This window comes from Thermostichus sp. OS-CIW-29 (assembly GCF_054058195.1).
In genome coordinates this window covers 1-100,227 of sequence record NZ_JBSSAB010000006.1, presented here as the reverse complement: position 1 = coordinate 100,227, position 100,227 = coordinate 1, and the positions used below count along the sequence as shown (strand labels likewise).

The 100,227-nt window shown below is 58.4% G+C and carries 92 protein-coding genes, 1 tRNA gene and 1 pseudogene; 35 read left to right on the top strand and 59 right to left on the bottom strand.

Annotated features, from left to right (window positions below; translation table 11 throughout):
- Positions 1-200, bottom strand: a 200-nt coding sequence (locus ACVWZJ_RS03880; RefSeq protein WP_457394737.1) for a hypothetical protein, incomplete at its 3' end; no start/stop codon positions are given.
- Between the two features lie 8 nt (positions 201-208).
- The gene (pth, locus tag ACVWZJ_RS03875) at positions 209-883 is read right to left on the bottom strand and encodes an aminoacyl-tRNA hydrolase (protein ID WP_457394734.1); all 675 of its coding nucleotides are present in this window, start codon (positions 881-883) and stop codon (positions 209-211) included.
- Positions 884-1,098: 215 nt separating this feature from the next.
- Here pth and ACVWZJ_RS03870 point away from each other — a divergent pair, with 215 nt between their 5' ends.
- On the top strand, positions 1,099-2,316 hold the full coding sequence (locus ACVWZJ_RS03870) for an HD domain-containing phosphohydrolase (protein WP_457394731.1): 1,218 nt from the start codon (positions 1,099-1,101) through the stop codon (positions 2,314-2,316).
- A 282-nt stretch (positions 2,317-2,598) separates the two neighbouring features.
- Entirely contained in the window at positions 2,599-3,720 is a 1,122-nt protein-coding gene (locus tag ACVWZJ_RS03865) for a methyl-accepting chemotaxis protein (RefSeq protein ID WP_011432369.1), read from the top strand.
- Positions 3,721-3,772: 52 nt separating this feature from the next.
- Here the strand turns inward: ACVWZJ_RS03865 and ACVWZJ_RS03860 are convergent, their stop codons facing one another.
- Complete coding sequence (locus ACVWZJ_RS03860) at positions 3,773-4,174, bottom strand: DUF4359 domain-containing protein (RefSeq protein WP_071818187.1); 402 nt, start codon at positions 4,172-4,174, stop codon at positions 3,773-3,775.
- A 322-nt stretch (positions 4,175-4,496) separates the two neighbouring features.
- Between ACVWZJ_RS03860 and prfB the strand changes: the two genes are divergently transcribed.
- Positions 4,497-5,625 (top strand): peptide chain release factor 2 gene (gene prfB, locus ACVWZJ_RS03855; protein WP_457394726.1). Its coding sequence is split into 2 segments (ribosomal slippage): positions 4,497-4,568 and positions 4,570-5,625, totalling 1,128 coding nucleotides; the frame shifts between segments, so codons are not numbered across the junction.
- On the opposite strand, the gene ACVWZJ_RS03850 is transcribed toward prfB, so the two are convergent.
- Positions 5,622-6,650: an o-succinylbenzoate synthase gene (locus ACVWZJ_RS03850; RefSeq protein WP_457394723.1), complete on the bottom strand. Its 1,029-nt coding sequence runs from the start codon at positions 6,648-6,650 to the stop codon at positions 5,622-5,624. The genes prfB and ACVWZJ_RS03850 overlap by 4 nt on opposite strands.
- Before the next feature lie 316 nt (positions 6,651-6,966).
- Between ACVWZJ_RS03850 and cynS the strand changes: the two genes are divergently transcribed.
- A complete protein-coding gene (cynS, locus tag ACVWZJ_RS03845) occupies positions 6,967-7,413 on the top strand; it encodes a cyanase (protein WP_457384078.1) in 447 nt (148 codons plus the stop codon).
- Between the two features lie 3 nt (positions 7,414-7,416).
- Here cynS and ACVWZJ_RS03840 read toward each other — a convergent pair whose 3' ends face one another.
- From ACVWZJ_RS03840 to ACVWZJ_RS03830, 3 genes are all read right to left on the bottom strand, one after another.
- Entirely contained in the window at positions 7,417-8,706 is a 1,290-nt protein-coding gene (locus ACVWZJ_RS03840) for a M16 family metallopeptidase (RefSeq protein ID WP_457394720.1), read from the bottom strand.
- 60 nt (positions 8,707-8,766) lie between these two features.
- Positions 8,767-10,071, bottom strand: a complete 1,305-nt coding sequence (locus ACVWZJ_RS03835; RefSeq protein ID WP_457394716.1) for a M16 family metallopeptidase — start codon at positions 10,069-10,071, stop codon at positions 8,767-8,769.
- 194 nt (positions 10,072-10,265) lie between these two features.
- A complete protein-coding gene (locus tag ACVWZJ_RS03830) occupies positions 10,266-11,480 on the bottom strand; it encodes a site-2 protease family protein (RefSeq protein WP_011432374.1) in 1,215 nt (404 codons plus the stop codon).
- 333 nt (positions 11,481-11,813) lie between these two features.
- Between ACVWZJ_RS03830 and nrdJ the strand changes: the two genes are divergently transcribed.
- The 3 genes from nrdJ (at position 11,814) to ACVWZJ_RS03815 (ending at position 17,728) form a co-directional block, all read left to right on the top strand.
- Positions 11,814-15,269 (top strand): ribonucleoside-triphosphate reductase, adenosylcobalamin-dependent, encoded by a 3,456-nt coding sequence (gene nrdJ / locus ACVWZJ_RS03825; RefSeq protein WP_457394712.1) that lies wholly within the window; start codon positions 11,814-11,816, stop codon positions 15,267-15,269.
- A 133-nt stretch (positions 15,270-15,402) separates the two neighbouring features.
- Positions 15,403-16,404 (top strand): phenylalanine--tRNA ligase subunit alpha, encoded by a 1,002-nt coding sequence (gene pheS, locus ACVWZJ_RS03820; protein WP_011432376.1) that lies wholly within the window; start codon positions 15,403-15,405, stop codon positions 16,402-16,404.
- Between the two features lie 130 nt (positions 16,405-16,534).
- Complete coding sequence (locus tag ACVWZJ_RS03815) at positions 16,535-17,728, top strand: RNA-guided endonuclease InsQ/TnpB family protein (RefSeq protein ID WP_457394710.1); 1,194 nt, start codon at positions 16,535-16,537, stop codon at positions 17,726-17,728.
- 1 nt (position 17,729) lies between these two features.
- On the opposite strand, the gene ACVWZJ_RS03810 is transcribed toward ACVWZJ_RS03815, so the two are convergent.
- The 13 genes from ACVWZJ_RS03810 to ACVWZJ_RS03750 all read right to left on the bottom strand — a co-directional run bounded on the left by ACVWZJ_RS03810 (position 17,730) and on the right by ACVWZJ_RS03750 (position 29,433).
- Positions 17,730-18,026 (bottom strand): PipX family protein, encoded by a 297-nt coding sequence (locus ACVWZJ_RS03810; protein WP_011432377.1) that lies wholly within the window; start codon positions 18,024-18,026, stop codon positions 17,730-17,732.
- Between the two features lie 191 nt (positions 18,027-18,217).
- The gene (locus tag ACVWZJ_RS03805) at positions 18,218-18,793 is read right to left on the bottom strand and encodes a TIGR04376 family protein (protein WP_457394707.1); all 576 of its coding nucleotides are present in this window, start codon (positions 18,791-18,793) and stop codon (positions 18,218-18,220) included.
- Positions 18,794-18,989: 196 nt separating this feature from the next.
- On the bottom strand, positions 18,990-19,745 hold the full coding sequence (locus ACVWZJ_RS03800; protein ID WP_011432379.1) for an ABC transporter ATP-binding protein: 756 nt from the start codon (positions 19,743-19,745) through the stop codon (positions 18,990-18,992).
- 54 nt (positions 19,746-19,799) lie between these two features.
- Positions 19,800-21,587, bottom strand: coding sequence for an MBL fold metallo-hydrolase (locus tag ACVWZJ_RS03795; RefSeq protein WP_457394704.1), 1,788 nt, complete (start codon positions 21,585-21,587; stop codon positions 19,800-19,802).
- 256 nt (positions 21,588-21,843) lie between these two features.
- Positions 21,844-23,316 carry a cellulose synthase gene (locus ACVWZJ_RS03790; protein ID WP_457394701.1) on the bottom strand — a complete coding sequence of 491 codons (1,473 nt, stop codon included), beginning with the start codon at positions 23,314-23,316 and terminating at the stop codon, positions 21,844-21,846.
- Between the two features lie 244 nt (positions 23,317-23,560).
- Positions 23,561-23,830 carry a 50S ribosomal protein L27 gene (rpmA, locus tag ACVWZJ_RS03785; RefSeq protein WP_011432382.1) on the bottom strand — a complete coding sequence of 90 codons (270 nt, stop codon included), beginning with the start codon at positions 23,828-23,830 and terminating at the stop codon, positions 23,561-23,563.
- Between the two features lie 76 nt (positions 23,831-23,906).
- On the bottom strand, positions 23,907-24,332 hold the full coding sequence (gene rplU / locus ACVWZJ_RS03780; RefSeq protein WP_011432383.1) for a 50S ribosomal protein L21: 426 nt from the start codon (positions 24,330-24,332) through the stop codon (positions 23,907-23,909).
- 285 nt (positions 24,333-24,617) lie between these two features.
- A complete protein-coding gene (locus ACVWZJ_RS03775; protein WP_457394746.1) occupies positions 24,618-25,367 on the bottom strand; it encodes a PRC-barrel domain-containing protein in 750 nt (249 codons plus the stop codon).
- A gap of 45 nt (positions 25,368-25,412) precedes the next feature.
- Positions 25,413-25,694, bottom strand: coding sequence for a chaperone modulator CbpM (locus ACVWZJ_RS03770; protein ID WP_011432385.1), 282 nt, complete (start codon positions 25,692-25,694; stop codon positions 25,413-25,415).
- Positions 25,691-26,626, bottom strand: coding sequence for a DnaJ C-terminal domain-containing protein (locus ACVWZJ_RS03765; protein WP_011432386.1), 936 nt, complete (start codon positions 26,624-26,626; stop codon positions 25,691-25,693). The genes ACVWZJ_RS03770 and ACVWZJ_RS03765 overlap by 4 nt, the downstream gene beginning before the upstream one ends.
- 153 nt (positions 26,627-26,779) lie before the next feature.
- On the bottom strand, positions 26,780-27,541 hold the full coding sequence (locus ACVWZJ_RS03760; RefSeq protein WP_457394698.1) for a ChaB family protein: 762 nt from the start codon (positions 27,539-27,541) through the stop codon (positions 26,780-26,782).
- A gap of 258 nt (positions 27,542-27,799) precedes the next feature.
- Positions 27,800-28,654, bottom strand: coding sequence for a M28 family peptidase (locus tag ACVWZJ_RS03755; RefSeq protein ID WP_457394695.1), 855 nt, complete (start codon positions 28,652-28,654; stop codon positions 27,800-27,802).
- Positions 28,654-29,433 carry an HAD family hydrolase gene (locus tag ACVWZJ_RS03750; RefSeq protein WP_457394692.1) on the bottom strand — a complete coding sequence of 260 codons (780 nt, stop codon included), beginning with the start codon at positions 29,431-29,433 and terminating at the stop codon, positions 28,654-28,656. Before ACVWZJ_RS03750 ends, ACVWZJ_RS03755 begins: the two co-directional genes overlap by 1 nt.
- 125 nt (positions 29,434-29,558) lie before the next feature.
- Here ACVWZJ_RS03750 and lpdA point away from each other — a divergent pair, with 125 nt between their 5' ends.
- The 5 genes from lpdA to ACVWZJ_RS03725 all read left to right on the top strand — a co-directional run bounded on the left by lpdA (position 29,559) and on the right by ACVWZJ_RS03725 (position 34,491).
- Positions 29,559-30,941, top strand: a complete 1,383-nt coding sequence (gene lpdA / locus ACVWZJ_RS03745; protein ID WP_011432390.1) for a dihydrolipoyl dehydrogenase — start codon at positions 29,559-29,561, stop codon at positions 30,939-30,941.
- Between the two features lie 81 nt (positions 30,942-31,022).
- Positions 31,023-32,318, top strand: coding sequence for a class I SAM-dependent methyltransferase (locus ACVWZJ_RS03740; protein WP_457394689.1), 1,296 nt, complete (start codon positions 31,023-31,025; stop codon positions 32,316-32,318).
- A gap of 501 nt (positions 32,319-32,819) precedes the next feature.
- Entirely contained in the window at positions 32,820-32,957 is a 138-nt protein-coding gene (locus ACVWZJ_RS03735; RefSeq protein ID WP_011432392.1) for a hypothetical protein, read from the top strand.
- An 85-nt stretch (positions 32,958-33,042) separates the two neighbouring features.
- On the top strand, positions 33,043-34,128 hold the full coding sequence (mutY, locus tag ACVWZJ_RS03730) for an A/G-specific adenine glycosylase (RefSeq protein ID WP_457394743.1): 1,086 nt from the start codon (positions 33,043-33,045) through the stop codon (positions 34,126-34,128).
- Between the two features lie 87 nt (positions 34,129-34,215).
- Positions 34,216-34,491: a hypothetical protein gene (locus tag ACVWZJ_RS03725; RefSeq protein WP_099812344.1), complete on the top strand. Its 276-nt coding sequence runs from the start codon at positions 34,216-34,218 to the stop codon at positions 34,489-34,491.
- Between the two features lie 57 nt (positions 34,492-34,548).
- Here ACVWZJ_RS03725 and ACVWZJ_RS03720 read toward each other — a convergent pair whose 3' ends face one another.
- A complete protein-coding gene (locus ACVWZJ_RS03720) occupies positions 34,549-34,881 on the bottom strand; it encodes a hypothetical protein (protein ID WP_414390600.1) in 333 nt (110 codons plus the stop codon).
- A 153-nt stretch (positions 34,882-35,034) separates the two neighbouring features.
- Here ACVWZJ_RS03720 and rnc point away from each other — a divergent pair, with 153 nt between their 5' ends.
- Both rnc and ACVWZJ_RS03710 read left to right on the top strand, forming a co-directional pair.
- Positions 35,035-35,757, top strand: a complete 723-nt coding sequence (gene rnc / locus ACVWZJ_RS03715; protein ID WP_099884171.1) for a ribonuclease III — start codon at positions 35,035-35,037, stop codon at positions 35,755-35,757.
- The gene (locus ACVWZJ_RS03710) at positions 35,754-35,981 is read left to right on the top strand and encodes a hypothetical protein (protein WP_457394684.1); all 228 of its coding nucleotides are present in this window, start codon (positions 35,754-35,756) and stop codon (positions 35,979-35,981) included. The genes rnc and ACVWZJ_RS03710 overlap by 4 nt, the downstream gene beginning before the upstream one ends.
- Positions 35,982-36,053: 72 nt before the next feature.
- Here the strand turns inward: ACVWZJ_RS03710 and ACVWZJ_RS03705 are convergent, their stop codons facing one another.
- From ACVWZJ_RS03705 to ACVWZJ_RS03695, 3 genes are all read right to left on the bottom strand, one after another.
- Positions 36,054-37,307: an AI-2E family transporter gene (locus ACVWZJ_RS03705; protein WP_457394740.1), complete on the bottom strand. Its 1,254-nt coding sequence runs from the start codon at positions 37,305-37,307 to the stop codon at positions 36,054-36,056.
- A gap of 159 nt (positions 37,308-37,466) precedes the next feature.
- On the bottom strand, positions 37,467-38,579 hold the full coding sequence (locus ACVWZJ_RS03700) for a hypothetical protein (protein ID WP_457394681.1): 1,113 nt from the start codon (positions 38,577-38,579) through the stop codon (positions 37,467-37,469).
- A 119-nt stretch (positions 38,580-38,698) separates the two neighbouring features.
- Entirely contained in the window at positions 38,699-39,772 is a 1,074-nt protein-coding gene (locus ACVWZJ_RS03695; protein WP_011432400.1) for an OmpA family protein, read from the bottom strand.
- 349 nt (positions 39,773-40,121) lie between these two features.
- On the opposite strand from ACVWZJ_RS03695, the gene ACVWZJ_RS03690 reads away from it, so the two are divergent.
- Complete coding sequence (locus ACVWZJ_RS03690; RefSeq protein WP_011432401.1) at positions 40,122-40,652, top strand: hypothetical protein; 531 nt, start codon at positions 40,122-40,124, stop codon at positions 40,650-40,652.
- Positions 40,653-40,755: 103 nt separating this feature from the next.
- On the opposite strand, the gene ACVWZJ_RS03685 is transcribed toward ACVWZJ_RS03690, so the two are convergent.
- The 6 genes from ACVWZJ_RS03685 to ACVWZJ_RS03660 all read right to left on the bottom strand — a co-directional run bounded on the left by ACVWZJ_RS03685 (position 40,756) and on the right by ACVWZJ_RS03660 (position 47,661).
- Positions 40,756-40,959: a hypothetical protein gene (locus ACVWZJ_RS03685; protein WP_041436260.1), complete on the bottom strand. Its 204-nt coding sequence runs from the start codon at positions 40,957-40,959 to the stop codon at positions 40,756-40,758.
- A gap of 178 nt (positions 40,960-41,137) precedes the next feature.
- A complete protein-coding gene (locus ACVWZJ_RS03680; protein WP_011432403.1) occupies positions 41,138-42,541 on the bottom strand; it encodes a 1-acyl-sn-glycerol-3-phosphate acyltransferase in 1,404 nt (467 codons plus the stop codon).
- Between the two features lie 139 nt (positions 42,542-42,680).
- Positions 42,681-43,133, bottom strand: a complete 453-nt coding sequence (locus ACVWZJ_RS03675) for an AbrB family transcriptional regulator (RefSeq protein ID WP_011432404.1) — start codon at positions 43,131-43,133, stop codon at positions 42,681-42,683.
- A gap of 565 nt (positions 43,134-43,698) precedes the next feature.
- On the bottom strand, positions 43,699-46,464 hold the full coding sequence (locus ACVWZJ_RS03670; RefSeq protein ID WP_011432406.1) for a cation-transporting P-type ATPase: 2,766 nt from the start codon (positions 46,462-46,464) through the stop codon (positions 43,699-43,701).
- Between the two features lie 349 nt (positions 46,465-46,813).
- Complete coding sequence (locus ACVWZJ_RS03665; protein ID WP_414330224.1) at positions 46,814-47,308, bottom strand: GNAT family N-acetyltransferase; 495 nt, start codon at positions 47,306-47,308, stop codon at positions 46,814-46,816.
- A gap of 68 nt (positions 47,309-47,376) precedes the next feature.
- Positions 47,377-47,661: a DUF6464 family protein gene (locus ACVWZJ_RS03660; RefSeq protein WP_457394676.1), complete on the bottom strand. Its 285-nt coding sequence runs from the start codon at positions 47,659-47,661 to the stop codon at positions 47,377-47,379.
- A gap of 178 nt (positions 47,662-47,839) precedes the next feature.
- On the opposite strand from ACVWZJ_RS03660, the gene ACVWZJ_RS03655 reads away from it, so the two are divergent.
- A complete protein-coding gene (locus ACVWZJ_RS03655) occupies positions 47,840-48,922 on the top strand; it encodes an Mrp/NBP35 family ATP-binding protein (protein ID WP_011432409.1) in 1,083 nt (360 codons plus the stop codon).
- Here the strand turns inward: ACVWZJ_RS03655 and ACVWZJ_RS03650 are convergent.
- From ACVWZJ_RS03650 to ACVWZJ_RS03635, 4 genes are all read right to left on the bottom strand, one after another.
- Positions 48,919-49,287, bottom strand: a complete 369-nt coding sequence (locus ACVWZJ_RS03650) for a hypothetical protein (RefSeq protein WP_011432410.1) — start codon at positions 49,285-49,287, stop codon at positions 48,919-48,921. The two genes, ACVWZJ_RS03655 and ACVWZJ_RS03650, sit on opposite strands and share 4 nt — an antisense overlap.
- A gap of 65 nt (positions 49,288-49,352) precedes the next feature.
- Entirely contained in the window at positions 49,353-51,284 is a 1,932-nt protein-coding gene (locus ACVWZJ_RS03645; RefSeq protein WP_148202693.1) for a BamA/TamA family outer membrane protein, read from the bottom strand.
- A gap of 187 nt (positions 51,285-51,471) precedes the next feature.
- The gene (locus ACVWZJ_RS03640) at positions 51,472-51,816 is read right to left on the bottom strand and encodes a hypothetical protein (RefSeq protein ID WP_011432412.1); all 345 of its coding nucleotides are present in this window, start codon (positions 51,814-51,816) and stop codon (positions 51,472-51,474) included.
- Positions 51,817-52,350: 534 nt separating this feature from the next.
- Positions 52,351-53,604 (bottom strand): ABC transporter substrate-binding protein, encoded by a 1,254-nt coding sequence (locus tag ACVWZJ_RS03635; protein WP_011432413.1) that lies wholly within the window; start codon positions 53,602-53,604, stop codon positions 52,351-52,353.
- 319 nt (positions 53,605-53,923) lie between these two features.
- Between ACVWZJ_RS03635 and ACVWZJ_RS03630 the strand changes: the two genes are divergently transcribed.
- Both ACVWZJ_RS03630 and ACVWZJ_RS03625 read left to right on the top strand, forming a co-directional pair.
- Complete coding sequence (locus tag ACVWZJ_RS03630; RefSeq protein WP_457394671.1) at positions 53,924-54,742, top strand: ABC transporter ATP-binding protein; 819 nt, start codon at positions 53,924-53,926, stop codon at positions 54,740-54,742.
- Positions 54,739-55,446, top strand: coding sequence for an ABC transporter ATP-binding protein (locus tag ACVWZJ_RS03625; protein WP_457394668.1), 708 nt, complete (start codon positions 54,739-54,741; stop codon positions 55,444-55,446). Before ACVWZJ_RS03630 ends, ACVWZJ_RS03625 begins: the two co-directional genes overlap by 4 nt.
- Positions 55,447-55,481: 35 nt before the next feature.
- On the opposite strand, the gene recN is transcribed toward ACVWZJ_RS03625, so the two are convergent.
- The 4 genes from recN to ACVWZJ_RS03605 form a co-directional block, all read right to left on the bottom strand.
- Positions 55,482-57,188 carry a DNA repair protein RecN gene (recN, locus tag ACVWZJ_RS03620; RefSeq protein WP_457394665.1) on the bottom strand — a complete coding sequence of 569 codons (1,707 nt, stop codon included), beginning with the start codon at positions 57,186-57,188 and terminating at the stop codon, positions 55,482-55,484.
- A gap of 195 nt (positions 57,189-57,383) precedes the next feature.
- On the bottom strand, positions 57,384-58,418 hold the full coding sequence (locus ACVWZJ_RS03615) for a M14 family metallopeptidase (RefSeq protein WP_457394662.1): 1,035 nt from the start codon (positions 58,416-58,418) through the stop codon (positions 57,384-57,386).
- 207 nt (positions 58,419-58,625) lie between these two features.
- Complete coding sequence (locus tag ACVWZJ_RS03610; protein ID WP_457394659.1) at positions 58,626-60,095, bottom strand: glutamate-cysteine ligase family protein; 1,470 nt, start codon at positions 60,093-60,095, stop codon at positions 58,626-58,628.
- Positions 60,096-60,166: 71 nt separating this feature from the next.
- Positions 60,167-61,519 carry a TldD/PmbA family protein gene (locus ACVWZJ_RS03605; RefSeq protein ID WP_011432420.1) on the bottom strand — a complete coding sequence of 451 codons (1,353 nt, stop codon included), beginning with the start codon at positions 61,517-61,519 and terminating at the stop codon, positions 60,167-60,169.
- Positions 61,520-61,740: 221 nt separating this feature from the next.
- Between ACVWZJ_RS03605 and ACVWZJ_RS03600 the strand changes: the two are divergent.
- Together ACVWZJ_RS03600 and ACVWZJ_RS03595 are read left to right on the top strand one after the other, a co-directional pair.
- Positions 61,741-61,924 (top strand): annotated as a pseudogene (locus ACVWZJ_RS03600) (hypothetical protein); the annotation flags it as partial.
- A 199-nt stretch (positions 61,925-62,123) separates the two neighbouring features.
- On the top strand, positions 62,124-63,434 hold the full coding sequence (locus ACVWZJ_RS03595; protein WP_041436266.1) for a UbiH/UbiF/VisC/COQ6 family ubiquinone biosynthesis hydroxylase: 1,311 nt from the start codon (positions 62,124-62,126) through the stop codon (positions 63,432-63,434).
- 80 nt (positions 63,435-63,514) lie between these two features.
- Here ACVWZJ_RS03595 and ACVWZJ_RS03590 read toward each other — a convergent pair whose 3' ends face one another.
- Entirely contained in the window at positions 63,515-63,949 is a 435-nt protein-coding gene (locus tag ACVWZJ_RS03590; protein WP_148202694.1) for a hypothetical protein, read from the bottom strand.
- A 110-nt stretch (positions 63,950-64,059) separates the two neighbouring features.
- Between ACVWZJ_RS03590 and ACVWZJ_RS03585 the strand changes: the two genes are divergently transcribed.
- From ACVWZJ_RS03585 to ACVWZJ_RS03575, 3 genes are all read left to right on the top strand, one after another.
- Complete coding sequence (locus tag ACVWZJ_RS03585; RefSeq protein ID WP_011432423.1) at positions 64,060-64,353, top strand: TIGR02450 family Trp-rich protein; 294 nt, start codon at positions 64,060-64,062, stop codon at positions 64,351-64,353.
- A gap of 351 nt (positions 64,354-64,704) precedes the next feature.
- Positions 64,705-65,178, top strand: coding sequence for a 2-C-methyl-D-erythritol 2,4-cyclodiphosphate synthase (ispF, locus tag ACVWZJ_RS03580; RefSeq protein ID WP_011429179.1), 474 nt, complete (start codon positions 64,705-64,707; stop codon positions 65,176-65,178).
- A 182-nt stretch (positions 65,179-65,360) separates the two neighbouring features.
- On the top strand, positions 65,361-67,127 hold the full coding sequence (locus ACVWZJ_RS03575) for an ABC transporter substrate-binding protein (RefSeq protein WP_011432424.1): 1,767 nt from the start codon (positions 65,361-65,363) through the stop codon (positions 67,125-67,127).
- 144 nt (positions 67,128-67,271) lie between these two features.
- Here the strand turns inward: ACVWZJ_RS03575 and ACVWZJ_RS03570 are convergent, their stop codons facing one another.
- Together ACVWZJ_RS03570 and ACVWZJ_RS03565 are read right to left on the bottom strand one after the other, a co-directional pair.
- On the bottom strand, positions 67,272-69,437 hold the full coding sequence (locus ACVWZJ_RS03570) for an amylo-alpha-1,6-glucosidase (RefSeq protein WP_011432425.1): 2,166 nt from the start codon (positions 69,435-69,437) through the stop codon (positions 67,272-67,274).
- A gap of 131 nt (positions 69,438-69,568) precedes the next feature.
- A complete protein-coding gene (locus ACVWZJ_RS03565; protein ID WP_011432426.1) occupies positions 69,569-70,639 on the bottom strand; it encodes a glycosyltransferase family 4 protein in 1,071 nt (356 codons plus the stop codon).
- 256 nt (positions 70,640-70,895) lie between these two features.
- On the opposite strand from ACVWZJ_RS03565, the gene ACVWZJ_RS03560 reads away from it, so the two are divergent.
- Entirely contained in the window at positions 70,896-71,591 is a 696-nt protein-coding gene (locus tag ACVWZJ_RS03560; RefSeq protein ID WP_041436270.1) for a hypothetical protein, read from the top strand.
- Between the two features lie 141 nt (positions 71,592-71,732).
- On the opposite strand, the gene ACVWZJ_RS03555 is transcribed toward ACVWZJ_RS03560, so the two are convergent.
- From ACVWZJ_RS03555 to ACVWZJ_RS03525, 7 genes are all read right to left on the bottom strand, one after another.
- Positions 71,733-73,034 (bottom strand): class I SAM-dependent methyltransferase, encoded by a 1,302-nt coding sequence (locus tag ACVWZJ_RS03555; RefSeq protein ID WP_011432428.1) that lies wholly within the window; start codon positions 73,032-73,034, stop codon positions 71,733-71,735.
- Positions 73,035-73,064: 30 nt separating this feature from the next.
- A complete protein-coding gene (locus ACVWZJ_RS03550) occupies positions 73,065-74,177 on the bottom strand; it encodes a glycosyl transferase (protein ID WP_457394651.1) in 1,113 nt (370 codons plus the stop codon).
- Positions 74,178-74,187: 10 nt separating this feature from the next.
- Positions 74,188-75,087: a DMT family transporter gene (locus ACVWZJ_RS03545; protein WP_457394648.1), complete on the bottom strand. Its 900-nt coding sequence runs from the start codon at positions 75,085-75,087 to the stop codon at positions 74,188-74,190.
- Positions 75,087-75,452: a hypothetical protein gene (locus tag ACVWZJ_RS03540; RefSeq protein WP_457394645.1), complete on the bottom strand. Its 366-nt coding sequence runs from the start codon at positions 75,450-75,452 to the stop codon at positions 75,087-75,089. Before ACVWZJ_RS03540 ends, ACVWZJ_RS03545 begins: the two co-directional genes overlap by 1 nt.
- 60 nt (positions 75,453-75,512) lie before the next feature.
- A complete protein-coding gene (locus ACVWZJ_RS03535) occupies positions 75,513-75,794 on the bottom strand; it encodes a hypothetical protein (RefSeq protein ID WP_011432432.1) in 282 nt (93 codons plus the stop codon).
- 142 nt (positions 75,795-75,936) lie between these two features.
- Positions 75,937-77,013 (bottom strand): leishmanolysin-related zinc metalloendopeptidase, encoded by a 1,077-nt coding sequence (locus ACVWZJ_RS03530; RefSeq protein WP_457394642.1) that lies wholly within the window; start codon positions 77,011-77,013, stop codon positions 75,937-75,939.
- Between the two features lie 146 nt (positions 77,014-77,159).
- Positions 77,160-77,630 (bottom strand): hypothetical protein, encoded by a 471-nt coding sequence (locus tag ACVWZJ_RS03525; protein WP_011432434.1) that lies wholly within the window; start codon positions 77,628-77,630, stop codon positions 77,160-77,162.
- Between the two features lie 589 nt (positions 77,631-78,219).
- Here ACVWZJ_RS03525 and ACVWZJ_RS03520 point away from each other — a divergent pair.
- From ACVWZJ_RS03520 to ACVWZJ_RS03490, 7 genes are all read left to right on the top strand, one after another.
- On the top strand, positions 78,220-79,188 hold the full coding sequence (locus ACVWZJ_RS03520) for an isopenicillin N synthase family dioxygenase (protein ID WP_457394638.1): 969 nt from the start codon (positions 78,220-78,222) through the stop codon (positions 79,186-79,188).
- A gap of 18 nt (positions 79,189-79,206) precedes the next feature.
- Positions 79,207-79,881, top strand: a complete 675-nt coding sequence (locus tag ACVWZJ_RS03515; RefSeq protein WP_011432436.1) for a cysteine hydrolase family protein — start codon at positions 79,207-79,209, stop codon at positions 79,879-79,881.
- A 34-nt stretch (positions 79,882-79,915) separates the two neighbouring features.
- On the top strand, positions 79,916-82,123 hold the full coding sequence (locus ACVWZJ_RS03510; protein ID WP_011432437.1) for a phosphoketolase family protein: 2,208 nt from the start codon (positions 79,916-79,918) through the stop codon (positions 82,121-82,123).
- 56 nt (positions 82,124-82,179) lie between these two features.
- A complete protein-coding gene (locus tag ACVWZJ_RS03505; protein ID WP_011432438.1) occupies positions 82,180-83,529 on the top strand; it encodes an AAA family ATPase in 1,350 nt (449 codons plus the stop codon).
- The gene (locus ACVWZJ_RS03500; protein ID WP_041436276.1) at positions 83,522-84,172 is read left to right on the top strand and encodes a ParB N-terminal domain-containing protein; all 651 of its coding nucleotides are present in this window, start codon (positions 83,522-83,524) and stop codon (positions 84,170-84,172) included. Before ACVWZJ_RS03505 ends, ACVWZJ_RS03500 begins: the two co-directional genes overlap by 8 nt.
- Positions 84,173-84,362: 190 nt before the next feature.
- Positions 84,363-84,491 (top strand): hypothetical protein, encoded by a 129-nt coding sequence (locus ACVWZJ_RS03495; protein ID WP_457394632.1) that lies wholly within the window; start codon positions 84,363-84,365, stop codon positions 84,489-84,491.
- 169 nt (positions 84,492-84,660) lie between these two features.
- Positions 84,661-85,104 carry a DUF29 domain-containing protein gene (locus ACVWZJ_RS03490; protein WP_011432439.1) on the top strand — a complete coding sequence of 148 codons (444 nt, stop codon included), beginning with the start codon at positions 84,661-84,663 and terminating at the stop codon, positions 85,102-85,104.
- Positions 85,105-85,224: 120 nt separating this feature from the next.
- Here ACVWZJ_RS03490 and ACVWZJ_RS03485 read toward each other — a convergent pair whose 3' ends face one another.
- From ACVWZJ_RS03485 to petP, 5 genes are all read right to left on the bottom strand, one after another.
- Complete coding sequence (locus tag ACVWZJ_RS03485) at positions 85,225-86,154, bottom strand: restriction endonuclease (RefSeq protein WP_011432440.1); 930 nt, start codon at positions 86,152-86,154, stop codon at positions 85,225-85,227.
- A 137-nt stretch (positions 86,155-86,291) separates the two neighbouring features.
- Positions 86,292-86,363 (bottom strand) — tRNA-Met (locus tag ACVWZJ_RS03480).
- A 99-nt stretch (positions 86,364-86,462) separates the two neighbouring features.
- Positions 86,463-87,923 (bottom strand): DASH family cryptochrome, encoded by a 1,461-nt coding sequence (locus ACVWZJ_RS03475; RefSeq protein WP_011432441.1) that lies wholly within the window; start codon positions 87,921-87,923, stop codon positions 86,463-86,465.
- Positions 87,924-87,935: 12 nt separating this feature from the next.
- Positions 87,936-88,265: an HU family DNA-binding protein gene (locus tag ACVWZJ_RS03470; RefSeq protein ID WP_238376891.1), complete on the bottom strand. Its 330-nt coding sequence runs from the start codon at positions 88,263-88,265 to the stop codon at positions 87,936-87,938.
- A gap of 37 nt (positions 88,266-88,302) precedes the next feature.
- Positions 88,303-88,500: a cytochrome b6f subunit PetP gene (gene petP / locus ACVWZJ_RS03465; RefSeq protein ID WP_041436278.1), complete on the bottom strand. Its 198-nt coding sequence runs from the start codon at positions 88,498-88,500 to the stop codon at positions 88,303-88,305.
- Between the two features lie 141 nt (positions 88,501-88,641).
- Here petP and ACVWZJ_RS03460 point away from each other — a divergent pair, with 141 nt between their 5' ends.
- Positions 88,642-89,085, top strand: a complete 444-nt coding sequence (locus tag ACVWZJ_RS03460) for an ATP-binding protein (RefSeq protein ID WP_011432443.1) — start codon at positions 88,642-88,644, stop codon at positions 89,083-89,085.
- Between the two features lie 3 nt (positions 89,086-89,088).
- Here the strand turns inward: ACVWZJ_RS03460 and ACVWZJ_RS03455 are convergent, their stop codons facing one another.
- Positions 89,089-90,921 (bottom strand): DUF3352 domain-containing protein, encoded by a 1,833-nt coding sequence (locus ACVWZJ_RS03455; RefSeq protein ID WP_457394627.1) that lies wholly within the window; start codon positions 90,919-90,921, stop codon positions 89,089-89,091.
- 298 nt (positions 90,922-91,219) lie between these two features.
- Here ACVWZJ_RS03455 and uvrB point away from each other — a divergent pair, with 298 nt between their 5' ends.
- Positions 91,220-93,307 carry an excinuclease ABC subunit UvrB gene (gene uvrB, locus ACVWZJ_RS03450; protein ID WP_457394624.1) on the top strand — a complete coding sequence of 696 codons (2,088 nt, stop codon included), beginning with the start codon at positions 91,220-91,222 and terminating at the stop codon, positions 93,305-93,307.
- Here the strand turns inward: uvrB and ACVWZJ_RS03445 are convergent.
- Positions 93,304-93,435, bottom strand: a complete 132-nt coding sequence (locus tag ACVWZJ_RS03445; protein WP_414343450.1) for a hypothetical protein — start codon at positions 93,433-93,435, stop codon at positions 93,304-93,306. The genes uvrB and ACVWZJ_RS03445 overlap by 4 nt on opposite strands.
- Here ACVWZJ_RS03445 and ACVWZJ_RS03440 point away from each other — a divergent pair.
- Positions 93,417-95,261 carry a mechanosensitive ion channel family protein gene (locus ACVWZJ_RS03440; protein WP_457394621.1) on the top strand — a complete coding sequence of 615 codons (1,845 nt, stop codon included), beginning with the start codon at positions 93,417-93,419 and terminating at the stop codon, positions 95,259-95,261. The two genes, ACVWZJ_RS03445 and ACVWZJ_RS03440, sit on opposite strands and share 19 nt — an antisense overlap.
- Before the next feature lie 33 nt (positions 95,262-95,294).
- Entirely contained in the window at positions 95,295-95,885 is a 591-nt protein-coding gene (locus ACVWZJ_RS03435) for a DUF721 domain-containing protein (RefSeq protein WP_011432447.1), read from the top strand.
- Between the two features lie 163 nt (positions 95,886-96,048).
- On the opposite strand, the gene pxcA is transcribed toward ACVWZJ_RS03435, so the two are convergent.
- From pxcA to ACVWZJ_RS03415, 4 genes are all read right to left on the bottom strand, one after another.
- Entirely contained in the window at positions 96,049-97,431 is a 1,383-nt protein-coding gene (pxcA, locus tag ACVWZJ_RS03430) for a proton extrusion protein PcxA (RefSeq protein ID WP_011432448.1), read from the bottom strand.
- A 180-nt stretch (positions 97,432-97,611) separates the two neighbouring features.
- Positions 97,612-99,015: a glycosyltransferase gene (locus tag ACVWZJ_RS03425; protein ID WP_011432449.1), complete on the bottom strand. Its 1,404-nt coding sequence runs from the start codon at positions 99,013-99,015 to the stop codon at positions 97,612-97,614.
- 256 nt (positions 99,016-99,271) lie between these two features.
- Positions 99,272-99,388, bottom strand: coding sequence for a photosystem II reaction center X protein (locus ACVWZJ_RS03420; RefSeq protein ID WP_011432450.1), 117 nt, complete (start codon positions 99,386-99,388; stop codon positions 99,272-99,274).
- A 104-nt stretch (positions 99,389-99,492) separates the two neighbouring features.
- Entirely contained in the window at positions 99,493-99,849 is a 357-nt protein-coding gene (locus tag ACVWZJ_RS03415; RefSeq protein WP_011432451.1) for a ferredoxin-thioredoxin reductase catalytic domain-containing protein, read from the bottom strand.
- Between the last annotated feature and the right edge of the window lie 378 nt (positions 99,850-100,227).

Below are 100,227 nucleotides of genomic sequence, written 5' to 3'. Positions count from 1 at the left end.
ACAGAGGATGCTTGGTCGGGCATGAGGAGTCTGTCGCCGGCAGAGGGATCCAAGGATTCGAATCCGGCCAAGTATCCCGAATACTCCAGATAATTGACACTTATCTGGAGTATTGTCTCCACAGACGTTTCCATGAGCAGGACGAAGCCCTTACCACTTCCTCTCCTGGAAAACCCCTCAGAACCGGCAATCCAGGACAAGCTGCTCCTCAGGAGGAAGCCTCGCCTTGGCCCGGTGCAGGGTTGGATCCATCCAAATCGGACGATGGCCCAGACAGATCCAGAGGATTAAAGCGGTTCATGGCTGTCCTCAGTCCCTCTTGCCAGCAGCACTCCACGGCCTCTACCGCCGTATTCAACACCCGCTCCAGCACCTCTTGTTCTGCAGGCGCAAATCCCCCCAACACATGCCCGACCACATCTTGGCTGCCCTTGGGTTTGCCCACCCCCAAACGCAGCCGTGGAAACGCCTCGCTCCCCAAGTGCTGAATGATGGACTTCATGCCGTTGTGCCCACCGGCAGAACCGGATCCCCGCAGGCGCAGACGACCCAGCGGCAGGTCCATATCGTCGTACACCACCAGCACAGAGGCGAGATCTAACTTGTACCAATCCAGCACCGCCCGCACCGATTGGCCGGAACAGTTCATATAAGTTTCCGGCTTGAGCAAGCGCCGCTTTCCTCCCAGGGCAAACCCTTCTCCGTAGCTGCCTTGGAACCGCTTTTCCAAAACCAATGGGATCCCCCAGCGCTGCGACAGCCGATCCACCACCATAAAGCCGCAATTGTGGCGAGTATTGGCGTATTGAGGGCCGGGATTGCCCAAGCCCACAACAAGCTGCAGGGAAATCTCATCTACCTCCTTGGGCTTGACCTGGGTCACAACGTTTCTCGCCTCCTCGAGCTAAAGTAAGGCATCGCTGCTTTGAGTGGTGTTGGCGTGTTTTTGGGCTGCTGGTCGCCCCGAAGGTGTCAGATACCCAGCCGGACTGAGTCGGGACAGCGGTGAGGATCCCTGGGGGCAAATGGCTCGCCGCCCATGACTCTGCCATTGTTTATTGTCAACGCTCATTGTGAACGCTTCTGACCAACCCTGCTATGAGCCTGCCCACCCCCTTCGGTCTTCACCCCAGCACAACCGAATTCGATGCCTCGGATGCCCTGCGCCTCAGCCAGCGTCTGATTCAAGTGGGGATCGCCCTCTCCTCAGAAACGGATCTGCAGCGGCTGCTGGAGTTGATTGTTGCTCAAGCCCGAGAACTGACCCACTGTGATGGGGCCAGCCTTTTTGTCCGAGAGGGGGAGGAACTGCGCTTTTTCGTGGTCAACCGCCATGAGGAGCTGCGGGATCTGCGCCTGCCCCTCAGCCCTTCCAGCATTGTGGGCTATGTGGTGCTCACCGGGGAGAGCCTGAATCTGCCAGATGTCTACCGCCTGCCCGCCGACCGGCCCTATGCCTTTAACCCACAGGTGGATCGGCAGACCGGCTATCGCACCCGCTCCTTGCTCACTGTGCCCATGCGGGATCCCTCAGGAAAGATCCTCGGCGCCCTACAACTGTTGAACCGCCTAAAGCCGGATCACCCCACCCCCCTAGCTCCTGACCAAGTGGCCGAGTGGAGCCAACCTTTTTCTGAGCTGGAAGTTAGCGTGGCAGAAGCCTTGGCCTCCCAGGCGGCGGTTGCCTATCAAAACGTCCAATTGCGGGAAGAGCTCAAATCTGCCCACTTCGAGACCATCTTCTGTCTGTCTGTGGCCGCAGAATACCGGGATCAAGATACCTCCTTTCACCTGAAGCGGATGAGCAACTACTCTCGCATCATCGCCAAGCACTTGGGCCTATCCAGCCATGAGCAAGAGCTGATCTTCTACGCCAGTCCCATGCACGATGTGGGCAAAATCGGGATCCCGGATGCCATCTTGCAAAAGCCGGGGCGTCTGACCCCAGAAGAGCGGCAGATCATGAACCGCCACCCTGAGATTGGTTATGAGATCCTCAGCAAGTCCGACTCCGAGCTGATGAAAAAGAGCGCCATCATCGCTCTGACCCACCACGAGAAGTTCGACGGCAGTGGGTATCCGCGCGGCCTCAAAGGAGAAGGGATCCCTCTAGAAGGGCGGATTGTGGCCTTAGCCGATGTATTCGATGCCTTGGCCAGCCGTCGCCCCTACAAAGAAGCCTGGGCTTTGAATGAGGTCTTTCAGTTTGTAGAGGACAACAGAGGCAGCCATTTCGATCCGCAAGTGGTGGCCGCCTTTAACCGAGGACGCAGCGAAATTCTGGAAATCTACCACCGCTATCAAGAAACCCGCTAAATCCAGCTCCAGATCAATCAGGGATCCAAGATACCAACCCAGAACATTCAGCTCCAAAGGGATCCGTCCCAGCAAACCGCAAAGAAGGGATCCCAGGCCATCCTTCCCGCACAATTCTGCAAAATCCTATGGGCAGGAGATGGGATCCCAGGGCAAACTGAAGGTGGTCGATTTTCTGCAGGAATCACCCCATCAAAGGCCGATCTAGAGCCGACTTTTTGTGTTGCTCTACACATTAGCATCCAACCCATCTGTACCCAACGTGTGCCGAGGATCCCTGTGATGGCTACCCTGACAAATCCACCCACTCCTACCCTATCGATCAACACCAAGCTGCGCGATTTGGCCTTGGTGGAGTTTCAGGTGAGCGAGTCCACCCCTTGTGAGAACGTGGTGCGCCGCCTAGAAGATGACAGCAGCCTTTCAGGAGTCATCGTGCTGGACGAGCGGTCACAGGTGCGGGGAATGTTGACCCGCCGCGCCATTCTGGAGTGGATGCTCAGCAAGCCCTACGGCCTGGATGTGTTTTTGAAGCGGCCCATCAGCTCCATGGTAGAGTTCCATAGCCGGGATTTTCTCTTGCTCCCCGGCGACTGCGATGTCATCCAAGCAGCCGACCGAGCTTTCCAACGGCCCGAAGAGACCATCTATGACCCCGTGGTGGTTCAACTGGGATCCCAGGACTACCGCCTTCTCGATGTGCCGGTGTTGTTGGTGGCCCAGGCCCAGGTGCATCTGGCCACCCAGCGCAAGCTACAGGAGCAGCAGGAAGAGATGATAAGGATCTTGGCAGAGCTGGAGCAGGAAAAAAACCGCAGCCTCCAGTATGCCCGGGATCTGGAGCGGCAAAAAGCCGAGATCCTCAACCAAAACCTGGCCTTAGATATGGAACGCCGGCGGGCCCAACAGCGCTCTGAGGAGCTGGCTCGCCTCAATGCCCGCATCATCGAGATTAGCTCGATCCTCTCGGAGAAGGGCAAATCCACCTTTGCCGCCACCTTTGCTGGGGTAGAAGCGGTGCGCACCCTCTTCCAGGAAATTGCCGACAACAACCAGGAGCTATCCCGCGAACTCAAGGAGATCAACACCATCGTGGATTTGATCGTGGAGGTGGCAGGATACATTCGCCTGCTCTCCTTTAACGCGGCTGTAGAGGCCAACCGCAGCGGTGGTGCCGGTGGCTTTGGAGCCATTGCCCAGGAGATCCGCAAATTGGCGGGACGAACCACCGAGGCCAGCAACCGCATTCGCGGCCTAGCAGAGCGTATCCAGCGCCAGAGCCAATCCACCCTGCAATCGGCCCAAAGCAGTGCTGAGGTGGTGCAATCCCTTTACCAGCAGGCCCAGTCGGCTCAGTTGGCCCTAGAGGAGCTGCAAACCCTGTTGGAACGAGCCCAAATCTAGCCTCCCTTTTGAGATTCTTCTGGATCCTGAGAGCCTGAGGTTGCCATGGTGGCTAGGGGGCAGCTTTCCCCTCTCGAATCTCATAAGTATAAAATTGCCCAGCCACGGCAAGGGTTTCAAAGTGGTAGGTGGGCAAGGAAATCCCCAGCGGGCCAAAGTTGAGCAACGACAAATCGGTGGTGTAGAGGCTGAAAAGGATAAAATTCTGCCGGCGGGTTTGGCGCATGAACAGAGCTTCTAGTTCGGGCTGGAGCTCTCGGACAAGGGCATGACATTCCTCAATCAAAGTGACCAAGAAAGACGGGATCTGAGCGCAGTATTCTCGCGTAGCGTAGGCGGCCAGTTGTTGCCCTGCATGGGTTCTGTACTCTTCTAAGGTGGGATTGGTGATGGCCAAAGCAGCCACTCCTCCCGCCAAAACCAGCCCGGAAAGCAAGGAAAAGACCTTTAGCATCGCAGCCTCCGAAACCAGATTTTCCATTCTGCTACAGGCTTGAGCCACCTCAACAGGGATCTTCCGGCAGAAGCCAAAGGGTTCTGTCCCGCTGACGCAATCGACCAAAGCCGACCCGTCGATCCCGTAGCCCTTTCGCCAGCCGCCTGCGCGGGATCAACAGCCAAACGCTCTACCCCGAAAGGACTCCTAGGAACCCGGTTCACCGGCGCTGCACGGCAACAGTGTTCCGGCAAGCCCGCAGAAGGGCTATATCCCTTGATTGAGTTGCCGGCCCACAGGTTAGGATGGGATCCGACGCGCAAACAGCTTGCTGCTCTCTATGGAACTTGCCGATCTAAGACGCACCCTAGAATCGCTCACCTTGCGCCTGAGCAACGCTCAGGACTATCTTTGACCTGCCCCACTTGGAGCAACAGATTGCCATCCTAGAGCAAGAAGCCTCGCAGCCGCAGTTTTGGAATGATGTAGAGGCAGCCCGCCGCCACCTGCAAAAGCTCAACAGCCTCAAGGCCTCCTGGGATCAGGTGCACCGCTGGAAGGATCGCCTGGAAGATGCCGCCAGCGCCCTTGAGCTGCTCCAAGAAGAGCCCGATCCGGAACTCTTAGCCGAGACAGCGGGATCCCTGGCAGTGGTGGAGCGGGAGTTGGGCCAGTGGGAGCTACAGCAACTGCTCTCCGGCCCCTACGACAAAAACGGTGCCATCCTCACCATCACCGCCGGCGCAGGGGGAACCGACGCCCAGGACTGGGCGGAAATGCTCCTGAAAATGTACACCCGCTGGGCACAAAACCAGGGCTACAAGGTCAGCCTCTCGGAATACTCCGAAGGCGCCGAAGCCGGTATCAAGTCCGCCACCCTGCTGATCGAAGGCCCCTACGCCTATGGGTATCTTTCTGCCGAGAAGGGCAACCACCGCATGGAGCGCATCAGCCCCTTCAACGCCAACGGCAAACGGCAAACCAGCTTTGCTGGCGTAGAGGTGATGCCGATTCTGGAAGAGGAAAGCGAGTATGAGCTGAAGATGGAAGATCTGGAGTTCGAGACCTCCCGCTCGGGTGGAGCAGGTGGCCAAAACGTGAACAAAGTGGAAACAGCAGTGCGGGTGATCCACAAGCCCACCGGCATTGCTGTGCGCTGCACCGAAGAGCGCTCCCAACTGCAAAACAAAGAGCGAGCCATCCAGATCTTGAAGGCCAAGCTGATCGAGATGGAAGAAGAAAAACGCAGACAAAAGCTGGCCGAGATTCGCGGCGAGATGGTGACTCAGGGCTTTGGGGGGCGTATTCGCACCTACACCTTCGATCCTTACAAGTTGATCAAGGATCACCGCACCAACGCCGAAACCTACAATGTCGAGGCCTTTATGAACGGTGAGCCGAGCGAGCTGATGCACTTTATTCAAGCCTACTTGCGGCAGGAAAATGCCAAGCAAGCCGCTGCCGTTTAGAGTCGGCTCCAGCGCTCCCACACTGCCTGCATCAGAGCAAGCCGCTCCTCCGGTGAGGCCATTTGGAGCTGAACGGGATCCCCTTCTGGAAAGACCCCCCCTACCCCCCACCCCACAGCTCTGGGGCAAGCCGTCTTCTCCTGCAGGGATCCCGCCCAAGCCAACCCGTGCCAGGCGCCGATGGGAGTCTCCAGCGCCGAAGAAAAGACCAGATCCAGGCCGGGATGGCGGCTGAGATACTCTCGCAGCGCGATGCAGGAGCCCACCAGAGACGGCTTCACCACCAGGATCCCTTTCCATCCTGACCGATGGATTGCTTGCAACTGCTCCAGGCAGGCCACCGATTCATCCAAAGCAACGGGGGTTTGGTACTGGCGGCTGAGCTCCACCAAATGGGCGTGCTGATCCGGCGGCAGAGGCTGCTCCAAAAACTCAATCTTGCCCGGCGAGTCCTGGTTAAGCCGATCACAAACGGCCAGCCACCGGTGGGCCTCCGCAAGCGTTAACCCCCCATTGGCATCCAAACGCAGATGGGATCCTGGTGGCAACCGCTCCAGCCATTGCTCCAGCTTCTCCAACTCCTGCTGCATGGGATCCCTCCCCACCTTGAGCTTGTACACCGACCGCGTGAGTGGGACGGAGTCCTTGTAAGATTCCGGCGGCAGGGTCTCCCCCAAAAGTTCACAGAAAGAGAGTAGAGAGAGATCCTTGTTCAACCAATCGGGATCCCGACAGGCCAGCCAAGCGCCTTCCAACCCAAACCGGCAGGCCGGCGGTGCTTCTGGGATCCCCAAAATATACGCCTCCGACAAAAGAGGGGGCAGCTGCCGACAAAACGCCAGAGCCTGCTCTAAGGTCTCGCTGCCAAACCAAGGGATGGGAGCAATTTCCCCATATCCCTGACAGCCTGTCTCCCGATCTGTAAGTCGGATCAGGATCCCTTCCCGAATAGACCACAGGCCGTGGTGGGTGCGCAGGGGCCGCCGAAGGGGGCGCCGATACAGGCAGAACGCAAAGCCTAGCACCTTTTTCTCCGCTTCCAAGGATCCTCAGAGTGAGGAGCTACAAGTAGAGCATCTCAAAGATTAGAGAAATGTTGCAAGCGAGATAGCGGGACTGATGTTCTTGCTGTAGCTGAAACTACAGAATTGAGTTGAAGACATAGCGTATCTTCCTGCCCTAAGAAGTGCTTCCTTACGTATGATTAAGGAAAAAAGCAGCAGATTCTGAATAGAGCATCACTTTTCCCAATAAACCTGTGCCACTGAGGAATCGCGGGTTCGGGTTTGGGTGGTAAATCCAGATTGAGTTGCCTGCACAGCTAAAACTTAGGAGTCGATGATGAGTACAGCCATTCCCGAAATCACCAAAAAGCTTTTGGAAGCCAAAGCTGAAAGGGGATTAACTTTTGCTGACTTGGAAGAGAAAATAGGCCGGGATGAGGTGTGGATTGCAGCGGTCTTCTATCGTCAAGCCAGTGCTTCCGCAGAAGAAGCAAACAAAATTGCCGAAATCTTAGGCTTGGACGCCGCTGTCGCTAAACAATTGACCGAATGCCCACTGAAAGGCTTAGGGCCAGTGGTGCCGACGGATCCCTTAATTTACCGCTTTTACGAGATTGTTCAAGTTTACGGCATGCCAATCAAAGCCGTGATTCATGAAAAGTTTGGCGATGGAATCATGAGCGCTATTGACTTCACCCTAGACATAGAAAAGGAAGAGGATCCTAAAGGAGATCGTGTTAAGGTGATTATGTCTGGTAAGTTCCTGCCCTATAAAAAGTGGTAGCAGTTAAAACATCGGCTCTGCTTCTGCCAAGGCCGCTTCCGGCCCCACCAGAGCAATGGCCGGGGGGGTCAGGTAGGTTTTTGCGGCTTGATGGAGCTGCTCTGGGGTGAGTTGCCTGACCCTCTGCAAATACTGCTGGTCAAACTCCATGCCCAAGCCCAAAATCTCGTACCAGCCCACCAGTTGGGCCACCTGGGCATTGGTTTGTTTGCTGAGGGCGTATTGGCCCAGAAGTTTGCGCTGCGCCATTTCCACCTCCGCCGGATCGAGGGGATTGGCCTGCAGACGGTGGATTTCTGCTTGTAGGCGTTCCAGAGCCACCTGGGTGTTCTCTGCTGCAGTGCCCATGTAAACCCCAAAAGGGGCGGGATCCCGGCGGGTGGCAAAAAAAGCCGAGACCTCATAGGCCAGGCCACAGCGCTCCCGAAGTTCCACAAACAGACGGCTGGATAGACCGCTGCCCAAGTAGGTGGCCAACAGTTTCAGGGCCGGATAATCCGCAGAAGCAGCAGGGGATCCGCGAAACCCAATCAAGATTGTTGTCTGCTGAGTGGGCTGGGGCAACCTCAGCAGTTGGGGATCCCTCAGAGGGGGCAGGGGAACATCCCGATCCTCTGGAGAGGGGCCGGGAACAACCCAGTCCCCCAAAGCCGCTTCCACCTGGGCAGCCATTTGCTCCGGCGGCTCTGGGCCGATCACCACCATCACCATTCCATTGGGACGACAGTAGGCCGCGTGATAGGCCACCAAATCCTCGCGGGTCAGGGATCCCACCGTTTCCAGCCGTCCCAACCCCGGCAGAGCGTAGGGATGATCCCCATAGAGGGCTTGTTGCACCTGCTCGAAAGCCAAGCTGAAGGGCCGTTCCTGTTGGGCGCGGATGGCCTGCAGCATCAACGCCTGCTCTCGCGCCACCTCCTCTTCAGGAAAACTGGGATCCCGTAATATCTCCGCCAGCAAATCCAGCAGCTCCGGGAAATCGGCAGCCACACAGCGCAGGCTCACCTCGAAATAGTCGGCAGAACTGTCCACCGATAGCCAGGCTCCCAGCGATTCCACCGCAGCAGCAATGGCCTGGGAGTTGCGCCGATGCGTACCTTTGGTGAGGACAGCTGCCATCAAGTGGCTCACCCCCGCCTGTTGCGGCCGCTCTGCCCGGCTACCACCGCGGAAAAAACAGTGGGCAGCCAAGATCTCCACCGTTGGGTTCTGGCCCAGCAACAGCGTGATGCCATTGGCCAAAAGGACGCGCTGTAAACGGCCACGTTGGGTGGCAAGCAGAGCAGAGTTCATGCAGGCAAGGGATCCCGTCCAAAATCCGAAAGTCAAGAGTCCAGAGCGTCGAGGCAGCGCTCACCGACAGGCCAGTTGCAGCTCCGAAGCCGCCGCTGTACCCAGGGCAGTCGGCTTGAGAACGGTGACCACATAGGCCTCCAAAGACAAGTACTGCTGGGCCAACTCCCGGATCTGAGCCGGAGTAAAGGATTGCACCAGCTCCAGGTACTCTTGAATGCGCTGCACCCCGCCCAACGTCTCGTAGTAGCCATAGATGCCCGCCAATTGGCTGGGGGACTCGGCGGAGAACAGAAACTCATGGATGAGCATACGCCGGGTGCGATCCAACTCCGCTTGGCCAATGCCATCCTGCTGCAGCTTTTCGATCTCGTGCAGAATCGTCGCCTCCACCCGCGCCACATCCTCCGGCTCCAGTTGAGCCCCAATACAAAACAGTCCCCCCTCCTTCAGCACCAGCGAAGAACAGCCAATGGCCCTCACCCAGCCCCGCTGTTCCCGCAGCAGATGCACCAGCCGCGAAGTACGGCCATCTCCCAGCACAGAAGCCAACATCTCCAGGCCACAGGCTTGCTGCCAATCGTCAATGCCAACAGTAGGCCAGGCCAACTTCAGGCGGGCTTGCTCCAAGCGGGCATGGTCGCTCTCCCGGCGCAGGATCCCTTGGGGACGAGGCTGGGGCGGGATGGGGGGGCTGGCCGGTGCTGGCCCAGCAGCAGAGCTGCCAAACTGCTCCTCCACCAAGGCCAACGCCCGCTCGGGATCGATGCCACCCGTCACCACCACCGTCATGGATTCAGGCCGATACCAAGCGCGGTGGTAAGCGCGCATCACCTCAGGGGTCAGTTGCATCAAGCTTTCCGGTGTGCCCAACACCGGTCGTCCATAGGGATGCTCCCCATAGGCGGTCTGCATCAAAAGCTGATAGGCCGTGTAATCCGGGTTGTCGGCGGCGCGGCGAATTTCCTCCAGAACCACCTGCCGCTCCCGCTCAAACTCCAGATCTGGGATCCCGGCCCGCAAAACCACCTCTGCCAAGTAGGGCAAGGTATCCGCTAGGTCAGCAGCAGCCACCGTAATGTAGTAATGGGTGTAGTCTTGGCCGGTGGCAGCATTGGTAACTCCTCCCCGTCCTTCGACGGCCCAATCCAGCTCACCAGGAGCCAGCCGCTCGCTGCCCTTAAACACCATGTGTTCCAGAAAATGGGATAGGCCCAGCCACTCCGGCGGCTCATGGCGTCCACCTGTCCGTACCCAGACGTCAACGGTTACAGAATCGGCAATTGGGATGGGATGAACGATAACGCCTAGCCCGTTGCTCAGTCGGTGGGTGTAGGCGGGCAAGAGACGAGGAAAGCGGTTCAAAATTCTTAATTGATGGAGAACAGTCTTAATTGTAGATGGAGAGGGTCTCCCGGAAATAGTATCTGAGACTACTTTTCTTGGTCTTCTCTCCCCGGCTTGCGGAGGCAAAACGCTCCGCCCCTTTTGGGGAACCTTTTGTGGAAGAGGAAGAACCTAGGCGCCTTGGGCCGCCCCCTGTCCACCCATCTCCCCAACTAAGGCTCTTGATGGAAATCCGGGGATCCCTGCCAAGCCAGACTGGGGGATCCCTCTCCGGCCAGATTGTCCTCCACCTGAAATCCAGGGGGCCATTCTTCGCTATCGCGCACCCGCTGCACCACCTCTTGGGGCAGCACGACCCCCAACTGCCGGGCAGCCATGGCCACCACATCCCCCCGGTCGATCAAGCCAGCAATGGCGCCGGTGGGCGTGAAAACCAAAATGCGGCGGGGTTCCGCCTGGCGCATCATCTGAATCACCTGGGGAATGGGGGTCTCTTCTCGTACCCCCTGCAGTTGCTCCATCGGCTTGAGAATAGCCTTGAGGGTGAGGCGATCCCACTGGCTGCGCTCGATGTCGTTGAGCAGTTCTGGCCTGACCAACCCGCGATAACGGCCATCTTCCTCGGCAAAATAAACCTCCGCTGGCTGAGTTGGAGCTTCCGGCCTGAGAGAAGAAGGCACCAGATAGCGATCCACAAACTCCCGCAGGCTCATGTTCGCGTCCAAAACCCGAAACTGGCGGGTCATCACATCTGCAGCTTTCAGGCGGGCCAGCACCTGCTGCAGTTGCGCGTACTGGCTGTAGCGGCGGGCGGTGTTCAAAATAAACAGGCCGATCAACCCCACCCAGAGGCCGTTGAGGCTCCCCCAAAATACCACCAGCAGACCTAGCCCCACCAAACCCCAGCCCACCCCCTGGCCGGCTCGGGCCGCCCACAGCATACCCTTTTGCCGATCCCCTGTCCAACCCCAGATGGCCGCCTTGAGCATTTGCCCCCCATCCAGAGGCAAGCCCGGCAGCAGGTTAAACAGGGCAATCGTCAGGTTGATGGCAGCCAAGCTGGCAAGGGTTGAGGCCAGCATCGACTCCGGCACAGCCCAAGCCCGGGCCACGCTGAAGAAAACAAACAGACCCAAGCTGAGGAGAGGGCCTGCCACCGCCACGCAAAAAGCCCCAAGGGGGCGGGGAACTTCCCGCTCAATCGCCGCCATACCCCCAAAAATAAACAGGGTGATGGAGTTAACCCGTACTCCATAGGCGCGGGCCACCAAGCTGTGGGCCAACTCATGGGCCAGCAGAGAAAGAAACAACCCCATCGCCGTCAACACCCCGTAGGAGAGCACCAGCAGGAGGGCCGCCGGGAACCAGGTGTAGTCGATGAAAAAGGGGATCCCCCACAAGCTACCGATGCGCAGGCGACTGGTCATGACGATACAACTCCTTACACAGCTCTCACTGGGGAGAAGGCCCAGGAAGGTGCTGTTGAAGACGACAAGCAGCCCCTTAACTTGGGATCCCTCTCCTCCACTGTAGCCCTTCTGCCGGGCCTTCCGTTCCCTTGCGGCTCCCCCGGCAGACAGCGGGCCTGCCCTATCCCTAGAGGCTCTTAAAGATCTTCTCAGAGCACAACACTACCTACAACACCAGACCCCCGAAGATTGTGATAACGTGGTTGGGCATTGGGTCGGCGGGGCCAACCAGCACTCAAAAGTTGGAACGACCGAGCTTTAGCAGGGGAGCTTTGCAGGAGGGGTGTGGCTATGGTGTGGACTTCGTCCCACTCAGGCGAACAGAGCGAAGAAGTGCAGGGACTTGATCCCGCTGAAACGACGGGATCCCTGCCTCTGGGCGAGTTTCCGGCCACAGCCCCGGCGGCCAGCCCGGTGTTCTACCGCACCTACAGCCGTCGCCGCCCAGATGGCAGCCGCGAGACTTGGAGTGAGGTTTGCGATCGCACCTTGGCCGATATTGCCCGGTTGGGGCGCTTCACCCCTCAGGAGCGGCAGTTGGTAGAACGTCTGCAGCGGCAGTTGAAGGCGTTGATCTCCGGTCGAGCCTTGTGGGTGATGGGCACCGACTGGATCCAGAAGCCGGAAAACTTCTCCGGTGCCTACAACTGCACCAGTTTGGCGGTGGTGGACTGGCGGGCCTTTGGCCTGATGATGGATCTGGCCATGATGGGCTGCGGCACGGGAGCGGTGCTGGAACCCCAGTTCATCCGCCAGTTGCCCCCCATTGTCAACCGCCTGCGGGTTCACGTGAAGGGATCCATCGGCGCCACCCCTCCCGAAGAGCGGCAGGAACACACCCGCATCCACCGGCAGGGATCCCAGGTGCACATCCAGGTGGGGGACAGCCGCCGCGGCTGGGTGGAGTCCTACCAAGCGCTGCTGGAGCTGGCGTCGGATCCCAGCTTTGGGGGCCAGGTGGAAGTGACAGTGGACTTGAGCGATGTCCGCCCGGCTGGGGAGCGGCTGAAAGGGTTTGGGGGCGTAGCCAACCCCATTAAGCTGCCCGGCTTGTACGAGCGCTGTGCCGCCATCCTCAACAGGGCGGTAGGTCGGCAACTGAACTCGGTGGAGTGCTGTTTGCTCATCGACGAGGCGGCGGTGGTGGTGGTGGCGGGAAACATTCGTCGTAGCGCTGGCATTCGTCAGTTTGCTGCCGACGACCAGCTGGGATCCACCGCCAAAGACAACCTCTGGCAGCAGGACGAAAACGGCAACTGGAGAATTGATCCCGAGCGAGATGCCCTGCGCATGGCCAACCACACGCGGGTGTTTCACCGCAAGCCGACGCGGGAAGAATGTATTGAGGCCGTGCGCAAGCAGTTTTACTCCGGTGAGGGCGCCATCCAGTGGGCCGGGGAAGCTGTAGCGCGGGCCAACGCCGACCTGCTCAACACCCCAGAGCTCAAGCGGGAGTTCCTCGACGTCTATGCCTCGCAGGGGCCAGAGGGAGCCGGACGCTGGATAGAAGAGCGGCAGGCAGCTACCGACTCTCCGTTCCTCCAACCCCCGGCATGGCATAGGGTACAACGGTACGGGCTGAACCCCTGCGTTACGGCCGACACCTGGATCCATACCGGCGACGGCCCGCGCCAGGTGAAAGACCTTATCGGCAAGCAGCACAGCACCTATGTCAACGGCGAGCTATTCAGCACCACGCCAGCCGGGTTCTTCTACTCTGGCACCAAGCCCGTGCTCAAGCTGTTGACCGAGGAGGGGTTTTCTCTGCGGCTGACAGGCAACCATCGGGTTCTCAAGGTCATCGCCCAGACCCCAAAGGCACAGTACACCGAATGGGTGCCGGCAGAAGACCTGCGCCCGGGCGACCGCATCCTGCTGCACAACCATCGCCATCTAACCCCGTGGGATGGTGAGGGAACCTGGGAGGAAGGCTGGCTCCTGGGGAATTGGTTGGGCAACGGCAGCCTTGCGACGACCCAGTGGAACGACACAGCTGTATTGCGCCACTGGCAGGATACCCAAGACGAGATGAACCCATATGCGGTTCAGCGGTTGCAAACTGCGGTGGGGTGCGAACCTCGCCGGCCAGAGACCTGGTATCACCCTGAGCTGAAGTGTCGGGTTATCCATTCCACCGGCTTGGCAAGACTGGCGGCCAAGTTCGGCATAGCTCCAGGACAGAAAGAAATGACTGCGGCAGTCGAGGCCACCAGCTGCGATTTCCACCGCGGCTTCTTGTGCGGCCTGTTTGATGCCGATGGCAGCGTGCAGGGGCTTAGCGTGCGGCTCTCCCAAAGCAACCTGGACACCCTCAAAGCCGTGCAGCGCATGCTTGCCCGCCTGGGGATTGTCTCGGCCATCCGTCCCGCTGGATATCACCTGCTGCCCGCCAGCCAGCGCCAGCCAGCCGCGCAGCACGAGCTGGTTATCGCTCACGAGCTGGTTATCACTAAGGACAACCTGCACCAGTTTCAAGCAGTAGTGGGCTTCCGCGAACCCCGCAAAGCCCAGAAGCTAGGCGAACTGCTGGGCAGCTATCAGCCCCGGCTTAACCGAGAGCGGTTTGCCGTCACGGTTGCAGCGCTGGAGCCTGACGGGGTGGAACCGGTCTATGACTGCACCGTGCCCGGCCCCAGCTGCTTTGATGCAAACGGGCTAGTCGTCCACAACTGCGGCGAGATCATCGGATTCGACTTCCACTGCAATCTGGCCGAGATCCACCTCAACCGGCTGGATCCCCAGAACTGGCAGGAGCAGGAAGACGCCTTTACAGCGGGAGCTCTCACGGTGGCAGCCCTACTCCACCACCACTTTGTGGAACCTCGCTTCCAGCGCTCGCGGGAATGGGATCCCATCGTCGGCGTCTCGTTCACAGGCCTGTTCGACTTTTGCGTCAAAGCCTTTGGGGTTGAATGGCTGCGCTGGTGGCAGGAAGGGAGACCCGATACCCCCATCGGGAAGGAATTCAAGCAGCAGGAGCGGGAATACCTCAGCCGCTGGAAGGAGATCGTCCACCGCGTGGTCTGGGACTACTGCGACCGCCACAGCCTGCGCCGCCCCAACCGCTGCACCACGGTTCAGCCCGCCGGCACCAAGTCGCTGCTCACCAACGCCTCTCCCGGCTGGCACCCGCCCAAGGCCCAACGCTATATCCGCCGCATTACCTTCGCCAAAAATGACCCGGTGGCGCTGGCCTGTCTGGACTATGGCTACTCGGTGGTACCTGCTCAGGCGGACAAAGATGAAAACGGGAACTTGCTCAACGACCCCTTTGATCCCCGCTGTACCGAATGGCTGGTGGAACTGCCTGTGGAAGTAGAATGGGCCAACCTGCCCGGTGCTGGCCAGATCGAGATCGAGCAATTCTCGGCCCTGGCCCAGTTTGACTTCTATATGCAGGTTCAGAAGTACTACACCACCCACAACACCTCCGCCACCATCGAGCTGCGGGAGGACGAGGTGGAAGCTCTGGGATCCCGTATCTACGAAGCCATCCGCGACGACGAGGGCTACATCAGCGCAGCGCTGCTGGCCCGCTTCGATGCCCCCTTCCCCCGCCTGCCTTTTGAGAAAATCGACAAGCCCACCTACGAACGACTGGTAGCCGAGGTCAAAAAGAGACGGCGGACAGATAACTTCTTCGCGGCCCTGGCCCGCTACGACCGCAACTTTACCTTGGCAGCAGAGGGACCGGCAGGGTGTGACGCTCTGGGGTGTCTGTTGCCAGATTCGGCGCCTCAGAGCTAGTTCCCCAAAAGGGTTCCCCCTGCTGCCGACCAACCCCATCGGATGCAAAGGCGCGACCGAGCTCCCTCCTGTGATACCTTTGTAGGGACTCCTCACAACCCCAGGGATCCCTTCTGCCCTTGGAATCGGCCCCATGCAAGACGAAAAAGACACGCTTCGCCAACAGCTTCTCACCCTGCAAAGCGAGGCCCTCGCCCAAGTGGAACAAGCTGACGGTCTGGAGGCTCTGGAACAGATCCGCATCGACTACCTGGGCAAGAAAGGTAAGCTCTCCAAAATCTTGGGGGGAATGGGGAAGCTGCCCCCAGAAGAACGGCCTGCCATTGGCGCTTTGGCCAACACCTTTAAAGAGGCCCTCCAATCCAGTCTGGAGCAGCGCAAACAGGCCCTTGGTGAAGCTCAACTGCTGGCCCGCCTAGAAGCAGAGCGCCTGGATGTCACTATGCCCGGGCCCCGTCGGCCTCTGGGGCGGATCCATCCGCTGCAGGCCACCATCGACCGCATGCTCGATATCTTTGTGGGAATGGGCTACACCGTGGTGCATGGGCCTGAGCTCGAGACGGAGTACTACAACTTCGAGGCCCTCAACACCCCTGCCGACCATCCGGCGCGGGATATGCAGGATACCCTCTACCTGGCCAATGGCTACCTGATGCGTACCCAAACCTCCTCGGTTCAAGTGCGCTACATGGAGCAACACCAGCCGCCGCTACGCATTGTGCATGCCGGTCGGGTAATGCGCCGCGATACCGTGGATGCCACCCACTCCGCCGTGTTTCACCAGATGGAAATTTTGGCGGTGGGCGAGAACCTCACCTTTTCCGACCTGAAGGGCACCCTCAACACGTTCATCACCCGCCTATTGGGCAAGCGAGAAACCCGCTTTCGGCCCAGCTACTTTCCCTTCACCGAGCCTTCTGCCGAGATGGACGTGCGCTTTGGCTCGAAATGGCTGGAAATCTTCGGCTGCGGCATGGTGGATCCCAATGTGTTTCAAGCGGTGGGCTACGACCCGGAGCGCTACACCGGATTTGCGGCAGGGATCGGCATTGAGCGGATGGCCATGCTCCTCCACGGCATTCAGGATATCCGCCTGTTTTATACCAGCGACCTGCGCTTTCTGTCTCAGTTTTAGGTGGCTATCTTATCTGAGGAACAAAACCCTCGTCCTGAGCCCTGCAAGACCTTCAGCTAGAAATCGCAGGAGCCCCGCGCTGTACCCGTAGGGTCAGTGTCGGGAGGAATGCGGAAGTTACGATAGAACCATGACCCAAGTTCTGACCGTCTCCTGTAAGCTCAAGGTGTCCCAGTCGCAGGCCGCAAAGTTGGACGCGACCTTGGATGCCTTTGTGCAGGCGTTGAACTGGGTCAACCAAAACACGCCCGAGAAAGTCACCAACGCCGTTAAACTTCAATCTCTGTGCTACCGCGAAATCCGTGCCCGGTTCGGCTTGTCCAGTAACTTGGCTCAGCAGGTCTGCAGACGGCTGGCCGGTGCCCGTAAAGTTGCCCAACAGAAAAACCGCCCCGTCAAAGCGTTCAAGGGTGGCTTCGCTACCTACGACGCTCGTATCTTTTCGTTCCGCGAGAAAGACTGGACGGTGTCGCTGACCACGGTGGAAGGGAGAGAACGCTTTGAGCTAGCCATTGGCAACTACCAGAGGGGAATGCTGGCTGGCTCTAACCCCAAATCGGCCACTCTGGTCAAGCGCAGAGACGGCTCCTACTACATCCAGATTTGCGTAGAGAAAAAACCACCCAAGCAACAAGATACCGACAAGGTGATCGGGGTGGACTTTGGAAGGACAGATATTGCCCATACCTCAGAGGGGAAGAACTGGAATGGACAGCAGTTGAACAGAGTCCGAGACCACTACTCCCGGTTGAGGGCGGCACTCCAACGCAAAGCCAGTAAGGGCACACGCAGTTCGCGGCGCAGATGCAGAGAACTGTTGCAACGGCTGTCTGGCAAGGAGAGACGCTTTCAGGCGTGGGTCAATCATCGCATCTCCAAAGCTATTGTCTCTAGGGCAAAGGTCACAAACAGCGCTATTGCTCTGGAAGACTTGACAGGGATACGGGAGCGTATCAACCAACAACCCCGCAGCAAAGCCGAGCGGCGCAGGGCCAACAGTTGGGCGTTCTACCAACTGAGGCAGTTTCTGGAATACAAGACTCTGCGTGCAGGAGTTGCTTTGATTCTGGTGCCGCCTGCCTACACGTCGCAGACCTGTCACCGGTGTTTGCACATCCATCCCGACCCTGCGCAATCCTATCGCAGTGGAAAGAAGTTTAAGTGTGGGCACTGTGGATGGGAAGGGGATGCGGATTTGAATGGTGCGAATGTGATTGCGCTTTTGGGGGCTGCTGTAAACCAGCCTAGAGGTTCGTGGTTGGCTTGCCAACTGCAGGGCTACCGAAAGCCCGCCCTGTACTGCGAAGCAGTCAGGGTCGGGTAGTTTACGAAAAGGTTTGCTTGTAGATCAACTGCAATTGTTCTAGCTCATCTTGGCGGGCAGCACGGCGCAGCAGGCGCATTTGCTCTTCGATGAGCTGGCGAGCCTCATTACGGCTAATCGGATCGAAGACCAACTCCTCCATGGCAGCAGGATCCCCGCTGTTATCCGGCGGCCTGAAGTAAACCCGAAAAAAGAGCCTTTGGGCGTAGAGAGTGGTGAAGAGAGCCTGATTTTCGTCGACCTGACACAGGCTGTAGAGCAGACCAAATGTGGGGTGATTCAGATACAACTCATTCATGCCCAATAGCGTATCACTCTTGGGGGAGAGGAGAGACTTTTCTTCCCGGTCGGTGCCAGAGAAAGTTCTGGAAATGATGTGGCTATGGCTCTTGAGACCAAGGGCTTAAATCACAAGTTCCGCCCAGCTCGATTTTGGCTGTTGCGACTGGATTCAACATTAGCAAACTAACAAGATTTTGGGTCAGGCTGTTACCGCCGCTGCTGTTCCCGCACCTTCCTCTTCGTGTCATTCAATTCGTTTTCCACCTCTAGCTGACGAAATTTCTCTTCCAATTCATCCCAAGCCTCGAAAGGTTTTCCCCAAGGGCTGAAATTCCGGTCCGGGTTGTCGATGCCTTTGGCTTGCGCGGCTCTTACCTCCTGCAGCTTAGCCTTCACTTCTTGGCGGCGCTGGCGAATCTGCGGCAGCAGGGCTTCCATTTGTTGAATTTTCTCCTTTTGGGCTTTCATTTGACCCCATAGCTGGCTGCCCCTCTCCAACAGCTCAGCCTCCCGGCGTCGCGCTCCTTCGGCCAGATCGGGACGATTGGCCCGCTGCGCCTTCTCAATGCGAAAGTGCCAGGTTTTGATCTCCTCAGCCAAGTTGAGAATGCTTTTTTGGAGAGCCTCCTCTTGGGCGCGGCTTTCCTGCAACAGCCGCAGGGTATCGGATTCCTGCTGGCGCAACTGCTCATCGAGGGCTTGCAGCTCGATCTCGGGGTGGGCCCTGAGAAATTCCTCCAGGCGGGTTTCCAAAAATCGGATGATATCTTCGATCAGTTTCATGGACGGATCCTCTTCCCAAGCCCTCAGTTGCGTTTAGAGTAGCCCAAGCTGGGCCATCCTAGATAGGGTTATCCCATGCCCGTTTAAGACATTCCCTTCGACCTTCACCCAAAGTGAGGCCAGGGATCCATCCGGCACGCCAGTTCACCGCAACTGGGAACTCTCCTGAACCCAACTGCCCCCAGGCGGATCCCTCTCAATCCAGCAAACGGCCATCCCCAACCCGGATAATGCGCTGGGCGGCCTGGGCTACTTCAAGGTCATGGGTGACCACGACCAGGGTGATGCCCTGCCGGTGGAGCTCCGCAAAAAGGTTCAGCACTTCCTGGCCGGTATGGCTATCCAGAGCCCCAGTCGGCTCATCAGCCAGCAACAGTTGGGGTCGGTTGACAATGGCACGAGCAATCGCCACCCGCTGCTGCTGGCCGCCGGAGAGTTGGGCCGGACGCTGCTGCAGTTTGCTCCCCAAGCCCACTTGTTCTAGGGCTTGCTTGGCCCGCCGGCGTTGCTCCGGCTCCGGGATCCCAGCATAGGCCAAGGGCAGCATGACGTTCTCCAGCGCTGTCAGGACGGGCAGGAGATGGAACTGCTGGAAGACAAAGCCGATTTTTTGGTTGCGAATGTGGGCCAAATCGCGATCGGTCAGGGTGGAAACTTCCACCCCATCCAGCCAGTAGCGCCCTGAGCTGGGCCGATCCAAGCAGCCGATGAGGTTCATCAGGGTGGATTTGCCGGATCCAGAGGGCCCCATAATGGCGCAATACTCTCCCGGCTGGATCGCCAAGTCGATATCGTAGAGGGCCTGAAAACTGCCCTCCGGCAGTGGATAGACTTTGTTCACCCCAACCATCTGCACTACGGGCGGGCTGGCCGCAGCCAAGGCCTCGGCTGGGCGCTCCAGGGATCCGACCGGCCCACGGCGATGATTTGCCCAGGAATCTTGCTCAAGCATGGTTGGCACCGCGACTTGCCCCATTCTAGCCTTTGGGCTTCCCTGGCTTGACGGCTAACCGGAAGAGCGGATCTCCTGCGGCTGATGGTAGGGGCAGCTCCCCTGGGGATCCACCCTGAGGCGGTAGAGGGGGGAACGCTCCTGATCGCAGCGAAAGGCTTGGGCTTGGGAAGTCAAGATCTGGCGGGCAAAGCGACAAGTTTGGCACTTTTTGCCACCGTGATGACTGGATACAGAAGGCTGTTTTGGACGCGGCACGATCCCTGCTGGAGAAGGGGCAGCCTCTGCCGGGCGGATCAGCTCCCGTGGAGAAAGGCCGCGCAGCACCAGTTCGGATCCCTGCCAGCGGGCTTCCACTAAGCCGGTATCGGCCCAGGCCGGCCAACGGGGATCCTGGGTGATCTGGGGCGGCAGACGCACCTGTACCCCCGCCAAAGTCCGCGGCGACCCCTGCTCCTGCCAAACTTCTTCCACCTCCCCCTCATAGCGCAAAGGGGGATCCCTGATCTCGGCGGGGGAACCGGCCTTCAGCTCCGCGAGCCTAACTGGGGTTTGTAGGTGCCCATCGGGCAACTCCAGCCAATGCCCAGGCTGAGGGCAGTGGACATGGTAGCGATTGCACAGCTCCGGCAGATCCGCCAGATCCTGAGCCTGCTTGGGGTCGGCGTGAACCAAGACCAAATGCTGGGGGCGAAAGGTGTGGATGATCTGGGTGAGATGCCCGACATCGTTGTGGCTGTGCCAGGTTATCCATTCAACGGCAATGCGGGAGCGCAGCGGCGCCGGCCAACGCTCAAACGGGGTAGCCAGTTCCACCTCTGGCAGCCGCACCAGCAGACAGGAGCGCTGCGGTTGGGCCAGCAATCTAGACCAGATGGGATCCCAAGCCTCAGGCCCAGCATCGGCATCGCACAGCAGCAAGCCTTGGGGCAGAGGATCCGCTTCGGTAAGGGGCTGAACCCGCGGCTGCAGGCGGTCTTCCCAGAACAAGGGCTGGTAGGTGGCGAAATTGCGCACCGCCTCCGGCAGGTAGGTGAGCAAGCGCTCGTAGAGATTGCAGCCTGCCGCCAGCCCCGGCGCCACCCATATCTTGAGCTCTTGGGGGGCTTGGGTAAAGCGGTGGTGGGCTTTGAGGAGAAAGATCAGCTCCTGCCCCAACCCCAACACTGGCAGGGGGAACAGCACCGTTTGCCCCGCTTCCAAGGCGCTGAGCAACCGCTCCACCAGGCGATTTTCCAGGTGACGACGGGGTGGATGGCGGGTGGATCCCAGCGAAGCCTCGATGAGCAACACGTCCGGCTGCCAGTGGCGCAAAGCAATGAGATCCAAGCCGGGGGCAAAGCGAGTTGAGGCCAGGGAACAGTCGCCCGTGTACACGCAGGCTTGGGCCGGAGTGGTTTGGGTATTTTGCAGCAGGGTTGCCGCCGCTCCCGGCAGATGCCCAGCCGCAAAGAAAGTGAGCATCAGATGGGGCAAAATCTCTCGCGCCCGGCCCAAAGGCAGCGCCCGAAAGGGGGGAAAGCGAATGTCCCGGTCGTAGCCTGGCCAAACGCCACACTCCCACAGACCAGCGGCCAAATGAGCAGTCACCGGCGTGGCGTAGAGAGGTACCTGAGGATAACGGCGATGAAAGGCAGGCAGCCCCTGCACATGGTCAAAGTGAGCATGGCTGCAGATTACCGCATCCGGGATCCCTGGCAGAGCCTTAAAGAGGGCAGGAGCGGGCAACCCGCAATCGAGAAGCAAACGGTGGGATCCCATCTCCAGCCAATAGGCACAGCCCTGCTGCCAGGGATCCGTACCCAGGGGGAGCAGTCGAAGGGGGGGTCTCTCTGACTCCACAGGTGTGTCGTTCTGAACCTAGAAGACCGCGTTCAATCCTGCAAACAGGAGGGGCGACTTGGCCAGGGATCCCTCCTCTCCACCGGTACACCTCCCCGGAGAGTTGGAGACAACCTGTGCCGATCCACTTATCCTACACTTCTCACAGCATAGCGTTTGCCCACCATCTGCCGCGGCAGCCTGCCATTTCATCCATGCAGCAGCTGAATGGATGTGGGGATTTGGTTTTGCGATGAACTTGTCTTGGCTTGGCAGCCTATGGGTTGGCGCTCTCTTCTGTCGCCGCAGCGGCGCTACTGCTGGGAAAAGCAAAGCCGGCAAAATCGTGATCGTCGGGGCGCACCGTCAGGATCATCAGGTTGTAGAAGGCCCAGACCAAGCCAAACAGCAGCTCAGGCCAAGAGGGATCCCAACTGCCGGCAGAACGCAGGGATCCCACCCCCATAGCCAGAAAAGTCAGCACAATAGCCAGAGCCTGAGGCCCCAAGGAGAGCTGGGAAGGCTGTTCGGGATAGGGGGGAACTCCCTGCAGACTTTGCACCAGCGCCTGGATGGACTGAAAAAACTGGCTGCCCGTCTGCCGTTCCGACTGCCAAGCTGCCCCCCACAGATGGGGGGGAAAGGCCAAGAGCCAACTGATGCGCCCCAGGAGAGCATAAGGCAAAAACCACGCGAAGAAGACCCGGTTGAAAGCCGGCACCGGCATCCACCCCGTGCAGAGAAAGACCATCGGCACCGCCAAGTAGACCAGCTCCGCCATCCCACCGGCAGCCCAGAGGGCCAGCCACAGGTATTGAAAGCGCTGCTGCTGTGTGGTCGGCTTGCCCCAAAAGGGGTTTTCCCTCAAGGCCGAAAACAAAGCCAGCAAAGCAACGCGGCGGTTGCGCAAGGGCAACAAAACACCCGTAACCTGGGTTTGGCGAACCAATTGAGACTGCCAGCCGCGGCAGTGCATCTGACACCCCAACTGCACAGGGCGACGAATGTCGATCCGCGGGATCCCTTCCAAAGCCTTGCGCCGGATGAGACAGCCAGAACCCAACAGGGGTGCCGCCTGGTAGCCCTGGGATCCCACCGCCAAGAGCTGCTGCAGTGGGTGAACGGCTCTGGGCTGGCCTAGGGTGCGCAGCATTGCCTGCACAAAGCCAGTTCGGTTGACAATTGGAGCCCGCTCCGGCGAGTCGTAAAAGTGGGGCAAGGTCTGCCACAGGAAGTCCCGCTCGAGAAAATGGCCCGGCTGTACTAGGAGGAGATACTCCCCTTGGATATGAGGGGATCCCATTGCATAAGCCAGGGGGTCGGTTGTGGGGCTAGGGCAGGCCCAGTATTCGCAGGGAATGGCCCGGGCCGCCTTGGCCATCTCCTCATCTTCTACCCGATCCACAATGTGGACAAACAACCGCTCCCACGGGTAGTCGAGGTGCAGAGCCGAGAGCACCGTCTGCCGGGTTGCCTCTACGGAATCCCACTGGCGCATCACCAGCACATCCACTCGCGGTAACTGGAAAAACGACCGCCGCAGAACCTCCGGGGATGGGAGCGTCTCTCTCGGCACTTGGGGATAGCGGCTGAGGGTAAAGCCCACCGCCGCCAGCCAAACATACAGCTCTGCCCCCCAAAACAAAAGGGATCCCAAATCCATCAACCCGGCTGTCAGTCGCCAGTAGAGGTACATCACCCCGGCAATGAGGTGAAGCAACCCTGCCCAGCGAAACAGATACACTCGCATCAACTTCCTGCCTTCCGTGCTTTTGCCATTTTCGCCCCTAAGTGGTCAGGGATCCCTAGCTCCTCTTCTCTTCCGGCTGGCCCCAATCCTCAAGAACGAAAAAAGTTCAGGAATCAGCAACAGCAAAACCCTGTCTGCTCTGGAGCAGACAGTTTTCAGCCCGGCAAGCAGCTTGGTCGACAGAAGCGAGAATCTTCTCTTGCGGAAGAAACTCTCCCAGGCAGTTTCAAAGCTGGGCCTTTCCCTACTGGGCAGCCACCTCAGCTGGGTAGACACTCACCTTTTGCCGCCACTTGCCATAGCGCTCAAAAGTCACAATGCCGGTGACCACAGAATACAAGGTGTCGTCGCCGCCGATGCGCACGTTCACCCCTGGGTGAAACTTGGTGCCCCGCTGCCTGACCAGAATGTGGCCGGGATGCACCAGCTCGCCCCCATAGCGCTTCACCCCCAGCCGCTTGGCATTGGAATCTCGACCGTTGCGAGTGCTGCCCGTTCCCTTCTTATGAGCCATAACGCCTCCTATGCAACTGCATGATCAACAGAAACGAGATAAAAAAATCGGGATTCAGGACACCTGAGTTCAGAGTTTATTCCTCATCCGCAGGGATCCCTGTCGCCGCTGCCGAAGGGGCTGCCTCTGGGTTAGACTCTGGAGCCGCTTCCGTACGGGATGGTGCCGTGGCTAGGGGCACCCCATTGAGTTCAATAGACTCGATCAGCAGACGGGTTAGCGGTTGCCGATGACCCCTCTTTTTGCGGGTCTTTTTCTTTGGCCTCATCTTGTAGACGATGATTTTATCGCCGCGCCGATGCTGTAAAACCCGTGCCCTGACGACCGCCTCCGAAACGTAGGGATGCCCCAACGTGATTTGTCCCTCGTGGTTGATCAACAGCACACGAGACAAATCGAAGGGGCTGTTCTCCTCCACTTCCGCCAGGCGATCGACCTCGTAAAAACGCCCCGGCTCCACCCAAAGCTGCTTACCGCCGGTTTCCACAATTGCGTAAGTCATCTTTCTCCCTGCCGTACAGGTGCCCTGCGGGGGTCTTGAAACCTGATCCGAGCATTGACAGCGATCTTAGATCGTAGCCGAAAAAGCCGCCGTCCGTCAGCTGGGTTTGGTCGAGGACTGGCTTGCAACAGTTCCGGTCGAGCAGTGGGACGGACTCCCCAAGCACCTCATGCTGTTGCCCCCCAGCCCCTTTCCCAGAGGAAGAGGGGAGTTGGGAAGCAGTTGGGAAGCAAATGTGCAGCATCTGAGGCGACCGCAGGCCAGAGGTTGCAGAGTCATTCTTTGCTATTCGGTCAGCTTCTCCCAAGCAGCCTGAAGGGCAGCCTGCATGCGCTGAGCGGCGCGGCTGAGGCGATGTTGCCAGGTTTCCCACTTGTGTTGCAGAAACTCTGCCGCCTCGTCCAGTAGGGAGAGATCGAACTTGCCCCCTTTGGCCAGCTCGTCCCGCACCTGCTTCACCTTAACGCGCACCACCTCCGGCGGATCCTGTGGGCCAACCAACGCCTTGAGGCGATCCCCCATGCGCTGGATAAGCTGTTTCACCTGCCGAGATTTTTCGCTCCAAAAGTTCTTTAAGCCTTCCGCTTCCGATTTCAGCCGTTGCGGAGCATTCTCCTTGACCACCACCGCGTCCACATCAATGGCTTCCACGTCCTCAGGCAGGAGAACGGCGCGCCCCCCCCAAGGCTCGGCAATGCTGCCACCCAGAATATAAGCGGCAATCGCTCCAGTCTCCCAGTCAAAGAGAAAATCCTCAATCCAGCCGACCTCTCGATTCCCAATGCGCACTGTGCGGCGGTAAAGAGAGCTGATGGGGGTTAGGGGGGTAGCAAAAACGGTAGAGTAGGTCAGCAGCGCGTCTGGCCCGATGAGAGAAATCTGCTCCAGGGGGGTGTACCCCTGCTGGCTGGTGAAGTAGCATACCCGCCCTGTTGGGTCAACCCAGATTTCTTCTACGGTACCCAATGCGGTAGCAGTGCTGCCATCGAGGGCCAGCAGGCCCACCACTTGGCTACGTCGGATGATCTGTTCCATAGAGTTCATCGAAGTTTATCTCCTTGATGGGTTAGCTGGGCAGCCTCAAAATCCGCGGTAGTGGCGCAGTTGCCCCCTGAGCCGGGCAATTTCCTGAGCCATGTCCAAGACCATCGCTGCCCCCGTCCAGTTAAGCCCCAAGTCTCGGTGTAGGCGGCTCATTTGCAACAACCGCCTGAGCTGTTGGGGGGTCAGGTAGCTGCTCTCGGCCTCCACTAAGCCTTGGGCCAGCAGCCATTCCAGCAGGTGGGGAGGGATCCCCAGCAGTTCCGTGGCCTGCTCGAAGGTATAGAGCCGTTCTTCTACCCGCACAATGGCCAAACTCATAGACTCACCTCCTGCAAGTGGGCGCGGGGATCCCAGCTACGGCTTTGCCGCAGCTTTTCGTAGAGATCCCGTTCGGTCTGGGAAAGGGATTTGGGTGCCACCACCTTCAGCCGCACCAGCAGGTCGCTCCGCTGGCCTTGGGGATCCCGCCAGCCTTGGCCGCGCAGCCGCAGGGTTTGGCCGCTGTCTACCCCGGCAGGGATCCTCAGTTGCACGCGACCCGTAGGGGTGGGAACTTCCGCCGTCCCTCCCAAAGCCGCCTCGTCAGGAGTAATGGGCAGCTCGCAGAGCAGGTTGTCTCCGTCAAAGCGGAAGAAGGGATGGGGGGGCAGCTCCAAAGTGAGGTAGAGATCCCCTCTTGGCCCGCCAAAGGGGCTGACCTGGCCTTTGCCCTTGACGCGGATGCGACTGCCCGGCTTAGCGCCGGGGGGAATGCGGATGGTTAGCGTTTCTCCATCTAGGTTCAGCCGTTTCTGGGTGCCGTGGAAAGCTTCTGCCCAGCTGAGACCCAGAGTGCCCTCCACATCCTGCCCCGGCAAATCCACCGAAACAAACGGCCCAAAGCCGCCGGCGAAGCCCTGGAACCCGCTGCGGCGGGATCCCATACGGCCCAGCAGCTCGTTGATAAACTCCTCGAAGCTGGCGTATTGGGCGAAGCCCTCCATGCCCGGCATTCCAGCAGCAGAACCAGTACCCACCCGCTGCCAGTACTGCCCAAACTGGTCGTAGCGCCGCCGCTTTTCCGGATCAGAGAGCACCTCGTAGGCTTCGTTGATCTCCTTAAAGCGTTCCTCTGCTGCCTTGTTGCCGGGGTTCACGTCGGGGTGATACTGGCGGGCCAGCTTGCGATAGACGCGCTTGATTTCCTCGGCAGAGGCATCTCTGCTGACGCCCAGGATCTTGTAATAATCCTTGAAGTCACTCGCAGCCATAGGCTCACCCCTGCAAGGTTAGGTTAGAGTTTTTCGGGCTATTCTCAGGATATAAGGTTGCAGCTAAAAAATTGGAGCAGACCCAGAACACGTACAGGCAGAGCGGCGAGATGGCGCTTTACTGTGCTCTCGCTACTTCGGAAACTTTTTGGGCTAGGGCTTGCGTTTGGAGAAGATCCCTTTCTCATCTCGTGTGAAAATTTGCTTGACCTTTTCCCAAGCTTTGAGGAGTGCATGGGTGGAGTTATTGCTCTCTTGTTTGGCTTGGTTGTAGGCTTCCACAAAGGTTTGCTGCGCTTCTTCCGAGAGGTCAGCGCGGATTTCCGGCGAGATGCTCTCTGGGGTTAAGTCTCCCTCTGGCTCACCGGGCAAGTTCAAGTCGGCAATGGAAACTTCCTCTCCGCCAGCACTCTGCAGCAGCAAGTAAATTTCGCCCGACTTCTCTTCCGGTACTTGCACCACCAACAAGAACTCGCCCGCCTGTACCCGGGTTTGGTAGATGGCGGCTTTCTCCTGCGGCATACCCAAGGCAATCAGGGCGGATCCCAGGCCCGCTCCCAGTGCTCCGTACAAAGCGCCGCCCGTTGCCCCCAACAAAGCGGCTCCCAGAGGCCCAGCGGCCACCACTGCCCCCAAAAAGGGAATGAACAGCACCCCCACGCCAGTGAGCAGCCCCAGCAGGGATCCGAACAGGGATCCATAGATGGCCCCATTGGTCAGACCGTCCAGAACCACCTCTTTGCGGGTGATAAACCCGGTAATTTTGGCTTCGGTTTGAAAGTTGCGGCCAATAATGGAGATGCAATCGTTGGGAATGCCACGGTTCAAAAGCCGCTGGATACACTCTTGCAGCTTGACCTCTTCTTTGAAAGCGGCGAAAACACACTTTTTGGGAGCTTGGGCAAAAGCGCTCATACGCAATCTCCTGCTGAGTTTTACAGTGCCAAGGCAGGTTTTTTAACCTTTTCCCTGCTACTACTCTCGTCTTACTACTCTCATCCATTGTCTCCCCTCATCAACAAAGGATCCAGTCGAAGAATCGCGAACCCCCTGGAGAAATCTCCGTACTGAGGATGCCAACTCTACCCTTACCCCCAGCCTCCTTCCAGAGAGAGGGGAGTTAGGACTTAACGCACGCTACTTGTTGTTGAACGACTGTGGTGTTTGGAAGAGCTACAGCGAGCGGATCCCGGCCATCAAGCCCTGGCAGACCCCCGTCAGGAAGTCTTGATCTAGGGTTTCGAGGGTGTCGCTTGGCTTGTGGTAGTGAGGGTTGCGCAAGAAGGCGGTGTCGGTAACCATAACGGCGGCGTAGCCCGCATCCCAAAAGGGGGAGTGGTCGCTCAGGCGAGTGGCAGGCAGGATCAAGCCTCGCTGCCCGGCCAACAACCAACAGCAAGGGATCCCCACTTTTTGAAAATCACGCTGCAGCTTGAGCAGATCCCCCCAGGTGGGCCAGTTGCCAATAAGGCCAATGTAATCTCCCCGGTTGGGGTAGAGCTTCTCAAGGCCGGCGGGATAGTCCTGGGATCCGGGGGCGGGATCCCGGTAGCCCAGCATCTCCAGAGAGAGCATCAGCCGCAGGGGCTGGCGCTGCTGTTTAAGAAAGCGGGCGTAGGCTGTGCTGCCCACCATTCCCCGCTCCTCCAGGTCAAAGGCCACCAGCCACAGCGGAGAAGAAGCCGGCTCGGCAGCAAAATGGCGGGCCAACTCCAGCAACACCGCCACGCCGCTGGCGTTGTCGTCAGCTCCAGGAGTTGCCGGAGCGGCGTCGAAGTGGGCCCCAATGAGAATGGGCGGGCGACCAGAACGGGATCCCGGCAATTTCAAGATCCAGTTGCGGTGCAGGCGGCCACCGGCCTCAAAGGGGAAGGACTCCAGGGATCCCCACTTAGAAAGCTGCTCTTGGATGTAGCGCTCCACTTGGCTATGGCCCAGGGGCGACCAGTCGGGATCCCGCGGCTGGGCCACCTGGCGCAGATGGGCCTCTAGGCGCTGCTGCAGGTCTGGGAGCTCTGCTGCTGACATCAGTCTCCCACCTCAGAGGGAATGGCTTGGGCATGGACTTGGCAGGCCAACTCCAGGGTGAAGTAGCGGTGGGATCCCACCGTTCCCGCCAACACCCGAAACGGATCCTCAGGCTCCCCCAGGTGATCCAGCACCAGAGCCGCCCCGGAAAAATCCTGATCCCGGGTATAGTCGTTTACCGTCACCACAGTGGGGACCCCCGCTTGTTGGGCAGAGCGCAGCCCATTCTCCGAGTCTTCAAAGGCCAGGCAGGCCTGGGGGGGCAGCCCCATCTGTTCCAGGGTGTAGAAGTAGATGTCGGGGGCGGGCTTTTTGGCGGGGACAATATCGCCGGCAGCAATCACTTCAAACCAGCTTAGGCTCTCCGGCAGCGCGTGCTCCAAAAGGGCCGTCACGTTTTCCGGCGTGGTGGTGGTGGCAATGGCCAAGCGGATCCCAGCGGCCCTGGCCTCCTGCAAGAGGCGCTTGACGCCGGGGCGCAAAGGGATCCCTCCTTGGGCCAATAGAGCCGTGTAGTGGCCGGTTTTAGCCTGGTGCAGCCGAGCTATCAGGGCCGTCAGGTCTTCCCCAGCAGGCAGTGGCAGCTGGCAGGTCTCGATGAAGTGGCGAATGCGCTCTTTGCCGCCTGTGGTAGCCAGGAGCTGGCCGTAGAGCTCCACCGACCAGTGCCAGTCCAACCCTGCCTCGGCAAAGGCCGCGTTAAAGGCCAGGCGGTGCCCATCCCGCTCCGTATCTGCCAGCGTGCCGTCCACATCGAAGATCAAAGCTTGCAGTTCCATGCGTACCCCCGCTCCCCCCCAGCTACAAGCGACCCTATGCTACCCCATGGTTTGGGTGCTCTCAGCCTGGTTTCTGGGAAGGCCGACAAGATGAGAGAATGAAGCACCGGTTATCCAATCTCGCCATGAGCTTCGATTTTGACTTGATCATCATCGGTGCCGGCGTCGGCGGTCACGGCGCTGCTTTGCATGCGGTCGAATCTGGCCTGAAGACCGCCATCGTTGAAGGTGCAGAAATGGGCGGCACCTGCATCAACCGCGGCTGCATCCCCTCCAAGGCTCTCTTGGCCGCCTCCGGACGCCTGCGGGAACTGCAACACAGCTCTGGGCTGGGCATCCAAGTGGGATCCCTTCAGGTGAACCGAGAGGCTATTGCCAATCATGCTGCCCAAGTGGTGGAGAAGATCCGCGCCGACATGACTCGCTCGCTGGAGAAGCTGGGGGTAACAATCCTGAGAGGGCGAGGCAAGTTGGTGGCACCCCAGCAGGTGGAAGTCCAGGAAGAGAAGGGATCCCACACCTACACGGCACAGGATGTCATTCTCGCGACGGGCTCCCGCCCCTTTGTGCCCCCCGGCATCGAGGTGGATGGGCGGACGGTGTTTACCAGCGACGAGGCGGTGCGGCTGGAGTGGATCCCGGAGCGCCTAGCGATTATCGGCAGTGGCTACATTGGCCAGGAGTTTGCCGACATCTACACTGCCTTGGGATCCCAGGTAATCCTCATCGAAGCCCTAGAGACCCTGATGCCGGCTTTCGACCCAGACATTGCCCGACTGGCCCAGCGAGTGCTGATCAAGCCCCGCTCCATTCAAACCTTTGTGGGCGTGCTGGCTCGGCAGGTGATCCCCGGCCAGCCGGTAACCATTCACCTGTCCAACGGCGAGACGCTGCAGGTGGATGGCTGCTTGGTGGCTGCCGGTCGGATCCCGGTCTCAGAGGGGCTGGGCTTGGCCGAGCTGGGCATCGACACCGGCAAACGGGGGTTCATTCCTGTCGATAGCCGCATGGCCACCGATTTGCCTCACCTCTGGGCTATTGGGGATGTGACCGGCAAAATGATGTTGGCTCACGCGGCGGCAGCCCAGGGGAGAGTGGCCGTGGAAAACATCTGTGGCCGTACCGCCTACATGGACTACCTCAGCATCCCGGCAGCGGTGTTCACTCACCCGGAAATGGGTTTTGTAGGGCTGACCGAGCCTCAGGCCAAGGAAGAAGGCTACAGCGTGGGCACAGTGCGAACCTACTTTGGCGGCAACTCCAAGGCCATTGCTTCGGGAGAGACAGAGGGCATGGTCAAGCTGGTCTTTGACAAGAGCACCGGCCTACTGCTGGGATCCCATATCTTCGGGCCCCATGCGGCGGATTTGATCCACGAGGCGGCTCAGGCCATTGCTCGCCGGGCCACGGTGCGAGAACTGGCCGGCTTGGTGCACGTTCACCCCACCTTGGCAGAGACGCTGGAGGAAGCCTACAAGCGGGCAACTCACGCTCTGGCAGGGGCTTAGCAACGGTTGGGAAGATCTCCCCGCTCAAAACCTCAAGAAAACCGTAGGATGGGGGGGAACGCGTGGGAGGAAGTGCTTTTGGTGAGCGAAGCCGAGATTACCCGGGCGGTGCAGGCCCAGTACGAGACGTTCCCCTACCCTCCTATTCCTTACGACCGGCCCTTTGAGGGCTTCTCCAGTCTGGGCAGCTATACCTTGGCGCAGTACGCCCGCACCCGTAGGCTGCAAGAGCCCACAGGATCCAGGTTTTTGGTGGCCGGGTGTGGCACCGGCTGGGAAGTGCATGGCATTGCCGCCAGCAACCCCGGCTATGGTTCGGTGGTCGGGATCGACATCAGCCGCCCGGCCCTAGAGATTGCCCAAAAGCGAATTAAGCACCACGGCCTACGCAACTGCTCCGTGCAGTACGGGGATCTGCTGGATCCCTCTACTTGGCCCGAAGGCAGCTTCGACATGATCAGCTCCTACGGCGTGATTCACCACACTGCAGATCCGGTGAAGGCTTTGAGCAATCTGGCATCGCGGTTGGCTCCCGATGGGGTGATGGCGCTGATGCTCTACAACCGTTCAGGCCGTTGGCATCTGTACCGCATTCGGCGAGCCTTGGAGTTGTTGGGCATCACCCCACCTGCAACCCCAGAAAAGATCGAATTTGTGCGGCAACTGCTGAAGGGAGCCAGCCCCAATTCCCTTTTGGCCAAGCACGCCAAGGCTCACCAAGAATACTATGGACAAGATGAAAACATTGTCGATAATTTCTTCCATGCCAATGATATTCCTTTCGACATCGGCGAGATTCCCGACTTGCTTGCCCAAGCCGGGCTGGAGTTTATCGATGTAGCCCCCTACTTGGACTATTGGAATGCCAGGCCGTTGATTGCCGCCACCCACCCGGAGTTCCATCGCCGCTACGAGGCCCTTGCTCGCATCGACCAACTGCGGGTCATGGAGTATCTGGAGCCTCTGTATCACACGCAAAATCTCTTCTGGTGTTGCCATCAAGGGAAAAAGGTGGACCACTGGGATCCCTTTACAGTCGAATTTTTTAAGAGCTCCCGCTGGCAACTCAACCCCTTGTTCGTCCGCTATGGCAGCGTGCGCTACTGGGATCAAAAAATCCCCTTTTCAGATCTGTTGGGCAAGCTGGATCCGGCCCAGATCCTGACCCAGAAGATGGATATTTTCTGGCCTATCGCCCGGATCCCTGGCAAGATGATGGCCTCTACCCGCTACCAAGTGGTGGAGCTGCTGCTGCCCTTGGCCAATCAAGCCCGTTCTGGCGCTGAGATCCTGGCTGCCCATGAAGAGAGAGCCGACCACCTTCTCAACCTATTTCGACAGTGGGAAGCAGACCGGTTAGTCCTGCGGGTTGCCTAGCTTCTGGTTATTCCAAACAGTCCAAATCACCAGGGTCAAAGTCTGTTCCATGCTAAGGTTGTATCATGCATGACCGAGGACGGTGCTTCTCCCCAGGCATGTTTGCGCCGGCGGTGCGGAGCACCTCTACTGGGACATCTTCGCCACAGCTTTCCCTGTGAATAGAACTGGCAGATCTGGATCCCGATCAACATCCCTGACAACCCCAACGCCAGAGCATGCCTCTAACCCCCAAAACCCTGAACTTTGCTGAATTTACTGAGCTTTAGGCGGTTTGGCAAAAGTCATTGAGAGGGATATAGTAGACCAAGTTTCCCCCTGATCCTTGAGTCCACCGCAACGGTTGCCGGGAAGTGAAGGGGGAAAGCGCTCGGGGGGTATTCCTCAGGGCTTTGCGGGATACCGCCTTCCTGCTCAGAGATAGGCAGGATGCGATCGCTTCTTTCCTGAACCATGTTCAGGAGAGTTCAGCGTGAATGTATCAGCTGGTAGGAGGCAAGGATGGCTGACTACAATCGCGGCATTATGAAGTTCAAGGGGGCAGATAGCCCAATTGTCGTTTTGATCTCGGCAGGAATTGTGGCCGGTGTGGTTTCGGCCCTGATCTGGTGGGCTTTGCACTTTGCTTACGCAGCTTGAGTCTCAGCCCATATCAGAAGCCGAGGTCAGTTTTTCCTACATTGCCAGCCTTCCGAGCAAAGGAGGGGAGTGGGACGAGGCTTTCTTGCAACGCTTGCGGCAGTCTCTTCAACGTTGGTACCGTGACCACGGAAGGGATCTGCCCTGGCGCCGCACCCGGGATCCTTACGCCATTTGGGTTTCGGAAGTGATGTTACAGCAGACCCAGGTGGCAACAGTTATCCCCTACTTTCAGCGCTGGATGCAAACCCTGCCCGGGATCCCAGCATTGGCGGCAGCCCCCCAGCAGCAGGTGCTGAAACTGTGGGAGGGCCTAGGCTACTACCGGCGGGCCCTGAACTTGCACAAAGCCGCCCAAATCCTGGTGCGGGAACGGAACGGCGAGTTCCCCAGGGATCTGGAGCAGGTGTTGGCTCTGCCGGGGATCGGGCGCACCACAGCCGGCGGCATTCTCAGCGCTGCCTTCGATCAGCCTTTGCCCATTTTGGATGGCAACGTCAAGCGGGTGCTGGCTCGCTTGGTGGCTTTGCAGCAGCCTCCGTCCCAGTGTCTGTCCCTGCTGTGGCAGCTTTCCGAGCAATTGTTGGATCCCGTGCAGCCGCGGGCTTTTAACCAAGCCCTGATGGATTTGGGGGCTACCGTCTGTCGTCCCAAAAAGCCTCACTGTGGCCAGTGCCCTTGGCAAGCGGATTGCAGCGCCTACAATCGAGGTCAACACCAACAATTGCCTATGTCTGCACCCCGTGCCTCCCGTCCTCATAAGCAAATCGCGGTTGCCATTGTTCTGCGGGGAAAAGAAATCCTTATCGATCGACGACTGGAAAGCTCAATGCTCAGCGGGCTGTGGGAGTTTCCCGGAGGCAAAATCGAGCCGGGAGAAACGGCTGCCGAGTGTGTAGTGCGGGAGGTGAAGGAAGAAATCGGCATCGACATCGAGGTGGTCGCGCCGCTAGCCACCGTCGAACATGCCTATACCCATTTCACCGTTACTCTTATCGCTTTTATCTGTCGCTACCTGGGCGGAGAAGCCCAAGCCCTGCAATGTAGCGAGGTGCGCTGGGTCAGCCCGGCGGAACTGTCGGAATTTCCCTTCCCAGGGGCCAATCAAAAGTTGTTTCCCCACTTGCATGCTTGGCTGGCGGAGCATGGGAACACCTTTGAACACACCTAATCTGCCAAATGGCTTGGGCCCCTCTGGAGCAGTTGCCCCAAGACATTCGATAGGATAGTAGATGTCCTGCTGCCGTGAGCTACGGATATGCTTGTCACTCTGGAAAAAGCGGGGGAGATTCTGGCTAAGGGATCCCACACAGCCATCACAACCACAGATGGCAAGATCGCGCTGGTGCCCAAAGGAAAAGAAACCCTCAAACTGACGGCCAACGAAGCCATTAACCTAATGTTTTATGTCGTCCGCTCCGCTGAACCGGCAGAGACGGTGATGGCCCAACTGGAGGAGGCAGTTGCCAAAGCTCAAGCCCCCGATCCAGCCGAGGAACGGGCCAGAAAATATCGAGAACTTCGTGGCGTCTAAAGGGGTGGCATTCGTGCCGGGTGGAGCCTTTCGCCAACTGGAGAGAGACTCCAAAACTTAAAAGCAGGAGGAGCTGAGGGCGACGAACTTTCCATCGGTGGTCCACCCCAGCAACATTGGCTCCTGCGGTTGAATGGCCCGTCCGGTGAGAGCACAGCATTGGGCTTGGTGGGCCGTGGCCGGGAAGCTGGCCCGAATATCCTCAGGACTGAGGGCAGCAGCCCCTTGGGAGTGGCGTAGGACATAGCTCCAAAGAATTTCCCGTATGAGGGCCTGGTAGCCCCGATTTCCGGCCAGCGCCTTCAGCCGCTGCTTCAGCTCACGTTCCAGCCGAATGCTGGTCACTTCCATCTGAGTCGTGGGAATGGGGGAATGGGCGCGGATGGGCATGCAGGGATCCTCCCTCGAAAAGCCTATACTACTCCTGTAGCATAGCTGGCTTACCGCCTGAGCGGGGATCCCGGCCTGGGTGAGATGGCTCAGGTCAAAATGGTTGCAAGCTGTGCAGTTCTGACCGCTAAGGCAACGTCAGCACCTGAGTGTATGGTTGAGTTGATCCCGTCCCGCCGTCGTGCCTTGGAGCATTTGCTGGCTCGTCTTGGATTCAGGGATCCGGCTTTGCTGGAACAACTGCGTTGGGATCTGCTGGATCAGGCTCTGATTCACCCTTCTCTGGATGGCCGACGGAACAACGATCGGCTGGAGTTGTTGGGGGATTCTGTCCTGCGAATTTTGGTTACGGAATTCTTGTTTCAGTCCTATCCCCATCTGTCGGTGGGAGAGCTGACCGCGATTCGCTCCGACCTGACCAGCGATGCTTACCTGGCAGAACTGGCGGATCTGCACGGCTTGGATCGCTACCTCGAGGTGGGATCCAGCTCTCAAAACGACTTGGCCGGACGGGGTCGGCGGCTGGCGGATGCTTTCGAGGCTCTGCTTGGGGCTTTTTATCTCAGTTGGGGTATTTACACGCTGCCCAGGCTGCATCCCTGGCTGGATCCCTACTTACACCGACGAGTGGAGCAATGGTTCCAAGACCCCACTCGGCGCAACCCCAAAGCAGCCTTGCAAGAACTCACCCAACGCCTTTGGGGTAGCCTGCCGGAATACCGCCTGGTGGCCGCCCAGGAACATCCCCCTCATTTCACCATGGAAGTTTGGGGGCAAGGGCGGTGCTGGGGCCGCGGTGAAGGTCGCTCGAAAAAGGCTGCGGAAATGGCCGCCGCTGCTCAAGCCTACGAACACTTGCAGTCGGAGAAGACATGAGAGGCAGCCACCGCTACGAGTTGGCCAGTTGGTTGTTTTTGCTGGGGAGCAGCCTGTTTGCGGCGAGCGAGGTGATGACCTTGGGTAGCGACCCCCCTCCGTGGGATCCAGCAGCTCCAGCCTTTCTCAATCTCAAGGTTGTCCAAACCCTGCTGGGGATAGGAGCCAGCCTCCTGTTCGTCGTAGGCAGTGCTCTGTTCATCCTCGATGCCCGTCACCGCTGAGATGTGCACCCTACCCAAAACCACAGCAGCCCTTCTCCGAGAGCAACAGAGGCGAATCAGATGAGAAGCTTGCTAATAAGGACTTCTTCCGGCTACGGGATCCGCAGGCGAGAGACTTTCTTCCTGTGGCAACTCTTCCGGCTCATTTGAAGAGTCATTCGGACGAGAGGAAAAAGATGGCTCTGGGCTGCTCGCGTCGGCAGGATCCATCCCCGGCAAAGCCAAAGAACCGGCAGCTTCGGTAGCCCGAGCGCGTAGTCTAGCTCGAATCTCTGCCTCCTGCTTGGGCTTCAGATAAAGGTTCTCCAACAGCACCGCCATACCCGCCACCCACGGGGGGGCGATCACCGCCCCAACAATACCCAACAACTGGGTACCGCCCAGCACCGCCAGCAACTGATACAAGGGCTTCACCCGCACCGAGGATCCCACCAACAGAGGATCCAACACATAGGTTTCCAGGTTTTGAACGGCAACATATAGGATCAGCACCCACAAAAAAGTCCAGCCCCCCTGCACAATCGCCACCACCAAAGCGGGCAGGGATCCCAGTACTGGCCCGATAAAGGGAATCAAGTTGGTAAACCCGGCGATCACCCCCAGCGCCAGAGCAAACTCCGACAGGCCCAGAAAGCGAAGCGAGACGGTGATCATCACACCCAAAATGGCAGAGACCAGCACCCGCCCCTGGATGTAGCCCCCCATGCGCTGAGCCATCGGGTGTACCTGCTCAGCAAGCCGCTCATTCCAGGGATAGGGAAACAACTCCACCAAGCCCCGCACCAAGTCAGAGCCGCTCACCAGCATGTAGCCGGAAATGAAGAGGGTCAGCACCATGGTCAGCAGACCGCCCAGCAAACCACGGGTGAAGTCGAAAGACTGCACCAGCACCCGTTGTCCCGAGCGAACCGCCCAGCTCATCAACGACTGAGGGTCGAGCAACTGGTTTAAGTAGTCCAGCGCCGCCGGATCCACCCCCGCCAGATCGGCAATCCAGGTATCCACCAACAGTTGCAACTGCTCCAGATAGAAAGGCAACCTCGCTAGCAACCGCTGGGTCTGAGTTACCACCGTTGGGCCAATGAGCAGAGCCAAGCCGGCAATCCCGGCAATTAAACTCAAATACACCAGCACAACCCCCAGCCAGCGGGGGATGCGTAATCGCTCGGCCAGATCCACCAGGGGAGCCAGCGCTGCCGCCACCACCACCGCGATCATCACCGTCAGCACCAAGCTGCGCAGTTGCCACAGCAGCAACAACAGCATCCCTGTGGCCACCACCAGGGCTACAGAGGATACGGAGATGGTCAATTGTCTTCGGCTCATCATCTGGCTGGGTTCTCTTCAGGGGGGCGTTCAAGCCCCCCTAGGTAACAGATGGCTCTACCATCCTGGCCTGGCTTGGACGAACTTGCCAAATGCTCCTGGGCAAAGACCCCAAACCCAGCGCTTCAGATCCTCAGCAAAAACCCCGCCAGAGCTGAGCTACCGCAACAGTTCCCTCCGCACCGCTTCTACATATTCCAGCAGCTCCGGGGATCCCGTGCCGGAAGCCCGCCACAACATCAAAGCGCTACCCAAATCGGAAGCGGCACCAGCCCTATCCTCTCCCTGGTAAGCGCGCGCCATACCCCGGTAGTAGTACACATCACCTTGGTAAGGCTGCAACTCAAGAGCTCGGCTGAAATCTTGAACGGCCAAATTGAAGTCGCAGATGCTGGCCCACATCAGGCCGCGATGGACATAGGCCTCGAAAAGATCGGCAGCACTTTGATTTTGCTTGGCCAGCTCAATCGCCAGATGCGACACATCAAACGCCGATTCCAGATGGCCTTGTTCGGCCCAGATGCGGGAGCGGATCAAGTGCAGTTGCGGGTTGTGATAGGCAATCCGATCCAGAGGAGACAAGGTTGCCAGAGCCTGCTCAGGTTCTTGCAAACGCTCGTGTTGGATTTTGGCCTTGAGCAAATAGGCTTCAGCCAGATAGGGATCCAAAGCAATGGCAATGTCCAGATCCCGCAGAGCAGAGCGCATCAAGCGAGCAATGGCAGAAGCATGCTCAGGCTGCGGTAAAGCAGCAGGATCTTCTTGAGACTGACGCCAGAAGTATTGCGCCCGTTGCAGATAAAGCTGCGCATTTCCCGGCTCCTGTTGGATTGACTGGGTTAGCCGCGCCAGCTCATTGGGAAGATCCGCCGGAGCAGAGGATTGAGAGAGAGTGGGATTCTGACGCCGAGGCCGTGCCGACAGGGCAGGGCTTGGGTTGGAACGGCCAACAACCCCGGCGGGCTGGGGAGCTGCCTGTTGCGCAAGCCATTGATAGACCTGCTGCTGGTGAGCGAGAGAGCGCTGCTCAAGCTGTTGTACCCGTTCTTGCAGTTGGGCTTGCCGCCTGAGCCAAGATTCAGAACCTGCTTCATCTTCAAACAAGGCCTGGGATGAGGGCAGGGAGTGCTCCCAAGCTTGTAGAGAAACCTCAGTGACAGGACTCTGGATCTTACGAGATGAGGTCAACCAGCCACATTCGCCAATCAAAAACGGCAAAGACAGCAAACCCAACAGCGCCGAGCCGGAGAACAAAAGACTGGGCTTAAGCATGGATCCCACCCCTTGAAATAGCTTAGAAGTAAAGAGTTGCCTCTAAACTAGTTCGCCGCAGCCGCAGTGTCCAGAGTTTCGGCGATGCTTGCCCTGAGCCAAAACTCAGAAACTCTCCCCTAGGGGATTCTGCCACCCGCCAGATCCACCAACTCCACGCGGCGATTCTTCGCCCGGCCTTCCTCAGTGGTGTTGCTGGCCACAGGAGCAGAGAACCCCACGCCAACCGGATAAAGGCGACGTTGCTCGATACCCAGCTGAACCAACCGGTTGACAACCGCCTCGGCCCGGCGCCGCGAGAGACCTAGGTTGTAGTCGAAGCTACCGGTTGCATCGGTATGACCGACCACGAGGATGCTGAGGTCGGTGCGCTCGCGCATCAGCTTGGCGATCTCGGCAAGGGTGGGCTCGGCAGCCGCTTCGATTTGATCCGAGTCATAGGCAAAGAGAATGCCGTAGAGGGCGATCCGGCCATCGCGGCTGATGGCTTGATTGATCTCGCCGCTTGTGATGCTTTCAACCAGCTCCAGGCGTTGCTGGCGGGGCTTGACATCGACGACATCCACTCGCCCCAGAGTAATCCCGGTCGGGATCTGCCCACTGCCGCGGGTGATCTCCCAGTCATCGGTATTGACCACAAAGTAGGCGCTCACGAATCGCTCATCGCCTTCGGGGGACTTGCCACGTGCGGCTAAATAGGCAGCAGTGTTTTCTCTGGCGTTCTGAAACGGCCACTGGGCCCGTTCTTCCGGCGTGCTGTAGGTGCCCTTCATATTGAGGATCTCGTGAGCAATCTGGTTGTTGTAGCCAAGGGTCTCAATCTCCTCCCCCAAGCCGGAGAAGAGGATCTCAAAGCCGGACTCTTTCAGTTCGGTTTCGTAGTTGAGCAGCGCCTCAAGAGGGGCAACCCGCTCCGGCAGTCGGTAATAGGTCGTGATGCGACGCCCTTCGACAGTTTGAGACCGGTACGGCTGCACAGCTCCCATCGCGCCACTGAAGACGATTTTTTCAAGGGCTAACTTAAAGCGGTCGTAGTCGGCCTGCGATTGAAACACAATGCTGGATCCTGCAAAGCGCTTGAGCCCCGGAGGATCCGCCGTTCCGGGCAGATCGGCCCGAGCCGGCCCCGCCTGGACAAGCAGCGCTGTTAGCACAGCGAAGGCAAAACGCTGTAAATCTGCGCGAAAAGACATAGCCACTCCCTAGTTTTTCCAAAATCTTTACGGGGCCAATGCCTAGAAGCTTAGCTCAGAAATGCAAAGGGATTAAGGGCAAACCTTTCTTTTAGTGTGTTAGTTTACGAACCATTGTTAGTACTTAGGATATGAAGCACTTAAAAATTAAGAGAAAATGCTAACCCGTAGTCGAGCTGAATATTCGAGACAATGCTCTGGCGCTCCCAGCTACCAAGGCGAACTCAAAAAGCGTTCATAAGCATTCATACCCTTTGTAACAGATTGCAAGCAAACCTTCACAAACAGATCACTGCACCCCAGAGTTAGATTTTCTACAGGAGCAGAACCGGGAAGTGCCACCCTTACCTTGGTTCAGTTCGACTCCCAGGATCCCTATGAAGTCATTCACCGCTTCAAGCCAATTGCCGAGGTCCCTGAGCTGACCCGCGAGACCTACGTGCCGCGAGCTTCTACTCCCTTGCTGGATGCCATGGGGCGCGGCATCATCGACCTAGAAAAGAGCCTCAGCGAACTCAGCGAGGCAGATCGCCCGGCCAAGGTTGTGATGGTTGTGGTAACCGATGGGCAAGAGAATGCCAGTCGCGAGTTCCGCAAAGAGCAAATTGAGAAGATGATCAAGGAAAAAACCGAGAAGGAGAGCTGGCAGTTTGTCTTCTTAAGCGCCGATCTGGCTGCCATTGGGGATGCCCAAACCGTTGGCTTCGCTCCCAGCGCGTCCTTGCTATATCAGAAGTCTAAATTGGGCAGCGCAGGAGCGTGGACTTCTCTCTCTCGGCGCACCTCCGAGTACCGATTGGCTGTTCGCCAGAGGCTTATGTTCCTTGATGAAGACCGACAGCATCCCGACGATCCGAACAAGGGCAAGGAAGAAAGCTAATCCCTCTGCGGATAGGGCTTTGTGGGCAGGTTGACACGGGAAGCCCCTCGGATCCAGGGAAAGGGGAAGTATTGCAATGACCTCTGGGCCAGGGAGGATCCCTTCAGCGCCGTCGTCTGGAGCAGCGACGCAGTAACCAACTGGCGGCGGCCCGGTCGCCTTCATCCCATGCCAACCGCTCCACGGCCACCATCACCATCGAGGTGATCACAGCTTCACTTAAATGGCGAGAACGCAAATGCTGCACGGCTGAAGTGGCGGCCTCCAGGTCGCGTCTGCGAATGGCGCGGAGCAGCTCATCAGACATAGACCAAGTCAACGAGCCTCACTTCCTTTCTGCCCCCTTTCTACCCCAAGAGCCAGAAACTTCCCCTTTCCTTCACCTGCTTGTCAGATAATGCAAAAGTTCGTCTTACTTTCACGAAATATCTCACAAGATGTCTCAGGAATTGTTACACTTTTTGCCCCTGAGCCGACCAGGCATGTTAGGCAGCAGGAAGAGCCACAGGAGAGCACGGGATCCCTTGGATAAGCCGCTCCATTTCCGCTTGCAAATCTTGGGTGAGGGCTTGTACGGCTTGTCGGCGGTTGGCCTGGTAGGCGGGCCAGCGTTCGGAAACCGAGAGGGGATCCCCAATGCTGAAACGGGCCAGGCGGGGTCCCAAGCGGGGGGGAGCAGTTCCGACGGGATTTTCTCCTTTGATCCAAGCCAGCAGACTCCAGAGGCGCAGGGCGGTTTCCGCCAACTCATCCAGACTCAAACTGGGCTGCTCAGGTACAGGGCGCACCGCAAACACCATTAAGGTTTCCGCCAAGCGCATGTGCCAGAGGTGAAAACTGGCCTCAGCAGCCACTCGATTGGCCAGCCCCCTTTCCAAAGCCGAGAGAGCAGCAATATCGGCAATATCTTCGCGGTAGATCCAGGCCCAGCCCGCCTGTTCGATGCGGTGCCGCCGCTCGATTAAGTCTCCCTGGGGCTCCAGACCAAAATGCTGCTCGGCCACGCGCAGGACCAGATCCGATAAGCTTTGAAGACGCGCCAACAGATCCCCCTCTTTAACTTGGGCTCTATCTGCAGCAGGAAGGGCAGGGGCATAAAAGCGCTCATAGAAGGTCTGCACGACTTGCAGCAGGTGTTCTCCCAAGCGAAGAATACGGGCCAGCAAAAAGGCCTGACTGGCATGGGTTGAGCGCGGGGGTGGCAGCTTGCAATCGGCCTCCATGCGGCTGAGCAATCTATTCAGAGCGGCACTGGGATCCCGCAGGTAGGAATAGCGAAGGCCTACCGGCAAGATCAGCACCTGCTCTGGCCGTCCCGCCTTGTGCAGATCCTCCACCGCCCAAAAGCTCATCTGGGCTACCCCCGGCTCCAACGGGTTGAGAAGACTGCTCATACCGTTGATCGTTCCTTCTGGAGCTACCGCCAGCGGATATCGGCCCGATACAAACTGCTCACGAGAACTCTTTAGCCCTGCCCGATCCAGACGGCCTCGCAAAATCGGGATCCCGCCCAAGCGCGGCAAGCCCCAACGGGCAACGGATCCCAGCCACAGAGGTAGGCCGCGGTCGTAGACAAACAAAACGTGGGGTCGGCCCCGAAAGCCGATCCCCTGGCGTTGGGCCACCTGCGGCAGAAGATGGGCAAACAAGTACATCAAGCAGGGGGGATCATCGAGGGTCGGGTGTCGAAACGCCACCAACAGGCGAATCTTGCCCGCCTCAAACTGCTGATAAAGCTGAGCCAAACGCTCTCCCCCCTCCACTTCAACGCGAGGGATCCCTTTGGTCCATCGCAACCAAAAGGGCAAGCCTGCTTGAGCAAAACGAACGACCCAAGGCGTCAATCGCGGTGGCAAAAACTTGAGGGGTGGCTGAACCTTCTGTTGCATAGGGATCCTTATCTAGGGTCAGAAAGAGGGTGAACCTAGGCTTTGGATCCCATCTTAAAGAGGGCAAAGCGGGAAGAAAGCCACACAGTGACAGTTCGTCAACTGGATCCCTTCTCCTCACTCCCGGCCCGGCAGCGGCTCAAGCCCCAGCAGTTTTTTTCCGGCGACCGCGAGTCGCTTTGGGGGAAGCTTCTTTACTTGGGGTTGACTCCTCCACCACCTGGCCGTTTAGCACTTGCTTGAGGTGAATGTGCTTGTAACCCAGCTGAATCTCGAACTCATCCCCGGGTTTGAGATTCATTTTTTCGGTGTAGGCCGACCCAATGATCAACTGCCCATTTTTGTGAACGCTGACCCGAAAGGTTGGCTCACGACCGCGCTTGTCTCGGCTGGAACTTGGGCTGAGACTCAGACCTTTTGCCGCCAGCACCGCGTCATAGAACTCATTCAAGTTGACGCGAGGCTTGTTGGTCTTGGTCATGGTTACATAGCCACATCGCTTTGCCGTTTCTCGGCGCGGAAGATGCCCCAAAGCTTCGACCTTCTGCAGCAGAGCCTTCCCGGTTAAAGGTTGTGGTGGTATATCTGACATTTTTTAATGTCCTACATCCTTCTCTTAAGATCATACCCTTGTGATGTACTCCTGCAACCGAAAGTCTGAGACTTTTTTGAAGACAGGTTTTTCTCTTGTTCCTTGAGCCAGCAGCTCCGAAGGAAAAACCTCGTCTCCCTCAAGAGGTGTTCCTGCCCTTGCCAAAAGGTGATGGGGGCAAAAAGAACTCAAGCCCTGAAGAGTGCTGGGGCTTTTGTGGATGGAGCTGACAAAAGATCGCCTTGGGGGTAGTACCGCGGTGTAGATCCGACTCACCGCTTTCTACAGCCTCATCCCCACTCGTCGGCTGCCCCAAACTCTGATCACAGCCAGAAAACAGGCTCGACTTTCCAAAAAACCGCCGCTGAGATGGTGATTGCCTTGCGCAAATCGGTCGAAAAGACAGCCAGAGCGGTGTGAAGCTGGATGCCATCAGACCTAGGCCAGCAGGCATTTTTATCTCTTGGCAGAGGCCGGCTACATCTGAGTAATAGCTGAGGGATCCCCTCTTCGGCACTTCTTCAGATGGGAGCGCAGTGAGCGCGAGTTGCCCAAAGCAAGTTATTCATTCAGGATCCACTCGATTGGCTGCCGCTGAGACAACGATGAGTGGCAAGCTCACCAGCAAACAAAAGCCCCATTGCTCCCAAGACAGGGGTGCTGTGTCGAAGATAATGTTGAACAGGCTCCACTGGCTGAAGAGGATCTGCAGCAGGATGGCCGCCCCAATGCCGATGGCAATGGCTGCTGTATCCATGAGGCGCTCATGGCGCTCCAATTGGCTGGCACGTCCACGGCCCAACAGGGTAGGAATGGCCTGGCTGAGGCTGAGCAAGTAGAAGATGCGCCCGATCACCAACGCTTGGATGGCCATGGTGCGGGCCAGGTCAATGCTGCCGGTGGTTTGTTCGATGTATTCAAAAACCCCGAAGATCAAGATCCAGTTGAACACAGACACCAGCAGGATGCGCTGCAACAGCCTAGGAGAGAGCAAGTTGGCGTTCGGATCCCGCGGCGGGCGGGTCATCTCTCGGCCTGTGCTCGGCTCAAAGGCAAGAGGCACCGTCATGGTGATGGAGTTGATCATGTTTAGCCACAGCACTTGAATGGCCAGAATGGGGAGCTCGCGGTTGAGCAGCACGCTGAGGAGAATCGTCATCGATTCCCCCCCGTTCACCGGCAGGATGAAGGCAATGGCTTTGAGCAGGTTGTTGTAAACCGTGCGCCCCTCCTCAACGGCTGCCTCAATGGAGGCGAAGTTGTCATCGGTCAGGATCATGTCGGCAGCAGCTTTGGCCACTTCGGTGCCGCCTCGCCCCATGGCAATCCCCACATCTGCTTGCTTTAGGGCCGGAGCGTCGTTGACGCCATCGCCGGTCATGGCCACGATCTGCCCCCGCGCTTGCAGAGCTTCCACCAGGCGCAGTTTTTGCTCTGGCACCACCCGCGCGAAGACGGATCCCCGATTGGCAGCTTCCACAAATTCCTCCGGGCTGAGCTGCTCCAGATCTCGACCGCTGTAGGCTTGCACAGGTTTTCCACCCCCCAGGCCCATCTGCTCGGCAATGGCTTGAGCCGTGAGCACGTGGTCGCCGGTGATCATCTTCACCTGCATCCCAGCCGTTTGACAGGAACGCACGGCGGCAATGGCCTCTGGCCGCGGCGGGTCAATCATTCCCTGCAAACCGAGGAAGATTAAACCCTCCTGCAGATCTGGGTGATCCACCCGAGTTTGGCTGCTGGGGACGGTTTTTTGGGCAAAGGCCAGAACTCGCAGCCCCTGCCGTGCCAAGGCCTCCACCTGCTGGCGAATCCGCTCCTCTTCCAGAGGCTGGATCTCCCCCTGGGATCCCATCTGGCTGCGGCAGCGGGGCAGCAGGGCTTCCACCGATCCCTTGACATAGATGCAGTGCTCTTCTGGCCCCAGGCGGTGCAAGGTGGCCATGTACTGAAATTCAGATTCAAAGGGAATGCTGTCCAGGCGAGGGCGGCGGCGCTGCAGATCGTCCATATCCAAACCCGCCTTTTGGCCCGCCACAATGAGGGCAGCTTCGGTGGGATCCCCTACCACCTCCCACTGGCCGTTGTCTTTGGGTTGCAGACGGGTGTCGTTGCAGAGGCAACCGGCCAAGAGACAAGCCTGTAACACCGGCAGCCGATCCACTTCCACCGGAGCATCCCCCTCCTGGGCCAGGATTTGTCCCTGAGGACTGTAGCCACTGCCTGTGACTCGGTAGAGCTGGGATCCGGCGTAGATGGCCTGCACCGTCATCTGGTTTTCCGTGAGGGTGCCGGTTTTGTCAGAGCAAATTACCGTAGCGCTGCCCAGGGTCTCCACCGCCGGCAGCTTGCGGATAATGGCGTGGCGTTTTGCCATGCGGGAAACCCCAATCGCCAAGGTTACAGTGACTACCGTCGGCAAGCCTTCGGGGATAGCACTCACCGCCAGCGCCACTGCCGCCTCAAAGACACTGGCCGCCCCCTGTCCCTGAGCCAATCCCACCAAAAAGGTGAGCCCGGCCAAGCTGAGGATGATCCTGAGCAGCATGAGGCTGAATTCCTCGAACTTGCGTGTTAGGGGAGTTTGCAGGGATCCCCCCTTTTCGACCAACTCCGAGATACGGCCTGTTTGAGTCTGGTTGCCAATGGCCACCACCACCCCTGCTCCTTGGCCGAAGGTAACAAAGCTGCCGGCATAGGCCATGTTCTGGCGGTCGGCTAGGGGTGTGTCTTCCGCCAGGGATCCCAGCCGTTTTTCCACCGGCACCGACTCTCCGGTCAGGGCCGATTCATCCACCTGCAAGTTGCGCACGCTCAGCAAGCGCAGGTCGGCGGGCACCTTATCTCCCGAGCTCAAGAGCACCACATCCCCCGGCACCAGCTCCCGCGAGGGCACCCGCAGTTTTTGCCCCTCCCGGATGACAGTAACCTCCGTCACCACCGACTGGGCCAGGGCGGCGATCGCTTCCTCCGCTTTGGACTCTTGGATGTAGCCGATGAGAGCGTTGATCACCACCACCGCCCAGATCACGATGGCATTGCGCCAGGATCCCAAAAACGCCTTGACCGCCCCGGCAACCATCAAGATGTAGAGCAAGGATTGGTTGAACTGCTGCAGAAACTTCACCCAGGCCGGGGTAGCCGCCTTGGCCTTTAGCTCGTTGGGGCCATATTGCTTCTGCCGCTGGATCACCTCAGCTTGAGACAGACCCCGTTCCAGAAGCGCCGCCAGAGGCAGATCCACTGCAACGATTTGGCGGGCAACATCCTCTTCGGGCAGAGCGTGCCAGGGAGCTGCCGGCAATGAGTCAGGGGAGACGGATTTTGCCATCGCAGGTCTCTAGTTGAATCGCAACAGAACTTGAAAGCCAGCCGTGAATTCAACGGCAAATCCCTCGTACAGTCCACAGCCTAGCCGACGCCGCCTACCCCCCAGAAGTGCCGCTGTTCCCCCCAGCGTCAACAAAGCCTAGTACCCAGGAATGCTGGGGAAGGGAAACCACCTGTCCAGTTGTTCTGTCGGGGGTCGTAGACCTAGACAAGTGGCGTGGGGTAGGAATACCCAACCGCGAGGTAAAGACTCCATCCCGCTGACGCCAAGGGAAGCCCGCGCTCTGTCCGTAGGACGAGCGCCGGGAGGATGTCACGAATGCTAGGGTCTGTAACAGAGGGGAGCTTGCTCAAGATCGACAGGGATCCTCAGCCAGCCGAGCCAGAGCCTCCAAATCAGCACCCACCACGCGGTTGAGAATCCATTCGGGATGTTGCTGGGCACCCATGCGTCGATAGAACTCTATCGCCGGCTGATTCCAATCCAAAACCATCCACTCCAGCCGCCCATATCCTTTGGCCACCGCCTCCTGAGCCACCCGCGCCAAGAGCGCTTTGCCAATGCCTCTGCCGCGAAACTCCGGCAACACGAACAGATCCTCAAGGTAAATCCCTGGTCGGGTCAGGAACGTGGAAAAATTGCGGAAGTAGAGGGCAAATCCCACCGCTTGCCCCTCCACTTCTGCCAACAACGCCGAGGCCAAAGCCTCTGGGCCAAACAAATAGTGGCGCAACAGATCGGCGGATCCCGTTACCAGGTGGCTCAGCTTCTCGTACTCGGCCAAGGCGCAGATGAGGTCAAACAAAACGGGCACATCTAAGGCGGTGGCAGGACGGATTTCCATACTTTTGCCTGGCTTCACAACCAATTCCTTGAATTTCCTGAGATACCGGCACGAGAACAGACCACAGTTTATTCTTGTTGTGGACAGAACGCCCAGGCAGCATCTTTTGGACGCGCAGCGTGGTGGGGGCAGCGGCAGGGGCCCAGAGGACTCACCGCACAAGGCAGGTAGGGTGACCGAGAAAAGTAACGGCAGAAGGGATCCCAGGCCGAGTCAGAAAAGAGAGTTGGCATGGCCCGGCGCTCGTCCCCGATTGAGAGGCGGCGGGATCCCCTCTTTTCCAGCAGAGGGATCAACTGAGCCCAGAACGTCAGCCCTAACCACAAGCCAACTCCCATGACCAGCGCTTGCACAATTGCCCTCCCCCGTCGGCCAACAGCGTTGTCTTCCAACCAGAATCAGCCTCGGCCAGCCTGCTTGCCCAGGACTAGCGTGGCAGCCCGTTTTGGAGCTGTCCTTCCCTGCCGGCAAGAACCCGAGAAAAACCGATTAGAGTGAAATATGGACTGACCCGCTGAGCCTTCCGATTCCATGACCACCTCCACCCTTGATGCTGCCGCCATCCTTGAGGCGTTGCGCCCTGTTCAAGATCCGGAGCTGCGCCGCAGCCTGGTGGAACTGAACATGATCCGGGATATTCGCGTCGAGCCTGGGCGAGTGGCCTTTACCCTGGTGCTGACCACGCCGGCCTGCCCTTTGCGAGAATTCATTGTGGAGGAGTGCAAAGCTGCCATCCGCCAGCTGGCCCCCATCGAAGCCATTGATGTTACGGTAACGGCAGAAACCCCCCGTTCCCCTTCCCTGCCGAATCGCCAGTCCATCCCCGGTGTGCGCAACATCATCGCCATTTCCAGCGGCAAGGGGGGCGTGGGCAAAACCTCGGTGTCGGTGAATGTGGCGGTGGCGCTGGCCCAAAGCGGGGCCCGGGTGGGGCTACTGGATGCCGACATTTACGGTCCCAATGTGCCGCTGATGCTGGGCCTGCAGGATCGGTCTCTGGTTGTGCAAAAACGGGAAGATGGCGGCGAAGACATCTTCCCCTTGGAAAATTACGGCGTCAAGATGGTGTCGATGGGCCTCTTGGTGGGACGGGATCAGCCGGTGATCTGGCGGGGGCCAATGTTAAACGGGGTGATCCGGCAATTTCTCTATCAGGTGCAGTGGGGAGAGTTGGACTACTTGATTGTAGATATGCCCCCCGGCACCGGCGATGCCCAATTGACCCTAGTGCAGGCAGTGCCGCTGGCAGGAGCTGTGATCGTCACCACGCCACAATCGGTGGCCCTGCTGGACAGTCGCAAGGGCTTGAACATGTTTCGGCAGTTGGGGGTGCCCATCCTGGGTATTGTGGAAAACATGAGCTACTTCATCCCGCCCGACCTGCCGGATCGCCAGTACGATATTTTCGGCTCAGAAGGGGGAGAGACCACGGCCCGCGAGCTTGGTGTCCCGCTGCTGGGGCGGATCCCGTTGGAGATTGCCCTGCGCCAAGGGGGGGATGCGGGCCAGCCCATCGTCATCAGCCAGCCTGAGTCAGCCTCGGCCCAGGCGCTTCGGCAAATTGCCAAAACCTTGGCAGGCCGTGTTTCGATGCTGGCTTTGGGGGCAGGCTAGAAGCGCTCGGCTTCCACCAACGAGACCCCGAAGCTGCGTCCCCCCACCACAATCCCCTCTTGGGCCTTGCCGCGCACGGTTACAGTGCTGTTCATGGCCGGTAGGCCCTTGTCGGTGATGACCCAGAGGGAGCCGCTGTTGTCTTGGATCTCATACACGCCCTGGCCGAACACTCCTATCTGGTTCACCACGCGACCGCGGATATACACATTGGTGTAGCGGGAGGGATTTTGTTCGATCTGGGCGATGGGGGTTGTGCCGATGCCCAGACGCGCCAGTGGCCCACACCCGGCTAGGGCCAGGCTCAAACACAGCAAGAACACCAGGGATCCCTTGGGGAAAGGTAGGCCGAGTCGCTGTTTCATGGGTTGCTTCCATTACGAGCACCTGCTCCCACCATAGCAAGCCGGCAGGGAAATCCACGGCCAAGTTAGAACTTCTCGCCAATGCCGAAATGCAGTTGGCCTTGGCCGGCTCCGCCTTGCCCAACCGCGTAGTCGATGCGCAGCGGCCCCAAGGGAGATTGGATGCGAATGCCGACCCCCAGCCCCAAACCACTGCCCGGCTTGTTGCGCACCGCTGCAGGATTGCCGGCCACCGCAGCTCCACTGCCCAAATCGGTGCCGTAGTCGGCAAAGACCACTGCCCCCACCGGGTCGAAAATGGGAAAGCGCAATTCGGCGGTTGCGGTGGCAAAGCTGCGACCGGAACCGATACCCCCCTCGAAAAAGCCCCGCACCGAGTTGCCGCCACCAATGGCAAAAGCATCGTAGGGAGCCAAGTCGCCGATGGTCGTGCCTGCTCGCACATCAAAGGCCAATACCTGCGGTCGCTCGCTGCGGGTTTCAAACAGGTTGACGGGAATGAACTGGCTGTAGCCGGCCTCGAGGCGGTTGGCATTCAAGCCATTTTGAAACAGACGTACCGACTGTTCTGTGGAGATGCGAAAGACCGAGCCCTGGCTGGGGCTGTTGGGGTTGTCGCGGGCGTCGTTGACGAGGCCAAACCGCAAGGTGGTGTAGCTGTCTTGGCCGCTCTCGCTGAAGGTAATCGGGTTGCCCAGCACATCGAAGCGCTGCTGCTCCCCGTTGCTGTTGCGAGCTTCTACAAATTGGATGCGGGTGCCCAAGCTGGCCCGCCAATTGCCCCCAATCGGGCGAGAGAAAGTCACCCCGCCGCCAAGACGGTTGATGCGCACGGGATCCCCATTGGGCAGGGTGAATCCCTCATTAAAGACAAAGCTGGAGCTCTGCTGGTTGGAGATGTTGACGTTGTAGGAGGTGGGAATGTCCAGCGTGGCAATCCGCGGGTCGGTGAAGTTTAAGTCGAAGAGGGTTTCGTTGGTGCCCACCTGCACGTTGAAGCTGGCACTCTGGTTGTTGCCGCCCAAGTTTTGTTCGGAGACGTTGAGGCCGGCGAAGACCCCTGTGGCGGAGCTAACGCCGATGGTGCCGCCCAAGGTACCGGTGCGACGTTCTTCCACGTTCACCACCACCACCACCTTGTCGGGATCCTGGCCGGGGTTGAGCCCCACATTCACATCTTGAAACAGGTTGAGATTAAAAACCGCCTGCAGGTCTTCCTGGATTTGGTTGCGGTTAAACACATCCCCCGGCTTGGACTTCAACTCGCGGGTGATGATGAAGTCACGGGTTTTGGTGTTGCCCTGAACGCGAATATCCTCGATCACCCCTTCGGCGATCTCCAGGGTGATGGTGCCGTCTTCAGAGGAGCGCACATCCGTCACTTTGGCCAGCACGTAACCCTTATCGGCGTACCACTGTTCAATCTCGGCCACAGCCAGTTGCAGCTCGCCGAAGTTGAGCACCCGCCCTTCCTGGTCGGCAAAGGCGGCCCGCAGCACTTCCGGATCCAGAACTTTCGCCCCTTCCGTGCGCACGGCTTTCAGGATTGGGTTGGGCTTGACCTCAAAGGTGACCCGCACTCCCAAAGGCGTATCGGAAGGCACTGCCCGCACATCGGCAAACAATCCGGTGGCAAACACGGCATTGATGTCTTCCCGCAACTGGGATCGGGTGGAAACCTCGCCGGCGCGGGTGCGGATGACGCTGTAAACCCGGTTGATCAGCTCCGGATCTTCAGTGCCCTCAACCACTACCTCCGCTACCAACACTTCTGGCTCGCCGGCAGTGGGGGGTGGGGTGGGGGAGGGCTGGGCGGGGGTGTCGCCACCGGTGCGCAGGTCGAGGGTGCCGGGCTGAGGAACCGATTGCGCCCAAGCCGGGGATCCCATCAGCAGAGCGCTACGGGACGCTTCAGCAAACGCAAAAGCGGTGCAGAGCACCATCCCGCGGGTGAGCGCTGAAGTTAGCCAAGGGCGAAGTTGCCTGGAACGATTCATGGGGATCCCTCGCACACCAAAAAGCAAGATTGCAGAGCCGGGCCAAGCTTGCGTTAAAACCCTCTGCCGCCCAGCAGCGGACAATTGCCCTGGATTATATCAATCCCCATCCACCCAGATCCGAGCGTGGCCGCGAACCGGATTGCGGACTTGGGCAGTCTGGAGTGCAAAAAGCAGCCTCCCCCGCTCAAGGCAGGCGCAGGGATCCCCTACAGCGCTGGCCGCAAGACCTCGGCTCGACTTCCTCGGCAGCTAGGTTGACTTGGGAGTTGAGGATGACGACGGTGATGGGAGCAGGAGTGGGAGGCAAAGAGCGGCTGCTCCTCCAGCCCCAACTGTCGGCGTACTGTTGTGGGGGAACGTTGGGCAGGATCAGGACGGTGTTTTGCAGGACGTTGCTTTGCAGGGTGGTGGCGTTGCCGTTCAGGATCGCCATCTGCTGGGTGTGGGAAGTCTGAGCCAGGACGGCTGGAGCAAACCCGAAGCCGAGCAGAGCTGCCACTCCGGGGAGGAGGAGTTGGGTGGACAACATCGAGGATTCTCCACAAGACGCCAGGATGCCGACACTTTAGCCTGCTTTGCCCTCCGCTGAGTTGCCGCAAAAAAAGCTACGTGATGGGGAGGGATCCCTGCTGGGGATGTACAGCCGCGCGGCCCAAACCCACAAAAAGGCCTGCAGAGGGTACTCTGTGCAGGCCCGTCTTGCTCGTCTGGATTGTCTTGATGGAGCTGATACATTCACGCTGAACTCTCCTGAACATGGTTCAGGAAAGAAGCGATCGCATCCTGCCTATCTCTGTTCGCGTCAGCGGGACGGAGTCCAAACAGGAAGGCGGTATCCCGCAAAGCCCTGAGGAATACCCCCCGAGCGCTTTCCCCCTTCACTTCCCGGCAACCGTTGCGGTGGACTCAAGGATCAGGGGGAAACTTGGTCTACTATATCCCTCTCAATGACTTTTGCCAAACCGCCTAAAGCTCAGTAAATTCAGCAAAGTTCAGGGTTTTGGGGGTTAGAGGCATGCTCGGAAGGAGAAACCGGCCCCCGCTCAGGAGCCGTAGGGGAAAATTAGCTCTCCGGCTCAAACACCTTCAGATCCACCACCTTCCCCCCTTGGAAAGTCCAGTGGGCAAAGGTTCCGGCAACTTCCCCATTCTCATCGAAGTTGATGGATCCAGAGGCGCCGGTGTAGAAGATGTCTTCCCCTTTGCCGATCAGCTCCACCGCCTTGGCCCACTCTCCGGGCAGGATCTCGGTGCCGGGGGGATTGGCCACTTCCCGCAAAGCATCCCGAACAGCAGTGCCATCGGTGCTGCCGGCTTTCTGAATGGCCAGAGCCAGGACAAAAGCGGCATCGTAGGCGGTGTCGATGTAGGGGGTGGGGGGCAGCTCCCCGTAGGCGGCTTTGTAGGCTTCGGCAAAGATTTGGTAAGCCTTGCTATCGGTGAGGGCCTGAGGCGAAACGCCGATGGATCCCTCTAGCTTTTCGGCTCCCACCTGGGCTGCCACGTCGGGAGAGCGCATGCCATCGGTGAAGACAAAGCGGTCAAACAGTCCTTCTTCCAAAGCTTGCCGCAAAATGACCACACCGTTTTCGGGGTAGCCAATCAGCACCAACGCCTGGGGATCCCCTTCCTTCAGTTGGGTCAGCTCACTGCGGTAGGAAGCCTTGCCGGGCTCGTAGGGAACCGACTTGGTGATGGTGCCGCCCCGCTTTTCAAAAGCCGTCTTAAAGCTGTCGGCCAGGCCCTGGCCGTAGTCGTTGTTAATGTAAATAATCGCCAGGCGCTCCAGCTTCTCTTCACGGGTGATCTGGGCCAAGGCCACCCCTTGGTAGGCGTCGGAAGGAACTGTGCGAAACAGAAAATCGTTGTCCTCCAGGGTGGTGATGGTGGGGGCGGTGGAAGCGGGGGAAATTTGCGGGATCCGATTGGGAACAGAAACCGTCGTGGCCACCGGAATGGTGATGCCACTGCCCAAGGCGCCGATGATGCCGGCCACCTTCTCCACGGTGACCAACCGTTGAGCTGCGTCGATAGCTGGCTGAGCCGACGTCTGGTCATCCGCTTCGACCACTTGGGCAGGGGATCCCAAAATGCCGCCAGCCGCGTTGATTTGGTCAATCGCCAGCTTGATCCCCTTGAGGCAGTTTTCCCCGAAGGCCTGCAGATCCCCGGTGAGAGACATTAAAGCCCCGATTTTGACCGGCCCTTGAGTTGCCTGCTGAGCCGTGCTGGGCAGCAGAGTGGTGGCAAGAGCAGCAGCCGTCAGGGCAGCCGCCGCCGCAAAGGCCCGTCGGGTGAGTTTGTTCATGGGAGACATAACCAACAACCTCCTGTGAGGGAAGGGAAAGTAGAACTCAGATCCCAAAAGTCAAGCAAGTGTTGAACCGTAGCAGTCAGACGTTGACTCACCTCAAAGCGTTCCCCACTTCCTCAAGAAAAGATGGCTCCGGAAAACAGGCGGGCCAGACTCAGGATCTCGCCCGTTCCTTGGCTGCTGTAGGGCTGGCTGCGGCCTCCAAAGGCAGTTGCCCCTGTAGGAATCCGGGAAGGATAATGGGCAAACTCGGCCATTGGGCTCATTATATTTTGAGAAATACTGAACTCATCGGTCGGCGGGGTTTTCCCAAGGCAGCGGCGTGATTGTTATCGACGACATCTCCAAGCGGTTTGGCGGCATTAGCGCGGTGGATCACTGTTCCTTCCGCATCGAAACCGGTCGGATTACGGGCTTGATCGGCCCGAATGGGGCAGGGAAGACCACGCTCTTTAACATCATCGCCGGGTTTATTCGGCCCAGCAGCGGGCGCATCTGGCTGGATGGGGAAGACATCACCGGCCTGCCCCCTCACCATCTGTTCCGTCGAGGGCTGGTGCGCACCTTTCAGATCCCGCGGGAGTTTGGCCGCATGACCGTCTTGGAGAACTTGATGGTGGTTCCCCCCAACCAGATAGGGGAAAACCTGTTCGCCACTTGGTTCGGTTGGCGGCAGGTGCAACGACAAGAACGCAACCTGCAAGCTCGGGCGGAAGAGGTTCTGGAACGGCTGAACCTGATCCATCTGCGGGATCAACTGGCCATCACCCTTTCCGGCGGGCAAAAAAAACTCCTGGAACTGGGACGTACCTTGATGACCGATGCACGGGTGATCCTGCTGGACGAGCCGGGGGCCGGCGTCAACCGCACTCTGCTGGCGGATTTGATGCGTTTTATCGAGTATCTCAACCGCGAGCGCGGCTGCACCTTCTGCATCATCGAGCATGACCTGGATCTGGTGACCCGTCTCTGCGACCATGTGGTGGTCATGGCTGCCGGCAAGGTTCTCACCCAGGGATCCATGGAGGAGATCAAACAAAACCCAGCCGTGCGGGAGGCCTATTTGGGATCTGTGGCACTGGCCAACTCCCTAAACCCACCCCAACCCTCCCCTCTGCCTTCGGAGGGATCCCTCTCATGACCCCTTTGCTGGACATCCAAGATCTCTACAGCGGCTACCGGGGGGTGGACATCCTCAAAGGGATCCACCTGAAGGTGAACCCTGGGCAAATTGTGGTGATCATCGGCCCCAATGGAGCCGGCAAATCGACGGTGCTGAAATCCTTATTTGGCTTGGCCACCATCCGCTCAGGCCGAGTGCTGTTTCAGGGATCCGACATCACCCACCTGCCCACTGAGCAACTGGTGCAGCGGGGAATCGGCTTTGTGCCCCAGACCAACAATGTCTTTCCTTCCCTCACCGTGCAAGAGAACCTGGAGATGGGGGCCTTCATCCGACGCGACAACCCTGCCGCCCAATTGGAGCGGGTTTATGAGCTGTTTCCACCCCTGAAAGAGAAACGACGCCAAGCGGCGGGATCCCTATCGGGTGGACAACGGCAGATGCTGGCCATAGGGCGAGCGTTGATGGTGGAGCCGCAGTTGTTGTTGCTGGATGAGCCGACCGCCGGCCTGTCACCGCTGTACATAGAACAGACCTTCGCCCTCCTGCGAGAGATCAACCGTCTTGGCATCAGCATCCTCATGGTGGAGCAAAATGCCAAGCAGGCCCTGAAGATGGCGGACTGGGGCTATGTTTTGTCCACCGGAGAGAACCGCTTTGAGGATACCGGCCCCAACCTGCTGAGCAATCCTGAGGTGCTGGAGCTGTTCTTGGGTGGTTGAGGCCCTCACCCCCCTCCCCTTTCCCAGAAGGAGAGTCAAGCGGGACTGGCCAGTTGCTGCTTGCGCAGTTGAGCTGCTTGGTTGAGAAGAGCCTCCACAAACGTCATCGCTTCTTGGGCGGAGTGGCCGGCAGTGAGTTGGGCCAGTTCTTCGCGGCGTTCCCGTTCTCCCAAAAGCTCCACCCGCACAGAAGTTCGTTTTTGGTGCACCACCTTGTGAACCCGCAGGTGGTGATCCGCCAAGGCAGCGATCAGAGGTTGGTGGGTGACGCAGAGGATCTGGTGATCTCGGGCAATGCTGTGCAGCTTGGTGGCGATGGCTTGCGCCACTTTGCCCGACACGCCGGTATCGATCTCGTCGAAAACCATGGTGGCCACCGGATCGATGCGGCTGAATACGGCTTTCAAGGCCAGCAGAAAACGGCTCATCTCGCCGCCCGAGGCAATGCTGGCCAAGGGCTGAAGAGGCTCACCCGGGTTGGGGCTAATCCAAAAACTCACCTGATCCACCCCCTCTGCTGTCGGGGGGCCGGGTTGGATCTGCACCCGGAATTGCACTGCGCTCATCCCCAGCGGGCTGAGCTCTTCTATGAGGGCCTTTTCCAGTTGACAGGCCGCTTGTTGCCGCAGTTGAGAGAGCACCTGGCAATGGCGCTCCAGGTCTTGGGCAGCTTTGTCCAGCCGCACCTGCAATTCCTCTAGGTCGGTGTTGTCTCCTCGCAGTTGGGCCAACTCCGTCTGCACCCGCTCCGCATGGGCCATCACCTCGGCCAAGGTCGGGCCGTATTTGCGGCAGGCTTGTCTGAGTTGCGCCAAGCGCCGTTCAATTTTGTTCAACCGACCGGGATCCGCCTCCAGCGTCTCGCCGTAGCGAACCAGCTCCCGCCCCACCTCCTCCACCTGAATGAGAGCGCTGCTGACCATTTCCGCCAGAGGGGCTAGGTCGGGATCCCGCTGGGTCATGGTCTGGAGCAGCCGCTCTACCTGGCCCAACAGGTCGGCGATGGCCGGTGAGCCACTATCGTTTTGGTAGAGCAGTTGGTGAGCTGCGTAGCTTTGCTGTTGCAGTTCCACCCGGTGAGCCAGGCGCTCTCGTTCCCGCTCCAGCTTGGCCATTTCGTCGGGATCCTCCAGGCGCAGGGCGGCCAGCTCTTGCGCTTGAAACTCCAGTAGGTCTAGCCGTTGCAGGCGCAGTTGTTGGTTTTGCCGGCGGGATTCCACCTCTGTTTTCAGTTGGTTCCAGGTTTGGTAAAGGGCAGCCACCTCCGCCCGTGTTCGCAACAACTCTTCGCCGCCAAAGTCGTCCAGCCAACGGCGCTGGGTTTGGGGAGATTGGATTTGAACGGTTTGCCCCTGGGCAGTGATCTCTACCAATTTGGCCCGCAGGTTGAGCATCTGGGCTTTGTTCACCAGCACCCCATTCACCCGCAGGCGGCTGGTGAGCTTGCCGTTGCGCAACACCAGCTCGCGACTACAAACCAGGCCCTCCTCTAGGGGGTCGATGTGCTCTTGTTCTAGCCAGGCTTGCAGTTCAGGATTAGGACTGAAGATCGCTTCCACCAGACCTCGTTCGCTGCCAGTTCGCAGAGCCCGAGCTGTACCTCCTAGAGCTGCATCCAGCGCATCGAGGATGATGGATTTGCCGGCCCCGGTTTCTCCGGTGAGCACGTTCAGCCCCGCTCGAAAAGGGATCTCCAATTGCTCGATCAGGGCAAAGTTCTCGATCCGCAGCAGGCGCAACATAGGGATCCCGTGGGCTCAGCGTGCCGTTGGCAGTTTTCAGGATAGGGCTTGCAGGGGTCGCTCTGTCCCACGTTAGCGTACCCACCATCCCTCGGCGGACGGGTACAGCGGCCAGCGGGGAGTCTGTTATTGCAGGGGTGGGGAGCACCACCTGTTCTGGTTTGGGGATCCCCTCGGGGAAATTGGCAGCCCGGCTCAGCCCACCAGGGGGTAGCGCTCCATCAGGTAGCAGAGGCAGTCTTGGCGGATGATGCGGCTATTGAGGGTGAGCATGCCCGGCATGATGGGCACGCTGGTGCGAATTTCTCCATTGCAGGCATAGAAAAAGCGATCCGCCACATTTTGGCCCTGCTCGTCTTGCACCTCCAGGTGGAAGCCGTTGTTCGTCCAGCCAATGGGGGTGTGAGGGGGAAGCTCCCGAAAATTGAGGAGATCCAAATCCGGCGGGAAGCGGATGTGGGAGGGGGATCCCTCTTGGTTGCCATCCTCTTCCCCAAAGCTGAAGCTCACCTGATCCGGGATTTTGACAATGGCGACGCTGTGGAAGAGGTCGATATCTTGGCGGAAGACAGGGCGCTGCGGGATCGCCGACAGGTGCAGGCAGGCTTCCAGAAATTCGTAGGCATGCTGGGTGCCGTGGGGCTGATCCGGCTTGCCACACTCCAGGGTCACCGCCGGGCAGAAGCGCCCGAAGGCCATGCTCTGCACCCCTTCTGGCTTGGTGAAATAGAGGACGGTGCGCCCAAACAAGGTGGCCAGGTGCAGGGTAGGGGCATCCAGGTGATTGACACAGGCGTAGTGGGGGTTGGTGCCCGTGTTGTTGTGGATATCGACGCTGGCAAAAACGCCCCGCTGCTGCATTTGCTGAAGGACGGCCTGGGCCATGGCATGTTCGGGGGTGGAGCCGGAGCCCCAAATGCGGTTGTAGTCGGGTTGGCCGTCCAGCCGCCGTTGTCCTTGACGGGCTGCCTGAACATTGCCGATGAAGAGGGAAAGGGAGCGGGGCAATTCCCGTTCGCGGCAGCGGTGCAGAGGACTGTAGCGGCGGAGAAGCTGTCGCACCGCCTGCCAGCCGGTGGTTTCGTTGCCGTGCAGCAGGACGGACACAAACAGGGCGGGATCCCGTCGTCCCGGCAGATGGATGAGGGTTGGCCCACCCAATCGGTCGTAAAGCTGATGGGCCTCTAGATCCAGCAGTTGATCCGGTAGATGATCGAGAACGGTGAGCATGCTGTTTGGGCTAAGAGGCTCGATTCAAACTTCTGGCTTCCGGCCCTAGAGTGGGAGGGAGCGGGAGTCCAAATGAACCGTTTCGCTGCGGTAGCTCGGGTCGCGAAAGACCCTCTGAGCAAGAATCTGCCCGCTCGAAATTTGAGCAAGGGTCCACCCTGCCGCTGCGGTGGCCCACCGCTGGTGCAACTGGCTGTGGGGAGAGCCCTAGTTGAGATCCCAGGTGTGTACCGGTTGGCCTTGCCGCTGCCGTTCCCAGTAGGCACAGGTCAATTGTTGCATATCTTTACCATGCCGAGCCACGTAGCGGCGCTGCCAGGTGGCCCCATTCTGCCCCGACTCCACCCGGGCGCGGAGAATGTCCAGGTACTCCTGAATATCGGAGGGGGCCAGATCCAGTTGAACCAAACCCGCCTCTGCTTGGGGGATCAGCTCTTCCAGCAGCAATTGGCGCAGGGATCCCTGCCAACCCTTGAGCCAAGTGATGGGGGCCTCCAGGCCGAAGCGGGCCGCCGTGTAGAAATTGGCGCGGCACTGGGCAAAGCTTAGCTCCTGCTCGGGGGAAACGGGCTGGGATCCCAAGGCTTGTACCAGGCCAAAGTAGAAGGCCGCGTTGGCGATCATGTCGGGTAGGGTTGGGCCTGCCGCTGCCACCCGCTGTTCGATGCGCAAGTGGGGAACGGGATCCAAGCCGATGAGGGGTCGGTTCCAGCGCCAGATGGTGCCGTTGTGGAGGCGCAAATGGGCCAGCTCTGATGGGGAAGTGGCTAACTTTTGTGGCAATACCACCGGGTAGCGATGCAGGTTTTCCCAGAACAGCTCCATTAGGGATCCCTGTACATAGCCTTGCCCGAAGGTGACGCGGGGGCAGTGGGTGGGGGAGGGCGGGGGTGGCCCATCCAAAGCTTGCTCAAACAAAGGGATGCGGGTTTCTGCCCACAGATCGTGCCCGAACAGGTAGGGGGAATTGGCCGCCAGCGCCACCAAGGGGGCTGACACGAGCAGGGAAGCGTTGAAGTAACGGGCCGCCTGTTGGGGGGATACCTGCAGATGGATTTGAAAGGAGGTGGTCGCCGCCTCCAGCATGATGTCCGGGTGGGTAACCCGCAACCGCCCAGCCGGTCCTTCGATATCTAGCCCCAGGGAAGGGATCGCTTGGGATTGCTCGCGCCGGTGCAAGTTCAGGATTTGCTCATTGAGGGCCAGGTAACGCTTGCGGGGGGAGATCATCTCCAAGGTCAGTTGCTTTTGCTGCACCGTGGGCAAAATCCCGATCATCATCAACCCCGCCTGCAAGTGTTCGGCCACCCGGCAACAGCGATCCCACGTTTGGCCCAGCTCTTGCTGAAACTGCCGCAGAGCCAAGCCGGTCAAAACTTGGGGCCGGCTGTTGATCTCCACGTTAAACTGGGCCAGTTCCGGCACCACCAGCGGATCGTTCACCGCTTCCAGGTAGGCTGAGTTGATCGGGGCCGGATCCCCCTGAGGGGTCACCAGCCATGCCTCCAGCTCAAACCCGCCCACCGGGGATCCCTGGGCAAAGGGCCGGCAGGCGGGATCCAGCCCCGGCGCACCGGCCAACCAGCGCTCGAGCAACTTCGTCTCTTGCTGGAGCCGAGCTGCAAACTGAGCAAAGTCTGCAGTACCAAAACGGAGGCAGGTGATCTCCTGGCCCATGGGAACAACTCCGCAGCTTTTGGGAATGAGGTTAATCGCTGTTGCCGGGATCTCGACACCCCTAGCTTTACTTAGCCCGCAGTGATGGATACATCTTCAATGCGCAGGGCGGGAAAGGCAGCCGTGCCGTTGAAAACCGTTACTTCCTGGGAAATGGCGGAGATATTGCGCAAACAATCGTAGAGATTGCCGGCAATGGTGGTCTCCAGGATGGGGCGTTTCTCGCCGCCTTTGACCAAGAAGCCCCCTTTCACCACCCCAGAAAAGTCACCGGTAATGGGGTTGCTGCTGCCGGAGAGGCGGGTGACGATAACTCCTCGATCCATCGCGTAGAGCTCGGACAGGGGGGTTGTCCCCGGCGCCACTCTCAAACAAGCTGGCCCCACCCCCGGCAGGCTGCCCGCCCCCCCTGTGGCATGGCCGTTGGACGGGATCCCGGCAGCGCGAGCTTCGTAGCTGTTGTACATGAAGTTGCAGAGGATCCCTTCGTGAACCAAGGGGGTGATTTGGCGAGGGATCCCTTCGCGGTCGAAGGGCTCAATGGGGTAGCCGGGCAGGCCCAGGCCTTCAGAAACCACGGTGAGCAACGGGCTGGCGATCCGGGATCCCATTTTTTGCGCCAGAGGGCTTTTGCCTTTGCGCACCGCATCCGCCCCCAAGACAAAGAGGAGATCCCCTAGAAACTCCTCCACCACATCTGGCGGCAGGACAATGGGGCCGCGGAAGCTCTCCCCCTCGCCAGCCCCCAGCGCCCCCACACATTTTTGGACAAAGCGATCAAAAGCCCGCTCCAGCGCCGGCACCAGATCGGCCCGCTTCTGCACACTGTCGCCGTCGTAGGCAAAGCTGCCCACCTCGTCCCCGTCGATGGCCATGCCAAACAGGGATCCCCCCGCCTCGACACTGTGGTAGTTGGCGCGGATGCCGGTGGAAGAGGCGATAGCCAGGGTCTCTTCCTCAACGCTGAGGGAGCCGCTGTCGATGGTGATGCGAGGGTCTTTGGATCGCACCCACTCCAGCAATTGGGATCCCAACTGGGTCAGCTCGGCGGCATCCAGTTCCAGCAGGCCTGGGTCGAGGGCAAAGGGCACCTGGGGCAAAGGTTGGGGCTCCGGCAGCCCGTTGAGGGGATCCGCCGGCGAAGCCTTGGCCATGGCTACAGCCTCAGCCGCCGTCTCGGCCAGCTCTTCCGGGCGGTTGGAGGTGGCAAAGCCCAGCCTGCCGTCGCAGAAAACCCGGATGCCGAACAGGGTCTCGCTGCTGCTGCGGGCCAGGTTGAGGTCATTTTTCTCAAAAGTGACTTCCGTTTCCCGGCCTGAGTTGGCAAACACTTCTGCCTGGTCGGCTCCAGCAGCCAATGCCTTGTGTACACCCTGTTCACAAAGATCCAGCAGGTTTTCCGGGGAAATGATGGAGCTGGGCATAAAAGTGAGATGGCAAGAGGACAGTCCTATTATCGGCTATGGCTCAGAGCTGCTTTTCCCTGACCCCCTGCCGTCTATGGAGTCCCAGCACCAACCCCTTCGTCCAACAACGTCACTCTGGTGCGCACCGTTCCAGCCCGCTCCCCCTGGGCAACAATCAGCAGAGAGCATGACTCTAGTCAATAATAAGCTCAACTATACTGAAAATAATGTATAATATGTTCAGTACGGATTACTACCAGTTGATCTTTCTGTTTACTTTCGAGTCTGCCAACATGGTAGCCAAAGCAAAGCAGAAAATTGGTAGTAAGACGACACGGAAACTGCGCTTTGGGTATTCTACTCAAAGCTTTGCGGGATACCGCCATTCTGGTTGGAAACAAACAGAATGCTATCGCTGCATAGTTGAACAGTGATGTTCAGCAGTGTTCAGCGTAAATGTATCAGCTACCCACAGGGATTCCACCCTGCAGCAGCAAACAAAGGGGCTGAGATCAAAAGGGATCCTTTGTGGCGCTTTGACCCCACTTGCCGCTTGTCCTTAGCGGCCTGCCGGGTGCAGGAACCCTAGAATGGAAGTTAAGCCCACTTGCCGTGAGTGCCCATGAGCCTTTTGCCCACTTCCGCTGCTCCCCTAGCCATTGCTCCGACAGCAGCCAAGCCAAGGCGACTGGACTTCGAGGTGGTGATTGCCGGAGCTGGGATGGTGGGATCCACCTTAGCAGCCGCTTTGGGCCAGGCCGGGATCCGCGTCGGGCTGATCGAGGGGCGGGATCTCTCGCAGGGGGTGGGGCCCGATGGCCGAGCCAGCGCTTTGGCTCTGGGGACAGCCCGCATTCTGCAGCGGATTGGGGTATGGCCCCTTATGGAGGCCTGGGGAGTTTCTCCCATTCACCGCATTCAGGTCTCTGATGGGGAAAGCCCCTGGGTGGCTCAGCTGCGCCGTGAGATGCTCCAAGCGCCGGCGCTGGGCTACGTCGTGGAAAATCAAATCACCCAAAAGGCCCTGTTGCAGCGCATTCGCGAGTGCCCTTCGGTAACCCTTTTCAGCCCCGCCCAGGTGCAAAGTTTCTCCCCTGCAGCAGATCACATTCGGGTAGAGCTGGCCCAGGAGGGATCCCGGCAAACTCTGCGAGCTGCTCTGCTAGTGGTTGCAGATGGGGCCCGTTCGCGGCTGCGGGAACAGGCTGGGATCCCGTTATCCCGCTGGGGCTATGGACAGGTGTGCATCGTTTCCACCCTCACCCATGAGCATCCTCACCGGCAGGTGGCCTACGAGCGCTTTCAGGTCAGCGGTCCCTTCGCCATTTTGCCCACCTCCGATCCCCATCGCAGTTGCGTCGTCTGGACAGTGCGCCAAGGGGATCGAGATCGGCTGATGGGCTTGTCTGAGGCTGAGTTTTTGCAGGCCATCCGGCCCTGCTTTGGATCCCAGTTGGGAGCCTTGCTGGCGGCCTCTCCCAGAGCCTGTTATGAGCCACAGCGGGCCCATGCCCAAACCTACATCGGATCCCGGCTAGCTTTGGTGGGGGATGCTGCTCACACCACCCATCCGCTGGGGGGGCAGGGAGCGAATCTGGGCATGCGGGATGTGGCGGCCTTGGCTGCCCTGTTGATCGAAGCCAAAATGGCGGGCCGGGATCCCGGCGATCCGGCTTTGTTAAAAGCCTACGAGCGCTGTCGCCGCCCAGAAAACGCGCTGGTTCTTTTTGCAACCGATGCTGCCAATCGCCTCTTTTCCAACCGAAGCTGGCCGTTGCTGGTCTTGCGTCGCCTGGGCCTGTGGGGACTGGAGGTTTTGCCGCTGCTCAAGCCTGCTTTGATGCGCCAAGCAATGGGGATCCGCCCCCACCAACCCCAACTGCAGCAGCTCCCTTTCCCTGCACCCCCGGAACCTCTGGCTACGCCTGTCTAGATCCGGCCAAACTGTTGAGAGCTGGGCCCAGATCCTCGCCCGCCGCCTTTGTCCCCAGCAGACCAAGCGCTCCACAGGGATCAAGGCTGCTCCAGGGGTAAGTCTGAAAACAGCAATGGGGCAATATTGGCCGCCTGGTTGATGGGGATCTCGTCGTTGACGGCATACTGATAAAACTGATCCAAGCGCCGACACAAACCTTCTGGGGTCAAAGCCTGCACATTGGAGCTGATGATATAGCTTTGGGAAGGAGAGGCGCGAAACGCTTGAAAGGCTTTGCGACAAAAGTCCTGCTTGGCCTCCGGGTCTGCTTGTCGCCACTCTGGCCCCGTCAGCTTTCCGGAGAGAGTAGGACTACTTGCCGCGACCAGAGGCAGTCCCGTTCCCAAAACCAGACCGCCCAGGATGAGCAGCAGGAGGATCCCTTTCAGGAACACCTGACGCCAAAAGAACCCGAGCTTTTGCCCGTTTTGCACCATTGTTGGATAGGCTAAGTGGGTAGGTTGGGATGCCATAGCACCCCTAGCCATCATATCGATCTTCCCGATCCAACTTCATCCCGTTCTCAGAAGCCGACAGCAGACCTGCTCGCCCACAGGCAAGGGTGGCAACAAGTTCTCAACCCATGGCCCGCAGCAAGCCCCGCCAAAAACAGCGCTTTCCCCATCTGCTTGGCTCCAAGTGGACTTCCGCTCAGCCCGTCATGGGTTGGCGACATTTTCAGGTCACTGCCCGCCAACAGGGGGAAGGGGGAGTGGTGTTTGCCGAGCTCAGAGCCGTCTGCGATCCCCAGGTGCGCCTCTGGGTCAACGCGGCCACCCTGAAGAACCGGGATCTTTGGCAGCCGGGCTGGACGCCTCTCGAAGACGGGATCCCCTGTGGGCGGCAGGATCCCCTTCTGGACAGGGCTGGGGGATAGTTTCTCTCAAGCTGGGGCTCAGGGATCGATTAGGATCATCTCTCTAGTGTGGTGTTTTAATTCGGAAGCTTGAGGAGAAGAAAGCGAGATGGCCAGATGTGACGTTTGCGGAAAAGATCTTAGCTACAGCGATTATCAGTGGGCCAAGCGCTGCGCCAATCCCTACGGGAAATCCCACCTCATCTGCTTTGACTGCTACAGTGGCTCTTCTTGTCCCATCTGCTACTCCCCTCTCGAGTCGGCAGAATAGAGAGAGGTCGTTCTCAAAAGCCGCTTGTCCTCTCCCCGTGAGCCAAGCTCTTGGGAGGAAGTGGCAGAGGTCTCGATGGTTTTCCCAAGGGAGCCGGAACAGTGCGCATTGGCCAGGGCTATGACATCCACCGCCTCGTCGAGGGGCGCCCCCTGATCCTAGGTGGGATCCGGATCCCTTACGAAAAAGGGCTGTTGGGCCACAGCGACGCCGACGTGCTCACCCACGCCATCATGGACGCTCTCCTGGGGGCCGCCGCCCTGCGGGACATCGGCTACTACTTTCCCCCCGAAGACGAGCGCTGGAAGGGGGCAGACAGCATTCTCCTCTTGCAGCAGGTGGTGCAACTGGTAGGCCAAGAGGGCTGGCGCATTGCCAATGTCGATAGCGTCGTGGTAGCGGAGCAGCCTAAGCTCAAGCCCCACATCCCCGCCATACAGGCCCGCCTGGCCGAGGCCATGCAACTATCGCCCAAACAAGTAGGCGTGAAGGCCACCACCAACGAAAAACTGGGCCCCGTCGGCCAGGGAGAAGCCATGGCCGCCTTTGCCGTCGTCCTGTTGCTGGAACGCTGAGCCGCCGCTTTCTGGGAAGCACCTGGTCATCGCGCTGCCCAAGCTGCCAAACTGGCAAGCAACCGCTTCAAAAGTTTGCCCCAATTGCCGTGCAACCCCCTGCTGCCTCGATTGGGAGAGGGGCTGGGGGTGAGGGGCGCTGGCGGGCCCTTTCAAACTTGCTCGGATACTCAGCCAAGGAAATGGCAGGCCAAAACACCACCTCAACAGAGCAGCTCAAGAGAAGCCTTTTTGTTCCCCTATTCCTAGGGATCCTCCTCCTCTGGCTTGGCGCCTGTGCTGCTCCCGCCCGCCCGCCCCATCTCATTGCCACCGTTACCTCGGATCCCAAAACCTTCAACACCTATCTGGCCACCGAGAGCTCCAGCCGCGACGCCATCGCCTACCTAGAGGCGGGCCTGGTCACCCTCGATGAAGATACCCTCCTGCCCAAGCCGGAGCTGGCGGAAGGCTGGGAAGTGTCTGAGGACGGCTTGCGCTATGTCTTTACCTTGCGGGAAGGGCTGCGCTGGTCGGATGGAGAGCCTCTGACAGCAGCAGATGTGGACTTTACCTTTAACCGCATCATCTTCAACGAGCGGATCCCGACTTCTGCGCGGGATGTGCAGCGAATTGGAGAAGCTGGAGCACTGCCTCAGGTGCGGGCCCTGGACGAGCGGCGGATTGAGTTTATTTTACCGGAGCCCTTCGCTCCCTTTCTGCTGCAGGCGGGATCCCCCATTTTGCCCAAGCACATCCTCGAGCCCACCGTCGAGCAGGTGGACAGCCAGGGCAACCCCCTTTTCTTGCAAACCTGGGGTATCGACACGCCGGTGCAGGAGTTGGTGGGGGCCGGCCCCTATATCTTGCAGGAATACACCCCCGGCCAGCGGCTGGTGTACCGGCCCAACCCCTATTACTGGAAAGGGGAAGGGATCCCGCGCATTGAACGGGTAATCCTGCGCATTGTGGACTCAGAGGACACCGCGCTGCTGCAGTTTCGCTCCGGCGAGACCGACGTGTTTTCGGTGCGGGGGAGAGATTTTCAGCTCTTGAAGCGGGAAGAAGAACGGGATCAGTTCACCATCTACAATCTCGGCCAGACATTGAACAACTATTTCTTTGCCTTCAACCTCAGCCGCGCCCGTAACCCCCAGACCGGGCGGCCTTTTGTGGATCCCGTCAAAAGCCGCTGGTTTAACGATTTGAACTTCCGCCGGGCGGTGGCCCACGCCATGAACCGGCAGTTTTACGTCGATAGCGTCCTGCAAGGGTTGGGCGAGATCCAGCACTCGGTCTTCTCCCCCGCCAGCCCTTTCTACCTCAGCCCCGAAGAGGGCTTGCCCACCTACGACTACAACCCTGAAAAAGCGCGGCAACTGCTCCTCGATGCCGGATACACCTATGATGCTGAGGGCCACCTGCGGGATTCCGAGGGCAACCGTGTCCGTTTCACCTTGCTCACCAACGCCGGCAACAATCAGCGGGAGGCCACCGGCGCGTTGATCAAAGCTGATCTGGAGCGGATCGGCATCACCGTTGATTTTACCCCCATCGCCTTCAACACCCTGGTGCAGCGCACCGATAGCCGCGACTGGGAAACCCTGCTGCTGGGCTTTGGTGGCGGCGGCACCGAGCCCAACAACGGCTCCAACATCTGGCGCAGCGATGGCCGTTTGCACCTCTTCAATCTGGGAGATTTGCCCGGCAACCCGGCAGAAGGGGTTGAGGTCAGCGATTGGGAACGGGAGATCGACCGCATCTTTATTGAAGGGGTGCGGGAACTGGAGTTTGAGAAGCGCAAAGCCCTCTACGACCGGTTTCAAATCATCATTCAGGAACAACTGCCCCAAATCGGCACTTTTAACCCCCTGGTTCTCTCGGCCCTGCGCAACCGCATTCAAGGGGTGGATCCCCGACCTATTCTGGGGCCCTTGTGGAATTTGGATCAGCTCTACATTCAAGAGTAGAACTTCTGATGACGTGTCTGATGATGCATCTGATGATGTGGGATAGGGAGAGGCTGTCTGAACTGTTGAGTTGTGTCCCTATCGCCACATTTGGCAGGTGAAACTTAGTTGTAGGTTGGGTTGCGGATGTCTTGAATTTTGCAACTATTTCACCGTCAACTCCACGTCCCCCGCACTCCTGAGAATGTTGATCCCCACTCCCCCCGCTTGTAAATAGAGGCCGATGTCCAGGGATCCCTGGCCCACCTGCACATTCTCAAGAATGACATGGGGCAGCCACAGGGGCAGAGTGGGCTTGGTTAAATGTACCCGTTGAGCCAGCCCGTCGATCTCCAGCCCCAGACAAGCCTGCAGCAGCAAAAACACACTGGCCGCCGCCCAAGACTGGGGCAGACAGGCCACCGGATAAAGGGTGGGGCCCTCCCGCTGTCGCCGCCGAAAGCCACAAAACAGCTCAGGCAGCCGCTTCAGCTCCAGAAACTGGCTGGCATCGAACAGCGCTGTCAAGACCCGCACCGCTTCGCCCTTGAAGCCATAGCGAGATAAGCCTGCGGCAATCAAGGCATTGTCGTGGGGCCAGATGGAGCCATTGTGGTAGGACATGGGGTTGTAGCGCCCCTCTCCCTCCGGCACTGTGCGGATCCCCCAGCCGCTGAAGAAAGCTGGCTCCAGCAGTTGCCGGGCAATGCAGGCAGCATGCTCGGGATGGGCAATCCCCGAAAACAGACAGTGGCCCATGTTGGAGCTGCGCACCCGGCAGGGTTGCTTCTGGCCATCCAAAGCCAGGGCATAGCCCCCCAACTCTTCGCACCAGAAGTGATCCCAAAACTGCTGCTGCAGCTTTTCCGCTTGTTGTCGCAACTGGGCTGCTTGCTCTTGCCGCCCCAGCAGCTCGGCCATCTCTGCTGCCAACTGCTTAGCTTCGTAGGCATAGCCCTGCACCTCGCACAGGGCCAAGGGGGGTTCTGCCAGGGATCCGTCCGGGTAGAAGATGGCATCTTCAGAATCTTTCCAGCCCTGGTTGCGCAGGCCCCGCCGCGCCTTGCCGGCATACTCCAAAAAGCCGTCCCCGTCCGCATCCCCGTAAGTGTCCATCCAGTGCAGGGCTGCTTCGATGTTTGGCCAGAGCTGCCGCAACAGCTCTAGATCGCCGCTGCGGCGCACGTAGCGCCCTGCTAGCACCACAAACAAAGGGGTGGAGTCAATGCTGCCGAAATAATTGCCAAAGGGGATCTCGCGCGTCTTGGCCATCTCGCTGGAGCGCTGCTCATGCAGGATCTTGCCAGGCTCGGCATCGCGGCTGGGATCCACCTCCTGGGCCTGGTGGGCCGCCAGATACAGCAGCACCCCCCGCGCCAAGTCTGGAAACCACCAGAGAGTGGCCAGGGCGGTGATCAGGGCATCGCGCCCGAAGACCGTGGTAAACCAAGGCACCCCCGCATAGGGATAAAGCCCGTAGGGAGTGCGGGTGAGCATCATCAGCAGATCATCCCGTGAGGCGTTGAGCCAATCGTTAAACTGAGCATTGCCGGTGTCGATCCGGTGGGCTTGCGCCCGCAAGGAAGCCCTTTGCTCCCGCTCCGCCTGCAGAGCCTCCTGGTAGGTCAAAGGGGCGATCTCCTCCCCGCCGTAGCTGCAGATCACCCTCAGCTCCAAATCCCGTTCCTCCTGCGGGGCCAAAGGCACCCACCACTGCGCCAGCTTCTCCGACACTAGCTCCGGCGCCGGCAAAAATTGCAACTGGGTTTGCCGCTCCACTCCATCCAAGCCGCGGTAGCGGAGAACCACTCCCTCAGGGTTCACCTGGGCCGGCAGCACTTGACCCCGCTGGGCCCGTCGGATGCCCCGGATCTCAAAAATATCGGCAAAGTCCGCCTCAAAGCGCAGGGTAATCGGCACGCGAAACGGCTCCGAGCCGTAGTTGTGAATGCGAATGCGCTCGTAGGCTACGTTGTTCCACAGAAAAGTAGTCCGTAGAACATGCAGGGTATCTTGACCGATAAACTGCCCCTCTGAGGTGGTGAACTCCGGGTTGGTCAGATCCACCGCCAAAATATCTTTGTCTTCCCGCACCTCTGAGCTGAGCAGCAGGAACTGCTTTCCCTGCAAGTCCAACACCCAGCGGGACAAAAAGCGGGTGTCGTCCCGGAAGAGGCCATGATCCCGGATGCCGAGGGGGCGCATGTTCCCTCGCCGGTCAAAGATGGCAAAGCAGTTGTCATGCTTGAGAACATGAGAGCGTGCCTCCACCCAAGAGGCGCTGGCCCGGATGTAGTACTGATCTTGAATTTGGATGATGTCTTCTGCCATCTCGGTCTTCTCGATCCCTATCCAGCCGGTCTCCTACGCGAACAGCTTACTGCTATCGGTCCACTCAAAGAAGGCGAAGAAGCAGGGGCCCCCCGATGCAGCCCAGCAGCCCTAGCTGCTACTTGGCCCATCTAAGCCTTATTAAGCTGCCTTCTTCGCGACATCTCCTGCCGCTCGTTCACCAGTTGGCGGTAGAGAGCCTCGTAGTCCGACACCATTCTTTCCACGCTGAACCGCTCCTCAAACACCTGCCGCACCCCGGCTCGGCTCAGGGATCCCACCTTCTCCACAGCCTCCACTGCTTCCTCCACCGAGTCGACAATAAAGCCGGAGCGCCTGTCGGCCATTACCTCGGGTACTGAGCCAAAACGGGTGGCAATTACCGGCGTGCCACAGGCCATCGCTTCAATCATCACCAGCCCAAAGGGCTCCGGCCAGCGGATGGGAAACAGCACCGCATAGGCCTTGCCCAAAAACTCGCTTTTCTCTTGGTCGGTGATTTCCCCTATGATCTCCACATTGGGGTGGCGACTGGCCAAAGGCTTAATTTCTAACTCGTAGTACTGGCGATCCACCGCATCGATCTTGATAGCAGCCTTCAGCGGCATCCCTGCCCGCGCCGCAATTTCAATAGCCGTGTCCAGCCCTTTTTCCGGGGAGACCCGGCCCAAAAAGGCCAGGTAGTCCCCCTTTTCTGGATAGAAACGGTGGAGATCCAGGGGCAAGCCGTGGTAGACCGTCCCCACCCAGCGGGCCTGGGGCAGCGGCAGCCGCTGGGCGTTGGAGATGGAGACCACCGGAATGTCCTGAAACTCGGTGTAGAGGGGCTGCAGCTCCGGAATGTCCAGTCGCCCGTGTAGGGTGGCCAAAAAAGAAACCTGCGGGTGGCGACGGGCCAGGGCATAGGGATAGTAGTCGATGTGGCCGTGGATAATGTCAAACTCGTCGGCCATCTGAAAGGCTTTCTCCACCATCAAAATATGAGGAGCCACTGTGTCGATGGCCGTGGGATCCAAACGCAAAGCCCGCTCCCGAAAGGGGATGAGGCGAGCTTGGGTTTGGGAGTCGCCGCTGGCAAACAACGTCACCTCATGCCCCCGCCGCACCAGCTCTTCGGTGAGCCAAGACACAACTCGCTCGGTGCCGCCGTAGAGCTTGGGGGGCACACTCTCATGCAAAGGGGCAATCTGAGCAATGCGCATAGCCATCCTCCACACCGAATCATCACTGCTTAACGAAAACTTCTGCTGGCGCTCCGCCGCCGACCCTTGGGATCCCCTGTTGAGGGCACGCCATTCCTGGCTAGACTGTTCCAGAGTGAGCAGGAAAGGAGTTCAGGCTGCCGCCACCTGCCGGAGAGTTGAAGAGGCTTGAATGAGAACCCCAGCCATCACTTGCTCTTGCCCGCCGCAGCTTAATTTTCCTCCTCAGCGCTGGCTGTGGAGTTGCTTGGGAGCCATGGCCATAACGGCTCTCACGGCTGTTGCCGCTTGGGCGCGGCCAGTGCTGGAAGTACGCATGACCCTGGGTTTGCCCATCAGCCCCAACTACTGGTACATGGTAGCTCTCAGCCGGGCCGGCAGCCCTGGCCCTACCGCCAACTTGGTGGATCCCAACGTCCGTGTGGGGCTCAACGAGTACACCTTTGTGCGGGACTGGGATTACCTCATTCGGGTTACCCCCCTCAACGAAGAGTCGGTCTTGCAAGCCACCATCCAGCGGTTTGGAGAGCCGGAACGAGAGTTTGCCGTTGGCTTTAACCAGGTACGGGTTAATCGCCTTACCCGTGACCGCGATACCCTCAATTTCCAGATCGATATCTCCGAGCTGCAGGGTCTCGATGGGCGGGATCAAGATATTCAGGTGGCTCTGCTCACCGCTCGCGCCCCCTTCCGTGTGGCCCCCGAAGAGACCAATCTGGCCATTGATGCCACCCGGGGAGATTTGCCCAATTTCTATCGCCTCAGCCTGTCCAATCAGCGGCAGGTGGTTGTGGATGATCCCCAGCGACAAGAGACGGTGCGCCGCAGCCGCGAATTGATCCAACAAAGTGGCTCCGGAGCTGCCCTCACTCGCGACCTTATCGAGGGCGGGGCTTTGGAGATTTTGGCCGCCAACATCCTCACCTTCGAGCTGCGCCTGGTGGATCGCTAGAGAGGGATCTCTTCCCATCTGACATCTGCCCAAGACCGTTCTTGCAGCCCGGCAGAGCCTCAATCCCTCAATAGTCGTTCCAAGTTGCCGTGAACCGGCCCATTGGCTTCCCTCTACCCTTGGGAGAAAGGCTCGGGGATCTCAAGCGATTGGAAAAACTCCTTCTCCTGGAACGGGTGCAGGATCCAACATCACAAACAAAAACGACTCCAGCCCTGCCAGGTAGGTGAGCACCTCCTCCTGGGCCGCTTCCGGCTCTAACGTGTTGACCTGAGCTGCCTGCTCAATCATGGCCTTCACCGGCGTTGGCCCCTGCAACAGGGATCCCAACCAAGCCATCTGAGGGGCTGAGATGGTCAGGCGCCCATAGCTGGATCCCGGCCAATTCATGGCAAACTCCAGCTTCTTCTCGTAGGCTTTGGCGAAGCTTTGGCGAAATTCGACGTTGTCGGCCAGGATGGGGTTGAGCTGCACTCTGCCCCCCAGCCAATCGGCGTCGCTCCAGGGCAAGACCAAGGAAGAGCCGGGGTGTTCCGCCCAAAAGTCAATGAGGCGATGGTTGGGGTAGATCAGCTCATAAAAGTGATTCTGGTCGGCAGGCGAGAGTTTGTCCAGCTCAGCTTGCAACCAGGGGGGCATGGCCCTCTCCTTGAACAAAAGCGCCGGATCCCAGTCGGCATAGTCCACCAAGCAGACAAGGCCCAGATCGGCGTCTGCGAGCATGCGCATCAGGTCGGGGATCAGGAAGCCCTTGTCTCCTGGCAAGAGGTAGTTGGCCCGGATGTTGGTGTCGTCTTTGTAGATCTCAGGGTTCCAGCGCAGGGCTGCCCGCATTTCGTCCGAGGCCAAACTGGCCATGAATTCCCGCACCCGCTGACAGGCTTCAGGGGTGGGCAGATCAAATAGCCCCAGCAGCCGAAACGCCTCTTGCATGCGGAAGATGACCTCCCGCTGGTAGGCGTGATGTAGGTTGGCCCGCAGGATCCCGTCAGGTTTGAGAACCCGCTTGAGGGCTTTTAGCCCCGCCACCGGATCGTCCAGCAGATAGAGCACATCGTTGAGGCTGATGAAGTCAAATTCCAACCCCAACTGTTCGATATCCAACAGGTCGAGAACATACAACTCCACCTCTCCAAAACCGTGGTAGCGCAAGCGTCGCTCCGTCACCCGTACCGACTCTGCTGACAGGTCGCACACCACCAGCCGCGCCCCTGGATTGGCCTCCGCCAGGATCAACGTTTCCCAGCCAGAGCCGCAGCCAGCATTCAAAATGAGAGCGCCTTCGCTGGGCACAATGGCGCGGGTGCGGGCGTATTGGGCGGTGGTCAAACTTAGGCGGTACAACCCGTCAATGGCGTTGCGGCCCGAGGCCTCAATGGAAACATTGGGGTAGGGCAGTTCTTCGTACAGTTGCCGCAGAGATTCTGTCGAGCTGCTGGCCATGGGATCCGCTGCAGGAAGCTGCCCTTTATGCTACCCGGCATCCCTTCCCCGCAGGAATGCCTCTAAGGCAGCAGCCAGGGTTTCATTCCCCTGCAGATCCAATCCATCCGGCCTCTGGGGTGGGTGGGCGGGATCCCGCAAAAAGTCCCAGGATCCTTGAAAAAACTCCTCTGGCGAGAGAATGCGATGCCAGCCATAGCGCCGCAAACCCTCAACCAGCAACGGTGACTCGGCAAACCCAGAGCGGGTAACACAGGCCATAGGTGTGCGGCTGCGCAGGGCCTCTGCCAAAGTGCCATAGCCCGGCTTGGACACCACCCAGCGGCAGAGGGGCATCACATCCACCGGTCGCCACACCCGCCCATCCAAAACCCGCAAGTTGGGCAAGGGGGGAGCTTCCGGATCAAAGGTGAGAAACTGCCAGTCGGGAAAATCTTGGAGCCGCTCGTAAGGAAACCCCCGTACCCCTAGCCCGCCAAAGGTGAACAAAGCCCTGGGTTGCTCCGGGTGTAACCCCAACTGGGCGGCGACCTCTTCTGGTGGGTAGCGGGGATCCGATCCCGTCAGCCCCACCTCCCGCTGATGCGGAAAAGCGCTAGTGCTCCGCACCGCTGACGCGACCATGCTCTCGCTAAAAGGCAGGCGAAATAGAAGGTCGCACTGCCCATAGAGCTCCCGAACCCAGGCCACAAACGGTTGAAACTCCGGGCCATACTCCTGATAGATGAAATCCCAGCCAAAATTACTGGCCATCCAGCAAGGGATCCCAGCAGCCTGGGCAATCGCCGCAGCAATGGGCGGCACATCCGCCAACACCAAAGGCACCCCCTGGGCTCGAATGAAATCCGCTTCTTCTCGAACAAGCTCCGCAGCGCTGGCTTTAAACGCCTTGAGGGCAGCCAACGTAGCCGGCAGATCCGCTTGCAGCCCATCCGGCTGCACCACCCCCACATCCAACGCCCGCGGCCGATGGAGAAACTTCCCCTCCACGTAACGCTCCAGGAGCCAGCGGGGAGCCGGCGTAACAAAGATGGGCAGAACATGGGGATCCCGCCGCAGCAAAGCATTCACGACCGCCGCCAGACGGGTAACGTGCCCAAACCCGTGAGCTGTTGCCGCCACATACAGAGGAACGGGATTCATCGCGACCACCTCAAGACAGAACAGGATCTGCGGGGGACTTTTCCCTACGGGATCCCCACAGATTGCTGGCCAAAATCAGACCCAGGCCCAGCACGGATCCCAGCGCAATCCTCTCGCCCAACAGCACCGCAATCAACCCCAACGACAAAAAAGGCGTCACATACACCCAGTTGGCCAGGGATCCCCGATGGCCCGCCAACTCCAAAGCCCGCAGCCAAAATACAAAAGTCAGGCCCATCTCCGCCAGACCAATGTAAGCCGCCCAACCCAGCCCCGCAACTGTCCAAGAGACCTCCTGAAACGGCAGCAGTAGCAGGCCATAGAGGCTGCCGAAGAGAAACCCCATAAACAGCTTCAGCACCGCATCTCGCCCATCCCGCACATTGAGCAGCCAGTAGAGCGCCCAGATTCCAGAGCTGCCCACCGCCAGCAAGACCCCCCAGGGATCCTCCACCTGCAAGGTGCCCCAGGATCCCCCCGTAGCCACCAGCACCACTCCCAGCAGGCTCACCCCCAAGGCCAACACCAGCCGCCAACGGAAGCGCTCTCCCAGCAGCGGCACCGCCAGAAGAGCCAGCACCAGCGGCCAAGTGTAATTCAGAGCCATCGCCGCCTGAGCCGACAGACGGTCATAAGCCTGGAACAACACCCCATAGTAGCCGAAGGGGTTGAGCAGCCCCTGAAGGGCCGACAGGCGGATTTGGGATCCCCTCTGCTTGCCGAGGAACCCTGCCCGCCCTGTAACCACCAAAACGATCCCCAGGATCAAGCAAGAGCTCAATGCCGAAAAAATCAGCAAGACCGTCGGCGACAGGTACCGCAACCCAAACTTAAAAGCGCTGGCAGCCGTAGCCCAGCCCAAGATGGCCGCCGCCAAGTAAACATAGGCTCGCCAGGGATCCCTGCCCATCAAAAGCTGTCGAGATGGTGCTCCGCACCGCTACCGCCGTCCTCTGGCTTCGACTTAGCTCCGGTGGGAAGGCCCAGCCGCGGTGCCACCACCCAGGCATAGAGCAGATAGCCCAGCCCCGCCACCACTGCCCACCTGAGAACGGTGCCGAAAACCCGGAAGAACAGCCCGACCAGAAGAATACAGCCCAGAATGGCGAAGACCGTCACCAGTGGACGCCCCCAAGTCTCAACCCAAGCTCGGACGGCACTTTTCCCCTGAGACGCAACGGATGTTCCCGACTCCCGAGAGGCTGCAGCCGCCTGCTCCAGTTCACGCTCAAGCTGTTTCAGCCGTTCTTGTTCTGAGAAAGAGAGATCGGACATAGAGAGCAGTCTCCAGCGGTGTCACCTCCATCTTACGGGCTGCTCCCGAAGATGGGCAGACTAAGCTCGCGCCGAAGGGATCTCCTGAACCATAGCCCGGAACACATCCAAAGCCGGGCCAGGGCGACGGTTAGGACGCGGAGCCGAGATCTCATTGGGCACAAAAGGCTTCTCCACCACCACCTTGGGCTTGTTGGCAGGAGCAGTTGCTGTAGCCGCAGGAGCAGAGCTGGGGGAAGCTGGTGCAGAACGAAAAGGCCCGGTAACAAAATCCACCAAGCCGCCGAAGAGAATGCCGAAAAAGGAGAACAGGCCGCCGAAAAGCTTTTTGAGGATACCCATAGCTAATTGCAAAGAGATGAGGTGAGAACTTGTCGATGTTGAGAACTTGTCGATGTTATGTCGATGTTGTGAAGTTATACAACTCGACCTTCATTATTGTTAAAAGGTAGCCTCTTGGCCATGAGTAGATATACTCCTTTTCTTAGGCCTGGGGATCCCCCACCCGCCTGCCCTCGGCGTCAAATTGCTGTAGGGGCAGGATCAACTCCAGCTCCTGCAGTTCCAAAGGCTGAGGGATCCCTCTACTGCGCCCCAAAGCAAAGCCATCCGCCGCTGCTGGATTCACCTCATAGCCGATATCTGCCATTGCTCCCACCGTGAGAATGCTCAAGGGGTTGGCTACCCCCCGGTCGATGCGGCTGGTCATCAGCTCGCGGCCCAAGACATTCTCCCGCCAATGGGAATCTCGGGATCCCTCCCCAAACTCATTTTCTAAAGGAACAGAGGGCGCGTTTCCTCCCAGCGTGGCGAAGGCGCTGACCGCCCTGGGGCCGATAAAGCGGGGATCATAGCCAGGGGGCGTAGGCTGATCCCGCCTCACCAAGCCCACCGTTAGCCCCTTGGGATCCCAGACGATGGGCAAGAAGCCCAAGGCATGGCCCAACTCGTGCAGGGCAGTAATGGGCAGATCCCCTCGCTCTTCCAAAGCCGATAGGTTTTGGCTGTTGAACAAAATGACGGAGTAGAAAGGCAGACCGTTAGAGGCCCGCACAAAACAGGGAGCAGCTCCCCCCAAAATTCGCTCGTTGCCGAGGTTTCTGGCCCGCACCTCCACCAGCAGATCGTCGATGGGGAAATTGAGTGGCGTGCTGGGAAACCCTCGATCGCATTCGTCGGCCCGAATGGTGGTGGGGGGCAGATCCGGCTGGTCGCCAACGATGAGCTGTTGCCAGCGCAGAGCAGCACTGCGGATGATCGACTGCTGGGTAGGAGTGAGACTGTTGTCGGGAAAGCGAACGTCAATGGTGAACTGGGAAACAGGGGCAGCCGTCGGCAAGGGCAAAGAGGTAGGAACGACAGTCGGAGTAGGGGTGAGAACGACAGTTGGAGTAGAAGTGGGAATGACGGTTGGAATGGGAGTGGGAATGACACTCACAGAAGAGGAACCACCACTTCCGCCGCAAGCCTTGAGCACCAGTACCAGAAGCACAGCCACCAGGGATCCAAGCAGGCGCAGGCCCCACACTCTGCCCAAAAGCAGTCGCTGCCTTGAATTCACACCACCTCCCAAAAAGCCCCATGACCCAAGTGGATCATACCGGCTGCAACCATCCTCCCGAGCATGATTTGCGTCACACCGCACCGGTCAACTTCAAGGCCAGGAAGAGATGGGTTTGGAGGTCTATATTTTCAGGTCAGGATCTCTCAATCTGAGGAGTCGGAAGAGTTTTCCTCTTCTATGCCCCAGCCCGCAGCCAAAACATCCACCGCTGCCCGCAGCGCCTGGTTATCCCCCAAGAGCTCCTCGGGATCCGAGCGCGGCTCCACCAGGGGAACCAAGCGCAGAATACGTCCGTCCTGAACCAAGTCGATAACCACGCCCGGCTGCTCCTTGCCCAGGTTGGCCATCTCTTCTTCGGAAGCGGGATCCCGCAGACAGGCATAGTCAAAGCTGTTCACATTTAAGTAGAGGCTACGGTTTACCACCAGTGTGGCAGCAGTGGGATCCTGAAAAACATCCACCACGCAGCCTTCCCCCTGCTTCCGTACCGAGCCATCGACGATATCAAAGTAGCGAACACGGGCCAAATCGGATAGCAGTCGGTAAATATCCCGCTTGTTCACCAAAGTTCCCGTATTCACAATACAGGGGGCACAGGGATGAGTGTCTGTCATAGGGCAGTCGGTCTCGAAAGGTCAATAGATTGAGAGCAAGCAAAGGAAAGCAAAATCAATAGTGTCTGCAAACCATCTCCAGAAACATCAATCCTCGGCAATTCTAGGCGCGGTTATAGCTGACAAGCAACAGAGACCCCAACTTAATCCCTAACTTCACAAAAACTTTAATCGGCTAAAGAGGGAAGAAGTAGCCTGCCCTGCCTTACCAAGTTAAGCCACTGCAACAACAGAACAACTCCCTCCATTTCGCCTACCCAGCGCTCAAACTGCTCTTGGGGAAAACTCAGTCATAACTTTGCTTTTATCGACTCTATCACAGCCTTCCCGAAAAGGGCACAGGTCACTACTAATCACTACTAAGGTGCAATCTCCAGGCAAAGGCAACAGAGGTTTGGCATGGTTTTACCTACATCTTGTGGGAAGGTGAATAGCCGAGCGGCTTTAGACTCTAGATATCGCAGATGGGCCCCGAACAGATCATCTTCGGTTCAAACCTCTCCCCTTGTCCCCCTAGGAAGGATAGCATAGGACACCAAGCCCGCTGCCTAGAAATAGCGTTGACTCTTCGCCGGAGACGACTTTTGCCGTGATAACCACTCCCCAACGCCAGACTCTGCCGGTTGTCGATTTTGCCGCCTTTCAGAAAGGAACGGCAGGTGAGCGGGAGCAGTTTGTCCGCCAGGTGGGGGAAGCCCTGCAGCAGATTGGCTTTTTTGCCTTGGTCAACCATGGCCTATCGCCGGAATTGATCCGGGAAGCCTATGAGGTGGCAGAAGCGGTTTTTCTTTTGCCAGAGCCGACCAAGAGAGCCTATGAGGATCCGGCCCTGCTGGGGCAACGAGGGTACACCCCCTTTGGCAAAGAACACGCCAAAGATCATCCCTATCCTGACATGAAAGAGTTTTGGCACATCGGGCGCGAAGGGGATCCCCACCTTCCTGCCAACATCTGGCCTCGGGAGGTGCCCCAATTTCGCAGGGTGATGCTAGAGCTGTTCGCCCAATTGGAAACCTGTGCCCAGGGACTGTTGCAAGCAATCTCTCTGTATCTGGGGGAGCCTGCCGAATACTTGCCCAAAGCGGTGGAAGGAGGAGCCAATCTCTTGCGGGTGATTCACTATCCGCCCCTTCCCGCTGAAGCCCCTCCCCAGAGTTTACGAGCTGCAGCCCATGAAGACATCAACTTGATTACGCTCTTGTGTGAAGCCACCGCACCAGGGCTAGAACTTCTGCAACGAGATGGATCTTGGCTGCCCATTTCGGCCCTCCCTGGTCAGATCATTGTCGATGCTGGGGATATGCTGCAAAACCTCACCAATGGCCTGTTGCGCAGCACCACCCATCGGGTGACCAACCCCGACAACCCTCAAGAATGCCGCTTTTCCATTCCCTTCTTTGTGCATCCGCGGCCAGAGGTGGATCTCACGCCCTTGCCGACTTGTGTGGCCCGCACCGGCGGGATCCCTCGGTTCCCTTCCCTGACTGGCGGAGAATACTTGGCCCAGCGGTTGAGGGAAATTGGCCTGGCCGAGGCAGGATCCCCGCCCCAGCATTGATCCCAACTGGGGGTCTCTATGTTTCGGATCCCGGCCTTGCCCTACGAGTATGAAGTTCCCAGCCTGTCTCAGTTGGCCCTGGTGATCATCGATATGCAGCGAGATTTCCTGGAACCAGGCGGCTTTGGGGAGATGCTGGGCAACGATGTCACCCAACTGGGATCCATTGTGCCCACCCTGAAGGGGCTGCTGGACTTTTTTCGTCAAAAGGGCTTAACCGTCATTCATACCCTGGAGGGTCACCAGCCAGATCTCTCCGATTGCCCGCCCAGCAAGCGCAAACGCGGCAAGGGATCCCTGACCATTGGGGACGAAGGCCCTATGGGGCGGATTTTGATTCGGGGAGAGCCGGGCAACACCATCATCCCTGAGCTTGCTCCGCTTGCGGGAGAGATCGTCATTCCCAAACCCGGCAAGGGGGCTTTCTACGCCACCGAGCTGCAAGCAATCTTGCAAAAGCGCGGCATCACCCACCTGCTGTTCACCGGGGTAACCACAGAAGTCTGCGTGCAAACCACAATGCGCGAGGCCAATGACCGCGGCTATGAGTGCCTGCTGGTGGAAGATTGCACCGCCAGCTACTTCCCAGAGTTCAAGCAAGCCACCCTGGAGATGATCCGGGCGCAAGGGGGCATCGTCGGCTGGACGAGTTCTGCTCAGAACATCCAAAAAGCGTTATCGGGTTTACAGTGAGTGTGAATAACCCAACAAGCGTGAGGCTGAACCGATGACACTGGCTCAGGAGGCAACTGCCCAAGTCCCCGCCTTTTGCGAAGGGATCCAGTACTTCGGGGATCCCTGGCCGGAATTTGACCGCCTGGGCCAGGCCCCTGCAGTGGATGCCGGCACCGGGAAACTGAGGGATCCCGGCAGTCGTATGGCCGCCTACCAAACCTTGCTCTATGCCGATGCCTTGCGCTACCTCACCCTGCAAATGACCGCCAGCAAAGCCTCAGGCCACCCAGGGGGATTTGCCAGCCAAGCAGAAGCCTATGCCGCTCTGGTGTACCTGGGCCAGAAGAACATCCCCACCGAAGTCGGGCACCACGCGCCGGGCTTTTACGCGGCCATGTTTTTGGATGGATCCCTGGCCGAGATGGGCATCCACACCGTCTCCGACCTACGGGCCCGTTTTCGAGAGCGGGAAGGGCTGTTGGGTCACCTATCCGGCTACATTCCCGGGCTGCTGGCACCGGCTGGGCCGCTGGGGCAAGGACAACACTTTGCCATGGCAGGAGCCCTGCTCTATCCAGATCGCCTCTTCCCGGTCACGATTGGGGATGGCGGCCTGGGGGAGCCCTATGTGATGAGCTCCATGATTCACTTCCACACGGCTTTCCCGCAGCGCACCAACTTCCTGCCGGTGCTGGTCTGGAACGGCTACAGCCAAGAGCACCACAGCATGATCTCCACCGCCAGCAACGCCCAGATGGCCGAGTATTGGCGGGGCAACGGCTTTGAGGAAGTGGTGTTGGTGGATGCCAAGGACTTCGACGATGCCCAGCAGCCCGGCCCCTATGTCGATAGCACTCAGTTTTCCCTAGAAGCCCGCCTTGCCTTTGCCCAAAGGGTGCTGATCGAAATGGAGCGAGCCATCCAATCAGCCCTGAGCGGACAACTGACCGTTTTCATCCTCAAACAACTGAAGGGGGCTGGGGTACATGCCAAGGGATCCAAGTCCCACAACCTCTACGGCCACCACACTCTGGATCACCCGGACATTGTGGCGGCTCTGCGGGCGCGGGCCTTACATCCGGCAGCTTGGGCCCTGGTGCGACAAAACTGCCAACGGGCAGCCGGGGGGCCAGCCGCCAAGGTGGCGGTTACAGAGTTCGTTCGGCCTTTGCCGCCTTTGGGATCCCTGAACCTGACGGAGTTTCCCCTAGGGGACAAGCAGGTTTCCACCACGGCCATCGGATCCCTCGTGGTGCAGGTGGGGCAGAAAGATCCCGACTTTTTGGTGGCCAATGCCGACGGCAACGAAGCTTCCGGCATTGCCAATGTGAACCAAGGTCTCAAGGTGATTCACCCCACGGTGGATCCCCTCTACAACCAACAGCCCCAAGGCCAGGTCTACGAACCCCTGAGCGAAGATGCCTGCGCGGGGCTAACGGCGGGCCTAGCCCTCTTCGGCGGACGCTCCCTGTGGTGCTCCTACGAGTCCTTTGCCGTCAACGGCCTACCCATCTGGCAGACGGTAACCCAAGCCATGGCGGAGCTGCGCCGGCCCACCCCCTCGGCCATTGCCCTCTTCACTGCCGGCGCTTTGGAACAGGGGCGCAACGGCTGGACCCACCAACGCCCGGAAATTGAAGCCTACCTGGCAGCTATGATGCGCAACGGCAACATCTTTCCCCTCTTCCCGCCGGATGCCAACTGTGCCCAAGCTGCCTACGAATGGGCCCTATCCACCTGCAACAAAGGGATCCCTATCATCGCCAGCAAAACTCCCCTACCCATCCGCACCACCCTAGAACAAGCTCGCCAAGCAGTAGAGCAAGGCTGCACCGTCCTTCAGGAACTTCCTGGATCCCGCACCGTCGTCTTTGCCGTGGTGGGGGATATGATTCTCCTGCCCGTGTTCGAGGCGGCTGAGCAGCTCCAAGCCCAAGGGATCGGCTGCAAGATCGTCTCGGTAATTAACCCCCGCCGTCTGTATCGCCCCGGCGACGTGGCTTGGTCCACCTGTGCTCAGCCAGATGGGGAATTCATGTCCGACCAAGAATTTGCCGCTTGGTTTGCCGGCGAGGCCCTCATCGGCGTAACAGGCGGATCTAGCCTGATGCTCGAACCCTTGATGTTGCGCTATGCCGGCCCGCGGGATTTCTTCGCTTGGAAACGCGGCGAAACCACCGCCACCCCCGCCGAATTGATGGACTACAACGGCCTGACAGCCCAAGCACTAGCAGAACGAGCCAAGCAACTGCTATGCTGAGGGCGAGCTTTTAGCTTGGTTAGCATTGTCCACCTTATTTTTTCCTATTTTTTCCTATGACTGCGGCTAGCTCTCTCCGAGAGAAGCTTGAGAGGATATCTCCCACCGAGAGGGTAGAGCGAGTTGTTGTCCAACACTTTGCTTCTCCTCTCCTGCAGGCGCTTGGCTTTGACGACTTGGAAATTAGATATGAATTCGAGACAGGTTGTGGCCAGGTCGACCTCGCCGCAAGAAAGAACGAAGATCCTGAAGATACTTTCTTTAACTCCCAAAGGAACCCCTACTTGCTTTTGGAGGCAAAATCCAGAGTAGTCAACCTCAAAGAAGGATCTTACTATAGGGATGCAGTTTGTCAAATAGAAAGCTACCTGCTCGGCGAGAACTGCAAATCTGCAAAATGGGGAATTATCACCAATGCAAACAACATCCAGATCTGGAGGAAGCATGGAAAAGTCGTCCACCCTGCTACAGCAAACTTCTCCATTAATCCAGATAACATTGAGAGCATAGTGCGTAACTTGCGAGACAAGATAGAAAACTATGAACGCGCTCTGACTGTATGCGTGTATAACAATAAAGGGGGCGTAGGCAAAACAACGACGGTCATTAACCTTGCAGCAGCACTAAAAACCAAGGGAAAAAAGGTCTTAGTTGTTGACTTTGATTCTCAGGGTGATCTGACAAGAAGTTTGGGAGCCACTCCTGGAAAAATTACACTGACGCAATGTTTAAAGGATCCCAAAATAGACATCCATGCCATTGTCCAAACATATAGACTCAAATATAGACTCAAAGGCAAGCAGACTACCCTTCCCATCTTCGACATTATCCCAAGAGACCCTGAGCTGGAGACGTTGACCGACAGCCAGTCGCTAGCATATATCCAAAAGGGAACCCGACGCCTTCGAGATCTGATTGCCCCTCTTCGCAATGAGTATGATTACATCCTAATCGACTGCCCAACTCAATGGCTTTACTTCAGCCAAAGTGGTGTTTTTGCTGCCGATGTTATTTTGATACCTACCCGCCCCGACGATCTGTCTTCCCTGAATAATGCTGCTAGAGTAATCACCAGCTTTGTTCCAGAAACTGCTAAGTCACGACAGGATGGCGGCCCCAGGACTTTGCCTATCTTTTTCAACGGCGTTTCTTCGGGAAGTGAATACACTATTCAACTAGCTAACGAAGAGATAGGTAAGCTTATCGACCAGGAGAAAAGTGTAGATCTACGTCCATATTTCTGGCCGCATTTTAAGAAAGGTAATGAAAACAAAAGCATTTTTAGGATACCTGACTATGCAGTGATATCCTCTGCAAGCTTTGATCGAACTCCTGCCGTCTTTAGGGACAGGAGAGTTTTAGAATACTACCAGAGTCTTGCCCGTGAGTACTTTATCGATGAGTGAGTTTTCAGATCTAGGTAGGTTGGTTAACTTACCCCTTGAGAGCATTACGCCCGCCGATGGGTTTTCTGCTCCCTCCTTCCTTGTTGCCGCAGCCGCAGATCAGCTAAGGGCGACAGGAGGACACAACTGGGTTCCTCTGCTGGTGGTCGAGGCTGGCGACTATCAGTACAAAGCCATTGGTAACCATTTTGTCTATGCAGTTGCTCGAGAGGCGGGGCTGGAGAGGCTATGGTGTATCGTTGTCGATCCTGATCCAGAGCAGGTTAAGCAGGCCCAGATTCTCGCCAAAGAAATTGTTCCGAAGGTAAATTTGACCAATACATCGAGAGAGACTATCTTGGCTGCGCTAAGATACCTAGCCGAGCGACCCAGCAGTCCCCTCAAGGGAGTCGATGTAACCATTGCAGCTGCCCGGATTGCAGAGGCGGATAGAAGTTGGTGGCAGGACTTAACCCCCATAACCAAGCTTGGGTGCAAAATTACGCGAGGCAAAAAACTGGATGCCCTATCGGAAGTATTTTTCGTAACTCCTACAGCGTTGCCCCCTACTCTGAAGAAATCATCCAAGAGATCTGCGGCATCCGCTGGCGCGAAGAAAGCGACCTCAACTCGCTCGCGGAAAACAACAGAGGGAGAGAGCTGAAAGGGATCCCTTCAAAAACATATTCTCCTCTCCACATCACCGAGGCCCGACTCCGCTTGCTGTGGGATGCCTGCCTCAAGCCTCCCTTTGAATGGCTACTGCCACCCAAACAGCCTTGGCCGCTCTCAACAACAGCCTCCATGGCAGGTATGCTCTGCTTACCTAGGACGACCGGATCCATCTGGAGCTCATGCACAGGACGATCACCAGCATCTTGGAGATCGACCTGACCCAAACCGTCCGGTATTATCTTGACCACAGGGATCCCCCCCTTATTGCCTGGATCCTGGGCCGTGATCAAGCGCTCCAGACCTGTTGAAACCTCATATTGTTCAGGGTCAGGCCCCATTGGGATCCAACGCTGCCACAGATCCGAGGCTTTGTAGCTACAGAGTTTGAGGACTCGATAAACTTATGAGGTCGAAGCTCAACGGCTGGAACCGGTAGGATTGACTTATCTTTGGCCAGTGTCCTGCTAGGAATGGATTATGGCGCTTTACAACTGCGACTTTTATGCCTGGACACAAGAACAAGCCGCGCTGCTGAGATCGGGGCAATGGGATCGATTGGATATTCCCAACTTGGTGGAGGAGATTGAGGCTTTGGGCAGGCAAGAACGCCGCGAATTGGTGAATCGGCTAGGGATCCTGGTGGGCCATCTGCTAAAGTGGCAGTTTCAGCCTCAACAACGAAGCAAAAGTTGGACAGCCACAATCATCGAACAGCGGCAAGAAATCCAGGAGTTAATTGCGGATAATCCCAGCCTTAAATCTTATCTGGTTGAAGCAATAGAAAAAGCTTATCAAAAGGGCATACTGCTGGTGGCTAAAGAAACGCCTCTATCTCTGGACGATCTGCCTGCCCAGTGCCCCTACACATTGGATCAGGTGATGGATCCCGACTTTTACCCCGAACAGGAGAATTCCCAGTGACGCTAGACCTCGATACTTATGCCCATACTTAAGAAGGCGATGGCACTACATGAACTTTGCTAGCTTTGCTCCTTGTGTTAACTCTGCTGGCCCTAGCAGCTCAATTTTCTCACTCCGATGTTAGATGCTCTCTTCAAAATAATCACTATCAATCTTCTTTACCGGATACAATGAAACTGTAGATACGCCAACGTCGTGCTCAATCATTAGATTTGTTAGTTGTTCGCCGTCAATCAAAACAATCTTACTGCCGATCTGCGAAACGTAGCTGCTAGCGTCTTCAGTAAACCTGGAGGTAGTGATAAAAATACCCTTGTTTGCTCTTTGAGCCTGTAAAGCACCCACAAACTGCATGACATCAGGACGACCTACCGGATTGCTATCCCAACGCTTTGCCTGAATATACACAACATCAAGACCGAGTTTGTCCTCTTTGATGATCCCATCAATTCCACCATCGCCACTCTTGCCAATTGCTTTGCCTGCATCTGCCCGTGAGCCTCCGTAGCCCATTTTAACCAGCAGCTCCACAACAACCTTTTCGAAGAAGGCGGGCGATACTTTCTTTAGCTTGGCAAGCAGTTCATCAGCCAGTTTGTCACGGAGACTTTCATATGCAGCTTCTAACTGTTCTAATGGTGTCGCTGCCGAAGTCTCTGATAAAGCTTTTTGTTTGCTTGCCTTGTTGCTGCTTCTTGTGTCTTTGGGCCCCTCAAATTCTCGGAATTCAGGATATTGCCTGAGTAACTCTACATTGATGGTTTTGGGCTGTTTTTCAAGAAGATCTCTTCCGCGGTCAGTAATTTGGTAGAATCCTCTGCGCGTTGTTTCCAGCAGCCCTGCCTTTTTCATATAAGTTGCAGCCCAGCCGACGCGATTGACAAAGGTTGGCTGTACACCGCTCGGCAGCATCTCCCTGAGATCGTCCTCTGTGAGGCCCAGTTCCTTTGCCAGAACTTCAACAGCTTCGCTGGTTGATATTTCGGTTTCTTTACGTGCTGCAAACTGGAGAAGTGGCAACATCAAGCTCTGATAATCGGGAACGGCCATTTGTAGAACCGATGTGAAGACAGGGATCCCAAACCGAAGTAGGTTCCACCCATAACTTTACGCCAACCCTCTGCTGCAAGCCAGTTAGGGTATCCGCCAGGCCGGGAAGCCTCTGAAAAAAGAAAGTTTGACGTGGATGGCTCAGGCGTGATTTGAACACGCGACCAAGGGCTTATGAGTCCCCTGCTCTACCGCTGAGCTACTGAGCCAGGATAGTGCTTAACTAGAATAGCACTCTTGGTCCGGAACTGCGCCTCAGAAAATCCCCTCAGCCCCCTCTCGGGAAGAAGCCCCAGACAAGGCAATGCCTATCGGCAGGCCAGGGCAGCTTCGTAAACCCGTCGGTTGGCCGCGAGAGACTTCTCCAAATCCACCAGTGGGCGAGGGTAGTCCACCCCCAATCGGACTCCAAATTGCTTCTGCTCGGCAGCAGTGAGGCGATAGGGCTCGTGGATTTTATCCCCCGGGATCCCGGCCAATTCCGGCAACCAGTGGCGCAGATAGTCTCCTTTGGGATCGTACTCGCGAGATTGTTTGGGGATGTGGAAGTAGCGGAAGCCACGGGCATCATTCCCTACGCCGGCGGTGTAGTTCCAATTGCCGTAGTTGCTGGCCACGTCGTAGTCGATGAGCAACGACTCAAACCACTCAGCGCCCATGCGCCAGTCGATGCCCAGGTTCTTGGTCAAAAAGCTGGCCACATTCTGCCGTCCCCGGTTGGACATAAATCCGGTAGCCGCCAGCTCCCGCATGTTGGCATCCACCAAGGGGTAGCCCGTCTCACCCCGACACCAAGCCTGAAAGCGCGGCCAATCCTGCTGCCAAGGGATGGGGATCCCTTGGATCCCAGAAGGACGGAACAGTTTGGCGCCGTGCTTGGCCAAGATAAAGCGAAAATAATCCCGCCACAGCAGCTCAAACACCAGCCAGTAGGTGGACTCATTGCGCACCCGCTCCTGCTCGTAACGCTTGACCTCGGCATAGACGGTGCGAGGGGAGATGCAGCCCAGGGCCAACCAAGCAGAAAGCCGGGAGCTATCGTCGGGATCCAACATGCCGTTGCGGGTTTCTTTGTAGATGCGCAGCCGATCCAGATCCCAAAAGTAGGTTTGCAGGCGGGCATGGGCAGCAGTGCTGCCGCCGGTGTAGGTGAAGCGGGCCCGTGGATCCCTAGCAGGTGAAGATAGCCCCAGCGAGGCCAGGGTGGGCAGAGGGCCGGGATCCAAACCCGATGGCAGGGGGGGGATCGAGGGAATGGGCAAGGGATCCCGGATGGGGGTGCTTCCCTCGACTTGCTTTCGAAAGCGGGTGAACAGCTCCGGCAGTTGCGAGAGACAAAAGGGGAGATCCTCAGGGTGATAGAGGGTATGGCCCCAATCGACCTGCAGCCGGATCCCCAGAGACCGCAAAGCCCGCTCAACAGCAGCCGCCACCTCCTTCTCCTCGGTGCCCACCTCTTCATGGGCATAGACCGCCTCGACCCCCCACTCCTGTGCCAAGGTGGGGATCACCTGTTCTGGCTGTCCCTGGCGGATCACCAAATCCGAGCCGCGCGACCGCAACTGCTGCCGCAGATCTGCCAAACTCTCCAGCAAAAACTGACCGCGGAAAGGGCTGGTTCTGGGGCGGAGCCCAAGGGAAGTCTCGCCGAACTGGCGGGGATCCAAGCAATACAAGGGGATCAAAGGGGATCCCTGTTGGCAGGCCCGCGTCAGCGGCTGGTGATCCAGCAGGCGCAAGTCGGTGCGAAACCACAGCAGTACAGTCATTCTGCAGCTACCCTACACGGATCCCGCGGACTCAGACTTGGACACCCGAACCCCAGCTGGACGCCCCAGCTCAGGGCTGGGAACAAAATGAGGCACATCGGCAGCCGGGATGTGAACAGGGGCCTTGGTGCGCGGATGATAGGTTTGCCGGGCGGGACGATGGCGCAGCGAGAACGTGCCAAAGCGAGCCAGCCGCACGGATCCCCCCTGGGCCAGGCATTGGCTAATGCTGTCCAGCATAGCCTCCAGAGCAGCAGCAGCCATTTCCACGGTCAGGCCATCCACCTGCGCGGCCATCTGGCGGGCCAGCAAACGGCGAGTCAAATGAGGAGGAGAAGCCACCAACCGACCCTCTAGACAACAGAACACAGACAGGGGCTTAGAGCACCTCCAGTTCACTCTCGAAAAACCAATGTCGAGAGCGATCGGGAAACTCCAGAATGTAGCCGACACCGCTGCCATCGACCACACGCCGTGCCAGCACCACAGCCTCTTTGCCCACCAGAGCGCTGAGGTTTTCTTGTCCGCGATCCTGGACAGAGCGAACTTTGACCTTATTTCCAACCTTGATCGCCATAAAACCGCGAAGAGACTTACCACTCAAGATGGTACGGCAAAAGTCCCCTTGCCGAGCTCCTGCCGCACCTCTGCTGGGGTTGACCCCGATGGGATTGCTAGAATGGGGTCAGAGTGCCGTGCCCCAGGGAAGACTGCCTCCGTGATTGCCCTTTCCCTCAAACCCGCCCACTGCTCCTGGAGCGTTATCAGCTTTCCCTCCACCCTCTACACGCAGCCTGTCCTCGATCTCTTGATCTCAAAAGTCCCTCCTGCCTGGAGAGCGGAAATACGTTTGGGCCTACAGGAAGCAATCATCAATGCCGTCCGCCACGGCAACGGCCTCGACCCCAACAAGAAGGTGATCATCGAGTACGCCAGCTCGGAGCCCTTTTACCAATGGCTGGTGCGAGATCAAGGGCCCGGCTTTTGTCCCCAAGAGAAGCTCCACCGATGCCAACATAACATCTTGGAAACCGAAGAGTCGGGCCGAGGAATGCTGCTGCTCACCCAAATCTTCGACTTTGTGGAGTGGAATGAAACAGGCAACCAGGTCTACCTGGCCAAATACATCCACGCCAACTGCCGGGATCCCTGGATAGTCTGACCCTCAATACCACTCCCAAAACAGCTTGCCCATTTGGGTAATCTGGCAGCCCCGATCGGGGTAGGGAGCTTCAGAAACCGCTAGGGCTGTGGTGGCGAAGGCAAAGCGCGTGGATGACCAGCGGGATCCCTTAGCGCTCCGCGCCGCTGACGCGACCGGGTCGGGCAGCTCGCTTTCCAAGAGCAACCCCAGGGATCCATAGCCATAGCCCAAATTGCGGTGGGGCAGGGAAGCCACCAACTTGCGCCAGGCGCGATTTGCACTCAAGGGGGGATCCGCGAGGGCCGTCTCCAGAGCCCCCAAAGAAGAGGCCAGGTAGGAATAGCCTTTGCGATCGGCATGATACACCTGTGCCGGCAGCGGGATCCCTGGCAGCGTTAGCGCTCCGCGCCGCTGACGCGACTGGGGGAGAGCCTCTGCCGCCTGCAATGACGCGGATCCTCCTTTCCCACTGACTTCCAGCGGCTCGCCTGCCAACACAGGGATCTCCGGTCGATGGATAGAGCGGTAAGGACTCCGTCCCGCTGTCACGACCGGCGGGGGTTCTGACGGCAAGGACTCCGTCTCCCCCGCAGGAGTGGTCGGTTGGGCCCAGGCGGTGGCGGTGCCACGCTTCGTTGCCAGAGAGATTACCTGCCAGCCTTGGGCGCGTGCCCGCTCATCCAAGTCGAAATAAGGACTCCGTCCCGCTGTCGCGACCGACTCATCCGGCAGCTTACCGACCCACAGCCAGGCTGGATCCCCGTCGCCGGGCAAAAGGGCAAAGGCAAACTCTCCCCGTTCCGGCAACAGACGCTGCCAGTCCAGCGCCACCTGAGATTGCAAGCGCTGCAGCCACTGGCCGGGATCCACCCGCAACCCCAGGGGATTTAGGGGCTGGATCTGCCCCAGGCTCTGCCAAACTGAGACCAGATTCTCTCCGGAAATCAGCGCCAAGGTTTTATCCGGCAGATGTTGAAGGATCTGCGGGCGAAAGGCTTCTGCCGCCGGCAAGGAGAAGCCAGCGGGCGCATGCCAGAGGGCAGCACTTTCGGCCACCAAGCCGCGGAAGTTTACCCCCAACCCCAGCCCTACCGCCTGCAACGTCAGCCCATCTGAAGAAACCGCCTCTGGATTTTGCCAGAAGGCCCAACCCACATGCGCCTCCCGCAAGGGCTGGATGACCTGCTGAAACAGAGGCTGAGCCACCAGAGACAACTGCGGCAACTGCCAAGCATCGATTGCAGCCCGAATGGCAGCAGACTGCTCCGCCAACAACACGTATTGCTCGCCGAAAACGGCTGCCGAGAACCCCTGCAGGCCCGGAATCGGGCTAGACACCACCTGAATGCCCTTGTAAGTGTCTACCTGCACCGGCCTCCCGGCCAAGCTCTGCCGTTCCCACAACAGGTTCAGCTCAAATTGAGAGACTGCCGCATCCCGCGTTTCCAGGGCAACCAAGGTGCCCCACTCCGGCAAACTGGCCAAGAGGGTGCTCCTCCCCAGCCAGGGCCGCACCTCCCGCTCGAAATCAAGGGATCCCCCGGCCAGCATGGATCCCAGCCAGCCTGGGCCTTCAGGGGAGAAAAACTTTTGCCACTGCTGACGGGCAGCGCGTCGCTGGGGGGCAGGAGTTGCCGCTTGCCAAAACGCTTGCACCTCGTCCAGGGGAACAGCCAACACCAGCAGCGCTTGTGCGGAGCTGGGGGCAAAGCCCACAATGGGTGGCAGCTCCGGGTGGGCCAGCAACAAAGCTACCGGACTGCGGGTGAGCAGCCATACGACAACCCACACCACCATGGCGGCCAGAAGACCAAGCCCAATCAGGATCCCGCGCAAGAGTTGCCGTCGTCCCATATCTCAATCTCTGCACCGAGGGAGACATGGCGCGGACACCCAGGCCCTACTGCTCTGCACTGCTGGCATGAACAGGCCTAGTGAAGAAGCGCTGCCCTCAGTCCTGCATGATAAAACCTTACCATGGAACAGAGGCTAACCCTGGTGTGCCAGCTGGAGCCCACCGCTGAGCAGGCGGCCAAGTTTAGAGGCACCCCACAAGCCTTTGTGATCCGCACCACCATTCCAAACCAACGTGCAGATCAGCCCTGCCTTGACCAGCCCGGCAGCTATCTAGGCCCATCCGAAAGTCAAACCCATGTCAGAGTTTCAACTGGTTTCTCCCTATCAACCCACCGGAGATCAACCTAAGGCAATTGCCGGCTTGGTGAAGTCGATTTCAGAAGGCCATCGTTTCCAAACCTTGCTGGGGGCAACCGGAACCGGCAAAACGTTTACCATCGCCCATACCATTCAGCAGGTGGGCAGGCCCACCTTGGTGATGGCCCACAATAAGACGCTGGCGGCACAACTGTGCAATGAGCTACGAGAGCTGTTTCCCAATAATGCCGTCGAATACTTCATCAGCTATTACGACTATTACCAACCGGAAGCCTATGTTCCCAGCACCGATACTTACATCGCCAAATCTTCCTCTATCAACGATGAAATCGATATGCTGCGGCACTCGGCTACCCGCTCCTTGTTTGAACGGCGGGATGTGATTGTGGTGGCCTCGGTGAGCTGCATCTATGGTCTGGGCATGCCAGAAGAATACCTGAAGGCTTCCATCCCCTTCAAAGTCGGCCAGGAGATTAACCAACGGGATGTCCTGCGGGATCTGGCCAGCATCCAGTACGAGCGCAATGACCTGGAGCTGGTGCGGGGGCGATTTCGCCTCAAAGGGGATGTGCTGGAAATTGTGCCGGCGTATGAGGATCGGGTCATTCGCATCGAATTTTTTGGGGATGAGATCGAGGCCATTCGCTTAATCGACCCGGTTACAGGCGAGATTTTGAACAGCCTCAGCGCCCTCAGAGTTTATCCTGCTCGGCACTTTGTAACGCCGGAAGCACAATTGGAGCGGGCGATCCTCAATATCGAGCAAGAACTGGAAGAGCAACTGGCCTTCTTTCGCAAAGAAGGCAAGCTCCTGGAAGCTCAACGCCTAGAGCAGCGCACCCGCTACGACCTAGAAATGCTGCGAGAGGTGGGCTATTGCAACGGGATCGAAAACTACTCCAGACATTTAACAGGGCGCAAAGCAGGAGAGCCCCCCGCCTGCTTGGTGGATTATTTCAAGGCCGACGATTGGCTGCTGGTGGTGGATGAATCCCACGTGACCGTGCCCCAAATTCGCGGCATGTACAATGGCGACCGTGCCCGCAAGCAGGTGCTGGTAGATCATGGTTTTCGCCTGCCCAGCGCCCTCGACAATCGCCCCCTCAAAGCCGAAGAGTTTTGGGCCAAAGTTCATCAGTGCATCTTTGTTTCGGCTACTCCCGGCAACTGGGAACTGGAGCAGAGCGAGGCCCAATTTGAAACCCTGGTGGAAGATGGCAAGACCCTGAAGTTCTATGTGCCCGGCAGCGGTCGGGTTGTCGAACAGGTAATTCGGCCCACCGGCGTGGTGGATCCTGAGGTGCATGTGCGCCCCACGGCTGGGCAAGTGGACGATTTGCTGGGAGAAATTTATTTGCGATTGGAACGCTCTCGGCAGGGATCTGCCGAACGGGTGATCGTGACCACCCTCACCAAACGGATGGCAGAAGATCTCACAGAATATCTCCAGGAGCGAGGGATCCGAGTTCGCTATTTGCATTCCGAGATCACCTCGATTGAGCGAATTGAAATCTTACAAGATTTTCGAGAAGGGGCCTTTGACGTGTTGGTAGGAGTTAACTTGCTGCGGGAAGGGTTAGACCTGCCGGAAGTCTCCTTGGTGGCCATTTTGGATGCTGACAAAGAAGGGTTTTTGCGAGCAGAGCGCTCCCTGATTCAGATGATTGGGAGGGCAGCACGAAATGTCCGCGGTATGGTGGTGATGTACGCCGACACCATGACCGGCAGCATGGCCCGGGCCATTGCCGAAACCCAGCGTCGCCGCGAGATTCAATTGCAATACAACCGCCAACACAACATCGCGCCCAAGCCCATTGTCAAGAAAAACAGCAATGCCATCTTGTCTTTTTTGGCCATCTCCCGCAAACTCAGCAACCCAGATCTGGAAAAAGCCTTTCAAGCTGCGCAGGAGATTCCTCTCTCCGAGATTCCAGAGCTGATCGGCCAACTGGAACTGAAGATGAAAGAGGCCGCCAAAAACCTAGAATTTGAGGAAGCCGCCGAGCTGCGAGATAGAATCAAAAAGCTGCGTCAACGCCTTCTGGGCCATTCTCAGGGCACCTAAAATCCTTGCTCAGATCGGCCAAAATTGAGGTCGGCTTGTGCCACCATGAGCTTGCGGGGCAGCACCAGGGATCCCCAATTGATCGATAGGCGTTCGTACCAAACCGGCCATGCAGGACTCCGTCCCACTTAAGCGAGCAGCTCTTTGGGTTGGGCTGACGGTGGGGATAGGTCTCTGGCTCACCCCTGCCGTCGCCTCTGCCTCCTCAGGGATCCCCTTGGCTCAAGCCCTTGAATTTCGGGATCCCAACTTTTTCCTGGCCGATCCCCGACCCACACCGGCTGAAGCGCCAACTCCTGAGGGATCCCCTGCTCCGGCTCCCAGCCCAGTCGGGATCCCTTTGACCGGCCAAGAGGGCACAGAGGTGTTGGTCGGGAACATACCGGTGTTCCGCCTGCAGACGGCAGACTACCCCAGCGATGTGCGGGCCGACAACGTTCGGGCGATCATCGAGCGCTTTCTCGAAGAAGGGCAGTTGCCACAGCCAGAGGTACGGGTAGCCCAGGATGCCAATGGGCAATACATCTTACGCCTGGGGGAAAGAGGCCGCTTTGAGGCCACCCAACGGTATTTGTTTACCGTCACCTATGCCGATGCTGCCGCGGAGCGCAGGGTGGCACCGGGTCAGGTGAACCTGAATGACGTTCGTCTGGTGGCTAACAGTTGGGCGCGGCGGTTGGAGCAAGCGATTGCCGATTACCGCGAAGATCTGCTGGCTCTGCAGCGGGCCCAGGATCCGCGCGTGCTGGTTCTGACCCTTTTGGCAGGGATCGCCACCCTGGTGGTGGGGTTCTTTCTCTGGCGGCTGTTCGACCGCAGCCTAACCCGCTTGCAACGCTGGTTGGAGCTTAAGGCCGGAGAGGCCTGGGGCACCTGGATTGATGTGGGTGGGATGCTGCTGCGGGGCGTGGGGGCAATCCTCATCGCCGGCATCTCGCTGGATCGCGGCATCAGCTTCATACCTGCCCTGCGACCTTTTCAGCGCTCCTTTTACCTGGGCCTGGGTCGTGTGGTCGCCACGGCTCTGGGCGTTCTCACCCAGCCTCTGCCCAACTCCAGCGTTTCGATTGCCAGCTTGCTGGTCTTCCTCGTCCTCTCCATCTTGGTTTTCACCGGCGCCCACTACGTCAGTGTTGGCTTCAAGCAACGCTTTCTGGCACGCCTAGGGCTGGATCTGGGCACCCAAGAGTCTTCGGCGGCCATCTTCAAGTACATCCTGACCCTGTTCGGCATCCTTCTGGTCTTGCCCTTCAGCGGCCTTAATCTGGGCTCCTTGGCGGTTATTGCCGGGGCGGTGGGTTTGGGGATCGGCTTTGGTTTGCAAAACCTCTCCAACAACTACATCAGCTACATTGCCATTTTGCTGGAGCGCCCCATCCAAATCGGGGATCTGGTGGAAGTGGACAACCTGCTCGGCACAGTGGAGCGCATTGGCCCACGGGCTACCGTCTTGCGCACCCTGGATCGCATCTTTGTGATCGTGCCCAACTCCCGCTTTACCGAATCAAAGGTGGTGAACTGGAGCTACCGGGATCCCCGCTGTCGCATCCACATTCCGGTCGGCGTGGCCTACGGCTCCGATACCGCCTTGGTTACCGAAGCTCTGCTCAGCGCCGCCAGAGAAAATGCTCGGGTGTTGAGCAGCCCTGCCCCCCAAGTCTGGCTCAAGTCCTTTGGCCCTTCTGCACTTAACTTTGAGCTGCTGGTGTGGATCAACCGTCCTCAAGATCAGTTTGTCTTGATCAGCGAGCTAAACTTCCTAATCGAGGCTGAGTTTCGGCGACGTGGGATCCGCATCCCCTTCCCGCAACAAGATATTCATATCCGCAGCCTAGAGGGATTTGCCCCCCTCAGTCAAAATGGCGGATCCCCTTCTTTGCCCGATACCGACTCCATTCACTCTGCCCTCAAAGAAGCGGCTCAATCGCCGGAAGACCAAAATGGTGTTTCCTAAGCTATTGCCTGCCATTGACACCCTATCGACACCATGTTGCAGCGGTTAGATGAGGTACTGGGAAGCTTTGGCAGCCATCCCCGTTGGGCTGAACTGAAGCAAATGCAAACCCTGCGGCAGCTCTGGCCCGAACTCGTCGGAGAGGCCGTAGCCGCCCAAACCTATCCCCTCAGCGTGCGCCGACAGGTGCTGCAAGTGGCCACCTCTACCCCGGCCTGGGCGCAAAATTTAACCTTGCAACGTCAGCTCATTCTCAAGAAACTCAACAGCCGCATCCAACCTCCCCTCAGCGATATCCGCTTCAGCCCTGGTGCCTGGCACGAGGGATCCAGCCAAGCCACCCCCCACCCTGATGCGGAGCTGAGCAGCAAGTTTTATGGCGCTCCCCGCCTAGCAGACCAAGATGGACAACGCCCTGGATCCTGTCGCAGCCCCAATCCAAAACAGCCCACCTCCGACCCGAAAGTGGCTTTCGAGCGCTGGGCCAGAGTGGTGAAGCAACAACAAACCCAGGAGAACCTGTTCCCTTGCCCCGCCTGCCGCTGTCCTACCCCTGCCGCCGAATTGGAGCGTTGGTTTGTCTGTGGGTTCTGCCATCGACAATCCTTGCGCCCGCCCAGCTAACTCAGGAAACTCGAATTACGGTTGCTTCAAATGGCAATCAAACGATTCGTCAGGTCGATCCCCAACTTCTTTCTTCCTCTGAGAGAGGTTGTGGATGGTTACGGCAGCGGCAAGGAGCGCTTGGGAAGCGTCTCAACCCAGTTTGAAATGCAACTGCGAACCCTTAATCGTTCATAGCCCGATAGGTGGCCACCGAAGACGGCGATACACGGTTTAAATAGCGAAAGATCCAATACTTAAAAAGCGTATCTAGGAAAACCGGAAAAGTAGCAATAAAGCCGTAGATAAAATCGCGGTTCTCCGGTACCCCCAAATGGGCAGCCAAATTACCCAGCAGCACCTCCCAACCGTGGGGAGAGTGATAACCGACAAACACATCGGTAAAGAGAATAATAATGAAAGCCTTGGCACTATCGCTGAGACCGTAGATCAGACGATCCAAAAAAGACTTGAGGACTTCGATTTCCTCACGCCCAACAAAGATAAGCCAGCCAAACACCAGCAGCGAAAGCAAATCAGCAAGGATATTCTTCAAGCCTTCCGAGTTCCTACGGCTATATTTTTTCAGCAGTTCCTCTGCCTTCATGGACAGTTGATCTGCTGATTCCAGATCCCACTCTGGAGATTGATGGTGCAAAGCTCGCTCAAATTCCATTCTTTCCTTGAAAAACTCGAACTCTGTCAGGGCTTTTTCTTGAAATTCGTGGCTCAGAGCCACAATGGCAGGCTCCCGTTGTTGCAAGTGATCTACCAATGGCCCAAACAGAAAGTTTTTCGAGAGGATCTGGGTGAGCAGAGGCAAAATGGCCAACAACAACAGAAAACGAATCGATACCAGTGTGCGAGTGCGAGCCTCGCGATACTCTTGGATCAGTTCCTCTTCGGCCTGGGAACTCAGCTCACGGCGGATTTGGCTGGCTGTGCGCAGAATAGAACGGGGCAGAATCGCAGCTTTGGAAGCGACCGGGGCAGCGCCATTGCCGGAGCCTGCCTTGACAGAGACATTAGAAGAACTGGGTTGGGTTGAGGTAGGTTGTTCTGGCCGTTCGAGAGGCTCAGGTGAAGTGGAAATTGAAGCAGAGATGGGCTGGGATTTTCTGGTCGGGCGTTTGTATCGAGAAGTCACCTGATCGATAAACTGCAGTTTCTCCAAGATGGAAAGATCTCGTCTTTGGCGACCATTCTCGGAGTTTTCGCTGCTGCTTTCAGAAACATTGGCCTCAGCGGCATGGAGTTGTTGAGCTTTATCTTGGGCAGAAGTAGGGCCGCTGCCATTTTGCTCGGGATCCGGCAGGCGAGAAAAGGCGCTGCTGGCTCTGAACTCTGCCAAACGCAGATCGATCTGGCGCAGCTGCCGGCGCAGTTGAATCTGAAAGTAGCGGCTGACATTCTGGCCGTGTTGCCCATTGCTGCCAATGGACCCTCCCTGGAAGTATTGATCCTCAATGGCTTTAATGCGCAGGGCAGCCTCATAAGCTTGGTCGAGGGAGCGCAGGGGGGTATTCGAGATCCATTGGCCCAGCCTGCTCAATACGGATTCTCCCATTGCTCGTTCCCGTGGCACTCCCCATGGGGGCCGATCCACACATTACAGTGATCCGATTGACTAATTATTGTAACGAGTCCTGGGTGCCTAGGCGGGAATCCCAACGGTGGAGAAGTACTTGCAGAGACTGGCCCTGCCTCGACAGAAGTACAGACCGGCACCTTTGGGTCAGAGCAAACTTCAGTATCCCTTAAAGCGCTTGAGGGCAAAGCCACAGATCTGCAGCAGCCGCAGCCCCTCTCGCACATGGTGAATGTTGGAGCGACCATAGGTTCTGGGGAAATAGCGCACGGGGATATCCAGGATCTTCAGGGTGCGCTTGGCGGATCCCAGCAACAGGTCAAAATCTCCAAACGGGTCGAAATCCCCCCACTCTTGGCACAGCTTGGCAATCTGCTGGTAATCCTCCCGCCACAGGGCCTTGGTGCCACAGAGGGAATCTTTGATGCGGATGCCGAGAATGTAGGAGAGGAGAGCGGCAAAAAAACGATTGGCCCATTGGTTTAGCCGAGGCATTGCCTCTGGTTTCAGGGGATAGATAAGGCGACAACCATTGGCAAAATCACATCGCCCGGAAGCCACAGCCCGGAAAAACTTGGGCATGTCCTCTGCCTGTACCGTCAAATCGGCATCGAGGATGATCAACACATCCCCTGTAGCGGCGGCTAGCCCCTTGCGCACCGCATCCCCCTTGCCCTTGCCCTCCTGCCGTAGAGCCCGGATATTGCGGATCCCTTGGTATTCCGCCTGTACCCGCTGGATCTCGGCCCAAGTCCCGTCGCTGGAATGCCCCTCCACAAAAATGATCTCGGTGCGGGATCCCATCTCGGGCAAATGTTCCACGCAGCGGCGGATGTTGCCCGCTTCATTCCGAGCCGGAATCACCACGGTGCAGGAAGGCTGCTGCTCAGGGGGGGGATCCCAGGCAGGGTCGGGCTGCAGGCGAGCGATCGTGTACTCTGTCAGGCAGAGGGCGTTGATCCCGGGCAATGGGGCAATCACCCGGTTGATCACAGTCGAAAGGAACGGGATCCGCCGCGGCAACAACAGCCGCTTGCCCTGCTGAATGACCTCGTATCCTGCCAAGTGCAGCAGGTTGGCCACATCGGCTGCCGATAACCAGTTGGCTGCCGGCAGAGGCATCCGTTGCTTCAGAGCGGTTGCCAAGCCCAGAATCGGCTCCCAGAGCGGGTTGTGGTGGGAGAGGATCAGGCGGGTGCGTGGGGTACAGAAGCGGCGCAACTGCTGGAGAACCTGCTGGATGTCGGCCAGGTAGCCCAGGGTATTGACGAGCAAGATCACATCAAAAGGCTCCGCCAAGACGGGATCCCCTTTGTCCAGCGTGTGGGCATCTTGCACCCGGAAATGGAGATGGGGAAACTCTGCCTGAGCTTGGGCAACAATGTCCGCATCCCGGTCGATCCCCACCCCGAAGCTGGGCTGCAAGGCATTGAGCAGGGATCCCGTGCCGGAACCAATCTCCAAGATGCGCAAACCGGCAGGGACAAAAAAGCGATGCAGCCGCTCCAGATCCTCGTGGTAGTAGCGGTTTTTTTGCCGCCAGTAATACAAGGGGTGGGTCAACGCTGGCAAGGGATCCCTGGGGTATCGCTGGATAGTCTTCGATCATAAGGTGTGATCGTTTGCAATAACGGCTTCAAGCACCTTAGATCTCAATCTGTTGGTCACCCAACCCAGCTGGATCCCCGACAACAGGGGCGAAGCCCTCCAGCGATTGCGTACCGCAGCCACATCTTGCCACCCCAGTCTCTCCCCACCCAGCGATAGCAGTACAGGGAAAAGGGAAGCATTGGCGGGCAAGTGCCAACGAGCGGGGATCTCAGCGACGACGCACTTTATCCCTTTGGCTGACAAAGATGATGGCGCCAAAGAGAGCCCCCAGCACAACTGCACCAGCCACCAAGCTCCAGAGGAAGTTAGCAAGTGAGGGAGTCATAAAAGCGTTTCCTCCTCGTGCAAATAACCGTTGCCCAACAGCTTTCCGATTATACCGAGCCCTGTCACCCTTCCAAAGCCTGCCTTTGTCCCTGCCGGGCGCTGTCATTTGGTAGTTTGGTATTCCAGGGGCACCTCCTCTAGGGTTTGGCTCTTGCCGGCAAAGGGGTTATCCGGCGTTAAGAACAGCATACAGTGACATTCCTTTCGCTCCCGCATGGGTACACAGGGGCAATTCCAATAGCCTGCTTTTGCTTCTGCCTCTTTGTCTTCATAAAAACGACAGGGACACAGCGGGGCGCCCAATTGCTCTTTGTGCAGAGCCAAGCCTTCGATCACCGCCGTCGTAATTGATGGATCCGAGCAGAAAAAGGTCTCGGAGCGTTTGGCGTAGGTTTCTGCGAAATGCCGCATCAACTCAAAGCTCTTCTGTGAGGACTTTTTGTAACCACGACTTTCCATGACGATTCCCAAAAGTGGAACTAACCGGCTGTTGCTAGCAATGGGGTTCACAGCTTTTTCCGACGACGCCTCCCGAAGCCAGTACAGACGTGTAGGGGGCCGGGATTCTATTAACTCCACAGATAACTCCACAGACCTCCCACAACGTCGAGAAAAGCTGTATCTCGCTCTTCGTTGTACAGCAGACCTCTAGGCAGGACAAAAGATTATGCCCTTGCTGTTACACAAGGCAACATCTAGGGGCCGTAGCAAGAGCCAGCCTTGGCGTACTCTACAGAATACCTTGACATCCTCCCCGGCCTGAAGGCTGGAGATTCCTACCACGCTGCGCATGGATGGCTCCTTGCGCAGTCGTCTCGGCGGGTTCCTGCTTCCGAC

Bases quoted from the DNA above. Each gene is read 5' to 3' on its own strand.
- ACVWZJ_RS03870 (WP_457394731.1), top strand. From the start codon at position 1,099: ATGAGCCTGCCCACCCCCTTCGGTCTTCACCCCAGCACAACCGAATTC.
- ACVWZJ_RS03865 (WP_011432369.1), top strand. From the start codon at position 2,599: ATGGCTACCCTGACAAATCCACCCACTCCTACCCTATCGATCAACACC.
- ACVWZJ_RS03860 (WP_071818187.1), bottom strand. From the start codon at position 4,174: ATGCTAAAGGTCTTTTCCTTGCTTTCCGGGCTGGTTTTGGCGGGAGGA.
- cynS (WP_457384078.1), top strand. From the start codon at position 6,967: ATGAGTACAGCCATTCCCGAAATCACCAAAAAGCTTTTGGAAGCCAAA.
- ACVWZJ_RS03840 (WP_457394720.1), bottom strand. From the start codon at position 8,706: ATGAACTCTGCTCTGCTTGCCACCCAACGTGGCCGTTTACAGCGCGTC.
- ACVWZJ_RS03830 (WP_011432374.1), bottom strand. From the start codon at position 11,480: ATGACCAGTCGCCTGCGCATCGGTAGCTTGTGGGGGATCCCCTTTTTC.
- nrdJ (WP_457394712.1), top strand. From the start codon at position 11,814: ATGGTGTGGACTTCGTCCCACTCAGGCGAACAGAGCGAAGAAGTGCAG.
- pheS (WP_011432376.1), top strand. From the start codon at position 15,403: ATGCAAGACGAAAAAGACACGCTTCGCCAACAGCTTCTCACCCTGCAA.
- ACVWZJ_RS03815 (WP_457394710.1), top strand. From the start codon at position 16,535: ATGACCCAAGTTCTGACCGTCTCCTGTAAGCTCAAGGTGTCCCAGTCG.
- ACVWZJ_RS03810 (WP_011432377.1), bottom strand. From the start codon at position 18,026: ATGAATGAGTTGTATCTGAATCACCCCACATTTGGTCTGCTCTACAGC.
- ACVWZJ_RS03805 (WP_457394707.1), bottom strand. From the start codon at position 18,793: ATGAAACTGATCGAAGATATCATCCGATTTTTGGAAACCCGCCTGGAG.
- ACVWZJ_RS03800 (WP_011432379.1), bottom strand. From the start codon at position 19,745: ATGCTTGAGCAAGATTCCTGGGCAAATCATCGCCGTGGGCCGGTCGGA.
- ACVWZJ_RS03790 (WP_457394701.1), bottom strand. From the start codon at position 23,316: ATGCGAGTGTATCTGTTTCGCTGGGCAGGGTTGCTTCACCTCATTGCC.
- rpmA (WP_011432382.1), bottom strand. From the start codon at position 23,830: ATGGCTCATAAGAAGGGAACGGGCAGCACTCGCAACGGTCGAGATTCC.
- rplU (WP_011432383.1), bottom strand. From the start codon at position 24,332: ATGACTTACGCAATTGTGGAAACCGGCGGTAAGCAGCTTTGGGTGGAG.
- ACVWZJ_RS03775 (WP_457394746.1), bottom strand. From the start codon at position 25,367: ATGGAACAGATCATCCGACGTAGCCAAGTGGTGGGCCTGCTGGCCCTC.
- ACVWZJ_RS03770 (WP_011432385.1), bottom strand. From the start codon at position 25,694: ATGAGTTTGGCCATTGTGCGGGTAGAAGAACGGCTCTATACCTTCGAG.
- ACVWZJ_RS03765 (WP_011432386.1), bottom strand. From the start codon at position 26,626: ATGGCTGCGAGTGACTTCAAGGATTATTACAAGATCCTGGGCGTCAGC.
- ACVWZJ_RS03760 (WP_457394698.1), bottom strand. From the start codon at position 27,541: ATGAGCGCTTTTGCCCAAGCTCCCAAAAAGTGTGTTTTCGCCGCTTTC.
- ACVWZJ_RS03755 (WP_457394695.1), bottom strand. From the start codon at position 28,654: ATGTCAGCAGCAGAGCTCCCAGACCTGCAGCAGCGCCTAGAGGCCCAT.
- ACVWZJ_RS03750 (WP_457394692.1), bottom strand. From the start codon at position 29,433: ATGGAACTGCAAGCTTTGATCTTCGATGTGGACGGCACGCTGGCAGAT.
- lpdA (WP_011432390.1), top strand. From the start codon at position 29,559: ATGAGCTTCGATTTTGACTTGATCATCATCGGTGCCGGCGTCGGCGGT.
- ACVWZJ_RS03735 (WP_011432392.1), top strand. From the start codon at position 32,820: ATGGCTGACTACAATCGCGGCATTATGAAGTTCAAGGGGGCAGATAGC.
- ACVWZJ_RS03725 (WP_099812344.1), top strand. From the start codon at position 34,216: ATGCTTGTCACTCTGGAAAAAGCGGGGGAGATTCTGGCTAAGGGATCC.
- ACVWZJ_RS03720 (WP_414390600.1), bottom strand. From the start codon at position 34,881: ATGCCCATCCGCGCCCATTCCCCCATTCCCACGACTCAGATGGAAGTG.
- rnc (WP_099884171.1), top strand. From the start codon at position 35,035: ATGGTTGAGTTGATCCCGTCCCGCCGTCGTGCCTTGGAGCATTTGCTG.
- ACVWZJ_RS03710 (WP_457394684.1), top strand. From the start codon at position 35,754: ATGAGAGGCAGCCACCGCTACGAGTTGGCCAGTTGGTTGTTTTTGCTG.
- ACVWZJ_RS03705 (WP_457394740.1), bottom strand. From the start codon at position 37,307: ATGAGCCGAAGACAATTGACCATCTCCGTATCCTCTGTAGCCCTGGTG.
- ACVWZJ_RS03700 (WP_457394681.1), bottom strand. From the start codon at position 38,579: ATGCTTAAGCCCAGTCTTTTGTTCTCCGGCTCGGCGCTGTTGGGTTTG.
- ACVWZJ_RS03695 (WP_011432400.1), bottom strand. From the start codon at position 39,772: ATGTCTTTTCGCGCAGATTTACAGCGTTTTGCCTTCGCTGTGCTAACA.
- ACVWZJ_RS03685 (WP_041436260.1), bottom strand. From the start codon at position 40,959: ATGTCTGATGAGCTGCTCCGCGCCATTCGCAGACGCGACCTGGAGGCC.
- ACVWZJ_RS03680 (WP_011432403.1), bottom strand. From the start codon at position 42,541: ATGCAACAGAAGGTTCAGCCACCCCTCAAGTTTTTGCCACCGCGATTG.
- ACVWZJ_RS03675 (WP_011432404.1), bottom strand. From the start codon at position 43,133: ATGTCAGATATACCACCACAACCTTTAACCGGGAAGGCTCTGCTGCAG.
- ACVWZJ_RS03670 (WP_011432406.1), bottom strand. From the start codon at position 46,464: ATGGCAAAATCCGTCTCCCCTGACTCATTGCCGGCAGCTCCCTGGCAC.
- ACVWZJ_RS03665 (WP_414330224.1), bottom strand. From the start codon at position 47,308: ATGGAAATCCGTCCTGCCACCGCCTTAGATGTGCCCGTTTTGTTTGAC.
- ACVWZJ_RS03655 (WP_011432409.1), top strand. From the start codon at position 47,840: ATGACCACCTCCACCCTTGATGCTGCCGCCATCCTTGAGGCGTTGCGC.
- ACVWZJ_RS03650 (WP_011432410.1), bottom strand. From the start codon at position 49,287: ATGAAACAGCGACTCGGCCTACCTTTCCCCAAGGGATCCCTGGTGTTC.
- ACVWZJ_RS03645 (WP_148202693.1), bottom strand. From the start codon at position 51,284: ATGAATCGTTCCAGGCAACTTCGCCCTTGGCTAACTTCAGCGCTCACC.
- ACVWZJ_RS03640 (WP_011432412.1), bottom strand. From the start codon at position 51,816: ATGTTGTCCACCCAACTCCTCCTCCCCGGAGTGGCAGCTCTGCTCGGC.
- ACVWZJ_RS03635 (WP_011432413.1), bottom strand. From the start codon at position 53,604: ATGTCTCCCATGAACAAACTCACCCGACGGGCCTTTGCGGCGGCGGCT.
- ACVWZJ_RS03625 (WP_457394668.1), top strand. From the start codon at position 54,739: ATGACCCCTTTGCTGGACATCCAAGATCTCTACAGCGGCTACCGGGGG.
- recN (WP_457394665.1), bottom strand. From the start codon at position 57,188: ATGTTGCGCCTGCTGCGGATCGAGAACTTTGCCCTGATCGAGCAATTG.
- ACVWZJ_RS03615 (WP_457394662.1), bottom strand. From the start codon at position 58,418: ATGCTCACCGTTCTCGATCATCTACCGGATCAACTGCTGGATCTAGAG.
- ACVWZJ_RS03610 (WP_457394659.1), bottom strand. From the start codon at position 60,095: ATGGGCCAGGAGATCACCTGCCTCCGTTTTGGTACTGCAGACTTTGCT.
- ACVWZJ_RS03605 (WP_011432420.1), bottom strand. From the start codon at position 61,519: ATGCCCAGCTCCATCATTTCCCCGGAAAACCTGCTGGATCTTTGTGAA.
- ACVWZJ_RS03595 (WP_041436266.1), top strand. From the start codon at position 62,124: ATGAGCCTTTTGCCCACTTCCGCTGCTCCCCTAGCCATTGCTCCGACA.
- ACVWZJ_RS03590 (WP_148202694.1), bottom strand. From the start codon at position 63,949: ATGGCATCCCAACCTACCCACTTAGCCTATCCAACAATGGTGCAAAAC.
- ACVWZJ_RS03585 (WP_011432423.1), top strand. From the start codon at position 64,060: ATGGCCCGCAGCAAGCCCCGCCAAAAACAGCGCTTTCCCCATCTGCTT.
- ACVWZJ_RS03575 (WP_011432424.1), top strand. From the start codon at position 65,361: ATGGCAGGCCAAAACACCACCTCAACAGAGCAGCTCAAGAGAAGCCTT.
- ACVWZJ_RS03570 (WP_011432425.1), bottom strand. From the start codon at position 69,437: ATGGCAGAAGACATCATCCAAATTCAAGATCAGTACTACATCCGGGCC.
- ACVWZJ_RS03565 (WP_011432426.1), bottom strand. From the start codon at position 70,639: ATGCGCATTGCTCAGATTGCCCCTTTGCATGAGAGTGTGCCCCCCAAG.
- ACVWZJ_RS03560 (WP_041436270.1), top strand. From the start codon at position 70,896: ATGGCCATAACGGCTCTCACGGCTGTTGCCGCTTGGGCGCGGCCAGTG.
- ACVWZJ_RS03555 (WP_011432428.1), bottom strand. From the start codon at position 73,034: ATGGCCAGCAGCTCGACAGAATCTCTGCGGCAACTGTACGAAGAACTG.
- ACVWZJ_RS03550 (WP_457394651.1), bottom strand. From the start codon at position 74,177: ATGAATCCCGTTCCTCTGTATGTGGCGGCAACAGCTCACGGGTTTGGG.
- ACVWZJ_RS03545 (WP_457394648.1), bottom strand. From the start codon at position 75,087: ATGGGCAGGGATCCCTGGCGAGCCTATGTTTACTTGGCGGCGGCCATC.
- ACVWZJ_RS03540 (WP_457394645.1), bottom strand. From the start codon at position 75,452: ATGTCCGATCTCTCTTTCTCAGAACAAGAACGGCTGAAACAGCTTGAG.
- ACVWZJ_RS03535 (WP_011432432.1), bottom strand. From the start codon at position 75,794: ATGGGTATCCTCAAAAAGCTTTTCGGCGGCCTGTTCTCCTTTTTCGGC.
- ACVWZJ_RS03525 (WP_011432434.1), bottom strand. From the start codon at position 77,630: ATGACAGACACTCATCCCTGTGCCCCCTGTATTGTGAATACGGGAACT.
- ACVWZJ_RS03515 (WP_011432436.1), top strand. From the start codon at position 79,207: ATGTTTCGGATCCCGGCCTTGCCCTACGAGTATGAAGTTCCCAGCCTG.
- ACVWZJ_RS03510 (WP_011432437.1), top strand. From the start codon at position 79,916: ATGACACTGGCTCAGGAGGCAACTGCCCAAGTCCCCGCCTTTTGCGAA.
- ACVWZJ_RS03505 (WP_011432438.1), top strand. From the start codon at position 82,180: ATGACTGCGGCTAGCTCTCTCCGAGAGAAGCTTGAGAGGATATCTCCC.
- ACVWZJ_RS03500 (WP_041436276.1), top strand. From the start codon at position 83,522: ATGAGTGAGTTTTCAGATCTAGGTAGGTTGGTTAACTTACCCCTTGAG.
- ACVWZJ_RS03495 (WP_457394632.1), top strand. From the start codon at position 84,363: ATGCACAGGACGATCACCAGCATCTTGGAGATCGACCTGACCCAAACC.
- ACVWZJ_RS03490 (WP_011432439.1), top strand. From the start codon at position 84,661: ATGGCGCTTTACAACTGCGACTTTTATGCCTGGACACAAGAACAAGCC.
- ACVWZJ_RS03485 (WP_011432440.1), bottom strand. From the start codon at position 86,154: ATGGCCGTTCCCGATTATCAGAGCTTGATGTTGCCACTTCTCCAGTTT.
- ACVWZJ_RS03475 (WP_011432441.1), bottom strand. From the start codon at position 87,923: ATGACTGTACTGCTGTGGTTTCGCACCGACTTGCGCCTGCTGGATCAC.
- petP (WP_041436278.1), bottom strand. From the start codon at position 88,500: ATGGCGATCAAGGTTGGAAATAAGGTCAAAGTTCGCTCTGTCCAGGAT.
- ACVWZJ_RS03455 (WP_457394627.1), bottom strand. From the start codon at position 90,921: ATGGGACGACGGCAACTCTTGCGCGGGATCCTGATTGGGCTTGGTCTT.
- uvrB (WP_457394624.1), top strand. From the start codon at position 91,220: ATGTCAGAGTTTCAACTGGTTTCTCCCTATCAACCCACCGGAGATCAA.
- ACVWZJ_RS03440 (WP_457394621.1), top strand. From the start codon at position 93,417: ATGCAGGACTCCGTCCCACTTAAGCGAGCAGCTCTTTGGGTTGGGCTG.
- ACVWZJ_RS03435 (WP_011432447.1), top strand. From the start codon at position 95,295: ATGTTGCAGCGGTTAGATGAGGTACTGGGAAGCTTTGGCAGCCATCCC.
- pxcA (WP_011432448.1), bottom strand. From the start codon at position 97,431: ATGGGAGAATCCGTATTGAGCAGGCTGGGCCAATGGATCTCGAATACC.
- ACVWZJ_RS03420 (WP_011432450.1), bottom strand. From the start codon at position 99,388: ATGACTCCCTCACTTGCTAACTTCCTCTGGAGCTTGGTGGCTGGTGCA.
- ACVWZJ_RS03415 (WP_011432451.1), bottom strand. From the start codon at position 99,849: ATGGAAAGTCGTGGTTACAAAAAGTCCTCACAGAAGAGCTTTGAGTTG.